Origin of the sequence: Streptomyces lateritius (genome assembly GCF_014649715.1) — a bacterium.
Taxonomy (GTDB): domain Bacteria; phylum Actinomycetota; class Actinomycetes; order Streptomycetales; family Streptomycetaceae; genus Streptomyces; species Streptomyces lateritius.
In genome coordinates this window covers 34,672-127,108 of sequence record NZ_BMTO01000020.1, presented here as the reverse complement: position 1 = coordinate 127,108, position 92,437 = coordinate 34,672, and the positions used below count along the sequence as shown (strand labels likewise).

Annotated in this window: 75 protein-coding genes, 1 tRNA gene, 2 pseudogenes and 1 riboswitch; of the genes and pseudogenes, 53 read left to right on the top strand and 25 right to left on the bottom strand. The window is 70.7% G+C overall.

Annotation, left to right across the window (positions count from 1 at the left end):
- From IE136_RS36145 to IE136_RS31750, 6 genes are all read left to right on the top strand, one after another.
- Positions 1–2,427, top strand: a 2,427-nt coding sequence (locus tag IE136_RS36145) for an RHS repeat-associated core domain-containing protein (RefSeq protein ID WP_268247977.1), incomplete at its 5' end; no start/stop codon positions are given.
- The gene (locus IE136_RS31770; protein ID WP_158987982.1) at positions 2,424–2,882 is read left to right on the top strand and encodes an SUKH-3 domain-containing protein; all 459 of its coding nucleotides are present in this window, start codon (positions 2,424–2,426) and stop codon (positions 2,880–2,882) included. The genes IE136_RS36145 and IE136_RS31770, both read left to right, overlap by 4 nt.
- Before the next feature lie 381 nt (positions 2,883–3,263).
- Positions 3,264–4,124, top strand: a complete 861-nt coding sequence (locus tag IE136_RS31765) for a helix-turn-helix domain-containing protein (protein ID WP_158987981.1) — start codon at positions 3,264–3,266, stop codon at positions 4,122–4,124.
- Positions 4,121–4,279: a hypothetical protein gene (locus IE136_RS31760; RefSeq protein ID WP_229819352.1), complete on the top strand. Its 159-nt coding sequence runs from the start codon at positions 4,121–4,123 to the stop codon at positions 4,277–4,279. The genes IE136_RS31765 and IE136_RS31760 overlap by 4 nt, the downstream gene beginning before the upstream one ends.
- Positions 4,280–4,296: 17 nt before the next feature.
- Positions 4,297–4,740 carry a hypothetical protein gene (locus IE136_RS31755; RefSeq protein ID WP_158987980.1) on the top strand — a complete coding sequence of 148 codons (444 nt, stop codon included), beginning with the start codon at positions 4,297–4,299 and terminating at the stop codon, positions 4,738–4,740.
- A gap of 267 nt (positions 4,741–5,007) precedes the next feature.
- Positions 5,008–14,910, top strand: coding sequence for a LamG-like jellyroll fold domain-containing protein (locus IE136_RS31750; RefSeq protein WP_229819350.1), 9,903 nt, complete (start codon positions 5,008–5,010; stop codon positions 14,908–14,910).
- 95 nt (positions 14,911–15,005) lie between these two features.
- Here the strand turns inward: IE136_RS31750 and IE136_RS31745 are convergent, their stop codons facing one another.
- Entirely contained in the window at positions 15,006–15,701 is a 696-nt protein-coding gene (locus tag IE136_RS31745; protein ID WP_189602020.1) for an Rv1352/Rv1906c domain-containing protein, read from the bottom strand.
- 130 nt (positions 15,702–15,831) lie between these two features.
- Here IE136_RS31745 and IE136_RS31740 point away from each other — a divergent pair, with 130 nt between their 5' ends.
- From IE136_RS31740 to IE136_RS31720, 5 genes are all read left to right on the top strand, one after another.
- Positions 15,832–17,937: an N-6 DNA methylase gene (locus IE136_RS31740; protein WP_189602019.1), complete on the top strand. Its 2,106-nt coding sequence runs from the start codon at positions 15,832–15,834 to the stop codon at positions 17,935–17,937.
- Positions 17,938–18,067: 130 nt separating this feature from the next.
- Positions 18,068–18,631: a hypothetical protein gene (locus IE136_RS31735; RefSeq protein WP_189602018.1), complete on the top strand. Its 564-nt coding sequence runs from the start codon at positions 18,068–18,070 to the stop codon at positions 18,629–18,631.
- Positions 18,628–20,181 (top strand): serine/threonine-protein kinase, encoded by a 1,554-nt coding sequence (locus tag IE136_RS31730; RefSeq protein WP_189602017.1) that lies wholly within the window; start codon positions 18,628–18,630, stop codon positions 20,179–20,181. Before IE136_RS31735 ends, IE136_RS31730 begins: the two co-directional genes overlap by 4 nt.
- Before the next feature lie 117 nt (positions 20,182–20,298).
- Positions 20,299–21,579 carry a phospholipase D-like domain-containing protein gene (locus tag IE136_RS31725; protein ID WP_158987975.1) on the top strand — a complete coding sequence of 427 codons (1,281 nt, stop codon included), beginning with the start codon at positions 20,299–20,301 and terminating at the stop codon, positions 21,577–21,579.
- A 138-nt stretch (positions 21,580–21,717) separates the two neighbouring features.
- Positions 21,718–22,131 carry an LppU/SCO3897 family protein gene (locus tag IE136_RS31720; RefSeq protein WP_158987974.1) on the top strand — a complete coding sequence of 138 codons (414 nt, stop codon included), beginning with the start codon at positions 21,718–21,720 and terminating at the stop codon, positions 22,129–22,131.
- On the opposite strand, the gene IE136_RS31715 is transcribed toward IE136_RS31720, so the two are convergent.
- Together IE136_RS31715 and IE136_RS31710 are read right to left on the bottom strand one after the other, a co-directional pair.
- Positions 22,121–22,702: a phospholipase D-like domain-containing protein gene (locus IE136_RS31715; RefSeq protein WP_189602016.1), complete on the bottom strand. Its 582-nt coding sequence runs from the start codon at positions 22,700–22,702 to the stop codon at positions 22,121–22,123. The two genes, IE136_RS31720 and IE136_RS31715, sit on opposite strands and share 11 nt — an antisense overlap.
- Positions 22,703–22,777: 75 nt before the next feature.
- On the bottom strand, positions 22,778–23,083 hold the full coding sequence (locus IE136_RS31710; RefSeq protein ID WP_189602015.1) for a phospholipase D-like domain-containing protein: 306 nt from the start codon (positions 23,081–23,083) through the stop codon (positions 22,778–22,780).
- A gap of 58 nt (positions 23,084–23,141) precedes the next feature.
- Between IE136_RS31710 and IE136_RS31705 the strand changes: the two genes are divergently transcribed.
- Together IE136_RS31705 and IE136_RS31700 are read left to right on the top strand one after the other, a co-directional pair.
- Positions 23,142–23,861: a peptidase inhibitor family I36 protein gene (locus IE136_RS31705; protein WP_189602014.1), complete on the top strand. Its 720-nt coding sequence runs from the start codon at positions 23,142–23,144 to the stop codon at positions 23,859–23,861.
- Positions 23,858–25,399: a phosphodiester glycosidase family protein gene (locus IE136_RS31700; protein ID WP_189602013.1), complete on the top strand. Its 1,542-nt coding sequence runs from the start codon at positions 23,858–23,860 to the stop codon at positions 25,397–25,399. Before IE136_RS31705 ends, IE136_RS31700 begins: the two co-directional genes overlap by 4 nt.
- A gap of 109 nt (positions 25,400–25,508) precedes the next feature.
- On the opposite strand, the gene IE136_RS31695 is transcribed toward IE136_RS31700, so the two are convergent.
- Positions 25,509–27,917, bottom strand: coding sequence for a YfhO family protein (locus IE136_RS31695; RefSeq protein WP_189602012.1), 2,409 nt, complete (start codon positions 27,915–27,917; stop codon positions 25,509–25,511).
- Between the two features lie 125 nt (positions 27,918–28,042).
- Between IE136_RS31695 and IE136_RS31690 the strand changes: the two genes are divergently transcribed.
- The 3 genes from IE136_RS31690 to IE136_RS31680 all read left to right on the top strand — a co-directional run bounded on the left by IE136_RS31690 (position 28,043) and on the right by IE136_RS31680 (position 30,851).
- A complete protein-coding gene (locus tag IE136_RS31690) occupies positions 28,043–29,038 on the top strand; it encodes a glycosyltransferase family 2 protein (RefSeq protein ID WP_158987969.1) in 996 nt (331 codons plus the stop codon).
- Between the two features lie 122 nt (positions 29,039–29,160).
- Positions 29,161–29,802 (top strand): SurA N-terminal domain-containing protein, encoded by a 642-nt coding sequence (locus IE136_RS31685; protein WP_189602011.1) that lies wholly within the window; start codon positions 29,161–29,163, stop codon positions 29,800–29,802.
- Between the two features lie 56 nt (positions 29,803–29,858).
- On the top strand, positions 29,859–30,851 hold the full coding sequence (locus IE136_RS31680) for a nucleoside triphosphate pyrophosphohydrolase (RefSeq protein ID WP_189602010.1): 993 nt from the start codon (positions 29,859–29,861) through the stop codon (positions 30,849–30,851).
- Between the two features lie 14 nt (positions 30,852–30,865).
- Here the strand turns inward: IE136_RS31680 and IE136_RS31675 are convergent, their stop codons facing one another.
- Positions 30,866–32,077, bottom strand: coding sequence for a globin domain-containing protein (locus IE136_RS31675; protein WP_229819348.1), 1,212 nt, complete (start codon positions 32,075–32,077; stop codon positions 30,866–30,868).
- 162 nt (positions 32,078–32,239) lie between these two features.
- On the opposite strand from IE136_RS31675, the gene IE136_RS31670 reads away from it, so the two are divergent.
- From IE136_RS31670 to IE136_RS31625, 10 genes are all read left to right on the top strand, one after another.
- Complete coding sequence (locus IE136_RS31670; RefSeq protein ID WP_229819345.1) at positions 32,240–33,481, top strand: cytochrome P450 family protein; 1,242 nt, start codon at positions 32,240–32,242, stop codon at positions 33,479–33,481.
- A 113-nt stretch (positions 33,482–33,594) separates the two neighbouring features.
- The gene (locus tag IE136_RS31665) at positions 33,595–34,626 is read left to right on the top strand and encodes a LysM peptidoglycan-binding domain-containing protein (RefSeq protein ID WP_189602007.1); all 1,032 of its coding nucleotides are present in this window, start codon (positions 33,595–33,597) and stop codon (positions 34,624–34,626) included.
- A 258-nt stretch (positions 34,627–34,884) separates the two neighbouring features.
- A riboswitch (cyclic di-AMP (ydaO/yuaA leader) is annotated at positions 34,885–35,056 on the top strand.
- Between the two features lie 3 nt (positions 35,057–35,059).
- Positions 35,060–35,767 (top strand): LysM peptidoglycan-binding domain-containing protein, encoded by a 708-nt coding sequence (locus IE136_RS31660; RefSeq protein ID WP_158987964.1) that lies wholly within the window; start codon positions 35,060–35,062, stop codon positions 35,765–35,767.
- A 298-nt stretch (positions 35,768–36,065) separates the two neighbouring features.
- Positions 36,066–37,352, top strand: a complete 1,287-nt coding sequence (eno, locus tag IE136_RS31655) for a phosphopyruvate hydratase (protein WP_158987963.1) — start codon at positions 36,066–36,068, stop codon at positions 37,350–37,352.
- Between the two features lie 170 nt (positions 37,353–37,522).
- Entirely contained in the window at positions 37,523–37,996 is a 474-nt protein-coding gene (locus tag IE136_RS31650) for an FtsB family cell division protein (protein ID WP_158987962.1), read from the top strand.
- A 90-nt stretch (positions 37,997–38,086) separates the two neighbouring features.
- The gene (locus tag IE136_RS31645) at positions 38,087–38,623 is read left to right on the top strand and encodes a DUF501 domain-containing protein (protein WP_158987961.1); all 537 of its coding nucleotides are present in this window, start codon (positions 38,087–38,089) and stop codon (positions 38,621–38,623) included.
- Entirely contained in the window at positions 38,620–39,534 is a 915-nt protein-coding gene (locus IE136_RS31640) for a Ppx/GppA phosphatase family protein (RefSeq protein ID WP_158987960.1), read from the top strand. The genes IE136_RS31645 and IE136_RS31640 overlap by 4 nt, the downstream gene beginning before the upstream one ends.
- Positions 39,535–39,935: 401 nt before the next feature.
- Complete coding sequence (locus tag IE136_RS31635; protein ID WP_158987959.1) at positions 39,936–41,318, top strand: NAD(P)/FAD-dependent oxidoreductase; 1,383 nt, start codon at positions 39,936–39,938, stop codon at positions 41,316–41,318.
- Positions 41,319–41,517: 199 nt separating this feature from the next.
- Positions 41,518–42,822 carry an SAM-dependent methyltransferase gene (locus tag IE136_RS31630; protein ID WP_189602024.1) on the top strand — a complete coding sequence of 435 codons (1,305 nt, stop codon included), beginning with the start codon at positions 41,518–41,520 and terminating at the stop codon, positions 42,820–42,822.
- Between the two features lie 116 nt (positions 42,823–42,938).
- Positions 42,939–44,165, top strand: coding sequence for a phospholipase D-like domain-containing protein (locus IE136_RS31625; protein WP_229819344.1), 1,227 nt, complete (start codon positions 42,939–42,941; stop codon positions 44,163–44,165).
- Positions 44,166–44,258: 93 nt separating this feature from the next.
- Here the strand turns inward: IE136_RS31625 and IE136_RS31620 are convergent, their stop codons facing one another.
- Entirely contained in the window at positions 44,259–46,790 is a 2,532-nt protein-coding gene (locus IE136_RS31620) for an ABC transporter permease (protein ID WP_158987957.1), read from the bottom strand.
- Between the two features lie 80 nt (positions 46,791–46,870).
- Positions 46,871–47,641, bottom strand: coding sequence for an ABC transporter ATP-binding protein (locus IE136_RS31615; RefSeq protein ID WP_158987956.1), 771 nt, complete (start codon positions 47,639–47,641; stop codon positions 46,871–46,873).
- A 401-nt stretch (positions 47,642–48,042) separates the two neighbouring features.
- Between IE136_RS31615 and IE136_RS31610 the strand changes: the two genes are divergently transcribed.
- A tRNA-Leu gene (locus IE136_RS31610) sits at positions 48,043–48,124 on the top strand.
- Between the two features lie 132 nt (positions 48,125–48,256).
- Positions 48,257–49,138, top strand: a complete 882-nt coding sequence (locus tag IE136_RS31605; RefSeq protein ID WP_158987955.1) for a Bax inhibitor-1/YccA family protein — start codon at positions 48,257–48,259, stop codon at positions 49,136–49,138.
- A 68-nt stretch (positions 49,139–49,206) separates the two neighbouring features.
- Here the strand turns inward: IE136_RS31605 and IE136_RS31600 are convergent, their stop codons facing one another.
- Both IE136_RS31600 and IE136_RS31595 read right to left on the bottom strand, forming a co-directional pair.
- Complete coding sequence (locus IE136_RS31600) at positions 49,207–49,770, bottom strand: TetR/AcrR family transcriptional regulator (RefSeq protein WP_158987954.1); 564 nt, start codon at positions 49,768–49,770, stop codon at positions 49,207–49,209.
- Between the two features lie 333 nt (positions 49,771–50,103).
- The gene (locus tag IE136_RS31595; RefSeq protein ID WP_158987953.1) at positions 50,104–51,015 is read right to left on the bottom strand and encodes a helix-turn-helix domain-containing protein; all 912 of its coding nucleotides are present in this window, start codon (positions 51,013–51,015) and stop codon (positions 50,104–50,106) included.
- A gap of 417 nt (positions 51,016–51,432) precedes the next feature.
- Here IE136_RS31595 and IE136_RS36880 point away from each other — a divergent pair.
- Positions 51,433–51,623 (top strand): annotated as a pseudogene (locus IE136_RS36880) (alpha/beta fold hydrolase); the annotation flags it as partial.
- A 50-nt stretch (positions 51,624–51,673) separates the two neighbouring features.
- Here the strand turns inward: IE136_RS36880 and IE136_RS31590 are convergent.
- A complete protein-coding gene (locus IE136_RS31590) occupies positions 51,674–51,904 on the bottom strand; it encodes a DUF4287 domain-containing protein (RefSeq protein ID WP_158987952.1) in 231 nt (76 codons plus the stop codon).
- A 101-nt stretch (positions 51,905–52,005) separates the two neighbouring features.
- On the opposite strand from IE136_RS31590, the gene IE136_RS31585 reads away from it, so the two are divergent.
- The gene (locus IE136_RS31585; protein ID WP_158987951.1) at positions 52,006–52,335 is read left to right on the top strand and encodes a hypothetical protein; all 330 of its coding nucleotides are present in this window, start codon (positions 52,006–52,008) and stop codon (positions 52,333–52,335) included.
- Positions 52,336–52,385: 50 nt separating this feature from the next.
- On the opposite strand, the gene IE136_RS31580 is transcribed toward IE136_RS31585, so the two are convergent.
- From IE136_RS31580 to IE136_RS31570, 3 genes are all read right to left on the bottom strand, one after another.
- Positions 52,386–53,228, bottom strand: coding sequence for a hypothetical protein (locus IE136_RS31580; protein ID WP_189602005.1), 843 nt, complete (start codon positions 53,226–53,228; stop codon positions 52,386–52,388).
- A 239-nt stretch (positions 53,229–53,467) separates the two neighbouring features.
- On the bottom strand, positions 53,468–54,688 hold the full coding sequence (locus IE136_RS31575) for an acetyl-CoA C-acetyltransferase (RefSeq protein ID WP_158987949.1): 1,221 nt from the start codon (positions 54,686–54,688) through the stop codon (positions 53,468–53,470).
- Positions 54,689–54,844: 156 nt separating this feature from the next.
- Positions 54,845–55,909 (bottom strand): SGNH/GDSL hydrolase family protein, encoded by a 1,065-nt coding sequence (locus tag IE136_RS31570; RefSeq protein ID WP_158994350.1) that lies wholly within the window; start codon positions 55,907–55,909, stop codon positions 54,845–54,847.
- Between the two features lie 119 nt (positions 55,910–56,028).
- Here IE136_RS31570 and IE136_RS31565 point away from each other — a divergent pair, with 119 nt between their 5' ends.
- Positions 56,029–57,426, top strand: coding sequence for a cystathionine beta-synthase (locus IE136_RS31565; RefSeq protein ID WP_158987948.1), 1,398 nt, complete (start codon positions 56,029–56,031; stop codon positions 57,424–57,426).
- A gap of 473 nt (positions 57,427–57,899) precedes the next feature.
- Here the strand turns inward: IE136_RS31565 and IE136_RS31560 are convergent, their stop codons facing one another.
- Entirely contained in the window at positions 57,900–58,340 is a 441-nt protein-coding gene (locus IE136_RS31560) for a hypothetical protein (RefSeq protein ID WP_158987947.1), read from the bottom strand.
- Positions 58,341–58,459: 119 nt separating this feature from the next.
- Here IE136_RS31560 and IE136_RS31555 point away from each other — a divergent pair, with 119 nt between their 5' ends.
- Positions 58,460–59,311 (top strand): MurR/RpiR family transcriptional regulator, encoded by an 852-nt coding sequence (locus tag IE136_RS31555; protein ID WP_158987946.1) that lies wholly within the window; start codon positions 58,460–58,462, stop codon positions 59,309–59,311.
- 1 nt (position 59,312) lies between these two features.
- On the opposite strand, the gene IE136_RS31550 is transcribed toward IE136_RS31555, so the two are convergent.
- The 7 genes from IE136_RS31550 to IE136_RS31520 form a co-directional block, all read right to left on the bottom strand.
- Positions 59,313–59,684 (bottom strand): hypothetical protein, encoded by a 372-nt coding sequence (locus IE136_RS31550; RefSeq protein ID WP_158987945.1) that lies wholly within the window; start codon positions 59,682–59,684, stop codon positions 59,313–59,315.
- A gap of 40 nt (positions 59,685–59,724) precedes the next feature.
- Positions 59,725–60,117 (bottom strand): roadblock/LC7 domain-containing protein, encoded by a 393-nt coding sequence (locus IE136_RS31545; protein ID WP_229819340.1) that lies wholly within the window; start codon positions 60,115–60,117, stop codon positions 59,725–59,727.
- 41 nt (positions 60,118–60,158) lie between these two features.
- The gene (locus tag IE136_RS31540) at positions 60,159–60,917 is read right to left on the bottom strand and encodes a transcriptional regulator (protein ID WP_158987943.1); all 759 of its coding nucleotides are present in this window, start codon (positions 60,915–60,917) and stop codon (positions 60,159–60,161) included.
- The gene (locus tag IE136_RS31535) at positions 60,914–61,354 is read right to left on the bottom strand and encodes a hypothetical protein (protein WP_189602004.1); all 441 of its coding nucleotides are present in this window, start codon (positions 61,352–61,354) and stop codon (positions 60,914–60,916) included. The genes IE136_RS31540 and IE136_RS31535 overlap by 4 nt, the downstream gene beginning before the upstream one ends.
- 114 nt (positions 61,355–61,468) lie before the next feature.
- Positions 61,469–62,806, bottom strand: coding sequence for an APC family permease (locus IE136_RS31530; protein WP_158987941.1), 1,338 nt, complete (start codon positions 62,804–62,806; stop codon positions 61,469–61,471).
- A gap of 152 nt (positions 62,807–62,958) precedes the next feature.
- Positions 62,959–63,426, bottom strand: coding sequence for an SRPBCC family protein (locus IE136_RS31525; protein WP_158987940.1), 468 nt, complete (start codon positions 63,424–63,426; stop codon positions 62,959–62,961).
- A 23-nt stretch (positions 63,427–63,449) separates the two neighbouring features.
- Positions 63,450–64,787 (bottom strand): type III PLP-dependent enzyme domain-containing protein, encoded by a 1,338-nt coding sequence (locus IE136_RS31520; RefSeq protein ID WP_189602003.1) that lies wholly within the window; start codon positions 64,785–64,787, stop codon positions 63,450–63,452.
- Positions 64,788–64,901: 114 nt separating this feature from the next.
- Between IE136_RS31520 and hutU the strand changes: the two genes are divergently transcribed.
- The 6 genes and pseudogenes from hutU to IE136_RS31490 all read left to right on the top strand — a co-directional run bounded on the left by hutU (position 64,902) and on the right by IE136_RS31490 (position 72,900).
- A complete protein-coding gene (gene hutU, locus IE136_RS31515) occupies positions 64,902–66,566 on the top strand; it encodes a urocanate hydratase (protein WP_158987938.1) in 1,665 nt (554 codons plus the stop codon).
- A complete protein-coding gene (locus tag IE136_RS31510) occupies positions 66,563–67,774 on the top strand; it encodes an allantoate amidohydrolase (protein WP_158987937.1) in 1,212 nt (403 codons plus the stop codon). Before hutU ends, IE136_RS31510 begins: the two co-directional genes overlap by 4 nt.
- Positions 67,765–69,114: a formimidoylglutamate deiminase gene (locus IE136_RS31505; RefSeq protein WP_158987936.1), complete on the top strand. Its 1,350-nt coding sequence runs from the start codon at positions 67,765–67,767 to the stop codon at positions 69,112–69,114. Before IE136_RS31510 ends, IE136_RS31505 begins: the two co-directional genes overlap by 10 nt.
- A gap of 17 nt (positions 69,115–69,131) precedes the next feature.
- Positions 69,132–70,379 (top strand): imidazolonepropionase, encoded by a 1,248-nt coding sequence (gene hutI, locus IE136_RS31500; RefSeq protein ID WP_158987935.1) that lies wholly within the window; start codon positions 69,132–69,134, stop codon positions 70,377–70,379.
- 619 nt (positions 70,380–70,998) lie between these two features.
- Positions 70,999–71,316 (top strand): annotated as a pseudogene (locus IE136_RS31495) (aspartate/glutamate racemase family protein); the annotation flags it as partial.
- 90 nt (positions 71,317–71,406) lie between these two features.
- Entirely contained in the window at positions 71,407–72,900 is a 1,494-nt protein-coding gene (locus IE136_RS31490) for an endonuclease/exonuclease/phosphatase family protein (protein WP_158987932.1), read from the top strand.
- A gap of 82 nt (positions 72,901–72,982) precedes the next feature.
- Here IE136_RS31490 and IE136_RS31485 read toward each other — a convergent pair whose 3' ends face one another.
- Complete coding sequence (locus IE136_RS31485; RefSeq protein WP_162467831.1) at positions 72,983–73,897, bottom strand: RNA polymerase sigma factor SigF; 915 nt, start codon at positions 73,895–73,897, stop codon at positions 72,983–72,985.
- A 211-nt stretch (positions 73,898–74,108) separates the two neighbouring features.
- Here IE136_RS31485 and IE136_RS31480 point away from each other — a divergent pair, with 211 nt between their 5' ends.
- The 6 genes from IE136_RS31480 to IE136_RS31455 all read left to right on the top strand — a co-directional run bounded on the left by IE136_RS31480 (position 74,109) and on the right by IE136_RS31455 (position 79,381).
- On the top strand, positions 74,109–74,480 hold the full coding sequence (locus tag IE136_RS31480) for an STAS domain-containing protein (protein ID WP_158987930.1): 372 nt from the start codon (positions 74,109–74,111) through the stop codon (positions 74,478–74,480).
- A 103-nt stretch (positions 74,481–74,583) separates the two neighbouring features.
- Complete coding sequence (locus IE136_RS31475) at positions 74,584–75,114, top strand: ATP-binding protein (protein WP_158987928.1); 531 nt, start codon at positions 74,584–74,586, stop codon at positions 75,112–75,114.
- 259 nt (positions 75,115–75,373) lie between these two features.
- Positions 75,374–76,075, top strand: coding sequence for a peptidase (locus IE136_RS31470; protein WP_158994346.1), 702 nt, complete (start codon positions 75,374–75,376; stop codon positions 76,073–76,075).
- Positions 76,075–76,935 (top strand): COG1470 family protein, encoded by an 861-nt coding sequence (locus IE136_RS31465; protein WP_229819338.1) that lies wholly within the window; start codon positions 76,075–76,077, stop codon positions 76,933–76,935. The genes IE136_RS31470 and IE136_RS31465 overlap by 1 nt, the downstream gene beginning before the upstream one ends.
- Positions 76,932–78,056, top strand: a complete 1,125-nt coding sequence (locus IE136_RS31460) for a hypothetical protein (RefSeq protein ID WP_229819336.1) — start codon at positions 76,932–76,934, stop codon at positions 78,054–78,056. Before IE136_RS31465 ends, IE136_RS31460 begins: the two co-directional genes overlap by 4 nt.
- A gap of 14 nt (positions 78,057–78,070) precedes the next feature.
- Positions 78,071–79,381, top strand: coding sequence for a hypothetical protein (locus IE136_RS31455; RefSeq protein ID WP_189602002.1), 1,311 nt, complete (start codon positions 78,071–78,073; stop codon positions 79,379–79,381).
- 101 nt (positions 79,382–79,482) lie between these two features.
- Here the strand turns inward: IE136_RS31455 and IE136_RS31450 are convergent, their stop codons facing one another.
- Complete coding sequence (locus tag IE136_RS31450; protein ID WP_189602001.1) at positions 79,483–81,003, bottom strand: peptide MFS transporter; 1,521 nt, start codon at positions 81,001–81,003, stop codon at positions 79,483–79,485.
- Between the two features lie 429 nt (positions 81,004–81,432).
- On the opposite strand from IE136_RS31450, the gene IE136_RS31445 reads away from it, so the two are divergent.
- Positions 81,433–82,110, top strand: coding sequence for a response regulator transcription factor (locus tag IE136_RS31445; protein WP_189602000.1), 678 nt, complete (start codon positions 81,433–81,435; stop codon positions 82,108–82,110).
- A 110-nt stretch (positions 82,111–82,220) separates the two neighbouring features.
- On the top strand, positions 82,221–83,486 hold the full coding sequence (locus IE136_RS31440) for a sensor histidine kinase (protein ID WP_189601999.1): 1,266 nt from the start codon (positions 82,221–82,223) through the stop codon (positions 83,484–83,486).
- A gap of 19 nt (positions 83,487–83,505) precedes the next feature.
- On the opposite strand, the gene IE136_RS31435 is transcribed toward IE136_RS31440, so the two are convergent.
- On the bottom strand, positions 83,506–84,021 hold the full coding sequence (locus IE136_RS31435; RefSeq protein WP_158987910.1) for a GtrA family protein: 516 nt from the start codon (positions 84,019–84,021) through the stop codon (positions 83,506–83,508).
- Between the two features lie 176 nt (positions 84,022–84,197).
- Between IE136_RS31435 and IE136_RS31430 the strand changes: the two genes are divergently transcribed.
- From IE136_RS31430 to IE136_RS31415, 4 genes are read left to right on the top strand one after another with little or no spacing between them, the layout of a single operon-like run.
- The gene (locus IE136_RS31430) at positions 84,198–85,337 is read left to right on the top strand and encodes a 5-(carboxyamino)imidazole ribonucleotide synthase (RefSeq protein WP_158987908.1); all 1,140 of its coding nucleotides are present in this window, start codon (positions 84,198–84,200) and stop codon (positions 85,335–85,337) included.
- Complete coding sequence (gene purE / locus IE136_RS31425) at positions 85,334–85,873, top strand: 5-(carboxyamino)imidazole ribonucleotide mutase (RefSeq protein WP_158987906.1); 540 nt, start codon at positions 85,334–85,336, stop codon at positions 85,871–85,873. Before IE136_RS31430 ends, purE begins: the two co-directional genes overlap by 4 nt.
- Positions 85,870–87,072 (top strand): dipeptidase, encoded by a 1,203-nt coding sequence (locus IE136_RS31420; protein ID WP_158987904.1) that lies wholly within the window; start codon positions 85,870–85,872, stop codon positions 87,070–87,072. The genes purE and IE136_RS31420 overlap by 4 nt, the downstream gene beginning before the upstream one ends.
- A gap of 34 nt (positions 87,073–87,106) precedes the next feature.
- Positions 87,107–87,286, top strand: coding sequence for a hypothetical protein (locus IE136_RS31415; RefSeq protein ID WP_158987902.1), 180 nt, complete (start codon positions 87,107–87,109; stop codon positions 87,284–87,286).
- A gap of 91 nt (positions 87,287–87,377) precedes the next feature.
- Here the strand turns inward: IE136_RS31415 and IE136_RS31410 are convergent, their stop codons facing one another.
- Positions 87,378–88,709 carry a UDP-glucose dehydrogenase family protein gene (locus tag IE136_RS31410; protein ID WP_189601998.1) on the bottom strand — a complete coding sequence of 444 codons (1,332 nt, stop codon included), beginning with the start codon at positions 88,707–88,709 and terminating at the stop codon, positions 87,378–87,380.
- A gap of 220 nt (positions 88,710–88,929) precedes the next feature.
- On the opposite strand from IE136_RS31410, the gene manB reads away from it, so the two are divergent.
- From manB to IE136_RS31395, 3 genes are all read left to right on the top strand, one after another.
- Positions 88,930–90,012: a mannose-1-phosphate guanylyltransferase gene (manB, locus tag IE136_RS31405; RefSeq protein ID WP_158987898.1), complete on the top strand. Its 1,083-nt coding sequence runs from the start codon at positions 88,930–88,932 to the stop codon at positions 90,010–90,012.
- A gap of 145 nt (positions 90,013–90,157) precedes the next feature.
- Positions 90,158–90,880, top strand: coding sequence for a polyprenol monophosphomannose synthase (locus IE136_RS31400; protein ID WP_229819354.1), 723 nt, complete (start codon positions 90,158–90,160; stop codon positions 90,878–90,880).
- Between the two features lie 86 nt (positions 90,881–90,966).
- Positions 90,967–92,437 (top strand): hypothetical protein (locus IE136_RS31395; protein ID WP_189601997.1); only part of this gene is annotated, 1,471 nt, incomplete at its 3' end.

Below are 92,437 nucleotides of genomic sequence, written 5' to 3'. Positions count from 1 at the left end.
AACCGGACCCGCGTGGGCGGTGACACGTACACGTACGACGCCCGCAACCGGCTCACGTCGGACGGACACAACACGTACGCGTACACCGCGCGCGGCACGATGAGTGCGGTCACGGACGAGGGCGGCAGGACGACCGCGGTCAAGGCCGACGCCTTCAACCGCGTGATCCAGGAGGGCGACCGTACGTACACGTACGACGGCCTCGACCGGGTCCGGGAGGCGAAGGACGAGACGGGCTCCCCGCTCCACACCTTCCAGTACAGCGGCGCCGGAAACGACGTGGCCTCGGACGGTGTGACGTCCTACAGCCGCGACGCGGACGGTTCGCTGTTCGGTGTGAAGACGGCGGTGTCGGCGGTGCTGGCACTGACCGACCTCCACGACGACGTGGTGGCGCAGTTCACCGCGACCGGAGAGGCGCTGGCGGGTTCGACGACGTACTCGCCGTTCGGAAAGGTCGTCCAGAGCACCGGAATGCTCGGCGCTCTCGGCTACCAGTCGGGCTGGACCGACCCGGAGACGGCCAAGGTCAACATGGCCGCGCGCTGGTACTCGCCGGAAACCGGCCAGTTCAACAGCCGCGACTCGATGGGTCTCAACCCGCTCGGCAAGTCAGTGAACGCGAACCGCTACGCGTACGCCAACGGCAACCCGATGACGGGCGTGGACCCGACGGGTCACTTCTGGGATTCCATCAAGAAGGCCGTCAAGAAGGTCACCAAGAAGGTCAAGAAGACCGTCAAGTCGGCCTACAAGAAGACCAAGGCTGCCGTCAAGAAGGCCGCCAAGGTCGTCAAGAGGGCTGCGAAGAAAATCAAGAAGGCTGTCAAGAAGGCGGTCAAGAGGGCGAAGCGGGCGGTCCGCAAGGCCGTGCGATACGTGTCCGACAGCGTTCGCAAGGTCAAGAGATACGTCAAACGCACGTACAAGCGGGTCAAGCGCTACGTCCACAAGGTCGTCAAGCACGTCAAGAAGACCGTGCGTAAGGTCGCCAAGGCGGTCAAACACGTAGCCAAGAAGGTGGTCAAGGCAGCCAAGAAGGTCGGCAGAGCCGTCAAGAAGGCGGCCAAGGCCACAGCCAACTTCGTCAAGCAACATGCCTCGACCATTGCTTCGGTAGCGGTAGGCGTGGCGGTCTTCGCGGGCTGTACGGCCATCACGGCCGGTGTCGGCGCCCTTGGCTGTGCGGCCCTCGCGGGTGCGGCGGCCAACGGTGTCGGCTACATGATGAGCGACGGCCCGAAGACACTGGGCGGCTTCGCCGCTGCGGTGGGCGTCGGCGCTCTGACGGGTGTGGTCGGCGGCGCGGCTGGCGGTCTCGCCGCCGGTGCGGCGGGCCGACTGCTCTCGGGTACGGCGGGTAAGGTCCTCTCCGGCGTTGCCAGAGGCGCGGCGGAAGGCGCGGCGACCGGCGCGGTCGAATACGGCACCTCGTGTGTGAACAGCGAGGAGGGCTGCTCGGTCGCCGGTGCGGCGAAGGCCACGGCGGTCGGCGCGGCGACGGGCGGTGTCTTCGGCGCGAAGGTGCGCACGAAGGGCCGGAAGGGTTGCACCCCGCACAGCTTCACCGGTTCCACCGCGGTCCTCATGGCCGACGGAAAGACCAAGCCGATTTCCGAGGTGAAGGCCGGGGACTACGTCCTCACGGCGGAGCCCGGAAAGAAGCAGAAGGAGAAGCGTCGCGTCAAGGGCGTGATCGTCACCAAGACCGACCGTAACTACGTCGATGTCGTCGTGGAGACGAAGGCCGGTCCGAAGACGATCCAGACCACGAAGCATCACCAGTTCTTTGAGATGGTCCGCAACGCCTGGACCCAGGCGACCGATCTCAAGATGGGTCTGAAGCTCCAGAACGGTGACGGTCTGCCGACCTCGATCCTCGAGGTGAAGTCGTACACGGCAGAGCGTGTGACCTACGACCTCAGCGTCGACAGCCTGCACACCTACCACGTCGTCGCGGGCGATACGCCTGTGCTGGTCCACAACACCGACGACGTGAGCGGGGATGCGTGCCCGCTTCCCGGGCTCTCGGATGCCGCGATCAAGAGCGGTCTGATGAAGCTGGGCAAGCAGCGCCTGGAGGCCGTGAAGAAGAAGGTCCTGAGCGGCACGCTGGATCGGCTGCCCGGTGCCTTCAGTGTGGGCCGGGATCGGACGACCGGGAAGATCTATCACGGTGACAGCGGTCCTGACACGGGGCACCACGACAGGGTCTCGGACTCGCTTCCAGGAGAATCGCAGCGCGAGGACGGTCGACCCCCGGGTGTCTGCGCGGAAGCGCGGATGTGCACCAACGCGCTGAATGACGGAGCGGATCCGAAGAACCTGGATATCGTGACGGTCAACACGAAGGGTAAGAAATACAAGATGTGCGACAACTGTGCATCATGGGTGCCAGGATTTGTCGGAAAGGTGTTGACAGGATGAGTTCCATCTCCGAGCGGCCCAGAGCTGAGGAATTGCAGCAGGCACTGGCCGGGGCATCGAGCGTGGAGCTCGGTGAGATCGACGTCGAGGCGGCTTGCGCCGCATACCGTGACGCCGGCTATGAGGTCACGGAGCAGCTCCGCGGTTTCCTGGAGAACTACGGTGAGCTCACCGTGGGATGGATCTCGCGTGTCAACGGCAAGGAGCAGACCCTCACGGTCTCGGTCGAGGAGGCGCTGGACGTCTTCCCGCCGAACGTGAAGAGCTACTCCAAGCAGCTCGGCGCGCCCGCACTGCCGATCGGTGTCGCGTTCGACACCGATGAAACAGTGCTCCTCGCTGCGAACGACGACATCCTGTTCGCCGGCGATGCCGGTATGCAGCGCGTGGCCAACGGCTTCGAGGAAGCGGTGAAGGCGCTCATCTCGGGTGACTGGGACAGGACCTTCTTCTGATCCATGAGCGCTCAGGCGTCTGACGTCTGATGGCAGGGGATCGCGGCACCGGTCGTCCGGTGTCGCGGTCCCCTGCTTTTTCCATACTCAGCGCCTTTTCCCGGCAGTTCGACCGGGTCGTGGTGGGGCGCGATGCGGTGAGCCGCGTTCTCGTGGGGCGCGAGGTAAAAGGCTTAAAGCCCTGAGGGAAGTACCCCTCCCAACCCCTCCAGCCGCCCCGCGGGGTCGCGTCACTCGGACGAGTGGACTCTGCCAACTGGGGTGGATTCCGGGGCGGTTGCCTGGCATATGCTCGCGCCGACAACCGGAAATAGTTCGGCCCCCGGCCGGGACTGCAATCCCGATCGAGGGCCTGACCAACGAGGAAGAGAACGCTTCCCGATGGCTCCCACGCACCCTAGCGCGCCCTCGCGCGTGCTGCCCGCTCCTCGCCGGAGTGCCCCCCGATCCGGTGTTCTTCACGTCAACGTGCGGCACACCACCCGCTACACCGTGGTCGGCAACCACCTCGCCCAGCACGAGAAGCTTTCGCTGATGGCCATCGGTCTCGCCGTCCACATCCAGTCGCTGCCCGACGGCGCCTGCATCGCCATCAAGGCCCTCGCCGCCCGCTTCCCGGAGGGCGAGATCTGCGTCGCCGCCGCGCTGCGCGAGCTGGAGGAACACGGCTACCTGGCCCGGAAGAAGGAGCGGCTGCCCAACGGGCGGCTGGCGACGCGCACGGTCTCGTACAACCGGCCCGGCCACCTGCCGCTGGAGCCAGAGTCAGAGCCAGAGCCGGACCCGGAGTCCGGCCGCAGGCCGGAACCCGAGGCCCAGCCGGATCCTCAGCCCGCGCCGCGACCGTCCCCCGCTCCCAAGCCGGCTGGCCCTGCGGCACCACCCGCGCTCCGAGTCCCCGCCGCCTCGCTCCTCGCCGGCCTCCACCTCCACGAGCCCCGGCTGCTGCTCTCGGAGCGGGACGTACACCGGCTGGCCCCCGGCGTCGCCGCCTGGCTCGACCGGGGCGCCCACCCCGACGCCGTGCGCCGCACGCTCACCGCGAGCCTTCCGGACGACCTGAAGCATCCCGCCGGGCTCCTCGCCCACCGGCTCACCGCGCTGCTGCCGCCCCCGCTCCCGGCGAAGCCGCCAGCCCCGGACCCTCTCCAGAACTGCGACCGGTGCGATCGAGCGTTCCGTGGTCCTGAACCCGGAGCCTGCCCGGGTTGCCGCAGTGCCCACGAGGAATGTGCCGCGTGACGGGCGTCGGTACGTTGGCATACATCAAGCGGACGACGATCAAGATCGACGCCTGTGCCGAGCGCCTCGGCGTCCGCGAGGTGGCGACCGTCGACCGCGAACACTTCGGTGCCGTGCGCCCCGCGCACACGACGGCCTTCACCCTTCTCCCCTGACAGGACCCCTGAGAGCCGTGGATCTGAACCCCAGAGGACTGCCCGAGCTCATGGAGTGGGTCGTCGAGTCGGACGACTTCCACCTCCAGGGGTTCATGTCCGCCAACGCCTCGATCGCGCAGGCCCTGGCGCTGGCCGCGCTGTTCCGGCCCGAGTTCGTGGAGTACGAAGGCTGCGTCCTGCTCGGCTTCCGGTTCGACCGGCCGGGTGTGGACACATGGATCGCGCACCTGGCCGGCGACCTGCGTGCGGTCGAGGCCGTCGTGAACCACGTCCACCTGTGGGACCACTTCACGCCCACCTCCGACGCGGAGTACGCGGCGCTGCCCCCGCTCGCGCAGGAGATCGCCGCGATGTGGCGAAGCGCGGCCCGGGAGGCCTTCCCCGGACGGGAATTCGACGTCTCGGCGACGGACGATCCAGACGACTACGGTCCCACCCTGACGCTAGTCACCCGCTGAGTCGTCACACTCGCCGCGGCCCGTCCCGAGTCGCTGGGGCGGGCCGCTTCCGTGCCGTTCGCAAAGATCTTGCAAAGCACTTGATCATCGGTGGCCCTGCTGTGCGGGCATCGGGCAAGCTCACGGAGCTTTTGTAGGCAACGTATAAGTAAAGGCTCACTCATGAGTGATCGTCGGGTCCGCAGCCCTCGGCCGCGTCCACCGGGTCGTCCCGGCAGACGCGGACTGAGGGCTACGGCTCTTTTTGTCCTGTCCTCCTTCTCCTGCATGCTGACCACCGAGACGGCGATGGCCACCGGGGCCACGCTCGCGCCGGTCCGCATGCCCGACTTCTCCCTCTCCGGCCTGTTGAAGTGGGCCGACGAGAGCCCCCTCGAGACCCCTGACCAGCAGGGCGGTACCGCCCGCGGCAAGAGCCATCACGCCTCGTCCGACGCAACCAGCGAAGAGGGTGACGCGGGCCGGAATCCCGGTAAGGGCAAGGGCCAGCTCGACCCGTTCGAGCGGCACACCGACAAGCCCGGACAGGCCAAGACCGGCGCCGCCCCCGGCGACGCCAAGAGCTTCGACGCCCGTACCAGCAAGCGGGATGCGAAGAAGTCGACGGCGACGTCGGACTTCTACGTCAACGCCGACGGCTCCACCACCGTCCGCCACCACCCGGGCCGTGCCAACTTCAAGGCCACCGATGGCACATGGAAGCCGATCGACACCCGGCTGACCGGTGACACGGACGGCCGGCTCCAGCAGCGCGCGAACTCGCTCGACGTCGAGTTCGCACGGAGCGCCGCCGACCGGCAGCTCGCTTCCGTCGACTTCGGCGCCGGGCGCTCGCTCGGGTACGCGCTGAAGGACGCCGCCAAGGCCACGCCCACCGTCGCCGCCAACGGCACGGTGACCTACGCCGATGTGCTGCCCGACACCGACCTCCAACTCATTTCCCTCGCGCAGGGCTTCAAGGAGAACGTCGTCCTACGCTCGCCGCAGGCGGCGAACTCCTGGACCTTCCCCCTCGAAACCAAGGGGCTCACCCCCCGAATAGCCGCCGACGGCGATGTGGAGTTCACGGACGCGACGGGCGAGGTCACCGCGACCATCCCGCACGCGTTCATGGAGGACTCCAAGATCGACCCGCGCTCGGGCGACCCCGCGCAGTCCCGGGCGGTGAGCTACGAGCTCATCACTCTCGACGGCAAGCCCGCCCTGCGGATGACCGCGGACCGTGCGTGGCTCGACGCGCCCGAGCGGGTCTACCCGGTGACCGTCGACCCGACGGTCACCGCGTCCAACTCGACGTACGTCCAGAGCAACTACAGCGCGGACCGCTCGACCGAGACGCAGATCAAGGTCGGTTCGTACGACTCGGGCACGAACAAGGCGAACTCGTTCCTGCAGTTCTCCTCGCTGGGCACCACGCTCGCGGGGCAGCGGGTCACCGCCGCCACCCTGAACGTCTATGCGCTCTGGTCCTCGACCTGCGCTGCCCGGGTGTTCTCCGTGCACCCGGTGACCCAGTCCTGGTCGCCGACCACGACCACGACCTATCCCGGCCCGACGTACGGCTCCGCCATCGGCTCTGCCACGCCGGCGCCCGGAGCGTCCTGCTCCAACGACGCGAACGCGGCGAGCGTCGGTGTGAAGATGCCGGTGTCGCTGTCGCCCGCGTGGTTCAACCAGGTCGCCGCCGGCGCCGCGAACTACGGTCTCGCGATGACCGCGCCGACCGGCGACGGACTGCACTGGAAGAAGTTCCACTCGGACAACGCGGCCACCGCCGGTTTCCGCCCGGCCCTGGAGCTGACCTACACGGCCAACTCGGCCCCGCAGGTCAACGCCTCGTACCCGCCGGAGAACTTCCAGGCCAACACCCTCCAGCCGGAGCTGATCGTCCAGGCCAGCGACACCGACAAGGGTCCGAACCCGCTGTCCTACACGTTCGAGGTGTACGACGCCGACTCCAGCTCCACCACCCCGGTCGTGACCTCCGGCACGCTCACGAAGGGCAGCTGGAAGGTCCCGGCGGCCAAGCTCAGCTGGTCGAAGAACTACCTCTGGTACGTGGGTGTCACCGACGGCACGACACAGGTCACGCAGTCCAGCCGCTTCACGACCGCGGTGCCGCAGCCGCCGGTCACCTCGGGTCTGTCGATGAACACCCACGGCCACGATTTCGACCCGTCGGACGGCAACTACACCACCGAGGACACCGACGCCGACGTGCCGGTGATCGGCCCGTCCCTGGAGATCGACCGCGCGTACAACAGCCTCGACCCGCGCGTGGACAGTGCCTTCGGTGCCGGCTGGTCGACGGTCGTCGACATGAAGGCGGCCGAGGTCAAGGACGCCGCGGGCGCGCTCACCAGTGTCGTGATCACATACCCGGGCGGTGAGCAGGTCGCGTTCGGCCGCAACAGCAACGGCACGTTCGTGCCGCCGCTGGGCCGCTACGCGCGACTGGAAGCGGTCACCGGCGGCTTCAAGCTGACGGACAAGGACTTCACGGCCTACTCCTTCACGCAGGCCACGACGAAGGCCGGGGTCTATGCGATCTCCGGCATCGTGGACTTCGGCGGCCGGGCGGAGACGTTCACGTACGACACGAACAAGCGCCTGACCAAGATCACCAACACCACGTCGAAGCGCTCCCTCGGCCTGACGTGGGTCACGCCGGTCGGCGCGACCGCACCCCATGTGGAGACCGTTTCCACCGACCCGTCGATTGTCGGCGACGCCGGCAGCGCGAAGACGTGGCAGTACGGCTACACCGGTGACCAGCTGACCAAGGTGTGTCCGCCGGCCGACTGGACCAAGTGCACGACGTACTCGTACACCACCGGCAACCACTACCGCACGACGGTTCTGGACGCCGACCCGTTCGCCTACTGGCGCCTCGGTGAGACGTCCGGCACCCTTGCCGCCGACGCGGTGGACACCAACCAGGGGCAGTACAACGGCACGTACAAGAACGTGACCCTGGGCAGCGCCTCGGTGCTGGCGGGTTCGACGCAGAAGACGGCCACGTTCAACGGCACCACCTCGTACGTCGAGATGCCGAGCGCTCCGGGTGCGACGCCGTCGTACACGTCGGTGTCGCTGTGGTTCAAGACGACCACGGCCGGCGGTGTCCTGTTCTACTACGGCGACAAGCCGCTGAGCGACCCGAACCCGGTCGCCAACACCACGAAGAACACCCCGGCCGTGTACGTGGGCATGGACGGCAAGCTGCGTGGCTGTCTGGCCATGTCGCCCGGCTGCATGTCGACGATCACGTCCACCGCGACCGTCACCGACGGCCAGTGGCACAACGCGGTCCTGACGGGTATGGCCAGCAGCCAGACGCTGTACCTCGACGGTGTGTCCCAGGGTTCGCTGACCGGCACGATCAACGACTGGGTGCAGCCCTACATCAGCCTGGGCGCCGGTGTGAACACCAACGGCTGGCCGTCGATGAACCCGAACGACAAGCTGGGTCACTTCGCGGGCCAGATGGCCGAGGTGGCCGTCTACGCCGAGCCGCTGCCCGCCTCGGTGATCTCCGCGCAGTACCAGGCCGCGAAGCGGTCCGCCGGTCTGCTCCAGAAGATCACGACGCCGAGCGGCAAGACGCAGGCCTCGGTCGTCTACGGCACGACCGACGACCTGGTCCTCCAGGCCACGGACGGCAACGGCGGTACGTGGAAGCTGAACCCGGCCACGATCACCGGCTCCTCGCAGGTCTACCGTTCGGCCGTGATGGGCTCCACGCCCGCCGGCTACTGGCGCCTGGACGACACCCAGGCGGCGACGCAGGCCGCGAACGAGCTGCACACCGGTTTCGGCACGTACAACAACGTGACGCAGGGTGTGGAGGGTCCGTTCGGCGCCGCCGATGTCACGGCGGCCCAGTTCGACGGCACGAGTTCCTATGTGGAGGTGCCGCACGGCGTCTGGCACAACAAGCCCGACCGTTCCGTCGAACTGTGGTTCAAGACGGCCAATCCGGGCGTCATCATGGCCGACCAGTCTCGGACGCTGGACGACCCGGCGGGCGTCGGTGGCTCGTACAGCGACCTGCTCTACGTCGGTACGGACAACAAGCTGCACGGCCACTGGTGGAACAGCACCTGTAACGCCAACGCCACGATGGGTTCCACGGGTGAGGTCGCGGACGACAAATGGCACCACGCGGTCCTCACGGCCGCCGGTACCACGCAGACGCTCTACCTCGACGGCGTCAAGCAGGGCACCTGCACCGGAGCGGCCAACGAGGCATCGGCCCACACGTACATCGGCGCGGGCTTCTCGACGAACTGGTACATGGCGCCCGGCGGGATCAGCCACTTCACCGGCTCCCTCGCCGATGTCGCGGTCTACTCCAAGGGCCTGACCGCGGCCGAGGTCGAGAAGCACTGGTCCGCCTTCAAGGCGTCCTCCGGTGTCGCCCCGGTGCGGACGGTCAAGCTGACCGACCCGAGCGACAGGACGCTGACCTATGTGTACGACGCGGAGATGGGCAACCGTCTGCTGGCGTCGATCGACTCCGAGGGCAGGCGGACGACCTACGGCTACGACACGGGCGGCTTCCTGCACACCGTGACCGACGCCAATGGCAACCGTTCGATCACCGGTCATGACGTCCGGGGCAATGCGGTCTCCCAGACCACCTGCCAGGACACCGCGGCCAACAAGTGTTCGACGGAGTACTTCACGTACTTCCCGGACGCGACCACGGCGTTTCCGCCGATGGACCTGCGTAACGACCTGGTGCTCACCGAGCGCGACGGCCGTTCCTCTGGCCCGACGGACAACACCTACCTGACCAGCTACACCTACGACACGGCCGGCAATGTCACCGCGGTGACCTCGCCGCCGGTGGCCGGCCACCCGAACGGCCGGACCGCGTCGACGACGTACACCACCACCGCCACGGTGGCGGCGGAGGGCGGCACCGCGAAGGCGCCCGCCGGGCTGGTGGCGACCGTCACCACGGCCGGTGGCAAGAAGACGTCGTACACGTACTTCGCCAACGGTGACCTCGCGGAGATCACCGACGCCAACGGCGCCAAGGTGAAGCACACGTACGACAACCTCGGCCGCCAGCTCACCAAGACCGAGGTCTCGGACTCCTATCCCGCGGGTCTGACGACCTCGCTGACGTACGACAAGAACGACCAGGTCGTCACCGAGACCGACCCGAAGGTCACCAACCGGGTCACCGGCGCGGTGCACCAGGCGAAGACGACGACCGCCTTCGACGCGGACGGCAACGTCCTGTCACAGACCGTCGCGGACCTCACCGGTGGCGACGCCGCCCGTACGACGTCGATGACGTACAACGCGTACAACCAGGTGGCGACCAAGACGAACTCGGGCGGCGACACCACGTCGTTCGAGTACGACGTCTACGGCAACAAGACGAAGGAGACGGACCCCGCGGGGAACGTCAACGTCGCCACCTACGACGCCGAGAAGCGTCTGCTCACCACCAGCCTGCTGAACTACACCGGCGACCCGAACAACCCGTCGGCGCCGACGACCCTGGTCGAGGAGTCGCGGGCGTACGACCCGGCGGGCCGCCTCGCGTCGATCACCGACGCGATGGGCTACGTCACGGCGTACACCTACACCGACGACGGCCTCTCGGCGAGCGTGGTCCGCAAGGATCCGGTGTCCGGCAAGTCCTTCACGGAACAGGCGAACACGTACGACGCCGAGGGCAACCTGATCGAGCAGATCACGAAGAACGGGCGGGTGCGCACCACCTTCACGGTGGACGCGGCCGACCGTACGGTGTCCTCGGTCCTGGATCCGAACGGGCTCGCGCGGACGACGAAGGTCTCCTACGACCCGGACGACAACGTGGTGTCCCAGACGGAGGCCGACCCGGCGACGGGTGAGGTCACCACGACGGACACCCGGTACGACGATCTGGGCAACGTCACGGGCACTACCGTCGACGACGGCACGACAGCCCCGGTGGCGCGCTACAAGCTGGACGAGACGACCGGCTACGGCCTGGCCGACTCCTCCGGCGGCAACACCACCGGTACCCACGGCACCGGCATGCACTGGAACACCGACCGGAGCGGCAGCGCCGTCTTCGACGGTGACGCCAACTCCTGGGCACAGACCTCGAGGCCGGCCGTGAACACGGCCGGCAGCTTCACGGTCTCGGCCTGGGCCAAGCTGTCCGACCTCACCACAGGGCGGACCGTCCTGTCGCAGGACGGCGACAACGTGTACGGCTTCGTGTTGTACTACGCGGCCGGCACCGGCTGGGCCTTCGCCCGGCCCCGGGCGGACGTCACACCGCTGGCGTACGACCGGGCGGTGTCAGCTTCCTCCGCGGCCGTCTCCGGTGTCTGGACCCACCTCGTCGGCGTGTACGACGCCCAGGCCGCCAAGCTGCGCCTGTACGTCAACGGCACGCTCGCCCAGGAAGTCCCGCACAGCTCCCCGTGGGAGGCGACCGGTCCGCTGCAGGTCGGCCGCCACAAGTACGCGGCGACCTACGACTACGCGTTCAAGGGCGGCATCGACGACGTCCAGGTCTACAGCGAGGCGCTGACCGCGGCGCAGGTCACCGCGGTCAAGGGCGGAACGCTCCCGGCAGCCGGCAGCTCCGTCCGCACCACGACGTCGAAGCTGGACCAGCGCGGTCTGGCGCTCTCCACGACCGACGCCAACGGCGACGTCACCGACTACGGCTACGACGAGGAGGAGCGGCAGACCATCGTCACGGAACCGGCCGTCAACGCGGAGCAGAACGGCGGGACCCCGGTCTCCGTCCGTCCCGTGTCGATGACCGGCTACAACACCTTCGGCGAGATGACCGAGACCTCGGACAACCTCGGCAATGTGACGGTCATGGCGTACGACGCCGAGGGCCGGGAGACGTCGACGACGCTGCCCGGCTACACCCCGGCGGGTGGCACGCCGATCCAGGCCACGAGCTGGAACGAGTACAACAGGCTCGGCCAGCTCTCGGCGGAGGTCGACGAGCTCGGCAACCGCACCACGTACACGTACACGCAGCTCGGCGACAAGGCCTCGGTCACGGAGCCCGGCGGCGGTACGACGAAGTACACCTACTCCACCAACGGTGACGAGCTCTCGGCCACCCGGGCGAACGGTGCCCGGCAGGAGAGCACCTGGGACTACCTGGGTCGCCGGCTCACGGTCTCGGACATCGTCCGGCAGCCGACACAGCGGGTGTACACCGTGGCCCACGAGTACGACGGCCCGGGCGGTGAACTCTCCCGGACGGTGAGCGCCGCCGGCATCCCGGAGTCGTACAAGTACAACGTGCTGGGAGAGAAGACCGAGGTCACCGACGGCTCAGGCCACATCCACCGGTACACGTACGACATGGACGGCCACGTCCTCACCACGACGGACCCGGACGGCACCAGCACCAAGAACACGTACGACGCGTTCGGGCAGCTCGTCGCCACGAGCGACCTGGACGCCCAAGGCGCGGTGCTGCGCACCATGCGCACCACCTACGACCGGGAGGGCAACGCCACCTCGGTGACGGATTACCGGGGACGCACCACGACCCTCACGACGGACGCCTCGGGTGCCGTCACGAAGGCGGTGCAGCCGGTCTCGGCGACCGAGTCGATCACCACGACCTTCGGCTACGACGCGGAGGGCAACCGGACGCGCTTCACCGACGGGCGGGGTAATCCGTTCCTCACCACGTACAACAGCTGGGGTCTGGTCGAGTCGGAGATCGAGCCGTCCACGCCGTCCCACCCCGCCGCGGCGGACCGGACGTTCACCACGGTGTACGACGCGGGCGGCCGGGCGAAGGAGATCCGTTCCCCGGGCGGTGTGACCGTCGTCAACGAGTACGACGCGGAGGACCGTCTCGTCCGGCAGTCGGGCACGGGTGCGGAGGCCGTCACGGTCGACCACACCTACTCCTACGACTCCGACGACCGGCTCACGGCCGTCGCGGGTGCCGGTGACGTCAAGAACACCTTCACCTACGACGACCGCGGACTGCTCCTGTCCACGGCTGGTCCGTCGGGAGCCTCGTCCTTCGCGTACAACGCCGACGGGTCGATGACCTCGCGCTCCGACGCCTCGGGCACGACGGCGTACGGCTACGACAGCGCGGGCCGGCTCAAGACCGTCAACGACGGCGCCACCGGCACGACGGCGACGTACGCCTACGACGTCGACGACCGGGTCACGCAGATCGACTACGGCACGGGCGGGTCCAGGCGGACCTTCTCGTACGACGCACTGGAAAGGGTGACCCAGGACAAGCTGACCTCCCCGACCGGCCGGATTCTGTCCTCGATCGACTACGGCTGGGACGAGAACGGCAGCATGACGTCGAAGACGACGGCCGGACTCGCGGGCTCGTCCGCCAACACGTACACGTACGACTGGGCCAACCGCCTGACGTCCTGGAACAACGGGACGATGACGGAGTCCTACGGCTACGACAAGTCCGGCAACCGGATCCAGGTGGGTGCCGACACGTACACGTATGACGCCCGCAACCGGCTCACGCGGGCCGGCGGCGACACGTACATGTACACCGCGCGCGGCACACTGAGCCAGGTCACGAATGACGGCGGCACCGTCGCGGTCAAGGCCGACGCTTTCAACCGGGTCGTCACCGAGGGCGAACGTACCTACACGTACGACGGTCTCGACCGGGTCCTGGAGGCCAAGGACGAGACGGGCAGCGCGCTGTTCTCGTTCGCGTACAGCGGCGTCGGGAACGACGTGGCCTCGGACGGCACAGCGTCCTACAGCCGCAACGCCGACGGCTCCCTGCTGGGTGTGAAGACGCCCGCCTCCTCGGTGCTGGCCCTCACGGACCTGCACGACGACGTGGTGGCGCAGTTCACCGCTTCGGGCGAGACGCTGACCGGTTCGAGGACGTACTCCCCGTTCGGCAAGGTGTCGCAGACGACCGGGCTCATCGGCAGCCTGGGTTACCAGTCTGGCTGGACCGACCCGGAGACCTCCAAGGTCAACATGGCCGCGCGCTGGTACTCGCCGACCGCCGGTCAGTTCACCAGCCGGGACACCGTGAGCCTGTCGCCTCTGCCGGCCTCGGTGGGCGCGAACCGCTACGCCTACGCGGACGACAACCCGATGTCGGCGACCGATCCCACGGGTCACTGGCCCAGCTTCATCAACAAGGTGAAGAAGGCCGTCAAGTCGGTCGCCCGACGCGCTGTGAAGTCGGTCCTCAAGCCGCGCAAGAAGCACCGGGTCGTCAAGGTGGTCCGTCCCAAGCCGCGCGGTATGCACAAGGTGGTGTCCCGCATCCGGGACGGCGTCAAGAAGGTCGTCAAGTATGCGAAGGCCAAGGCCAAGAAGGCGGTCGGGGCCAGGCTCAGGATCGTGAAGGACCCGAGGTACCAGGCCAATCTGGCGAGGGCGAACAAGGCGAAGGCCAAGGCCGCCTTCGTGAGGTCTCTCAAGATCAAGAAGGCTCGTGCGAACTTCCTCCGAGAGAAGAAGAGGCGCGAGGTCATCGAGAGTCGCAGGGAGGCGCTACGGAAGTTGGACGCCTTCGGGCGCAAGTGGATATTCGGTGTCGTGGCCCTCAGTACCCAAGCTCCCCTGGTGGACGCCTCGAAGCCGGTCGTACGCTTTCTCGCTCCCACCCTCTTCGGCGTCTCCAAGGATCCCTCGGCCTTCGATCTCGGCTACGACTGGGTGAGCGGCAAGGGGCCGAAGCACCGGGTCCTGGACGGCAACAGCACGTTCACCAAGACCCTCAAGCAGCACGCCCATGTGGACTACACGAAGGACGCCATCGCCCGGGACCTCGGGAGCGGAAAGCTCAAGGCCGATGGGAAGTGGCACGACAAGCCGTACCGCCTCGGCGCGGACGACGAGGAGGGGTCGTCCATGATGAAGCTCCTCCGCGACTTCACCGGGAACTCCTCCGCGGCCTACCTCGGCTCGTACACCCTCAAGTACCGCGTCACCTCGGTGAACAGCAAGACGGGGAAGGCGACCGTAGGGTTCAAGGTGTACAACGAGAGCACCATGTTCTCGGGGACGCGCCCGCCGCCGGCGTTGGGCGGCTACAGCGACTGGTACGAGAAGAAGGTCGGGCAACCGCTCAACAACCATTACTCCTCGGGCCGTTTCTCGAAGAAGAGCCAGGACATCGTCTGGAACGAGGAGGTCTCGTTCTCGCCTTCACGGTGATGAGATGAAGTGAGACGAGGAAGAGCCCCGCCGAGTCGTTCGGCGGGGCTTTCCCGTTCTCGGGCGGTGCGACATGCGGTGTGCCGGGCGGTGCGTCAGCCGGTCTTGGTCCAGTCGCCGCAGCCTGAGGTCTTGAAGTAGCCGTCGGTCTTCGAGACCTTCACGATCGCCGTGCCCGAGACGTTGTTGTTCGCCAGGATCGCGTCCGTGTTGTGGCTCGCGTCCTTCGAGCGTTCCCAGTAGCAGCCGTCGTCCTCGTTGCCCGTCGACTTGTACGTGCCCGGGGTGATGTCCACGCCCACCTTGAACATGCCGCCGTCGCCCTTCAGGGTCGCCTTCGGGGTGCCGGTCGCCTTCTCGTCGACGGCCTCCCACTCCGCGCAGCCGGAGGACTTGAAGAGCTTGTCCGTCGGCTTGATCAGGACGTAGCTCGTGCCCATCACGTTGTCGTTGGCGAGGATCGAGTCCGTCTCGCCCGAGGAGTCCTTGGCGCGCTCCCAGTAGCAGGCCGCGTCCTCGTTGCCGCTCGTGCGGTAGAGGCCCGGCTTGACGTCCGCGCCGACCTCGAAGTCGCCGTCGCCGTCGATCGTGGCCGCCTTCTTCTTCTCGGGGGCCGAGGAGCCCTTGTCGCCGCCCGTCTTCGTCGGCTGCTCCTGCTTGGGCGAGCCGTTCGAGGAGGTGCCGGCGCCGTCCTCGCAGCCCGTCGCGCCGATCACGACGAGGGTGACGATCGCGCCGGTGGCGGTGAGGGTCTTGTGGCGGGCGAACCAGTTGCGCTGCTGCTGAGGCATGGCTGTGGCACCTTCCGGGGCGCTGTGAGGACTCCGTTTGCGATGGGTCAATCACAGCAGAGCCTGTGAACCCAGTCAACACGCTTCACGAAAATCAGAACGACTCACACTGTGAACCGTCCCGATCGGTATGCTCGGGGTTCACAGCCGCACGAAGGGAGACGGACAGGTGCCGGACCAGCACGCCGCAGAGGTCACCGCCGCCGGGATCGCCCGGCTCGCCGGTGTCGGCCGGGCCGCCGTCAGCAACTGGCGACGCCGGCACGAGGACTTCCCCAAGCCCGTCGGCGGGACCGAGACCAGCCCCTCCTTCGCCCTCGCCGATGTCGAGCAGTGGCTGCGCGACCAGGGAAAGCTCGTCGACGTCCCGCTCCGCGAGCGCGTCTGGCAGCAGCTCGCCGCTCACCCCGCCGGCACGGTCACCGGGCTCGTCCACACCGGCTGCGCACTCCTGCTCGTACAGGGCCGGTCCACCGGCTGGGCCCGGTTCGCCGCGCTCTCCGACGAGCGGCTCGCCGACGTCCTGCCCTCCGCCCTCGAAGAGGTGCTCACCGCCCGGTTCGGGCTCGACCGCGCCGTCCGCACCCCGCTCGCCGCCGACCTCGCCCTCTCCGTGCCCCTCATGCGCGGCGCGGCCGAACTCGCCGCCGAACTCGGCGCACGCCAGACCTTCGAGTTCCTGCTCGGCCGCCACCTCGACGCCAACCCGCGCCAGTACACGCTCACTCCGCCCGGCCTCGCCGAGCTGATGGCCGCCCTCGCCGTCGAGGCCACCGGGCCCGGCGCAGCCACACAGCCCGGCGCCGGACCCGGCGCAGGCCCCGCGCCCACCGTGCTCGACCCCGCCTCCGGCACCGGCGGGCTGCTGCGCGCCGTCCCGCGCGCCGCCGCCCTCTACGCCCAGGACGCCGACCCCGAGCTCGCCGCCCTCACCGCCCTGCGCCTCGCCCTGCACGGCGACGCCGACATCCGCTCCGCCGCCGCCGACACCCTGCGCGCCGACGCCTTCCCCGGGCTCTCCGCCGACGCCGTCCTCTGCCACCCGCCGTTCAACGAACGCGGCTGGGGCCACGACGAACTCGCCTACGACCCCCGCTGGGAGTACGGCTTCCCGGCACGCACCGAATCCGAACTGGCCTGGGTCCAGCACGCGCTCGCCCGGCTCCGCGACGGCGGCGCCGCCGTGCTCCTCATGCCGCCCGCCGTCGCCTCCCGCCGCTCCGGCCGCCGCATCCGCGCCGACCTGCTGCGCCGCGGCGCCCTGCGGGCCGTCATCGCCCTGCCGGCCGGCGCCGCGCCCCCGTACGGCATCCCGCTCCACCTGTGGGTGCTGAACCGGCCCGGCCACGACCACCGGCCCGCCCCCGAACTGCTGCTCGTCGACACCACCTCCCTGGTCCCGGACGGCGGCCGCGCCACCCTGCCCTGGCCCACCGTCCAGAGCGCCGTCCTCGACGCCTGGAACGGCCGGCACGAACAGGGCGTCAGCCGCTCGGTCCCCGTCATCGAACTCCTCGACGACGACGTCGACCTCGCCCCCGCCCGCCACCTGGCCGCCCCGGCCACGGGCGCCTCGGCCGCCGGACTCGACACCGTGCGGGCGCGCCTGGACGAGAGCCTGCGCCGCACCCTGAGCCTCGCCCCCACCCCCGCCGTGGTCGCCCGTCCCGCCGCCCGCACCCTCACCACGGTCGGCGAACTCGCCCGCGCCGGAGCCCTCCAGCTCCGGGCGGGCGGCGCCGGGGCCTCCCCGGTCGGCGGCCCCGTCCTGACCGAACACGACGTCCTGTCCGGCGCCGCGCCCTCCGGGACGCTCCCCGACGGCCCCGCCGAGGACCCCGTCCTTCTCCGGGAAGGCGATGTCGTCGTCCCCGTCCTCGGCGGCGGCTCGATCGCCCGCGTCGTCGACGCGCCCACCGCCGGCGCCGCCCTCGGCCGCAACCTGCAGCTCCTGCGCCCCGATCCGGCCGCGCTCGACCCCTGGTTCCTCGCCGGCTTCCTGCGCGGCACCGCGAACAACCGACAGGCCAGCAGCTTCGCCTCCACCGCCACCCGGCTCGACGTCCGACGCCTCCAACTGCCCCGGCTGCCCCTCGCCGACCAGCGGCGCTACGGCGAACGGTTCCGGGCGCTGGCCGCGTTCGAGGACGCGCTGCGCCAGGCCGGGCGGCTCGGAGAGCAGCTGGTGCAGGGGTTCTACGACGGACTCGCGGACGGGAGCGTCCACCCCGAGTGACGGGAGCGACACCGCTTCCGTACAACCCTGGGCGGGTTGTCGTGGTCGCCTTATACGCTCGTACCCCGCACAAGTCCCGTGCGACTCCCGTAGGGCTCCACACGACGCCCGCAGCCCAGGAGCGACCTCCATGCATGGTCACGCGCCCGTGACGCCACCGCGCCGCCCCGGCCCGTCGGCCGGCGTGATCGCCGTGCGCGTGATCATCTGCGCGCTGATGGTGCTCACCTGCGGATTCCTCGCCTGGATCGGGATGCTGCGGATCGCGATCATGCGTCGAGGCGGGCGCGACTGGGCCCTGTTCTGGGCCCAACTCGTCCTGAACATCGCCTGCCTGGCCACCTTGGAACAGCGCCTCGCCGACCACTGGATCTCGAACGTCGGCATGGCCGGACTGCTGCTGCAGATGGCCGCCGTGACCGCGTACTACCTCGTCGTCGACATCCGGCACCACCGGCCGAGCCCCGCCTTCCCCCCGTACGGACAGGGGCACGCACCGTACGGCTACGGGTACCCGGCCTCGGCCATGGCCGTGCCTCAGCCGGCCTCTCTGCCTCAGTCAACCCCTCTGCCTCAGCCGCCCCCCGTACCTCCCCAGGCCGCCCCTCGCATCGAGCAGGTCCGCGCCGAGCTGGACGAGCTCAGCGACCTCCTCCGCAAGGACCCGAAGAACCCGCGAGAGGGCGGTCGGTGAACGGACGTCTCATCGGCGGCCGTTACGAACTGTCCACCGTCATCGGCCAGGGCGGCATGGGCCAGGTCTGGACGGCGTACGACGGACGGCTCGACCGGCGGGTCGCCGTCAAGCTGCTGAGGCCCGCCACCCTCAGCGGCCCCGCCACCGCCGCCGACGAGCTGCGCCGCCGCTTCGTGCGCGAGTGCCGCGTCACGGCGCAGGTCGACCACCCCGGCCTGGTCACCGTCCATGACGCCGGCAGCGACGGCGACGACCTCTACCTCGTCATGCAGTACGTCGAGGGCGCCGACCTCGCCGACCATCTCGCCGAGCACGATCCGTACCCCTGGCAGTGGTCGGTTTCCGTCGCCGCGCAGTTGTGCGCAGTGCTCGCCGCCGTGCACGCGGTGCCGATCGTCCACCGCGACCTCAAACCGCGCAACGTGATGGTGCGCCCCGACGGCTCCGTCACCGTCCTCGACCTCGGCGTCGCCTCCGTCCTGGACACCGACACCACCCGCCTCACCCACACCGGCTCACCCATCGGCAGCCCCGCCTACATGGCGCCCGAGCAGGCGATGGGCGGTGCCGTCGGCCCGTACACCGATCTGTACGCGCTCGGCATCCTGCTCCATGAACTCCTCAGCGGAAACGTGCCGTTCGCGGGCTCCACCGCGCTCGGCGTGCTGCACCGGCATCTGTACGAGCCCCCGCTGCCGGTCCGACAACTGCGGCCCGAGGTTCCCGAGGCCCTGGAGGCGCTCGTTCTGCGGTTGCTCGCCAAGGACCCGCAGCACCGGCCCTCCGGTGCGCACGAGGTGTACGAGGCGCTGCTGCCGCTGCTGCCCGCGCGCGGGGTCCCCGCGGGGCCGCTCGATCCGACCCGCCCGTTCCTGCGCCCGCACGCACCCTGGCCGGACCACGCCCCCGTCACGCCACCGCGTGTTGCGGCTCCCGGCCCTCTCCTCCCGCCGGCCCCACCAGTCCCGCATGCCCCTCCCGCCCCGCAGACGGACGTGGCCGCCGCCGTCGACGAGGTCAAGCGGCTGCTCGGCGAAGGCTCCCTGGCGCAGGCCGTCGACATGCTCGGCTCCCTCCTGCCCACCGCCGCGGCCGAGCACGGTGAGCGGTCGCCCGTCGTCCGCATCCTGCGCAAGCAGTACGCCACGACGCTGATGGACGACGGCCAGTACCGCCGTGCCCTGCCCGAGCTGCGCCGCCTCGCCGACGACCGCGCGGCCGATGCGGGCCCCGCCGACCCGCAGACCCTGCAGTTCCGCTTCGACGCGGCGCAGTGCCTGGAGCAGCTCGGCGAGACGGCGGCGGCGTTGACGGAGTACCGCGCCCTCCTGCCCTTCCACGAAAAGGACGCGGACCCGGCCCGTGCCTTCGACATCCGGCGCCGGAGCGCGAGCCTGCTCCTCGCGATGGGCGACCACACGGCGGGTCACCAGCAGCTGCAGGCGCTCCTCTACGACACGGAGCGGGCGTACGGCCCGTACCACGCCCGCGCGACGGAGCTCCGCCGCGCGCTGATCCACCAGCAGCAGATGGGCCGGCCGGGCTGACGGCCGCCGCCGCATCCCTGTTCGTCCCGACCGACTTCTTCACGCGCCGAACCGACAGCCGGCAACCGACCATCGACAGCCGGCCACCGACAAACGACAACCGATAGAAGGAAACACGTGCTCCGCAGCAGGACCAAGCTCAGAACCGCCGCCGCCGCGCTCGCGCTGGGCAGCCTCCTCATGACCACACCGGCCGCGGCGGGGACGGAGCCCCTTCCGACTGTGACCACCGGCCCCGTGTTCAACGATCCGTCGGGTGACGCGACCGCCGAGGGGCGGATTTTGAGCCACCTGGGGCGCCTCGTCGACGGCGCCGAGCCGCAGTCGTCCATCCGGATCTCCCTGTACCTGTACGGGTCGCAGTGGCTGACCGACCGGCTGATCGCTGCCCGCAACCGCGGCGTCACCGTCCAGGTGGTCCTCGACCGCGACACCGCCGGATACCCGGCCGTCACCAACCTGAAGACCGAGCTGGAGAGGCTGGGTGGCGATTCCTGGGTGCGGATCTGCAAGGCGGAGGAGGCCTGTCTCGCCAAGGACCCGGGTACGACGTCCACGGACCCGAACGGCTGGTACGACAACGTCAACCACAACAAGTACTTCCTGTTCTCCCGTACCAAGGGCAACGGCACCGTCCCGGTGGACAACGTGGTGGTGCAGTCCTCGGGCAACCTCGTCGAGTGGGACCGCACGATGGGGTGGAACGACGCGATGACGGTGGCCGGCAACAAGGAGCTGTTCGACGCGTACACGGCGTACTTCGCCGACCAGGCCGGGGCGGCCGCCGGGGAGATCCCGCAGGTCAGCGATTACCCGCATGAGACGCAGGCGGGCAAGGCCAAGGTCTACTTCTTCCCGCGTTCGACCACCGACGTGGTCGTGAACATACTCAAGACGGTGGCCCAGCCGCTCGAGGGCCAGGTTCCCTGCCACGGCAACGACCCGGGCTTCGGCACCTCCGACGGCCGGACGAAGATCCGGATCGCCCAGGGTCACATCACCCGCCCCGAGGTGGCGGAGGAGCTCTGGAACCTCGCGAACGCCGGGTGCCACGTCGACATCGTCTACCGCAAGCTCGACAATCCTCCGAACACGGCGGTGGCCGGCTGGCTGACCAAGCCGACCGCGAAGGGCCGCATCGCCCTGCACCAGCTCTACAACGACGAGCGCGGCGGCACCGGGACGCACACCAAGTACCTGCTGGTCGAGGGCACGTACCTCGGCGGCAAGAACAAGAAGATCGTCTTCACCGGCAGTCACACCTACACGGTCACGGCGCTCAAGTACAACGACGAGGCGCTGCTGAAGTACGAGGACAACGTGGACACGGCTGTCTTCGACGCGTACGTGAAGAACTTCGAGGCCCAGCGGGCGGCCGCCGAGAGGGAGGGCTTGTAGGCCCGACCGGGGGCTGACGGGTCGGCAGAGTCACGACTCCGCATCTGATCGGCAAACGGGGGGAAGGGGTCCGATTTGGGTGTTCCGTGACATGTAGCGTTCGCGTTCGATCATGTACACGTCCCCAAGGAATCCCTCATGACTACGCCGACGCCCGTCACCCCCGAGCAGCCCGCCGCCCCGGGTGAGCCGATCGCTCCCGCCGAGCCCGCCGCGCCCGCGAAGAAGAAGGGCAAGGTTCTCAAGACCCTCGGCAGCATCGTCGTGGCGATCGCCGTCGTCCTGTTCTGGAAGCTGGGCCTCCCGCACATCATGGGCACCGCTCCCGTGCACGCGAAGGCCGGTGAGTGCGTCACCGTGACCGGCCCCGACAACGACCCCAAGGTCGACAGCAAGCCGTGCACCGAGAAGGCGGCCGACCTCTACAAGGTCGTCAAGGTCGTCGACAACACTTTCGACGTCGACAAGTGCGGTGACGTGAGCGAGGTCGCCCTCGCGCAGCAGCTGGAGTCGGACAAGTTCGTGCTCTGCCTGAACCCCGTCAAGAACTGACGTCGCTCACCGACCGAGGGGCTGGACCGATCGGTCCAGCCCCTCGGTCTTTGGCGGGATCAGGTCGGCAGGTCACCGGAGCGTCGCCGTTGGCGGGCTGGTGGGTGGTGGCGGCGCGGAGCTTGTTGAAGTTGGCCACGTACGCGTCGTGGAGGGCGGAGTCCTCGAGCTGGAGCATTGTCTCGTCGCTCTGGCGCAGGGAGTTGGTGGTCCAGTTGTGGTTGCCGGTCCACAGGATCTTGCGGTCCGGGGTGTTGGAGTAGTTGCCCTCGATCAGCAGGTACTTGTTGTGGATCCAGGTGGCGTCCTTGCCGCAGTAGTACTTCGTGATGACGCCGCCGTAGGCGTTGGTCGTCTTGGCGAGCAGCTTCTCCAGGGAGGACCTGGCCAGCCCGTTGGCCGTGTCGTAGGTCATCGCGACCTCGACGTAGCACCCCTGCGCGTCGAGCTGGACGAGCTTGTCGGCGAGGTAGGGGCGGGCGAAGGCGGTCATGCTCACCCGGATGCGGATGCGGATGCGGATGCGGTGGGTGTCGGTCGTGCCGACGACGGAGTTCCCGTAGCACTTCACGTTGTCGAGGACGGTGCTGACGGTGTCCTCGCCGGGGTCGCTGTAGAAGACGCTGCCACTCGTCGCGGCGCGGCGTTAGAAGTGGATCTTCGCGACCCAGGACGGCTTGGTCGTGTCGCTCCCGAGCGCGGCGACCAGGTCGTTGTACGGCGCCTGATTCTCGGCGACGACCTTGTGGTCGAAGATCGCCTGAACGTGCACCCCCCGTGCGTGCGCGTTGATGAGCGCCGCGGGAAGGCTGCCTTCCTTGGCGTAGTACATGGCCACCCGGATCCGCGAACCGGCCGGGGCTCCTTCGACCAGTTCGATCTGCCGGTTGACGATGGCCCACCGCTCGGCGTCGGTGCCGATCGGGTTGTTGAAGACGGCCTCGGTCGTCACCCCGGTGGTCTCGGCTCCGGCGTTCCCGGTTCGGCATCTCCTGACAGACTCACGGCCTGTGAAGATCAATATTCTGCGAGGCTCCCTCGTCGTGGGAGCTCTCGCCCTCCTCTGCTCGGTCCTGTTCGCCCTGCCGGCGAACGCCGCCTACGAGAGCTGTGAGAAGCCGTCCCTCTGCCTCTACGACGGCGTCGGCGGTACCGGCGGAAGTCTGCGGCTCCCGCTGGACGGCACCGCCACCGTCACCGGCTCCGGCTGGGACAACAAGGCCGTGTCCGTGTACAACAACACCCACCTCTGGGGCTGTGTGTACGCCAACACCTACCTCGGCGGCACCGTGGAGACGATTCCGCCAGGCGGCGACGGCGACTTGAAGACGCTCGTTCGCGAGGTGACCTCCCACAAACTGGCCCCCTCCCAGGGCGCGTGCTTCACGGGGTACGAGCGCTGCGGCACCGGTCAGCTGTGCATCTTCAAGGAGCCGAACGGCCGTGGCGGGATGTACGGCACCCCGAACGACCACGCGGGCTACCTCGCCGGCGTGTGGGTGGACAACGTGCGGTCGGTCATGAACCGCACCGAGAAGACCGCCTGTTTCTTCACCGACGCCTCATGGTCGGGCGAGTGGACGCAGACCGGGCAGCCCGTCGCCAAGGCCTACAAGGTCAACGCCGGGGACACCACCTCGCTCACCGCCCCCTTCGACAGGTCCATCCAGTCGCACCGGCTGAGGACCCCGGACGCCGACCCCGCCACGGACAAGGAATGCCTGTCATGACACGCCCCGCACCCCGTACCGCACACCGCGGCGGCGCGCGTCTGGCTGCCGCCGTCACCGCGCTCAGCTCGATGCTCCTGTTCACCGCCTCGGGCCCGACGAGTGCGGCCGAGGAACCACCGGCCGCCCCCGAGCTGGCGCGCTGGACCGCCCAGACCGCGGACAGCAGGCTGCTCGCGCCTGGTGTGGAGTACTTCCGCTACAAGGAGACGTCCCCGATCGCGCAGCGCGCGTACCCGCGTGAGCTGAACGTCGTACGGATCGACCCCGCCCAGGGGGCCCTGCGGATCGAGAGCACCTTCGGCAGGAAGGCCGCGACCGGCGAGACCGTCCGGGAGATGGTGGCCGCCATGCCCGAGGTTCCCCTCGTGGCGGTCAACGGCGGCTACTTCATGAACGAGGGCACCCCTCCCGGCACGACGGGCGCCGTACCGGAGACCGTCCAGACCTTCGGCGCCACCGTCCGCGACGGGGAGGTGATGGGGGCCTCCTGCGTTCTGGGCAAGAACCGCCACAGCGTGGTGCTCCAGTACGGCGTTCCGTACGTCACGCTGCTGGAGACCGACATCACCGTGACCAGCAGCCTGACGGAGGAGATTCCGTACGGAGAGGTCACGCAGCGCGTGGACGACGTCAACCGGAACCCCGGCGGCGCGCTGGGCTGCCCGCGTGACGCCGACGACACCGCCGGCGAGCTGGGACCGTACGCGGACGCCTACGGCAAGCAGTTGGCCGCCTACACGGACCCGACCGAGTTCGTCCTGTTCAACTACTCCTACAGGACGACGACACCGAAGCCGGACGTCAACAAGAACATCACCGCCGACGACCAGGCCGGATACGAGGTCGTGCTGGACAGTGCGACCGGCGCGATCATCACGGGCGGGGAGGGCCGCGGCGGCCGTACGGTCGCCAAGGGCCAGTACGTCCTCCAGGCGATTGGGGACCACCAGACGGACTGGCTGCGCCGGCAACACCAGAAGAAGGCATCCCTCAAGATCAGCCAGAGACTCTGGGACCACCGCTTCAAGGCTCAGGAGATCAAGCGGGAGATGCCTCTGGACGAGACGGTGGACGTCGTCAACGGCGGATCACTGCTCATACGCGACGGTGTCAGCAAGTACGGCAGCACGGGGGCCACGGGCTACGCCCACGGCAGCTGCGCCCGCCTCTACGACGAGAACGGTCGGAGCAAGGACGTCACAGCGGCGACTCCGCAGGCCAGGACCGACTACTGCCGGGACTCCCGTACCGCGGTGGGCGTGGACGAGCGGGGCCGCACCCTCCTGGTCACCCTGAGCGGACCGCGCGACCACTACTATCCCGACGGCGGGTTCCTGGCGGAGGTCACCGAACCGCTGAGGGCCCTCGGCGTCATGGACGCCCTCAACCAGGACGGCGGTGGCTCGTCCACGATGCTGCTCGGCGACGCCGCGCGTCCGGTGAACGGGCTGAGCGACGATCCGGCTCCCGGCGTCGAGCGCCGGGTCTACGACTCGATCTACGTCGCCACCGGCGGCAGCCCGGTCGTGAACTAGACCGTCACGGCTCCACGGCTCTACGGCCCTGCGGCCCTGGGGCTCTACGGCCCTGCGGCATGAGGGCCCCGCCATCATCCCGCGGGGCCCTCTCGTCGCTTCCGTCCCCTCACGCCGTCGGGGTCAACTCCTGCCTGTCTCGGACAGGGGCCTCCGGGGCAGGCGCCGAGGAGCGGCGCCGCCCCAGAACCCACAGCCACACCGCCAGGCCCCCCGCCGCGACGAGCCCTCCGCCGATTCCCGCCCGCAGGCCCGGGGGACGGAAGACGCAGCTCACCGACGCCTGCGAGCCGTCGACCCGTACCGCGACCAGGCCGCCGTACGTCTCCGCCGGGCGGCCCTCGCAGGTCCAGCCCGCGATCCGGGGGGCGGCCAGGACGACCGTGCCCCGTGTGCCCGGGCGGAGTTCGGCGCGGATGCCGCTGTCGGTCACCTGGACGGACGTCGGAGCCGCCGCTCGCAGGGCCGCCACCGCCGTCGTGAGCCGCCGGCGGTCCAGGCAGCCGACCCGGTGCCACAGCCTCTCGCCCTCCAGGACCGGGCGGGCGCCCGCAACGCGCTGCACCCCGAGCGAGGTCATCGCCGCCCGCCGCCTGGGCATGTCACCGGTCAGCTTCACGACAACGCCGTCCGCTCCCAGCCGCGCCGTCCCCCTGAACTGCGGGGCCCAGAGGAAGACCTCCCTGCCGACCGCACAGACCCCGTCGGCGGGCAGGTCGTACACCCGCGCCCCCAGCAACCGCTCCTGGTTGCGGTACGCCGAGATGCCGAGCCGGGGGGCCTTGCCCTCCGGACGGACCGAGACCAAGGGGACCACAGGGCCCGTCCTCACCACCCGGTCGTCCCGCCACCGCGCGCCCACCCCGAACACCGCGTCCGTGACCGGGTTGTCCAGGCTCTGCAGATTGCGCCCGCCGGAGGTCCAGCCACCGCCGAGCGCCGCAAGCGTCGTCGTCAGCACCGCCGGCGTGTGGCTGCTGTAGTACGCGGCGCCCTGTCCGCCCAGCAGCATCGGTTCGTTGCCGGTGATCTGCTCGCGGCCGGAGTCGGTGCGGTACGCGGGCCAGCCGTCGGCCTCGGCGAGCGCCTCCCGGCGACGCTCGTGCTCGGCGCCGTACGCCGGGTAGTCGTCGAGCCGCCCGAGCCGCTCCCGGTCCGTGTACGCCGTGGTCGCCGCCGCCTGCCCGACGAGCACCCCCGCCAGCAGCACCGCCGCCACCACCTCGTACCGCGGCGCCCGCCGCCCCGCCCGGAGCCCCCGCCGGACCAGCCACAGCGCGCCGCACGCCCCCGCGAGACCTACGGCGAGCAGGGGATACGTCCACACCGTCACCAGGTCGCTGCCCGCCGCGCCCACAGCGACAGCCGCCACCACCCCCGCCCCGCCCAGCAGGGCGCGCCGCCCGGGCCAGCCGTACGAGAGCCCCGTCCAGGCGACGACGACCAGCACCCCGGAGAGGACGAACGTCTGCCGGTACGGGCTGCCGTTGGGAGTGGCGAAGACGTGCCACAGCAGGTGGGTGGGTTCCCACTGGAACGACACCGCGACCGCCGCGGTGAAGCCGGCCCACAGCAGCCGCTCCCGCCGCGGGACCTCTTGGTGGAGCAGCAGCGCGCCGGCGAGCAGCAGCGTCCCGGTGCCCAGGAACGCGGCGGGCGTCGTGAAGCTGTACGTCGCCGGCAGGAGCCGGGCGAAGACGTCCGTCCAGCCGGCCGGCAGGAACTCCCTCGGCAGGGCCGGGTAGGCGTGCCGGGAGCCGAGGAACACCGGCACCAGGACGGGGGCGGCGAGCCCGGTCCCCACCAGGACCGTCACGACGGCCCGCACCGGGACCCGCCGTTCCCACGGCCGGGTCCGCTCGTCGCGCGTGGCCGCCAGCCGTACGAGCAGCACCAGCGCCGCTCCGAGCGTCGCCATGTACGCGGTGTAGAAGTTGGCGGCCCAGCACAGGGCGACGACCACCGGCCCGAGCAGCGGCCGGCGCCCCTCCCGTACCCACTCGCCGACCAGGCAGAGCAGGGGGAAGGCGATCAGGCCGTCCAGCCACATCGGGTTGTACGTGGCCTCGATGACCGCCCAGCCGCACAGCCCGTACGAGGCGCCGAGCACCGCCGCCGCCCACCAGGGCCCCGGCCGCATCCGGAGCAGCGTCACGACCATGGCTGCCGACGCGGCGGCCATCTTCAGGACGGTGACGGTGTAGACCGCGTACTCGATGTCCTCGCGCGCGAAGAGCGCCACCAGGAGCGCGAACGGACTGCCCAGGTAGGTCCCGAGGTCGGGCAGGAAGGCGGTGCCCCACCCGGACTGCCAGTTCAGCAGCAGCCCGCCGTCGGTCCTGCCGTGCAGCAGGTCCCACAGACGGGCGTGGTACGGCACGAACTGGTTCGCGAGGTCGTTGACGCCGCGCCGGTGCGGCCCGAACGGGAAGGTGCGGGCGACGGTGTCCCCCGCGCACACGGCGAGCGCGGTGAGAAGGGCGGCGAGGGCGGGCGCCCGGTGGCTCCGGATCTTCATAATGGTCCGAATATGCCAGTGCGGAAGGCGAAAAGGCTTTCCCCGGCGGCCAGTTCATTCAATGGTCGCCTGCCGGTCATGTGGCGAATCAGCCGCCGACATCACCGTGGGTTGTCGTTTCTCTCGTGCTGCTCTCGATTGTGGTTCCGTGCTTCAACGAAGAGGAGATCATCGGTCGCTTCCACGACCATGTGACCGCCGAACTCTCCCGTTTCGACGGAGAATTCGAGCTGGTCTATGTGGACGACGGAAGCCACGACCGTACGCTCCCGCTCCTGGCGGAGATCGCCGCCTCCGACCCCCGCGCCCGCTATGTGTCCTTCAGCCGGAACTTCGGCAAGGAGGCCGCGATGCTGGCCGGCCTCCAGCATGCCGAGGGCGACGCCGTCGTCATCATGGACGCCGACCTCCAGCACCCGCCGGAGCTCGTGCACCGCATGGTGCGGCTGCACTCCGAGGGGTACGACCAGGTCATCGCCCGCAGGACGCGCACCGGCGACCGGGTGACCCGCACCCTGACCGCGCGCGCCTACTACTGGGCGATCAACCGTCTGGTGGACGTGGAGCTGGTGGACGGGGTCGGCGACTTCCGGCTGCTGTCCCGCCGTACCGTCGACGCGATCCTCGAACTCACCGAGTACAACCGCTTCTCCAAGGGTCTCTTCGCCTGGGTCGGATTCCGCACCACCACATTCGAGTACGAGAATGCGGTGCGTGAGCAGGGCCGCTCGAAATGGAGCTTCGGAAAGCTGCTCAACTACGGGCTCGACGGGCTGCTCTCCTTCAACAACAAGCCGCTGCGCGCCGCCGTCTATCTGGGAATGCTGCTGGTCTCGGTGGCCCTGGCGTACGCGGCCTGGATCGTCGGTGTCGCCCTGGTGAACGGAGTGGACACCCCCGGTTATGTGACGCTGCTCGTCACCGTCACGGCGCTGGCGGGCGTCCAGATGGTGATGCTGGGGCTCGTGGGCGAGTACGTCGGCCGCATCTACTACGAGGTGAAGCGGCGCCCGCACTTCCTGGTGAAGGCGACGAACACGGACACGCCGAGGACGATCACCGCGCGGACCGACACCACCCGAACACGTGAGTCGTTGGTCGAGACGGCCGCCACGAAGTAGTGGCCGGGGAGCCGGGGGCACGAAGTAGTGGCCTCGAAGTAGTGGCCCCGGCCACGGCGACTGCCTAACATCGATCACCGCAAGGTCGTTCAACTGACGCACGACCCGCCCGGGAGGCTCCTTTGCACCGCCGCACCGCGCTCTCCGTCTCCGCCGCGCTCTTCGCCGCGGCCCCGCTGCTCGCCGCCTGCGGGAGTGGATCCCACCCAGGGGCGGCGGCCGTCGTCGGCGGCGAACGGATCGAGGTGTCCAGCCTCCAGGACCAGGTCCGCGACGTCAGGGCCGCGCAGCAGGCCTCCCCGCAGTCCGCGCAGCTGATCAAGGCCACCGGGGACCTCAGCCGCGAGAAGCTCAACGTGATGATCTTCGACCGGGTCGTGGACCGGGTCGCCGAGGACAACGGGATCACCGTCAGCCGGGGCGAGATCCAGAAGGCCCACGACGAATTCGTCGAGCAGAGCGGTGGGGAGGACCAGCTCGCCGCGATGCTGCTTCAGCAGCAGGGTGTCGCCCCCGACCAGATCGACACGGTCGTCCGCCGCACGGTCCTCATGAACAAGATCGCCGCCAAGCTCGGCATCGCGAACACCCCCGAGGGCCAGCAGAAGCTCACCGGGGTGTTCACCGCCGCCTCCAAGTCGCTCGGCATCGACGTGAACCCGCGCTTCGGCTCCTGGGACGACGAGAAGATCCAGCTGGGCACGTACAGCCCGGCCTGGCTGCGGCAGATCAGCCGGGCCCCCGAGGCGGCCGAGGGGGCCTGACGCCGGGGCCTGAGGGCGGCCCTGAGCGGGACCCGGGCTCCACGTAAGGTCGAAGGGTGAACGCTGAAGCACTCGTCGAGCCCGGTCGTGTCGTCCTGCTCACCGCCAGCCATCGCGTGGCGCCCGGACTGCTGTCCTGGCCCGCCTGGCAGACGCTGCGCGCCGCCCACCGGGTGCTCTGCGCCGACGAGCACCACCCCCAGCTGCCGTACCTGCGCGAGGCCGGGGTCGCCGTCGAGCACGCCCGCCCCGCCGCGCAGGACCTCGTCGACGCCTGTGCCGGAGGACGGACCGTCGTGGTCCTGGCCTCCGGCGAGGGCGACCACGCACTGACGGACGGGCTCGCCCGGCTCGCCGGCTCCGGCCGGGTCGCGATGCCCGACCTGGAGCTGCTGCCCGGTTCGTACGACCTGCCCGGCGCCCGCCTCCTCGACCTGGTGCAGGTCATGGACCGCATCCGCCGCGAGTGCCCGTGGTCCTCACGGCAGACGCACAAGGGACTCGCCAAGTACGGCATCGAGGAGGCGTACGAACTCGTCGAGGCGATCGAGGCAGGCGACCGGGTCGAGCTGCGCGAGGAGCTCGGGGACGTCCTCCTCCAGGTCGTCTTCCACGCCCGGATCGCCGAGGAGCACGAGGAGGAGCCCTTCTCCGTCGACGACGTGGCCGGGACGATCGTCGAGAAGCTGGTCCACCGTCATCCGCACGTCTTCGGCGACGAGACCGCCGAGACCCCGGAGGACGTCAAGGAGCACTGGCAGCGGACGAAGGCGATGGAGAAGCAGCGCGACTCGGTCACCGACGGGGTGCCGCTCGGCCAGCCCGGTCTCGCGCTCGCCGCGAAGCTCGCGGGCCGGGTGCGGACGGCGGGCCTGGACGTCGAGGTGCCGGCGGGCGAGGGCCTCGGCTACGAACTGCTCGCCCTCGCCGTACGGGCCGAGGAGGCCGGCGTCGACCCGGAGGCGGCCCTGCGCGCCGCCGCCCGCGCCTACCGCGACGCGATCCGCACGGCGGAGGGCCACGACGCCGACGGGTCGGCCGAGGGCTGACGCGAGCCGGCCGCTCAGGGCGAGCGCGGCGTGCGGGCCTCGGGGTCGTGCCAGAGGAGGGCCGGGGGGTCGATCAGCCACTCGGAGGTGGAGCCGGGGCGGGGACGGGGCCGGTCGACGGCCGGCAGGGCGTCGTGGAAGATCCGCGCCGGATCGGTCCCCAGCTCCTCCAGGACCGGCACGGTCTCGGCGAGGAAGCCGGGCGGCCCGGCCAGGTAGACGTCGTGCGCGGGCCAGTACCCGCAGATCCGCAGCGCCTGGAGCAGCCGCTCGGTCGCCTGGTCGCGGGGATGGTGCGGGGCCGAGGTGATGTACGTGACGTTCAGCCCGGGTATCCGCTCCCGCAGGCGCTCGGCGTCCGGCCGCCCGTAGAGGTACTCCCTGGCGCGGGCGACGAGGAAGAGTCGCGCCTCGACGCCCTCCGGCCCCTGCGCGACCTCTTCGAGAAGCCCCTTCACCGGGGCCCAGCCGGTGCCGGCGGCGATGTACGTGCGCGGGGCACCGGGGTCGGTCCGCGAGGTCAGCCCGCCGCCGGGCGCGCTCAGCCGCAGCGTCTCGCCCGCGCGGGTCTCCTCGACGAGCGCCGTGCTCATCACCCCGCCCCGTACGAGACTGACGTGCAGCTCCAGGGTCCCGTCCTCGCGTACCGCGTTGGCGAGGGAGTACGTCCGCCAGACGCGCGGCACCCGCAGCGAGCTGACGCTGACGTACTGTCCGGGCAGATGGGGGAAGGGCTGCCGGGGCCGCAGCGTGAGCAGCGCCAGATCCTCCCCGTACCGCTCGTGCCGCACCACCCGCGAGTCCCACCAGGCCGGCTCCCCGGCCGCCGCCGCCTCCTCGGCGCCACGCAGCATGAGGTCGGCGACGTACCCGTACGCCTCGGCCCACGCCTTCTCGGCCTCGACCGTCCACGCGGCCCCCGCGGCGTGCGCGAAGGCGGCGGTCAGGCTGGCCCCGACGGCGGCGTAGAGCGCGGGCGCGGCCAGGAACTTGCGGTGATCCCGCCCAAGATGGGTGAGGTACTCCCGGAGGCCGGGGTCCTCCAGGTGGGTCACGACATGGGTGAGGGCGGCGAAGAGGCGGTCGCGCTGGGGCCGCATGTCCTCGGGGAAGAGCTCTCGAACGCCCGGGTTGTTCCAGAAGAGGTGGGAGTAGAAGAAGGTGACGGCATGTTCGGCGCGTCTCTCGACGACGGCGAACGTGCTTCTGAGCAACTGGGCATCCACTCCGGAGAATCTAGGCGGTGACTCGCCGATCTTGCCGGTCTTCGCCTCACCTGGTCCCGCGCCCCCTGCGCACCGGCCCGCATCGCCGGCGGCCCGCATCGCGCCCGGAGGAAGCGCGGCGGCCCGGAGGACGGCGGGGCGGCGACCTTGTACCGTCTCAGGGTGAGCACGCCCCCCGCCCCCGAGCTCTTCACCTGGGAGTTCGCGACCGATCCCTATCCCGCCTACGCCTGGCTGCGCGAGCACGCGCCGGTGCACCGGGCGAAGCTGCCCAGCGGTGTCGAGGCGTGGCTGGTCACGCGGTACGCGGACGCCCGGCAGGCCCTGGCCGACCAGCGGCTCTCCAAGAACCCGGCGCACCACGACGAGCCCGCGCACGCCAAGGGGAAGACGGGAATCCCGGGCGAGCGCAAGGCCGAGCTGATGACGCATCTGCTCAACATCGACCCGCCGGACCACACGCGGCTGCGGCGACTCGTCTCGAAGGCGTTCACCCCGCGCCGGGTCGCGGAGTTCGCCCCGCGCGTGCAGGAGCTGACCGACCGGCTGATCGACTCCTTCGCGGCGAAGGGGGAGGCGGACCTCATCCACGAGTTCGCCTTCCCGCTGCCCATCTACGCCATCTGCGACCTGCTCGGCGTCCCGCCGGAGGACCAGGACGACTTCCGGGACTGGGCCGGGATGATGATCCGCCACGGCGGCGGGCCGCGCGGCGGGGTGGCGCGGTCGGTGAAGAAGATGCGCGGCTATCTCGCGGAACTGATCCACCGCAAGCGCCTCGACCCCGGCGACGACCTGATCTCGGGGCTCATCAAGGCGTCCGACCACGGTGAGCACCTCACGGAGAACGAGGCCGCCGCGATGGCGTTCATCCTCCTCTTCGCCGGGTTCGAGACGACGGTCAACCTGGTGGGCAACGGGGTGTACGCGCTGCTGCGCAACCCGGGAGAGCGGGAACGTCTCCAGTCCTCGCTGGCGGCGGGGGAGCGGGACCTGCTGGAGACCGGCGTCGAGGAGCTGCTGCGCTACGACGGGCCGGTGGAGCTGGCGACCTGGCGGTACGCGATGGAGCCGCTGACGATCGGTGGGCAGGAGATCCCGGCCGGGGATCCGGTCCTCGTGGTGCTGGCGGCGGCAGACCGGGACCCGGAGCGGTTCGGCGCGCCGGACGCGCTCGATCTCTCCCGCCGTGACAACCAGCATCTGGGGTACGGGCACGGCATCCACTACTGCATCGGCGCCCCGCTCGCCCGTCTCGAGGGCCAGGTCGCCCTTGCGACCCTGCTGACGCGCCTGCCGGACCTGCGACTTGCGGCCGATCCCGCCGATCTGCGCTGGCGCGGCGGGCTCATCATGCGCGGATTGCGCACGCTTCCGGTGGAGTTCGCACCAGTTGTGAACTGACATGCCGTCAAGACTGTGACTTTTACGTGATCTCCGCTGCATCGACTTGTGACAAGCGTTCGAATGCCGCTACGTTCACCGTCACCTCAGCAGTCACGCGAAAGGCATTTTGCATGCGCTCCGGGAACGGTCGACACCGCAGACCCCGCCAGGCCCCCGCCCTCGTCGTCGCCGCAGGCGTGACCGGATCGGCCCTCGCGCTGCCGTTGCTCGGCGCGGGATCCGCTTCGGCCGCCGACGCCGCCACGTGGGACCGCGTCGCCGAATGCGAATCGGGAGGCCTGTGGAGCGCCCACTTCGGCAACGGGCTCTACGGGGGACTCCAGTTCACCCAGGAGACCTGGGAGACCTACGGCGGTCTCGCGTACGCGTCCAGCGCGGACCTCGCCAGCCGCTCCCAGCAGATCGCGGTGGCCGAGAAGGCGCTCGCGGCGGGCTCCACCCAGTGGGCCACCTGTGCTCCGATCGCCGGTCTGAAGAACGACGGCGCCGCCCCCGACGTCGACCCCGGGCCGCCGGTCGCGCCGACCGAGCCCACGGGCCCGGTCGAGGAGTCCAACCGGACCGCCGGTCTCGAGGCCGCCCCCGGATCGGTCGCCACCGTCCCCGAGGCGCCCGAGACCGCGCCCGCCACGCCGACGACGCCCGCCACGCCGACGACGCCCGCCGCGCCCGGGACGCCGGACGCCTCGACGCCCACCGGGTCGCCGGCCACCGGGACGCCGTCCCCGGCCGGCCCGACGCCGCAGACGCCCACCACGCCCGCCACCTCCGGGGCGCCCGCCGCGCCGGCGGCCCCGGGCACCGGCAAGCACCGCGGCGACGCGGCCCCGGAAGAGACGGGCAATACGGGCAATACCCAGGAAACCGGTCGCCATGCCTCTCCGGCTGACGGGTCGACAGCCGACGGGGCTCCCGCGGATGGTTCGAGCAAATCGGGCGACACGGATAGCGCAGACATCTCGGGTGAATACACCGTCAGGCCGGGCGACAGTCTTTCGGGGATCGCTCAGGAGAACGAACTGCCCGGCGGCTGGGCGTCCCTCTATGAGACCAATCGCCGGACGGTGGGCGCCGATCCCGACCTCATCCTCCCTGGCCAGAGCCTCGACCTGACGCTCGGACTGACTCAGCCGCAGGGGTAGTTAGGGACCGTATGTCCGGGTCTGTGGAAGTGAGACATGAGTCTCTTCGTCCCAACTGGCGTGTCGCGTCCGCAAAGTCTGCTCTTGTCGCCTCTCACCTGCGCAAACATTGCTCGTCGACATGCAAGTAGGGGCGATATGTCCCTCTTGCGCCTCTTTGAACTTCGGGGAGGTCTGTGTCTACGGTCGTCACCGCTCGCCACCGCGGGCCCCGTCGACCGGTACGCCGAATCCTGCCGTCGGCCGATGGGAACAGTCGTCGCGTCAGCGCCGAAGGCAGGAGCGGGGGACCCAAGGTAAGTGCCGCCCCCGGCCGTCGAGACAGACGGCCGACGGACCGGCTTGGGGTGAAGCCGCGCGCCAGTCGCGCGGCCGGGCAGCTCACGCCCGAACCCGACAGCTCACCTCGTAGGCGTCGGTGAGGAGAAGTCCCATGCTGTTTTCCGTCAAGGGCAAACACCGTCGTCCCTCCAAGGCCACCCGCGCCGTCGCCCTCGCCGGTATCGCCGGCGTCGCCGTGGCCGCCCCCCTGATGACCGCCGGCTCCGCCTCGGCCGCGACCGCCTCCGAGTGGGACGCCGTCGCCCAGTGCGAGTCCGGCGGCAACTGGTCCATCAACACCGGCAACGGCTACTACGGCGGCCTGCAGTTCTCGGCCTCCACCTGGGCCGCCTACGGTGGCACCGCGTACGCCGCCACCGCCGACCAGGCCTCGAAGTCGCAGCAGATCCAGATCGCCGAGAAGGTCCTCGCCGGCCAGGGCAAGGGTGCCTGGCCGAGCTGTGGCGTGGGCCTCTCCAGCGCCTCCTACACCGGTGGCGCCGCCGAGAGCGCGCCGCGGCAGAGCGCCCCGCAGCAGCAGGAGCGCCAGGCCGAGCAGCCGACGACCCGCAGCGAGCAGCGCACCGCCCCCAAGGCCGCGGCGAAGAAGGCCGAGCCGAAGAAGACCGTCACCACGCCGACCGGCAAGAAGGTCGCGAAGGGCGACGGCGAGTACAAGGTCGTCGCCGGCGACACCCTGAGCAAGATCGCCGCCGCGCACGACGTCAAGGGTGGCTGGGAGAAGCTCTTCCAGCTCAACAAGGACATCGTCGACGACGCCGACCTGATCTACCCGGGCCAGCAGCTTCACCTGAAGTGAGCCCCGCGACCCGTGTGAGTCCGGCGGCTCCCACGGGTCCCACGACCCTCCCGCGGTGACCACCCCGGTCCGGCGCGCCCTTCCCCCGTGCGTGCCGGACCGGGGTTTTCCCTGTTACCGGTAGGTAGGTCCGGGGTCCTTTGACCCCAGATGCGTGCCCTTGGGTCCTTTTTCGTCCCAGGGGGCGGGCGCCCGGCTGGCCGGAGCCCCGGAGCCGGATAGGCTCTTGTCGCAAGGCCGAAGCGACCCTGCACAAGCGTTCGTCACATCTAGCGTCACATCCCAGAAGGAGATGCTCGTGCCGTCCATCGACGTCGTCGTAGCCCGGGAAATCCTGGACTCCCGAGGCAACCCCACGGTCGAGGTCGAGGTCGGCCTCGACGACGGCAGCACCGGCCGTGCTGCCGTTCCGTCCGGTGCCTCCACCGGAGCTTTCGAGGCCATTGAGCTCCGTGACGGAGACAAGAACCGCTACATGGGCAAGGGCGTGGAGAAGGCCGTTCTCGCCGTCATCGAGCAGATCGGCCCGGAGCTCGTCGGCTACGACGCCACCGAGCAGCGTCTGATCGACCAGGCGATGTTCGACCTGGACGCCACCGACAACAAGGCCTCGCTCGGCGCCAACGCCATCCTCGGCGTCTCCCTCGCCGTCGCGCACGCCGCGTCCGAGGCCTCCGACCTCCCGCTCTTCCGCTACCTGGGCGGCCCGAACGCGCACCTGCTGCCCGTTCCGATGATGAACATCCTGAACGGCGGCTCGCACGCCGACTCCAACGTGGACATCCAGGAGTTCATGATCGCGCCGATCGGCGCGGAGTCCTTCTCCGAGGCCCTGCGCTGGGGCACCGAGGTCTACCACACCCTCAAGTCCGTCCTGAAGACCAAGGGTCTGTCCACCGGTCTCGGCGACGAGGGCGGTTTCGCCCCGAACCTCGGCTCCAACCGCGAGGCGCTCGACCTCATCCTCGAGGCCATCAAGCAGGCCGGCTACGTCCCGGGCAAGGACATCGCGCTGGCGCTCGACGTCGCCGCGTCCGAGTTCTACAAGGACGGCTCGTACGAGTTCGAGGGCAAGTCCCGCTCGGCCGCCGAGATGACGGACTACTACGCCGAGCTCGTCGACGCGTACCCGCTGGTCTCCATCGAGGACCCGCTGTTCGAGGACGACTGGGCCGGCTGGAAGACCATCACCGACAAGCTCGGCGCCAAGGTGCAGCTCGTCGGTGACGACCTGTTCGTCACCAACCCGGAGCGTCTGGCCCGCGGCATCGAGGAGGGCACCGCCAACGCCCTCCTGGTCAAGGTCAACCAGATCGGTTCGCTGACCGAGACCCTGGACGCCGTCGAGCTGGCCCAGCGCAACGGCTTCAAGTGCATGATGTCCCACCGTTCCGGCGAGACCGAGGACGTCACGATCGCCGACCTCGCCGTCGCCACCAACTGCGGCCAGATCAAGACCGGCGCCCCGGCCCGTTCCGAGCGCGTCGCCAAGTACAACCAGCTCCTGCGCATCGAGGAGATCCTCGACGACGCCGCGGTCTACGCCGGCCGCAGCGCCTTCCCGCGGTTTCGCCCCGCGAACTGATCGGCACAGCGCCCCGCGAACTGACTGACACAGCGCCCTGCGAACCGATCGGCACAGCGCTCCGCGAACCGATCGGCGCAGCAAGGGCTGACAGCCCGTCGTACATACGTCCCCGCACGCGGTCCCGTACCGTGTGCGGGGATGTACGTATGTGAGGGAGGCGGGAACACATGGCCGCGAAGGACCGGGACCGGTTCTCGACCGCGACCCGGATCAAACTGATCGGCGAGCAGACCGCCGCCCGTGTCTACCGCTCCCAGACCCGCCGTCAGGCCCGCCGCTCCCGGCTCACCGGCCGCGCGGCCTTCCTCGCCCTGGTCGTCTGCTCGCTGGTGGTGGCGCTCGCCTACCCCATGCGGCAGTACGTCTCCCAGCGCGGCGAGATCGCCGACCAGGAGCGGCAGGCCGCCGAGGCCGCCGAGCGGGTCGAGGAGCTGCGCGACGAGAAGGCCCGGCTCCAGGACCCGGCGTACGTCCGCCGCCTGGCCCGCGAGCACCTGCACTACGTCATGCCGGGCGAGACCGGCTTCACCGTGAACGACCCCGACGCCGAGCGGGCCCGGCGCACCGATCAGGGCGCGGCCGACCGCCCCTGGTACTCCGACCTCTGGGACGGCGTCGACCACGCCGACGCGCGCCGCTGACGCGACGACGCGAGATGATGGCCCCCCGGGCCACTCGGCCCCGGACCCACCGGCCCATCGACCGCCACCGACGAGAAGACAAGACGCCGCATGGAAACGCCTCCTCCGCAGACCGAACGCACCGAGCCGACCGAGGCGGACGTCGCCGCCTTCCAGGCGCAGCTCGGCCGCCCGCCCCGGGGCCTGCGCGCCATCGCGCACCGCTGCCCCTGCGGCAACCCGGACGTCGTCGAGACCGCTCCGCGGCTGCCCGACGGCACCCCCTTCCCGACCACGTACTACCTGACCTGCCCCCGCGCCGCCTCGGCGATCGGCACGCTCGAGGCCAACGGGGTCATGAAGGAGATGCAGGCCCGGCTCGCGACCGACCCCGAGCTGGCCGACGCCTACCGGGCCGCGCACGAGGACTACATCGCCCGCCGGGACGCCATCGAGGTCCTGGAGGGTTTCCCCAGCGCCGGCGGCATGCCCGACCGGGTCAAGTGTCTGCACGTCCTGGTCGGCCACTCGCTGGCCGCGGGGCCGGGTGTGAACCCGCTGGGCGACGAGGCGCTCGCGATGCTGCCGGAGTGGTGGGCCAAGGGGCCCTGCGTCGACCCGTGCGGGGAGAGGGAAGGCGCCGAATGACCCGGGTCGCGGGCATCGACTGCGGTACGAACTCCATCCGCCTCCTGGTCGCCGACGTCGACCCCGAGACGGGTGAGCTGATCGAGCTCGACCGGCGGATGACGATCGTCCGGCTCGGCCAGGGCGTCGACAAGACCGGCCGGCTCGCGCCCGAGGCGCTGGAGCGGACCTTCGCGGCCTGCCGCGAGTACGCCGCCGTCATCAGGGAACTGGGCGCCGGGCGGCTCCGTTTCGTGGCCACTTCGGCCTCGCGCGACGCGGAGAACCGGGACGAGTTCGTGCGGGGCGTGCTGGACATCCTGGGCGTGGAGCCCGAGGTGATCTCCGGCGACGAGGAGGCCGAGTTCTCCTTCACCGGCGCCACGGCGGAACTGCACGGCACGGAGACGTACCTGGTCGTGGACATCGGCGGCGGCTCCACGGAGTTCGTCGTCGGCAACAAGCACGTCGAGGCGGCCCGTTCGGTCGACATCGGCTGCGTCCGCCTCACCGAGCGGCACGTCCGCGCCGACCCGCCGACCGCCGAGGAGATCGCCGCGATCCGCGCCGACGTCCGGGCCGCGCTGGACCTGGCCGCCGAGACGGTGCCGATCACGGAGGCCGACACCCTCGTGGGCCTCGCCGGTTCGGTCACGACGGTCGCCGCGATCGCGCTGGGCCTGCGGGAGTACGACTCCGAGCGGATCCACCGCTCCCGGATCTCGTACGAGCAGGTCGCCGACGTCGTCGGTCGGCTGCTGACCTCGACCCACGAGGAGCGCGCCGCGATCTCCGTGATGCACCCGGGACGGGTCGACGTCATCGCCGCCGGGGCGCTGGTGCTGCTCGAGATCATGGAGCGGATCGGGGCCCGTGAGGTCGTCGTCAGCGAGCACGACATCCTCGACGGGATCGCCCTGTCCGTGGCATGAAGGCCACCCCGTGACCCCTCTGCGGAGGTCCACCTGGGCCTCGAGTGGGCCGGGAGGCGGCCCCGGCCGGGAAAGTTCGTGAAGTTCTTCACAAGGAAAAGAGCCCCGAGGGGGTCTCTGGAGGCCCTTCAGGGGCTTCCGGGCCCCTGTCGGGGCTCTTTCGCAGGCCCGCGGCCCCGTTCGCTCGATGTTTCCATCGGGTGAACGGGGGCTGTGGTTCAGCGTTAATTACCGCTCTCCGGGCCAGTTCAATGGGGGTGAACAACGTTCACCCATGCACCCTGGTTCCTTTGCTTCAACATGACCTGGGTCACGTGGGCGGCGGAGTGTAGCAGAGGTATTCCAAGAGCTTGTGAAGGGGCGCACGAGCGACCCCCCTGAGTGGGGTGGATACTCGATGCATGAGCACCACGGAGCGTCCCAGGATCCTCGTTGTAGGCGGTGGGTACGTAGGCCTGTACGCAGCTCGACGCATTCTCAAGAAGATGCGTTACGGCGAGGCGACCGTCACGGTCGTCGACCCGCGCTCGTACATGACGTACCAGCCCTTCCTCCCCGAAGCCGCCGCAGGCAGCATCTCGCCGCGTCACGTCGTCGTCCCGCTGCGACGCGTCGTGCGCGGAGCCGAGGTGCTCACCGGTCGCGTCACCACCATCGATCAGGACCGCAAGGTCGCCACGGTCGCGCCGCTCGTCGGCGAGGCCTACGAGCTGCCCTTCGACTACCTGGTCATCGCGATGGGCGCGGTCTCCCGTACCTTCCCGATCCCCGGCCTGGCCGAGCAGGGCATCGGCATGAAGGGCGTGGAGGAGGCCATCGGCCTCCGCAACCACGTCCTGGAGCAGCTGGACAAGGCCGACTCGACGACCGACGAGGAGGTCCGCCGCAAGGCGCTGACCTTCGTCTTCGTGGGCGGCGGCTTCGCCGGCGCGGAGACCATCGGCGAGGTCGAGGACATGGCCCGCGACGCGGCGAAGTACTACACCAACGTGAAGCGCGAGGACATGCGCTTCATCCTGGTCGACGCCGCCGACAAGATCCTTCCCGAGGTCGGCCCGGAGCTGGGCCGCTGGGGCAAGGAGCACCTCGAGGGCCGCGGTGTCGAGATCTACCTCTCGACGTCGATGGACTCCTGCGTCGACGGCCATGTCGTGCTGAAGAACGGCCTCGAGGTCGACTCCAACACGATCGTGTGGACCGCTGGTGTGAAGCCGAACCCGGCGCTCGCCCGCTTCGGTCTCCCGCTCGGCCCGCGCGGCCACGTGGACACCTCCGAGAAGCTCCAGGTCCAGGGCACCGACTACATCTGGGCCGCGGGCGACAACGCCCAGGTCCCGGACGTGGCCGCCCGCAAGGCCGGTGTCGAGAACGCCTGGTGCCCGCCGAACGCCCAGCACGCGCTGCGTCAGGCGAAGGTCCTCGGCGACAACGTGGTCTCCGGCATGCGGGGCTTCCCGCAGAAGACGTACGAGCACTCCAACAAGGGTGCGGTGGCGGGCCTCGGTCTCCACAAGGGCGTCGCGATGATCGTCATGGGCAAGATGAAGATCAGGCTCAAGGGCCGTCTCGCCTGGTACATGCACCGTGGCTACCACGGCATGGCCGTCCCGACCTGGAACCGCAAGATCCGCGTCTTCGCCGACTGGACCCTCGCGATGTTCCTCAAGCGCGAGGTCGTCTCCCTCGGTGCGATGGAGACGCCGCGCGAGGAGTTCTACGAGGCCGCCAAGCCCGCTCCGGCACCCGCCGCCCCGGCGAACCAGGAGAAGGCCAAGGCCTCCTAGTTCCACCGCGTCGACAGCAGTACCCGAAGGACCGTAAGTGCCGAAGGGCCGTCCGCCATCCGTGGTGCGGACGGCCCTTCGGCATGTCCGCCCGGGTGTTTTGCCGAGTCGTTGCGTGACGGCGGGACTGCATTCGCCTACTGAGGGTGTTTACGTGGTGACGAGCAATCTGGGGCACGACATCACGGAGGTGTGCACCATGGCCGACGCCGCGTTGCGGCTGACCACTCTCGCGGAGGAACTCCTGGGGGCTCCGCTCCCCGTGCGGCTGCGAGCTTGGGACGGCAGTGAAGCGGGCCCCGCGGGCGGCCCCGTCCTGATCGTCCGGCACCGCCGCGCCCTGCGCCGGCTGCTGTGGAAGCCCGGCGAACTGGGCCTGGCCCGTGCCTGGGTGGCCGGTGAGATCGACGTCGAGGGGGACCTGTACGAGGTCCTGGACCGGCTCGCAGGGCTGATCTGGGAGCGTGGCGAGGAGACCAGGAGTGTCCTGGAGACCGTCCGCGACCCGCGGCTGCGCGCCGCGGCGCGCGGCCTGGTGAAGATGGCCGGGCCCCTGCCGCCCCCGCCGCCGCCCACCGAGGAGGTGCGGCGGCGCACCGGCGCCCTGCACACCAAGCGCCGGGACAAGCAGGCGATCAGTCACCACTACGACGTGGGCAACGACTTCTACGCGCTGGTCCTCGGGCCCTCGATGGTCTACTCGTGCGCGTACTGGACGCAGGACGGGACGCTGGAGGACGCCCAGCGCGACAAGCTGGACCTCATCGCCCGCAAGCTGAACCTGAAGGAGGGCGACCGGCTCCTCGACGTCGGCTGCGGCTGGGGTTCCATGGCCGTCCACGCGGCCCGGGAGTACGGCGCCCGGGTCGTCGGCATCACCCTCTCCCGCGAGCAGGCCGTCTTCGCCCGCAAGCGGATCGCCGAGGAGGGACTGACCGACCGGATCGAGATCCGCGTCCAGGACTACCGGGACGTCAAGGACGGTCCGTACGACGCGATCTCCTCCATCGGCATGGCGGAACACGTCGGTCAGGTCCGCTACCGCGAGTACGCCGACACGCTCTACGCCCTCCTCAGACCGGGCGGCCGGCTGCTCAACCATCAGATCTCGCGCCGCCCCGAGCCGGACGAGGCGACGTACGAGATCGATCCGTTCATCGACGCCTACGTCTTCCCGGACGGCGAACTGGCCCCGATGGGACGGACCTTGAGCACCCTGGAGGACGCGGGCTTCGAGGTCCGGGACGTGGAGGCCATCCGTGAGCACTACGCGCTGACGCTGCGCCGCTGGGTGGCGAATCTGGAGCGCGACTGGTCGCGGGCGGTCCGGATGGTCTCGCCGGGCCGCGCGCGGGTCTGGCGGCTCTACATGGCCGCCTCCGCGGTCTCCTTCGAGCGCAACCGGATCGGCGTGAACCAGTTCCTCGCCGTGAAGACGCCGGAGGGCGGCCGGTCCGGCGTGGCGCTGCGGACCCGGGTGTGGAACGAGCAGACCGGGCGTTGATACCTTCGGGCCTTCGGGCTCGTCGAGGGCGGGGCGCCGGTGCCGACCGACGCCCCGCCTCTCTTTCTTGAGTCCGAAATGTCATGGATATGCCATTCGGACGGAGACCGTCACCCGTGCACCGCCCCACCCGCTACTTCCTCGCCCTCGCCGCCGCGAGCGGCCTGCTGGCCCTCGCCGCCGTGCCGGGCAGCGCCACCCCGGCCGCCGCCCCCGCGGCCGAGGCGGCCGCCGCCGTCACGACCACCGCCACCTTCAACGACCCCGCCGGCGACACCACCGCCCAGAACCGGGTCCGCGACCACATCGTCGACCTGATCAGCCAGGCGCCCGCCGGCTCCAGCATCACGGCCGGGCTCTACACCTTCACCGACGACAGCGTCACCGACGCCCTCGGCGCCGCGAAGACCCGCGGTGTCGACGTCCGCATCGTCATCGACCACACCTCCGTGACGATGACCGGCGGCGAGTACGACCGCCTCGCCACGCGCCTGGGCACGGACCGCACCCAGGGTTCCTGGGTCCTCGCCTGCCCCGCCGGCCGCGGCTGCATCGGCAGCAGGAAGCTGCCCAGCGACAGCGACGGCGCCATCAACCACAACAAGTTCTTCCTCTTCTCCTCCACCGGCGGCGCGAGCGACGTGGTCGTGCAGACCTCCGCCAACATGACCGGTGTCCAGCGCACCGACCTGTTCAACAACGCCGTCACCATCGTCGACACCGGCCTCTACGGCAGCTACCAGGCGTACTTCGCCGACCTGGTGAAGTACGGCACCTCCGCCGGGCTCGACCACTACTACAAGACCCCGGTCAGCGGCGCGTACAAGACGTACTTCTTCCCCCGCAAGGAGGCCGCGGGCACGTCGTACGACAACGACGCCTCCACCGACACGATCAAGCTGATCCTCGACAAGGTCAGCTGTGCGGGCGGCACCCAGGTGCGCATGGCGGCCAACCTCTTCACCCGTGACGAGATCGCCACCAAGATGGTCGCCCTGAAGAACGCGGGCTGCTCGGTGATCCTGGCCCACGACGGCTACCCCGACTCGATGGGCACCACCGTGGAGTCGATCATCTCCGGCAAGCTCACCCAGCGCGTCCAGTGCTACGAGGACCGGGGCACCGGCGTCGCCAAGGCCGGCCTGCACTCCAAGTACCTGCTCGTGGAGGGCACGTACGACGGTGTGGCCGGCAAGAAGCTGGTGTGGACCGGCAGCCACAACTACACCTACCCGGCCCTGCGGGCCAACGACGAGACCCTGCTGAAGATCGACAACGCGACGCTCTTCGGCCAGTACAAGGCGAACCACGAGCACCTGATGACCTACTGCGCGGGCAGCTGACCGCACCCATGCCGAAGGGCCGGGCTCCCCGCGGGGGAACCCGGCCCTTCGGCGTACGTACCGACTCCGCCGCTCAGCTGCTTGCCTGCTCGGCTACTCGGCCTTGATGGCGTTCAGCATGTTCAGCTTCGCGGCGCTGCGCGCCGGCCACATCGCGGCCAGCACACCGACCAGTCCGGCCAGGACCAGGAAGACGCCGATCCGGTCCCACGGCAGCACCAGCGCGTAACCCGGCAGGGAGCTCTTGAGGGTCTCGCCGATCGCCCAGCCGAGGAACGCCCCGAGCCCGATGCCGACGACCGCGCCGAAGAGCGAGATGACGACGGCCTCCAGACGGACCATCCGCTTCACCCGGCGCCGGTCCAGACCGATCGCCCGCAGCATGCCGATCTCCTGCTGCCGCTCGAACACCGACATGGCCAGTGTGTTCACGACGCCCAGGATCGCGATGATCAGGGCCATCGCCAGCAGGCCGTACATGATGTTCAGGAGCATGTTGATCTGGCCGCCGAACAGGTCACGGATGTCCTTCTGGTCCATGACGGTGACGGCCGGGTTGTCGCCCATGGCCTTCGCGAGCGCCTTCTCGTTGGCCGCGGAGGCGCCGCCGTCCATCGAGACGAAGATCTGCGGGATGTAGGACTGCTGCTCGTGGGCGGTGATGATCTCCGCGTCGATCAGGACCGGCGAGACGAACTCGCTGTCCTCGTAGACCGCGCCGACCGTCAGCTTCCCCTTCTTCTTGTCCACGTACTCGACCGGCAGCGTGTCGCCGACCTTCCAGCCCTGCTTGGTCGCGGTCTTCTCGGCGACCGCGATCCGCCCCTGGCCGAGCGAGTCCAGCGAGCCCTTCACGGTGTTGAGCTTGATGAGCTTCTCGATGTCGCCGGGGGTGACACCGGAGGCCGAGACGCCCTTGCCCTTCAGGGTGAGCCAGCCGGCCAGCTGCGGCGAGACGGCGGTGGCGCCGGGAGTCTTCTCTATCGCCGCGAGCGCGTCCTCGTTCATGCCCTCGCCGCTGGCCATGGAGACCAGGTAGTCCGCGCGGATCTGCTCCGTCGTCATCTTGTCCAGGGCCGCGCCGACCGTCGTACCGAGCACGGACAGGCCGGTGACCAGGGTCAGACCGATGGCGAGTGCGGAGGCGGTGGCGCCGGTACGGCGCGGGTTTCGGACCGCGTTCAGACCGGCGAGCTTGCCGGAGACCCCGAAGGCGCCGACGAACAGCGGACGGATCACGGCGATCACCGGGCGGGAGAGCAGCGGGATCAGCACGATCACGCCGATGAGGGTGACGAAGGCGCCGCCCGCGATGAACATCCGGCCATCGTCACCGCCCTTGCTCGCGCCGAGCACGATCAGGACCGCACCGAGCGCGGTGAGCGCGGCGCCGATGGAGTTGCGGACCACGAGGGACTTGGTCGACGCGGCGGCGTGGACGCTGCTCATGGCGGCGACCGGCGGGATCTTCGCGGCGCGGCGGCCCGGCAGCCAGGCGGCGAGCATCGTGATCAGGACACCGACGGAGAGCGCGGCGATGAGCGGGGTGGCGCCGAGGACCAGCGGACCGTCCGGGACCTTCAGGTCGAAGGCGTTCATGCCCGAGCGCAGCCCGACGGCCAGCGCGATGCCCATGCCGTAGCCGACCACCGAGGCGACCAGGCCGACGACGCCGGCCTCGGCGAGGACGGAGCGGGTGATCTGCTTGCGCGAGGCACCGACGGCGCGCATCAGCGCGAGCTCCTTGGTGCGCTGGGCGACCAGCATGGTGAAGGTGTTGGCGATCAGGAAGACGCCGACGAAGAGGGCGATGCCCGCGAAGCCGAGCAGCACCTGCTTCAGCGCGCCGAGCCCGGCCTCGATGTCCTTGGCCTGCTGGTCGGCGAGCGCCTGGCCGGTCTGGGCCGTGGCCGCCTCCGGGACGATCTTCAGGACCTCGTCCAGGAGCTTGTCGGCGTCCGTTCCCTTGGCGGCGACGACGGTGGCGTCCTGGTAGAAGCCCGGCTTCAGGTACTGCTGCTGCGCGACGGAGGTGTCGAAGAGGACCAGGCTGCCGCCGGCGCTGACCGCGCCGTCCTCGGTGGTGAAGACACCGGAGAGGGTGTACTCCTTCACCGGTCCGTTGGTGGCGACGCGGACGGTGTCGCCGACCTTGTAGCCGCCCTTGAGGGCGGTGTCCTTGTCGAGCGCGATCTGGCCGTCCCGCACCGGGCCGGCACCCTGGGTGAAGTCGTAGGACCGGTCCTTACCGTCGGCACCGGGTGCGAAGTTCGTGCCCTTGTTGGACCAGCCGACGCCGATCAGCTTGCCGTCCTTGTCGGGCACGCCGGCGAAGCCGTCCACCCGCCCGGAGACGGCGGCGACGCCGTCGAGCTTGCCGATGCGGTCGATGACGTCCTGCGAGAGGCCGGGGGTCTTGGCGGCGTCCTCGGGGCTCGGGTACATGCTGACGGCGACGGCCACGTCGTCGTAGCTCTTGGCCGACTGGTTGCGGAAGGCCTGGGAGAGGGTGTCGGTGAAGACCAGGGTGCCGGAGACGAAGGCCACGCCGAGCATCACGGCGAGCACGGTCATCAGCAGCCTGGCCTTGTGCGCGAGCACGTTGCGCAAGGCGGTACGGAACATGTGTGTGTCCTGGAGTGGGGCCCCTGCGGGGCGGAACGTCGAGAGGCGCGGGGTCCGGGGCGGGCGGCCCCGGAGGGGCGTCAGCTCGTGCGGCCCTTGGCGTCGAAGGCCTTCATGCGGTCGAGCACGCCGTCCGCAGTCGGGCTGAGCATCTCGTCGACGATCCGGCCGTCCGCGAGGAAGATCACCCGGTCGGCGTAGGAGGCGGCGACCGGGTCGTGGGTGACCATGACGACCGTCTGCCCCAGCTCGCGCACCGAATTGCGCAGGAAGCCCAGGACCTCCGCGCCCGAGCGCGAGTCGAGGTTTCCGGTCGGCTCGTCACCGAAGATGATCTCGGGGCGGGAGGCCAGCGCACGGGCCACGGCGACCCGCTGCTGCTGGCCGCCGGAGAGCTGCGCGGGGCGGTGGCTCAGCCGACCGGACAGGCCGATCATGTCGATGACCCGGTCCACCCACTGCTTGTCGGGCTTGCGGCCCGCGATGTCCATGGGCAGCGTGATGTTCTCCAGGGCGGTCAGCGTCGGCAGCAGGTTGAACGCCTGGAAGATGAAGCCGATCTTGTCCCGGCGCAGCTGCGTGAGCTGCTTGTCCTTCAGGGTGCCCAGCTCGGTCTCGCCGATCCGGACCGAGCCGGAGCTGAAGGAGTCCAGGCCGGCGACGCAGTGCATCAGGGTCGACTTGCCGGAGCCCGAGGGCCCCATGATCGCGGTGAACTCTCCCTGGCGGAAGTCGACGGTGACGTGGTCCAGGGCGACCACCTGGGTCTCACCCTGTCCGTAGACCTTCGAGAGATCCGTGGCGCGGGCTGCCACCGCGGTGGCGCGGGACACGGTGGGGGAGGTGGTCACGAGGGGGACTCCTGTCGGGACGGTGCGTTCGGGAACCACTCCATCGTGTCGAGCGTTGAGGCCCGGGTCGTCCGCCCACATGCCCGTTCCCGGGGCAGTCTCGAGTCGGACCGGAATGCCCGCCCCTCCTCCTGAGGTATGACGGGACCCCTGAGGCGCCCCGGTGACGCCGGGCGGGCCGGTACCCCGTGAGGGAACGCGTCAAGGGTGCGGCGACTTTCCGTCATTCCCAGGTGTGCGTCTTTGCGCCTGCGAGCCCCGTCACACTTCGTCAGATGGCCCCCCACCTGCGCTGACACACCCTCAGACGTCAATAAAATAAGACAACATCGGATCACCGTTCGGCTGAACGGGGGAAGCACCCCGATAGGCTCATGTGCCAACGCGGAGCCGCGCACCATGCCCGGATGGTGGAATGCAGACACGGCGAGCTTAAACCTCGCTGGCCTTCGGGCCGTACCGGTTCGAGTCCGGTTCCGGGCACAGCTCTCCCCGCGCTCGCCGCCGGGCTTCCTTAACGATCGTGGAAAGATCCTCCCCTAGCACTAGGGAGTTTCCTTTGCTTCCGCATTACTCTTGACGCAAGGCCGCGCAGTGCGGCCATGGAGGAGTGAGATGAGGAGCAGCAACCCGGTCTTCTCGCGACGGGGGTTCAGCCGCGACAACGCCGCCGGCTTCAACGCGCAGCAGCCGCAGGCCGGGGGCCCCGCCGTCGGAACGACCCCGTACGCCGAGGGCGCGACCAACCCGTACGCCACCAACCCGTACGCCCAGGACACCCAGCTGGGCGCCCCGCCGCAGGCCCGCGGCAATGTGATGACGATCGACGACGTCGTGAGCCGTACGGCCATGACGCTCGGTACGGTCGTGCTCACCGCGGCCCTGTCGTGGTTCCTGCTGCCGGTCGACGAGGCCAACATCGGGAAGTCCTACGGCATCGCCATCGGCGCGGCCCTGGTGGCCTTCGTCCTGGCCATGGTGCAGTCCTTCAAGCGCAAGGCCTCGCCGGCGATCATCCTGGCCTACGCGGCCTTCGAGGGCGTCTTCCTCGGCGTGATCTCCAGCGCGGTCTCGACCTACATCTCTCCCGGTGTGGTCGTCCAGGCGGTGCTCGGCACGATGGCGGTCTTCGCCGGTGTGCTGATCGCGTACAAGATGCGCTGGATCCGCGTCACCCGCCGTTTCTACGGCTTCGTGATGGCCGCGGCGATCGGCTTCATCCTGCTGATGGCCGTCAATGCGCTGTTCTCCCTCTTCGACGGCGCCGGTGACGGTCTGGGCTTCCGCAGCGGCGGCCTCGGCATCCTCTTCGGCGTGATCGGCATCATCCTGGGCGCCTGCTTCCTCGCCCTCGACTTCAAGCAGGTCGAGGACGGCGTGGCCTACGGCGCCCCGCGCGAGGAGTCCTGGCTGGCCGCGTTCGGCCTCACCCTGACGCTGGTGTGGATCTACCTGGAGATGCTGCGTCTGCTGTCGATCCTGCAGGGCGACGACTGACGCGACACCCGTGTGTGACGTGTGAGGAAGGGCCCGTCCGGCTTCGTGCCGGGGCGGGCCCTTCCGCGTCACCGGGGCGCGGCCGCGTCGAGCAGGACCCGCGCCGCGTCCTTCGCCCGGACGGCAGGCTCCGCCGAGCCCTCGATGCCCGCGAGGACCATCGCGCCGTTGGCGAGGATCGCCAGCTGGTCGGCGAGCTCCCGGGGCGCCCCGAGCGCGTCGGTCTGCTCGGCGAAGTACTGGCGCAGCGCCTGCTTGTGGCCGCGGGCGATGTCGGCGACGTCCGGGGAGATGCCGCCCATCTCGCCGAAGGTGTTGATGAAGGCGCAGCCGCGGAAGCCGGGGTCCGCGAACCAGTCGCCGAGGTAGTCGAAGACCGCGAGCGCGCGGGTGTACGGGGTGTCGGCGCGGGTGGCCCCGTGGGCGGCGATGGCCTCGCGCACGGCGCCGTCGCGGCGCTTGAGGACGGCCCAGACCAGATGGTCCTTGGAGGGGAACAGCTGGTAGAGCCGCTTGAGGGAGACGCCGGACGCCGTGCGGATGGCGTCCATGCCGACCGCCTGCACCCCGCGTTCGTCGAAGAGGGTCTCGGCGGCCTCCAGGAGCCGCAGCTCGGCGGTTTCCGTGTCCATCGTCCGTCCACTCCCTCATGCGAGCTCGGGCGCCGGGCCCCTTGCGCGCCGTGCGCGGAGAACTATCGTTCTCCTACTCTATAGGGCAGCGGGGGAACGATCGTTCTCCATTCGCGCCGACGTTCGGCGCGTCGAACGCGTCGCCCTTGCAGGAGGGGGCGGCGGCGCGCATCGCGTTGATCCGCGAGAGCTGCCTCGCGGCGCAGGTTTGCCGACCCCGTGCCTGGCAGCGACCTGAGGTCCCGCCCGCGCGTGACGGCGGTCAGCACCAGGCGCGCGTCGGCTCGCCCCGGCTCTTCCCGATCCCATGCGGGGCGGGCGCGGTACGGCCGGTCAGGCTGGATCCGCGGCACGCAGGGCTCGTGCCAGCCACTCCAGCTCCTCGGACGCGTCGGGAGACGAGTACTGTCCCCGCACGCGGGCGACGAGCCTGCGGTAACGATCCGCCCCCGCCTCGATCCCGGCCTCCAGACACAACAGCACGGCGGCCCGATCGGCGTCGCCGAACAGCTCGGACAGCACTTCGGCCGCTGCCGGTCCGTCAGGGGCGATCCCGCGTTCTCTCACCTCCGTGACGGTCTGCACGACCTGCCTGGCCCACCAGATGGACGCCCCGGGGGGACGGCCCTGCCCCGGTACGGGCGTGTTGAGCTCCATCCATGTGCGCATCCGGGCGCGGAAGCCGGGGTCCCCCACCAGCTCGGCCAGTTCGATCCAGGCGTCGACCTGCTCGGGTGTGGGGTCGTCGGGCAGTTCGATGCCGAAGGCGCGCAGGCGGTCACGCAGGCGCGGGTCGACGTCGAGACCGCCGAACACCTCCTCCTTGAACTCGTCGATGATCTGTTTGCGTTCGGCGGCGGAAAGCCGTGCCAACCGGTTCATCAGCGCCGTCTCCTCAGCGGTCGAACCACGTTTCGATACGGTGGACAGCACGGCCCGGCTCACCTTGAGGGAGCGGATCTGCGCGTCGAGTGCGGCCACGTGCGCGTCGGCGACCTCGGCGACGGTGGTGCGGCCGCTCAGGACGCGGCGCACGTCGTCGAGTCCGAGACCCAGCTCCCGCAGGGTGCGGACCAGCTCGACGCGGGCCACGGACTCGGCGTCGTACAGCCGGTAGCCGCTCGCGGAGCGGGCCACGGGCGGCACCGCTCCCTCGTCCGACCAGAAGCGCAGGGTGCGCACCGGAAGACCGGTGCGGTGCGCGAGCCGGCCGATGGTGAGCACGTCGGGGCGTTCGTCTGCCATGGGCGAGATCCTGGACCCTCCAGCCGCCGGAGACTCAAGCGCACCACCCAAGAGAACCGCCTGCACGACTGCGCAGCGCAGGGACTACTGGACCGCCTCGCCGGCCTGCCCGGCCGCGGCCTGTCCGCAGGTGAGGTGCACCGGGCGCTGACGGCCGTGCGCCCACCATCCGGTGAGTCCCGGCCGATCGCCTCGACCGCGTCGGGCCCGAGACCAGGACCTTGGGCCAGGCGGGCCTGGGCCGTGTCCGTGGAGTCCCGCCTGGCCCGCGACGCCTGGCACGCACGTTCGCCGCGTTGTCGGGATCACCCGAGTACGCCCGGTACGAGGGCGGCCCTCCGCCTTGCGATCGCACGCACCTCACGCCGCGGGCCCTGCCCTGCGGGCAGACGGCACTACTTTCCGGACCCGACCCGGGGCCGGGGCGCCGAGATCTTCGGGCCCGCCGGGGCCGGGCGTTCGCCCGGGACCTGCCGGACGCGGAGATCCACCTCCTCGACGCCGGCCACTTCGCCCTGGAGACCCACGGCGAGGAGATCGCGGCGCTGGTGCGGGATTCCTCGACCGGCACGTCCGGTCCGTGCCCGCGGAGTGAGGGGGCGGAGTGAGAGGGGCGGAGTGAGACACGGGGGCCCGCCGCGGCGGGCCCCCGCGGGGGTCAGAGCAGCCGGCGGGCCGCCCGGCGCAGGTCGTACTCGTGGATGATCGCCTTCGCGTGGCCGTACGAGAGTTCGTGTTCCCCCCGGAGCCAGCTGACCTTCTCCTCGAAGCGGACGAGGGAGGGGCCTTCCTCGACGGTACGCAGCCAGTCGGCGACTTCACGACCGGTGCAATGGGGGATACGGGCGAGCAGGTTGCGGTGGGTCTCTTCGGAGAAGACGTGGGACATTCGGCGCCTCCGGACGCATATTGCCGTGTGCTCCTTCCCGTCACCGTGCCCGAGCGCGGGCCCGTTGGCAACAGTCCCCGGACGGCGCATAGGGTCGCGGAGTGCTTGATACGAGTGAACTGACCGCCGCCGTCGAGCGGTTCGCGGACCGCCTCAGGGCCGCCCCGCAGAGCCGCCTCCAGCGGGGCGCAGCCGCCGAAGGGCTCGCGCTGGCAAGGGAGTTGGCCCTCCAGGCGCAGCGAATCGAGGAGCCGGAGGGGGCCGGGCGGATCATGCCGGACGCCGGTGTCTTCACGGTCGCCGACCAACTTGTGGTCGCCGGAAACGATCTGGCGGAGATTCTGCGAACGGCCCCGGGCGGCTCCCGGGAGCGGGAGCTGGGCGAGGCCGTGGATCTCGTACGGAAGGCGGCGGGGCGGGCGGGTCTGTAGGCCGGGCCGCCCATGAGCCGTCACGGCGGCCGGGAAGGCCGCTCGCGGGGTCAGAGGGAGGCGATCACGCGGTCGGCGAGGATGTAGACGTTCTCGTCGTCCGCGCCCCCGCAGGAGAACGTCAGGGCGTACGCGCCCGAGACGCCCGAGCCGCCGAGCAGGACCGGCGCGTGACCCGCGCGCAGCGCGTCCGCGAGCCGCTCCGCGGTCTCCCGGTGGCCGGGGGTCATGCAGAGGGTGGTGCCGTCGGCGAAGACGTACACGTCGAGCGTGCCGAGCGGGCCGGGGCGCACGTCGGTCAGCGCCGTACGCGTCTCGGCGAGCTCCTCCAGGCGGGCCACCGTGCGCTCGTGGTCGGTGACGACGGGTGTCTGGACCGGGACGAAGTCCGGGTGCGAGGGGTGGCGGCGGCGGGCCGCGGCGAGCTCCGGGGAGTCCTCGGCGTACTCGGTCAGCTCCGGGAACTCGTCCAGGACGCTGTCGGTGCCGACGCCGTCCAGCGCGGCGGCCTCGGCCTCCATCGCCTCCAGGGCCATCGCCTCCAGGCCTACGAAGTCGGCCTGGCGCGGGACGAAGAAGGGGCCGTCCTCGGCCGGGCCGGCGAGGCCCCCGAGCACGGACGGGGCGTCGGCCGCGTCCCGGGCCTCCTGTGCCGCCCAGAAGGCGCGCGCCTCGGCGAGCTCGCGCTCACGCTCCTCGGCCAGCGCCTCGGCGACCGCGGCGCGTATCTCCTCGGCCGGGGTCTGGCGCGCGTGCGGGACGGACACCCCGTGCGCGGTTGCCAGTTCGCTACGGAGAGCGGCGACCTGCTTACGGAGACCGTGGGCGGCGTGCAGGGCGGCGGCGCCCACGGCCGTGGCGGCGGCCGTGGTCACCAGCAGGGCAAGAGACATGGCGCTCACTGACGTACTCCCGATTCCGAGTCGATCCCCCGACTTCCTACATCAGCTTGTCGTGGGAGTGCGCCATCTGTCAGTGCATTACGTCACGAAATGGACAGGTATTTGTGCCTGGTGTTTAGTCCTGAAACCACTGTGACCTGGGGAAACAATCTCCCCCGGGACGTAGGTCACATCCTGGGGGAGATTCGGTCACGGCTGGGACGCGACGGGATTGGCTCAGGCGTTACGGCTCAGCTCAGCCGCTCGATGACCATGGCCATGCCCTGGCCGCCGCCGACGCACATCGTCTCCAGGCCGAACTGCTTGTCGTGGAACTGGAGGCTGTTGATGAGGGTGCCGGTGATGCGGGCGCCGGTCATGCCGAAGGGGTGGCCGACGGCGATGGCGCCGCCGTTGACGTTCACCTTGTCCAAGTCCAGGCCCAGGTCCTGGTAGGACGGGATGACCTGGGCGGCGAAGGCCTCGTTGATCTCGGCCAGGTCGATGTCGCCGATCGTCAGGCCGGCGCGCTTGAGGGCCTGCTTGGAGGCCTCGACCGGGCCGAGACCCATGATCTCGGGGGACAGGCCCGAGACGCCGGTGGAGACGATCCGGGCGAGCGGGGTCAGGCCCAGCTCGCGCGCCTTGGTGTCGGACATGATCACGAGCGCGGCGGCACCGTCGTTGAGCGGGCAGCAGTTGGCGGCGGTGACCAGGCCGTCGGGGCGGAAGACGGGCTTGAGGCCCTGGACGCCCTCCAGCGTGACGCCGGCGCGCGGGCCGTCGTCGGTGGAGACGACGGTGCCGTCCGGGGTCGTCACCGGGGTGATCTCGCGCTCCCAGAAGCCGTTCTTGATGGCCTGCTCGGCGAGGTTCTGGGACCGTACGCCGAACTCGTCCATCTCCTGGCGGCTGATGCCCTTGAGGCGCGCCAGGTTCTCGGCGGTCTGGCCCATGGCGATGTACGCGTCCGGGACCAGGCCGTCCTCGCGCGGGTCGTGCCAGGTGGAGCCCTCGGAGGCGGCGACGGCGGCGGTACGCGCCTCGGCCTCGGCGAAGAGCGGGTTGTGCGTGTCCGGCAGGGAGTCGGAGTTGCCCTTCGTGAAGCGGGACACCATCTCGACACCGGCCGAGATGAAGACGTCGCCCTCGCCGGCCTTGATCGCGTGCAGTGCCATGCGGGAGGTCTGCAGCGAGGAGGAGCAGTAGCGGGTGATCGTGCAGCCGGGGAGGTGGTCCATCCCCATCTGGACGGCGACGATCCGGCCCAGGTTGTTGCCCTGCTCGCCGCCGGGGAGGCCGCAGCCGAGCATCAGGTCGTCGATGTCGCGCGGGTCGAGCTCGGGGACCTTGGCGAGCGCCGCCTGGACGATGGTGGCGGTGAGGTCGTCCGGTCGCAGGTCCTTCAGGGAGCCCTTGAAGGCCCGGCCGATGGGGGAGCGGGCGGTCGAGACGATGACGGCTTCGGGCATCACGGCTCCATGAGGGGTGTGCGGTGCGGTTCTGGCAGGACTGAAGGGGAAGTTACCCGTACGTACCGCATTGGTCATCGGCCTGACGGTGTGACGCGGGCCTCTTTTCTAAGCGAGCGCTCAGTCGGGAGGCTCCGCAACCCGTGTCCGGGCCCGTCAGGGCCGCCGCGCCTCCTCCGTGGACGGGGCCGGCTCCGGCGCGGACTCCGGCAGCCGCCGGCGCCTGCGGTGCTTGAGCAGCGCCCACGGCGCCCGCGCGCCCGTGACCTCCGTACCCGCTTCCTTCACCGCCTCCGCCGCGGCCTTCGCCACCGGCAGCATGTTCTCGTGCCGGTCCGGCTCCAGGCGGTCCGTCTCCGGCCACACGCCGAGCACCGCGCACACGGTCGGCAGCACCGCCATCGCCGCCGTCGCGTATCCCTCCGCCGACGGGTGGTAGTTGTCCGCCCCGAACATCTCCCGCGGGTTCGCCGCGAACTCCGGACCCAGCAGGTCGCCCAGTGACACCGTCCGGCCGCCCTGCTCCACCACCACGATCGTCTGCGCCGCCGCCAGCTGCCGCGACACCCGCCGGGCCAGCCACCGCAGCGGCTGGTACACCGGCTCGATCGTGCCCAGATCCGGACAGGTCCCGACGACCACCTCCGTGCCCGCCGTCCGCAGCCGCCGCACGGCCGCCGCCAGATGCCGCACCGACTCCGTCGGCGACATCCGGTGCGTCACGTCGTTCGCGCCGATCATGATCACGCACACGTCCGGCGGCCCCGCCGGAGCCGTCAGCAGCAACGACACCTGACGTTCCAGATCGTCCGAGCGCGCCCCCGGCAGCGCCACGTTCCGCAGGACCACCGGCCGCTCCGCCACCGCCGCGAGCCCCGAGGCCAGCAGCGCCCCGGGTGTCTGCCCAGAGCGGCGCACCCCCTGGCCCGCCGCCGTCGAATCACCCAGAAGGGCCAGCCGCAGCGGGGCCGAGGCGGGGTCCGAGGCCGCCCCGGACCGGGACCCGGAGCCCGGCCCGGACCCTGAACCCGGCACGGAACCGGACGCTCCGAACGAGCGCCCGTACAGTCCCTCCGCCGTCGGCGGCAACGGCGCCACCCCGCCCCCCACCGATCTCTTCGCCAGCTGCACCTCGGCCAGGAGCACCCCAACCGCCGCCACGCCGAGCAGCCCGATGCTCCCGCCTCCGTACGCCGCGCCCGCCGCGATCCGCCGCGCCACCCTCGCCCTCGACATAGGGGCAGTCACCTCCTTCAAGCCGTTCAGGATCTAACTGCCCCGTAACCCGCTCCGACTACGCATACGCTGGATTCACCATTACGGAGACCCCGGAGATTACGGTGCAATTCCACGACTCGATGATCAGCCTCGTCGGCAACACCCCGCTGGTGAAGCTCAACAACGTCACAGCGGGCATTCAGGCGACCGTCCTGGCCAAGGTCGAGTACTTCAACCCGGGCGGCTCGGTCAAGGACCGCATCGCGGTCCGCATGATCGAGGCGGCCGAGGAGAGCGGTGCTCTCAAGCCCGGCGGCACCATCGTCGAGCCCACGTCCGGCAACACGGGCGTCGGCCTCGCCATCGTGGCCCAGCAGAAGGGCTACAAGTGCATCTTCGTCTGCCCGGACAAGGTGTCCACGGACAAGATCAACGTGCTGCGGGCGTACGGCGCCGAGGTCGTCGTCTGCCCCACGGCCGTCGACCCCGAGCACCCCGACTCGTACTACAACGTCTCGGACCGGCTCGTCCGTGAGACCCCCGGCGCCTGGAAGCCCGACCAGTACTCGAACCCGAACAACCCCCGTTCGCACTACGAGACCACCGGCCCCGAGCTCTGGGAGCAGACGGACGGGAAGATCACCCACTTCGTCACGGGCGTCGGCACCGGCGGCACCATCTCGGGCACCGGCCGGTACCTCAAGGAGGCCAGCGGCGGCACGGTCCAGATCATCGGCGCCGATCCCGAGGGCTCGGTCTACTCCGGCGGCTCCGGCCGGCCGTACCTCGTCGAGGGCGTCGGCGAGGACTTCTGGCCCACCGCCTACGACGCGACCGTCACCGACCGGATCGTCGCCGTCTCCGACAAGGATTCCTTCCAGATGACCCGCCGCCTCGCCAAGGAGGAGGGCCTCCTGGTCGGCGGCTCCTGCGGCATGGCGGTCGTCGCGGCTCTGGAGGTCGCCCGGGAGCTCGGCCCCGACGACGTCGTGGTCGTGCTGCTGCCCGACTCCGGCCGCGGCTACCTCTCCAAGATCTTCAACGACGAGTGGATGGCCGACTACGGCTTCCTGGAGGACACCTCCACCGCCACCGTCGCCGACGTGCTCCGGCACAAGGAGGGCGGCCTGCCCTCCCTCGTCCACATGCACCCGGAGGAGACGGTCGGTCAGGCCATCGAGGTGCTGCGGGAGTACGGCGTCTCCCAGATGCCGATCGTGAAGCCGGGCGCCGGTCACCCCGACGTCATGGCCGCCGAGGTCGTCGGCTCGGTCGTCGAACGCGAGCTGCTCGACGCGCTGTTCACCAAGCGGGCCTCCCTCGAGGACCCGCTGGAGCGGCACATGAGCGCCCCCCTGCCGCAGGTCGGTTCCGGCGAGCCGGTCGCCGACCTGATGTCCGTCCTGGGCGCGGCGGACGCGGCGATCGTGCTGGTCGAGGGCAAGCCGACGGGTGTGGTGAGCCGTCAGGACCTGCTCGCCTTCCTCGCCGGCGGAGGCGCCAAGGGCGGCACGAACTAGGCCGGGTCCGTGAAGTCCCGCCTGGCCCGCGGCGCCTGGCACGCACGTTCGCCGCGTTGGCGGGATCACCCGAGTACGCCCCGTACGAGGGTGACCCTCCGCGTTGCGATCGCAGGCACCAGGCGCCGCGGGCCCTGCCCTGCGGGCCCTGCCCTGCGGGCAGACGGCGCTACTTTCCGGACACGAACCAGCCCTGGAACGGCGTCGGTCGGGCGTTCGCGAAAAAGGTACGAGCGCGACACGTACGCGCAGCACCGGCTTAACACGGGTCCGGCAGCCTGGTCGTTGTCGGCGTCAAGGACAACGGAGCGGCTCCCGGACCTCCTGAAGACGCCACGGACGCGGAGACCGGCCCTGACCCGGGCCCGTGTCCCCCGCGGGGACCGCCGTCGTCCCGCCCCCCAGCGATGGGGGTGCGGCGGTCCCCGCGTGCTTCTTCCCGAGGCTGACGGGGCTCGCCGAGGCGGCCGGGGTCAGAAGTCGTCCCCCGCGTCCTTCTCCGCTCCGAGGCGCGGCAGGCGGCCCCTGAAGGCGTGGACGGCGTTGACGCCCACGATGCCGAGCCAGGTCACGATCAGGCCCTCCAGGTGCGCCTGGTGGGCCGCGATGGCCGACAGCGGGACGGCGATGACCAGCGAGATGATCCCGAAGCCGAACCGCTCCCCGAAGCCCTCGCCGGCCGGCGCCGCCGCGCGGCCGCCGCGGGCGGTCTCCATCCGCTGCTCGGCCAGCCGGCGCCGTACCCGGCGGTCGACGGCGGCGTCCAGGCTCTGCTCCACCTTGCCCAGGAAGGACTCGATCAGGGCGGACTCGTACTCCGTTCCCAGCTCCCGGCGGGCGTGCAAAGTGGCGTCCAGTTCGCTCTTCAGCTCGTCCGCACGAGCGGAGTCGCGGGTGTCATCGCGGGTGTCCATGGTCGCACCGTAGAGACCCGTGAGGCAGTACGTCAGTAGGGCTGTCCCCCGTTCTCCTTGCCCTCCTGCATATCTTCATGCAGAGTTCGAGGTAGATGAATAAGCAGAAGGGGGACGGCGTGAGCGACAGCCCGGCCGGACGGCTGCAGGCGCTCTTCGAGGGGCACCGGCTGACACCCACCCAGCGGCGGATCGCGCACTGCATGGTGCGACGGGCCGGCGACGTGCCGTTCCTGTCCAGTGTCGAGCTGGCCGAGCTCGCCGGCGTCAGTCAGCCCTCCGTCACCCGCTTCGCCGTCGCCCTCGGCTTCGACGGCTATCCGGCACTCCGCCGCCATCTGCGCGAGGTCGCGCCCGCCGAGAGCACCGGGGGCCCGGGCGCGGGCGACGGCAGCGAGCACAACGAGTACCAGCAGGCCGTCCTCGCCGAGATGGAGAACCTCCGCCACCTCGCCGAGCTGCTCGCCGACCCCGCGCCCGTCGAGCGCGCCGGACGGCTCCTCGCCGCCTCCCGCCCGCTGCCCGTGCTCGGGCTGCGGGCCGCCTCCTCGCAGGCGCGCGGCTTCGCCTACTTCGCCGCCAAGGTCCATCCCGACGTCCGCCTCCTCGACGAGGGCGGGTCGATGCTCACCGACCGCGTCGACGCGGCCGTACGGGCCGGGGCCACGGCCCTGCTCTGCTTCGCGCTGCCGCGCCACCCCCGGGAGGTCGTGGAGGCGCTGGAGTACGCGCGGGCGGCCGGACTGACCGTGGTGACGGTCGCCGAATCGGCCTTCGCGCCCGTCGCCGCCCACAGTGACCTGCTGATCCCGGCCGCCGTCGGCACCGGCCTGGCCTTCGACACGGCCTGCGCGCCGATGCTGCTCGGCCGGGTCCTGCTGGAGGCGATGGCCGACGAACTGCCCGACGCGCAGGCGCGGCTCGAGGAGTTCGACACGAAGGCGGCGGCGCGGGGCCTGTTCGTGGAGTAGCTCAGATGTCCAGTTCCGCCTCGATCTTCTTCAGCTGGTGGCGGGCCATCGCCAGGTTCGCCCTCTCCTTGTCCAGGGCCAGGTACAGGAACAGGCCGTTCGTACCGCGCCCCTTGAGCAGCCGGATCAGGTGGTACTGGCCGCCGAGCGTGATCAGGATGTCCTCGATCTCGTCGTTGAGGCCGAGCATCTCCATCGTCCGGACCTTGGCGCGGACCACGTCGGTGTTGCCCGCGGCCGCCACATTGAGGTCGAGCTCCTTGCCGCCGCCGATGGTGCCGAGGGCCATGCCGCTGGTGTAGTCGACCAGCGCGGCGCCGATGGCGCCGTCGATCGCGGTGGCTTCCTTGAGGGCGGTCTCGGTGTTCGCCATGGTGTCGCACTTCCTTCTCGTGATTCGGTCGTTCGGTCGGTCAGTTCAGGTCTTTGCGTTCCAGCGCCTCGTCGACGAGCTCCCCTATCCGGGCGCTCGACCGCCGGGCCTCCAGATGGAGCCGGCCCACGTTGATGCGGGGCTCCGCGAGCAGCGTCAGAACGGCCGAGCCGCCCGCCGCGTACGTGGCGACGTAGCCGTTCTCGCCCCGTACCAGCAGTTCGCGGAAGCCGCCCTGCCCGGTGGACTCGGTCAGCCGCTGCCCGACGCCCAGGGCGGCCGCGGTGAGCGCCGCGACGCTCTCCGCCTCGCCGTCCACGGTGTCCCGGGCGAGCACCAGACCGTCCGCGCTCGCCGCGAGCGCCCCGGTGAGCTGCGGCAGCCGGGCCCGCAGCCGTCTCAGCTCGCCGAGCACCTCGGCTTCTGCCGACATCAGTTGTCTCCTCTCGGCGCGCATGCGCAGGGCCCGCCTCATCACAGGCTTGCCTCCAGGGCGTCACGGAGCCGGCGCAGCAGGGCGACGTCCGGATCCGCCGCGACCTCGCCGACCCAGGTGGGCACGGCGGGCGGGGCGGCCGGCAGGGGTTCGAGCGGGGTCTCGACGAGGCCGGCGGCCGCGAGACGGCGCACGTCGAGCAGCGTGTGGAAGGCGGGGCGGCCGAGCCGCCGCGCGATGTCCGCCGGCGTCCGGGAGCCGTCCGCGGCGGCCAGCAGGGCCCGCCGGCGCGGGGTCACCGTCTGGCCGGGAGCGGCCGGTCGGGGCAGGACGGGGGCGGTGTCCACGGCGCTGTACGGCCAGACGCTGTCGAGCAGTTCACGGCGGCGTACCGTCTCGCGCTCGACGGCCTCGGTGGAGACCGGCCGGACCGTGCCGAACCAGTGGCCCACGCCGTACCGGAAGCGGGTCGGGCCGGAGGCGGGCGCGAGCGCGAAGAACGCCGCGTCGAAGACCGCCCCGAGATGGCAGATCTCCAGCTCGCCGTCGTGCAGCCGGCCGCTGTCCACCAGGAACCTGCCCACCTCGCGGCGTGCCCCCGCCCGGTCGACGGCCTCGTCCCAGCCCTCGCGGGGCAGGCGTCCGCCGGTGGTCAGGAGGACGTCGAGGCCGGGGGAGGCGGGGCTCTCGGCGTGCACGACTCGCCCGTCGACGAGGTAGAGCGTGCCGTGGTCGCGCAGCAGGGCGCCGGTGGCGCGTTCGGCGGCGAGGCGGTTGAGCATGGGGGAGACGGTCATCCGAGGACCAGCTTCTCGGCGAGGTCGCGCAGCCGGATCCGGGCGAGGGCGAGGTTGCCCTGGTCGCGGTCGAGCCACAGGTGCAGGAAGACGCTGCTGTCGAAGGCCGTCTCGACGAAGCGGAGGATGTGATAGCCGCTGCGGGTGGTGAGGATGAGGTCCTCGACGGGTGGCCCCTTGGGTAACTCCCCGCCGGGTGCCGGGGTGCCGGGGGCCGGGACGCCGTCACCGGCCGCTGAGCCGTCGCTCGCGAAGGAGTCGTACTCCGCCGCCGCCCGGGCCAGTTCGGCCGTCTCGGCGGCGGTCGTCTCGTGGTCGCCGACCGGCGAGTCGCCCGCCGTGCCGAGGGCGAGGCCGCTGGTCCAGTCGACCAGGGAGGCACCCCGTGCACCCGGCAAGCTCATGGCCTCCAGCAGGCACTCGTCGATTCCGGGCACGCGGGTTCCCCTCCCGATGCGGCGTGCGGCGTACGGCAGTGACCGTGACGTTACTCAACGTTCCGGCTGGGGTCAGGAGTTCTGGCATTTTCCATCGGAACATGCCGTGTGCGCTCAGTCCTCGTGGCGGGCCCGCAGGACGATCTTGTTGACGATCCACAGCCCGATCCCGATGACGAGCAGGACACCCGCCCGGATGTACACGTCCGCCGAGCGGTCCGCGAGCGGGCTGGCCAGGATCAGCGCGGTGATCGCGCCGAGGACCGGCAGTGCCGTCGGCGTACGGAAGTGCGCGTGCTCCACGCGGTCCTTGCGCAGGACGAGGACGGTGATGTTGACCACCGCGAAGACGCAGAGCAGGAGGAACGCGGTGGTGTCGCCGAGACCCTCGATCTCGCCCGTGGACACCAGGCCGATCGCGAGCAGGGTGACGAAGACGATGCCGGTGAGCGGCGTACGGCGGTTCTTGAGGACCTTGCCCATCACGCGCGGCAGCACCCGTTCGTTGGCGAGGCCGTAGCAGAGCCGGGAGGCCATCATGATGTTGATGAGCGCGGAGTTGGTGACCGCGAAGAGGGCGATCAGCGCGAAGAGCTTCGGGGGGAAGTCGACCCCGCCGGCCTTCACGACCTCCAGGAGCGGACCGCTGGACTTTTCCAGCGTCCGGTGGTCCACGAGCAGCGAGGAGGCGAGGGCGACCAGGACGTAGATGGTGCCGGTGACGGCGACGCCGGTGAAGATGGCGCGGGGGAAGGTGCGGACGGGATCCTGCGTCTCCTCCGCCATGTTGACGGAGTCCTCGAAGCCGACGAAGGCGAAGAAGCCGAGCGCGGTGGCGCCCAGCACGCTGGTCATCAGCGCGTATCCGCTGCCGGAGGCCTCGAACTCGCCGAGCCGGGACGGCTCGCCCTCGCCGGTCAGCACGGCCCAGGCGCCGATCGAGAGGATGATCAGCAGACCGGTCAGCTCGACCACGGTCAGGACGACGTTGGTCTTCACCGACTCCGACACCCCCCGCAGCGCGAGAGCGGCGAGGGCGACGATGAAGGTGATCGCGATGAGGGTGGGCGGGATCGCGTCCGTGAACTCCCGGAAGTAGTCCCCGCTGAAGGCGCGCGCCGCCGCGCTCGCGGACGAGAGCCCCGAGCACATCACCATGAACGCCACGATGAAGGTGAGGAAGGGGACCTTGAAGGCCTTCTGGGTGTAGAGGGCGGCGCCCGCCGCCTTCGGGTACTTGCCGACGAGTTCGACGTACGAGGCGGCGGTCAGCAGCGCGACGACGAAGCCGATCACGAACGGCAGCCAGAGCGCGCCGCCGACCTTGCCCGCCACCTTGCCGGTGGTGGCGTAGATCCCGGTGCCCAGGATGTCGCCGATGACGAAGAGGATGAGCAGCTTGGGCCCGATGGCGCGTTTGAGGGCTGGCTGTTCGGTCGCGGCCGTGGCCATGGAGGGACCCCTTTCCCGTTTGCCGATGGGAAGGTCTCTGCCCCGGCGGCGGAGAACTGATGCCCGCCGCCCTGTCACTCGTACGGGAGAGGGAGCGGGGCCGGGATCGCGATCGGGAGGAGCCGGACGGGAGCGGTCCCGGCCGTACGGGCTCAGCCCCGGCGCTCCACCGATGCGGCCACGTCGTCCAGGTCCTTGGCGAGGGCCCGGCTCACGGCCTTGGCGCCGAGGCCGCCGAGGAACCGCGCCAGCAGACCCGTGGAGCGCCCGGCGGAGGGACGCGCCGAGAAGGTCATCCGTACCGTCGTCGCACCCGTCCCGTCGGGGCGCAGCGCGATCTCCGACACGTAGTGCATGCCGTGGGAGTCGGCCACCGTGACGTACCGGTCGGGCGGCTCGCTCTCGGTCACGGTCATCTCCTCCGTGGCCTCCTTGCCGAACATCTTCCGGGTCTCGCGCCAGCGCGTGCCGACCCCGAAGACGCCCTCCGTGAGCACCTCCACCCGGTCCACGCCGCTGAGGACCCGTTCCATCCCCCTCAGGTCCGTCAGCGTCTCCCAGACCGGCCCGGGGGTCGCCTTGATCCGGCGTTCGACGACGACGCTCTTCGTAGCAGCCATGGATCCACGGAACCACCGGGACGTCAGCCCAGCAACGCGTCGGGCCGCTCACCGCCGGACTCGGCGACGATCTCGTCGAGGCTCTGCGGCGTGCGGACGGTCGCGAAGGAGACCGCGCCGTCGTCGGCGACGGTGAAGCCGTGGACGCCGGGACGGGGCAGGCTGTTGTACGCGTAGTGGTGGGCGAAGTAGTACGCCCCGGTGTCCGGTACGGCGACGATGTCGTCGGGCCGGAGCAGCGGCAGCGGCCGGGCGGTGGCGAGCATGTCGCCCGCGAAACAGGCGGGTCCCGCCACGTCCTGGACGACGTCCTGAGGGATCTCGGGACCGGTGCGGGGCCGGCCGTCGGCGTCGTACGCGAGGACGCGCAGCGGCCAGGAGTCGGGGGCGTAGACGGTACGGGTGGCCACCTGGACGCCCGCGTGGGTGACGGCGATGGGGCGGGCGCCGGAGGTCTTCGTGTACTCCACACGGGCCAGGATCGTGCCGTGCTTGGCGAGCAGCGAGCGGCCGAACTCGGTGACGATGCCGTAGCGCCCGTCGAAGAGTCCCGGGGCGGTCGCGGCGAGCAGCTCGGCGTACTCCGCGTAGGTCGGCGTCTCCTCGTCGGTGACGAAGTTGACCGGCAGTCCGCCGCCGATGTCGATGGTGTCGACCTGCTGCCGCCCGGCCTTGGCGTTGATCTCCTCGGCGAGCGCGTGGGCGGTCGCGACCCCCTCGGCCATCAGGGCGAGCGGGATGCCCTGGGAGCCGGTGTGGGTGTGCAGCCTGCGCATCCACGGCCGGTCGAGGTAGGCCTGGACGACGGCCTCGCGCGCGCCCTCGTCGCGCAGGCCGACGCCGAACTTGGAGGTGGCGGTCGCGGTGGACAGGGCGCCGATCGTCCCCGCCCCGATCTGCGGGTTCACCCGTAGGCCGATCGGGCTCGCGGTCGGCGCGGAGGCGATGAGCGCGTCGATCCTGGCCAGCTCCTGGAAATTGTCGGCGTTGACCGCGATCCCGAGGGCGAGCGCCTGCCGCAGTTCGGCGGGCGTCTTGGCGGGAGAGTCGAGGACGGTACGGGACGGGGGGACGCCGGCCGCGCGGGCGAGGGCCAGCTCGCCGGGGCTCGCGACCTCGACGCCGAGCCCGCAGTCGTACAGCAGGCGCAGCACGGGCACGAGGGGGGTGGCCTTCACGGCGAAGGCGTGCAGGACGGGGGCGTCGGTGACGGCGGCGAAGGCGGAGACGAGGGCGGCGGCCGAGGCGCGGATGCCGGCGGTGTCGAGGAGGGCGACGATCTGGCGGGAGGGGTCGGAGGGGGAGAGGAGGCCTTGTTCGACGGCGGCCCGGACGGCCTGATCGCGACGGTAGGAAGCCATGGGCCCATCCCATCACCGGTACGGGCGGCGCCGCAGCTGTTGACTACAAGTATTCAGCAGTCCAGGATGTGAATAACTGATTCACATCGGAGTTGTGCCGGAGGAGGCTTCCCCATGTCAGGACCCCGCCCCGTACGGGCCCCGCGCGGTACGGAACTGAGCGCCCTGGGATGGCAGCAGGAGGCCGCCCTCCGCATGCTGCAGAACAACCTCGACCCCGAGGTCGCCGAACACCCCGACAAGCTCGTCGTCTACGGCGGCACCGGCAAGGCCGCCCGTGACTGGCGCTCCTTCGACGCCATGGTCCGCACCCTGCGGACGCTGAAGCAGGACGAGACGATGCTCGTCCAGTCCGGCCGCCCCGTCGGCGTCATGCAGACCCACGAGTGGGCGCCGCGCGTCCTCATCGCCAACTCCAACCTGGTCGGCGACTGGGCCAACTGGGAGGAGTTCCGCCGCCTGGAGCAGCTCGGTCTGACCATGTACGGCCAGATGACCGCCGGCTCCTGGATCTACATCGGCACCCAGGGCATCCTCCAGGGCACCTACGAGACCTTCGCCGCCGTCGCCGCGAAGAAGTTCGGCGGCACGCTCGCCGGCACCATCACCCTCACCGCCGGCCTCGGCGGCATGGGCGGCGCCCAGCCACTCGCCGTGACGATGAACGACGGCGTCGCCATCTGCGTCGACGTCGACCCGCGCGCCATCGAGCGCCGCATCGAGCACCGCTACCTCGACGTCAAGGCCGACAACCTCGCCCACGCCCTCGCCCTCGCCGTGGAGGCCCGCGACGCCCGCCGCCCGCTCTCCATCGGCCTGCTCGGCAACGCGGCGGAGCTGCTGCCGCAGATGCTCGCCGAGGGCGCCCCGATCGACATCGTGACCGACCAGACCTCGGCCCACGACCCGCTGTCCTACCTGCCCGTCGGCGTCGCCTTCGACGACATGGCGACGTACGCGGCGAAGGACCCGGCGGGCTTCACCACCCGCGCCCGCGAGTCCATGGCCAAGCACGTCGAGGCCATGGTCGGCTTCATGGACGCCGGCGCCGAGGTCTTCGACTACGGCAACTCCATCCGCGGTGAGGCCCAGCTGGCCGGCTACGACCGGGCGTTCGCCTTCCCCGGCTTCGTGCCGGCGTACATCCGCCCCCTCTTCTGCGAGGGCAAGGGCCCCTTCCGCTGGGCGGCCCTCTCCGGCGAGGCCTCCGACATCCACAAGACCGACAAGGCGATGCTGGAGCTCTTCCCGGAGAACGAGTCCCTCCACCGCTGGATCAAGATGGCCGGCGAGCGCGTCCACTTCCAGGGCCTGCCCGCCCGCATCTGCTGGCTCGGCTACGGCGAGCGCGACCGCGCGGGCGAGCGCTTCAACGACATGGTGGCCTCGGGTGAGCTGGCGGCGCCGCTCGCCATCGGCCGCGACCACCTCGACTGCGGCTCGGTGGCCTCCCCGTACCGCGAGACCGAGGCCATGCTCGACGGCTCCGACGCGATCGCCGACTGGCCGCTCCTCAACGCCATGGTCAACGTCGCCTCAGGTGCCTCCTGGGTCTCCCTCCACCACGGCGGCGGCGTCGGCATGGGCCGCTCCATCCACGCGGGTCAGGTCACGGTCGCCGACGGCACCCCGCTGGCCGGCGAGAAGATCCGCCGCGTCCTGACGAACGACCCCGGCATGGGCGTCATCCGCCACGTCGACGCCGGCTACGACATCGCCGAGTCCGTCGCGGACGCCAAGGGCGTCCGGGTGCCCATGCGCGAGGACGGCTCCGCGTGAGCGAGACCTTCCACGCCATGTGGCGGTCGCTGCGGCCCATCGGCCGCAGCGCCGCCTCCGGCGGCTACCGGCGCTACGCCTGGACCGGCGCCGACGCCGACTGCCGGCTCTGGTTCCAGATGCAGGCCGAGGCCCGCCGGCTGAACTACGAGGTCGACCGCAACGGCAACCAGTGGGCCTGGCTCGGCGACCCGGCGGCCGGCGACGCCGTCGTCACCGGCTCGCACCTGGACTCCGTACCCGACGGCGGCGCCTTCGACGGACCCCTCGGCGTCGTCTCCGCCTTCGCCGCGCTCGACGAACTGCGCTCCCGCGGCGTCCAGTTCAAGAGGCCCTTCGCCATCACCAACTTCGGCGACGAGGAAGGCGCCCGCTTCGGCCTGGCCTGCGTCGGCTCCCGCCTCACCGCCGGACAGCTGACCCGGGACAAGGCGTACGAGCTGCGCGACGCCGACGGGATCACCCTCCCCCAGGCCATGGAGGCGGCCGGTCACGACCCGTCCGCCATCGGCCCCGACCCCGAGCGTCTGGCCCGGATCGGCGCCTTCGTCGAGCTCCACGTCGAACAGGGCCGGGCCCTGGACCTGTCGGGCGACGCCGTCGGCATCGCCTCCGCGATCTGGCCGCACGGCCGTTGGCGGTACGACTTCGCCGGCGAGGCCAACCACGCCGGCACCACCCGTCTCGTCGACCGCCGCGACCCGATGCTCACCTACGCCGAGACCGTCCTCGCCGCCCGTCGCGAGGCCGAACTCGCCGGAGCCGTCGCCACCTTCGGCAAGATCGCCGTCGAGCCCAACGGCGTCAACGCCATCCCGTCCCTCGTCCGCGGCTGGCTGGACGCCCGCGCGGCCGACCAGGGCGCCCTGGACACGGTGACCGCCGGCGTCGAGACCGCCGCCCGCGACTACGCCAACCGCCACGGCATCGACCTCACCGTCGTCCAGGAGTCCTTCACCCCGGTCGTGGAGTTCGCCCACGCGCTCCGGGACGAGCTGGCCGGGATCCTCGGCGAGAAGACCCCGGTTCTGGGCACGGGCGCGGGACACGACGCCGGAATCCTCTCCGCCGCGATCCCGACCGCCATGCTGTTCGTACGGAACCCCACGGGTGTCTCGCACTCCCCGGCCGAGTTCGCGGCCGAGGACGACTGCGTGGCCGGGGTCCTCGCACTCGCCGACGTACTGGAGGGGCTCGCGTGCGCGTGACGTACTGGCTGGAACACGCCTGGCTCGGCACCCACGTCGAGCCGGGCGTCACCCTGGACGTGTCCGACGGCCGCGTCACCGCCGTACGGACCGGCGTCGACGCCCCGCCGCCCGGCGCCACCGTCCTGCGCGGCCTGACGATCCCCGGCCTCGCCAACGCCCACTCGCACGCCTTCCACCGCGCTCTGCGCGGCACCGTCCAGGTCGGCTCCGGCACCTTCTGGACCTGGCGCGAGGTGATGTACCAGGTCGCCTCGCGGCTGACACCGGAGACGTACCACGCCCTCGCGCGGGCGGTGTACGCGGAGATGGCGCTCGCCGGCATCACGGCCGTCGGCGAGTTCCACTACCTCCACCACGGCCCGGGCGGCACCCCCTACGCCGACCCGAACGCGATGGGCGAGGCGCTGATCGAGGCGGCGGCCGACGCGGGCATCAGGATCACCCTCCTCGACACGGCCTACCTCTCCTCCGGCTTCGGCGCGGCCCCCGACCAGCACCAGCTCCGCTTCTCCGACGGCACGGCCGACGCCTGGGCCGAACGCGTCTCGCTCCTCAAGGGGCGCGCCGGCGCCGGCGACGACAGCGTACGGATCGGGGCGGCGATCCACTCCGTACGGGCCGTCCCGGCCGACCAGTTGGCGACGGTGGCTTCCTGGGCGCGCGAGCGGGGCGCCCCGCTCCACGTCCACCTCTCGGAGCAGACCGCCGAGAACGACGCCTGCCTCGCCGCCCACGGCCGCACCCCGACCCAGCTGCTCGCCGATCACGGCGTGCTGGGCCCGCTGACCACCGGCGTCCACAACACCCACCTCACCGACACCGACATCGCGCTCCTCGGCTCCTCGACCACCGGCACCTGCATGTGCCCGACGACCGAACGCGACCTCGCGGACGGCATCGGCCCGGCGGTCGCCCTCCAGCGCGCGGGCTCCCCGCTGTCGCTCGGCAGCGACAGCCACGCGGTCGTCGACCTCCTGGAGGAGGCGCGGGCCATGGAACTGAACGAGCGCCTGCGCTCGCGCACCCGAGGCCACTGGACGGCCGCGGCCCTGCTCCGGGCCGCGACGGCCGACGGCCACGCGGCCCTCGGCCGGCCCGACGCGGGCCGCCTGGAGGCGGGCGCGCTCGCCGACTTCACGACGATCGCCCTGGACTCGGTCAGGACAGCGGGGCCGGTGCCGCGTCTGGCAGCCGAGACGGCGGTATTCGCAGCGTCGGCCTCGGACGTCCGGCACACGATCGTGGGCGGCCGTCACGTCGTACGGGACGGGGTCCACCACTCCGTACCGGACGTGCCCCGGGCCCTCGCGGACTCGATCGCCGCCCTGCGCGGCTGAAGGAGACACCTCGCATCATGAACACGGGCCCCGCGGCGACGAACAAGCCGGCGGCGATCTCCGCCCCCACGAGCGCGAACAGCGCCGTGGCGACGGCCGCCACCGCCATCGTCAACATCGCCAGTCTCGTCACCAACGATCCCTCCCTCGGTGATGGAACCCCCCTGGGCCTGATCCAGGACGCGGCCGTCGTCATCGACGGCGACCGCGTCGCCTGGGTCGGTGAATCAAGAAAAGCACCCGCCACTGACAACCGGGTCGACGCGGGCGGACGGGCGGTGATCCCCGGCTTCGTGGACTCCCACTCGCACCTCGTCTTCGCCGGCGACCGCACCGCCGAGTTCAACGCCCGGATGTCCGGCCGGCCGTACGAGGCGGGCGGCATCCGCACCACGGTCGCCGCGACGCGCGCGGCCTCGGACACCGATCTGTCGGCGAACGTCGCCCGCTACATGCGCGAAGCACTCCGTCAGGGCACCACCACCTTCGAGACCAAGTCCGGCTACGGCCTCACCGTCGAGGACGAGGCCCGGGCCCTGCGCATCGCCGCCGCCCACACCGACGAGGTCACCTACCTCGGCGCCCACATCGTCTCCCCGGACTACGCCGACGACCCGGCCGGATACGTCGCCCTCGTCACGGGCGAGATGCTGGACGCCTGCGCCCCCTACGCCCGCTGGATCGACGTCTTCTGCGAGAAGGGCGCGTTCGACGGGGACCAGGCACGGGCGATCCTCACCGCCGGCCAGGCCAAGGGCCTGCACCCCCGCGTCCACGCGAACCAGCTCTCGTACGGCCCCGGTGTCCAGCTCGCGGTGGAACTGGACGCGGCCAGCGCCGACCACTGCACCCACCTGACGGACGCGGACGTCGACGCGCTCGCCTCGGGCGGCACGGTCGCGACGCTTCTCCCGGGCGCGGAGTTCTCCACCCGCGCCGAGTGGCCGAACGCCCGCCGCCTCCTCGACGCGGGCGCCACCGTGGCCCTGTCCACGGACTGCAACCCGGGCTCGTCCTTCACCTCCTCGGTCCCGTTCTGCATCGCCCTCGCGGTACGGGACATGGGCATGACCCCGGACGAGGCCCTCTGGTCCGCCACAGCGGGCGGCGCGGCAGCCCTCCGCCGCACGGACATCGGCCGCCTGTCCCCCGGCGCCTACGCCGACCTCGCACTCCTCGACGCCCCGTCCCACGTCCACCTGGCGTACCGCCCGGGCGTCCCCCTGGTGCAGGAGGTCTGGCGCCGGGGAGAGCGCGTGGTCTGATTTTCTCCGGCGTGCGCCGTGCCTACGCCGAGGGCCACTCCGTCCCGTGACCCGCACGTGGCCCTCTGGACCGGCAACCGCCGCAGAGCCCCTCGCCGGCGCCACGAAAGGCCCGGTCGCAACGCTCGCGGTTCTGCAGCGGCAAGAGCTTCGGGGCGGGTGGGGTGGGCGGCAGCTCCGGCGGCAGCCACTCGCGTAGACGGTGCGCGAGGAGGCGCGGGCCAGCGGATGGTCCCGGTGGGCAGCCCCGCACACAGGGTGCGGGCCACGGTTTCGGGCGTGAGCCCGCGTTCCAGCCACCGCCGGGTGCCGGCGGCCAGCCGTCGGACGTCGTTCTCCGAGAGCAGCAGGCGCGGCTCGCGCTGCCGCAGGCCCGCGAGCAGTCCGGCGGCGGGCCGCAGCTCCTCGGTCAGCTCCGGCACGTCCGGCTCCGGGGGCGCGGACCGGGTTTCCCGCCGAGCGGGCCGGGCGCGCTTGACCGGATCGACCGGATGCGGGTTCTCGTACCAGGTCGTGATCGTGGCCAGTTCGGCTCCCTCACCTCGCACCACCTGCCGCTTCAGATACCCCGCCGCTTCCAGCTCCCGCAGGGCGCCGGCGATCCTGACTCACCCTCCCGGAGCAGGACTTCTACCGCGACCGGCTCGCCTCCCACGGCCTCACCGTGCTCGTGCCCGACGCCCACGACCGCGCCGACGTGCACCGGATCATCTACGAGGAGCTGTGCCTCGGTGTCGTACGCGAGGAGTCGCGCGCCACGTACCGGCAGGTCATCGACCGGCTCGTCGACGCCGGTGCCCAGGGGGTGATCCTCGGCCGCACCGAGATCGAGCTGCTGGTGCGCCCCGAGGACAGCTCGGTGGCCGTCTTCCCCACCACCCGTATCCACGCCGAGGCGGCCGTCGAGGCCGCCCTGCGGCGCGTCCCCAAGTCCTAGGCGACGCCCGAAGATTCGGTGGGCGGACAGCGTGTTCGGTCGCCGGGCGGGTTATGCTCCTGCGCCTTTGCATCGACTTAAGGATCTTGAGTGAGACGACTCATATGCCATCTCGCGGCGCTCTGCGCCGCCCTGTTCACCGTGGTGGCTCTGCCGACCACCGAGGCCCACGCGGCCGACGCCTCCCCGCTCCCCGGGGGGCACAGGTTCGCCCTGCGCTCCGAGGCCAACGGTCTGTTCGTGTCCGCGGAGATCAACGACCCCGGTACCCAGGCGGCCAAGCTGCGGGCCCGCACGGCCGGCGGGCCTGAAGTCCTGGGCTCCTGGGAGAAGTTCACGCTGCACTCCGACGACAAGGGCGTGACCGCCGCCCTGCGCTCCGAGGCGAACGGGCTCTACGTCACCACCGAGGTGAACTACACCGGTGGTCACGCGGGTCTGCTGCGCGCCCGGGGGACGGCCATCGGTGACTGGCAGAAGTTCCACCTGGAGAAGCAGCCCAACGGCAACTACGCGCTGAAGTCCAAGGCGAACGGCCTGTACGTCACCGCCGAGATCAACGACTCCGGCACCGACCAGGCCATGCTCCGGGCACGCGGCACCACCTCGCCCGGTTCCTGGGAGCGCTTCACGCTCGTGGACCTCGACGCCGCCCTCGGCGGCGTGAGCCGCCCCGCGCCCGCGTCCCCGGCCACGGCCGAGGACTTCAGGGTGATGTCGTGGAACGTCTGCGCCAACGTCAACGAGACCTGCGGCAACCACCGCGTCGGCGGCGACGTTCTCGGTGACCGGATCGTCGCCCGGCTGGGAGGAGCGGCAGCCGACTACGACGCGCTCTTCCTCCAGGAGATCTGCGAGAAGCACACCGGCGCCATCGAGGCCAAGCTGGAGGCGGCGACGAAGACGGGCTGGCACGTCAGGTTCGCCCCCATCCAGTACGCCGTCGACGGCTCGCTGCTCAAGGCCGCCCGTTCCTGCGCCAAGACCGGCACCGAGAACGCCTGGACCGTGGACCGCGGCGCGTACGGCATCGGCCTGGCCGTTCCCGACGCGAGCACCTGGTCCAAGGCCTACGAGCTGGCCTCTCCGCCCAACCAGACCGTCGGCACGACCGTGACGAGGATCGAGCAGCGCGCGGCCCTCTGCGCCACGATCCCCGCGCGCGCCCTGCAGTTCTGCACGGCGCACTTCAGCTCCGGCCTCGCGACGGACGACGCCACCGGGAAGTACCGCAAGGACCAGGCGAACCAGCTGCGGGACATCGTGCACGCCGAGACCCCGGCCGGCTACCGCACCGTCTTCGGCGGCGATTTCAACGTCGTGCCGCCGGACTCGACGGCCCCCGACGGCCCCAAGGAGGCCCTGGCCGACCTCTACGCGGCCGACCGCGAGTGCGACGAGGGCCTGTGGGCAGACCGGCCGAGTGACGGACGGGTGACCAAGCCGGTCGACGGGCGCGCGATCAAGATCGACTACATCTTCGCCCCCGCCACCGCCCAGATCGTCTCGTGCGAGGTCCCGGCCGACGCCGGATCGTCCGACCACTACCCCGTCTTCGCGCACCTGCGGCTGCCCAGCGCCTGAAGATGACGCGGAGGGAAGCGGAAGGGCCCGTCCGAGGGAGGAACGGGCCCTTTCCGCAAGGCGCTTGAGGAGGTGAGGAAGGTCATTCCTCCAGCGTCAGACCCTTGCGCAGCCTGCCCAGCGTGCGGGAGAGCAGCCGGGAGACGTGCATCTGGGAGATGCCCAGTTCCTCGCCGATCTCCGACTGGGTCAGACCGGCGACGAAGCGCAGGGAGAGGATGCGCCGTTCGCGGGACGGCAGGGAGGCGATCATCGGCTTGAGGGACTCGACGTACTCGATCCCCTCCAGGCCGTGGTCCTCGTAGCCGATCCGGTCGGCGAGCGCGCCCTCGCTGTCGTCCTCCTCGGGCTGGGCGTCCAGCGAGCTCGCGGTGTACGCGTTGCTGGCGGCCATGCCCTCGACGACCTCTTCCCGGCTCAGCCCGAGCTCCTCGGCGAGTTCGCCGACGGTCGGCGCCCGGTCGAGTCGCTGGGACAGCTCGTCACCGGCCTTGGCGAGGTCGAGGCGGAGCTCCTGGAGCCGTCGCGGCACGCGCACGGACCACGAGGTGTCGCGGAAGAAGCGCTTGATCTCACCGACGATCGTCGGCATCGCGAAGGTGGGGAACTCGACGCCCCGGGACAGCTCGAACCGGTCGATGGCCTTGATGAGGCCGATCGTGCCGACCTGGACGATGTCCTCCATGGGTTCACTGCGGGTACGGAACCGGGAGGCGGCGAACTTGACCAGGGCGAGGTTCAGTTCGACCAGGGTGTTGCGGACGTACGCGTGCTCGTGGGTGCCCTCTTCGAGGGCCTCGAGCCGGGCGAACAGAGTCTTCGAGAGCGCCCGTGCGTCGAGGGGGTCGACGCGGTCGAAGGGCCCGATGTCCGCGAGGCCCTCGGAGAGGCCCTCGGGCAGGCCTTCGGGAAGGCCGAGAGTGGGGGGCGGAGTTGCTGCCGACGGCGCGTCGTGGGTACGCGTGGCGTCGAGCCGGGGTGACATGGTCTCCTCCATCGTTTCTTCCTGCTGCGGTTTGCGGCGCCTCCAAAGCCGGCCGTGTCGGATGTTCGTTACTAGCCCTACCCGCTCGACCAGGGTCGTCGCAAGTGTCATTTGTCCTGTTTGGAAGGGTGTGTAGCGGTGCTCGGGTGCGCGAAGGAGTGTGGAACTTGTAAGGTGCGACCCACATCAACCGGCATCCGCGAGAGCGAGAAGAGGCACGGGCATGGACCGCCAGAGCATCGGCAGCACGCAGTCGGGGGGACGGCTGCGGGTCGAGGTCCGAACCGTGGGCGCGACCGAGATCCTCACTCCGGTGGGTGAGCTTGATCACCACACGGCGGACGTGTTGCGTTCGCCACTCGACGACGCGCTCGACGCCGGACGATCACGACTCGTGGTCGACTGTTCACGGCTCGAATTCTGTGATTCCACCGGGCTCAACGTCCTGCTCGGGGCCCGGCTGAAGGCCGACGCCGCGGGGGGTGGGGTCCATCTGGCCGGGATGCGTCCGGTCGTGGCGAGAGTCTTCGAGATCACCGGTGCGGACGTCGTCTTCACCGTGCACGACTCGCTCGCGGCGGCGCTCTCCGACTGAGTAGGGGTGTCGGCGCGAAAAGGCCGGGCAGGAGAGTCCCGGTTTCGTCCGTTGTGTCGGGTGAATCGGTTGAATCGGTTGAATCGGTGAGGTGAAAGCGCTGATGGACACTGCTGCCGGTGGCAGGGAGGCCGAGGGGTCGGTGCACCCCGCGGCGGATGCCGCCGCCGACGTCCCGGCCGTGGCTGACGCCCCGGCCGCCGCCGACGTCTCGGCCGCGGCCGGTGTCGACGTACGGACGCTCGCGCTCGGCGCCGCCAGTGGCACGGTTCCGCTCGCCCGCGATTTCACCAGATCGCTGCTGTACGACTGGGGCTGGCTGCCCGCCGCCTCCGCCGACGCCAGGGCGGCCGCTGAGGACGTCCTGCTCGTCGTCTCGGAGCTGGTCACCAACGCCTGCCTGCACGCCGACGGCCCCGAGCTGCTGCGTGTCGTCCGCCGGGCCAAGGTGCTGCGCCTCGAGGTGGCCGACCGGGGCGCGGGGCAGCCCGCGCCGCGCACCCCGCACCGCTCCGGGCGGCCGGGCGGTCACGGCATGTTCATCGTGCAGCGGCTCTGTCTGGACTGGGGCATCGAGCGCAGCCCGGGCGAGCCCGGCAAGACGGTCTGGGCGGAACTGGCGGCCCCCGCGTAGGACATGCGCGCGACCGCCGGCGGTACGCGTCGGCGGTCGGCCCTCGGCGGCACGCCTCGGTGGTCGGTCCTCGGCGTGCGGCCCTCGGCGTGCGACCGGCGGCGGTGCGCGCCGGAGGCCTCGCGGACGCCCGTCGTCGGCGATCCCGGCCTCGCGGCGGGTATTCGGCCGTCCTTGTGTCTTCCCTCCTCTGGGCCCCAGGCGTACCTTGACGCCCAATCTGATAAGCCGTCAGTAACGTGCGGTGAGGGGGCTCGAGGTGCCGTACCGGAGGAGAACAGCTCTCGCGCTGGCAGTGGCGATGGCGGCGGGCTCGGCGGTGCTGGTCTCCGCCCCCGCCGCGCAGGCGGCGGTCGTCGACGTGGACTACGCCTGCGAGACGAAGATCGGGCCCAAGGGAGCCGTCTCGCCCGTCGACATCACGGCCGTCAAGAGCGGAAACGCCTACACGATCACGATGTCCTTCGAGAAGGGCGTCTCCGACAGCCCGGTGGAGCTGCCCAAGGGCGTCATGACCCCGCGCGCCGAGCTGGTCCTCGGCGGCGCGGACGAGGGCACGGTGAAGGTCAGGGGGACGCCGAACACGGCGGCGATCCCACCAGACACCCCCATCAAGATCGGCCGGCTGACGGGTACGTACACCCCGAGGAAGAGCGGCAAGGTCACCTTCACGGCCGGCGTGCTGATCGTGCACGCCCTGGGGATGGACGCCGCCACCTGCACCCCCAAGAACAACCCCGAGCCTTCGCTGGAACTGGAGGTCACGGCCGTCGGCGGACCCTCCGACTCCGGCGACTCGGACGACTCCGGCGGCACGCACACCGGGTCCACGGGGGTCGGCGGAGAACTGCCCAGGACGGGTCCGCTCGACTCCGCGACGGCGCTCGGCACGCTCGGCGGCACGGTGCTGCTGACCGGCGCGGCCGGTGTGCTCTGGCTCACGCGACGCACGGCACGCTGATGCGGAGGGCGTGGGCGGGGACCGCGACCGCCGCCCTCCTGGTCCTGCCCGGGCCGGCCGTGCTCCCGGCCCTGGCCGGGACAGCGGCGGCCGAGCCCGCGCCGGGGTGGACGGCGACCCCCGCGGCGGGGCGGTCGTACGTCTATTTCGAGGGGGCGGCCGGCAGTGTCCTGGAGGACACCCTCTCCGTGGCCAACCGGGGGACGGAACCGCTCACGGTACGGCTGAGCGGGCAGGGCGCGCCTCTCGCCTTCGCGGCCAGAACGGTGACGGTGCCGCCCCGGACCCGGGCCGACGTGCCGTTCGCCGTGACCGTGACGGCCGGCACCGCGCCCGGCGAGCACCGCGGCACCGTACGCGCCGAAGCGGGCGGCCGGGAGGTGCGGGTCCCGGTGCACCTGCGGGTCGGCGGGCCGAGCCTGGCGGCGCTCACCGTCGAGAAGGTACGGCTCGACGGCTCGGGCACCCTCCACTACACCCTGGTCAACCGGGGCAACACCGTTCTCGCCCCGCGGCTCTCCATCCGCGCCGAAGGTGTCCTCGGACCCGTCCTCGACCGTCCCTCCCGCGCACTGCCGCTCACCCTGCGGCCCGGCGAACGGACCACCCGCACCGAACCCTGGGCCGACCCGCCCGCCCTGGACTCCGTCACGGTCCATCTGCGGGCCACCGCCCCGGGTGCCGCCGCCGCGACGGCCCGCGCGGAGCGGGTGTTCCTGCCCCCTGGGCCGGCCGTCGCCGGGGTGGGCCTCCTGATCGCGGCGACGGCGGCGGCCGCGCTCGCCGCCCGAAGACGCCGTACCGGCGCGGACATGGCGGGGGACGAGCGCGGACAGGCCAGGGCGGGAGCGGAACGATGACGGCACGGCGTACGGCGGCGGGCCTGACAGGCGTGCGGGGGCTCCCGCGACCGCACGGCAGGAGGGCGGCATCCGCGCGGCGCCGCTTGCTGCTGGTCATCGCCGCGCTCGCGCTCGCCCTGCTGTCCCTTGTCCAGGCCTCCGCCGCGGCCTCCGCCACACCCGCGCCCGGGCCCACCGCGGCCCTGTCGCGGCAAGAGGGCGGCAAGGGGGGCGAGATCACCGTGAGCGGTTCCGGGTGGAAGCCGGGGGCGCTGCTCATGCTGCTGATCTGCGGTCAGTCCGCGCCGGGCAAGGGGGTCGTCGGCGGCACCAACTCCTGCGCCAACACCGACGGCCGGGCCGCCACCGTGGACGCCAGGGGCGCCTTCAGTCAGAAGATGCCGGTCGCCGAACCGCCCCAGCCCTGTCCGTGCGTGGTGCACGTCGCCGGAGTCACCGGCCAACAGGAGGTCGTGGACGTGGAGTTCACGGTCGCCGGCCATCCGACCGCCCCGCTGCCCGAGGCCACCGGCGAGGGCCGGCTCGCCGTGCTCGCCTCCGTACGCCTCGAAGGCTCCAGCGGCGTCCTGGTGTGGTTCGGCGCCCCGGCCCGGCGCGAGGTCGTCTTCACCGTCGGCAACCTCGGCCAGACCCCCGTCAAGGACCCCGTCTTCCACGTCGGCACCAGCCATGGCGTCTTCGCGCCGCAGTACGAGGAGCGCCAGTGGCGCGGCACGATCGAGCCCGGCCGGAAGGCCCTGGTCAAGCTGCCCGTCGAACTGTCCCCGGGCGCGCACGGCGACTACGAGGTGTCGGTGAAGTACGCCGGCAAGGTCCTGGTCGACCAGCCGTGGGGGGTCGGCCGGCCGTGGGGCGTGACGCTGTTCTGGCTGCTGCTCGCCGTGGTCGTCCCGGCGGCGCTCTTCCGGATCGGCATGGCGGTGGTGGACCGGGTCAGGCCGGGAGCCACCGGCGCCGGTACGGGCCGTCGCCGCCGTACCTCCGTACGTACCGCACCTGCCTCCGGAGCCGTCCCCGACCGGGACGGCACCACCGTCACCACCACCACGGTCCTGCCGTGGTTCACCCCCGACTCCGCACCGTCAGAGAACAGCCCGACGACGAAGGGACATTCGTGAGCACGCAACGGAGGATGAGCGCGGCGGGAGTCGCGCTGATGCTCGGCGGCGCGGGGATCCTGCTGACCGCCGCTCCCGCTCAGGCCGCCGAGGTCTCGTACCGGACCGAGTGCGTACCGCCGCCCATCTCCGGCCTTCCGCCGGTACAGGGCACCACGAAGGTGCTGATCACCGCGCCGGCGGAGGCGAAGGTCGGAGACGAGGTCGAGGTGGTGTGGAAGACGGTCGAGGCCGCTTCCAAGAACCCCGACGTTCTCGACCTGGAGAAGGACACGGTGAAGCCGACCGGCGTCGTCAAGATCGGCGGCGCGGCGAGCGGCACGCTGACCATGGAGGGGCCGCGGCAGAACCCGCCTATCCCGAAGAACAGCCCGATGGTGCTGCCGGACATGAAGGGCAAGCTGAAGCTGGAGAAGGCGGGCGAGATCACGCTGACGCCGGACAAGTACAACATCAACGTCTCCAAGCCGCTGTCGACGGACACCAAGTGCTCGCCGAAGGAGACGGTGGCCGCCGCCGCGAAGATCAAGGTGACCGACGGTGGAGGCGGCACGACCTCCGGCGGGTCCACGGCCAGCGGTGGTACGGGTTCGTCGGGCGGATCCACATCCGGTGGCTCCACCTCGGGCGGTAGCTCGGGTGGCACCTCGGGCGGCGGCGGTGGGCAGACCGACTTCGCCGGCAAGGAGGTCGCGGTCCAGTTCTCCTGCCAGGCACCGGGACCGGCGAACATCACCTCCAAGGTGACCATCAACGCCAAGAAGAACGGCGGCAGCTACGCCCTCACCGTCAAGACGGCCAAGGGCGTCATGAACAGCCCGGCCGCCCTCCCCAAGGGAGCCCTCAAGCCGTCCATGGCCGTGAAGGTCGGCGGCGCGGACAGCGGTACGGTCACGGTGACCGGCCCCGCCAACCCGGCGCCCCTGGAGGCGGGCAAGCCGGTCGACCTGACCGACATGACCGGAACCTACAAGCCCGGCGCGAGCGGCAAGGCCACGCTCGGCCCCGGGAAGCTGACGATCAACGTTTCCCTCGGCGGCTCGCCGATCGTCATCCCGTGCGAGGTCAAGGGCAGCGTCCAGGCGTCCCTGGAACTCGACACGACCAAGCAGTCCGGCGGCACCTCGGGCGGCTCCACAGCGGCCTCAGGCGGCTCCGGCTCGGGTTCCGGCTCCGGCTCGGGCTCGGCGTCGGGTGGCGGCCTCGCCGAAACCGGAGCCGAGGACGGCAGCGCCCTGCGCGCCCTCGCCCTGGTCGCCGGCACGGTGATCCTCCTCGGCGGCGCGGTGTTCACCTTCACCCCCTGGTCGCGCCTGCGCCGCTGACGCACGGGCCCGTACAGGCGCGCGTACGGGAGGAAACGGCGGAGGGCCGCCGCACCGAATCCGGTGCGGCGGCCCTCAGACCTGGACGAAGCCGGGCGGCGTCAGTGGACGCTGCCCATGAGGCTCTGGACCTTCTTGCGGTACATGTAGATCGCGAATCCGGCGGCGACCGCCAGGGCGGCCTGCATCGCGATGATGCTTGTGCCGTTGAGGTCCACACCGGCCAGCGAGAGCAGACCCGTGGTGCAGTCACCGGCGGTGACCGCGAGGAACCAGACACCCATCATCTGGGACGCGTACTTCTGCGGCGCCATCTTCGTCGTGACGGAGAGGCCGACGGGGGAGAGGCACAGCTCACCGATGGTCTGGATCATGTAGATCGAGACGAGCCACATCGGGGAGACCAGGGTGCCGTCACCGGCCATGTTCATCGGGACGATGAAGACGAAGAAGGAGGCGCCGACGAGGACCAGGCCCATCGCGAACTTCACGATGGTGTTCGGCTCCTGGTTCTTGCGGGCCAGCCACAGCCACAGCCAGGCGAAGACCGGGGCCAGCGCCATGACGAAGAGCGGGTTCAGCGACTGGTACCAGGTGGCGGAGAAGCCGAGCCCGAAGACGCTGCCGGCGGTCTTGCCGTCCGCGAAGAGCGACAGGGTCGAACCACCCTGGTCGTAGATCATCCAGAAGACGGCGGCGGCGACGAAGAACCAGATGTAGCCGTTCATCTTGGACTGCTCGCCGGCGCTCAGGTCCTTGTCGCGCTTGATGCGGACCAGGACGGCGACCGGGATGACCAGACCGGCGAGGGTGAGCGGAACCAGGGCCCAGTTCAGGGTGTACATGCCGAGGGCGACCACGGCGCCGTAGAAGACGGCGACCAGGGCGGTCACCAGGGCGACCTTCGTCAGGATGCCGCGGCGCTCCTCGGGGGAGAGCGGGTTCGGGACGAGGCTGCTCTTCGGGCTCAGGTGGCGGGTGCCGATCAGGAACTGGACCAGGCCCAGACCCATGCCGACCGCGGCGAGGGCGAAGCCCAGGTGCCAGTTGACTTCCTTGCCGACCGTGCCGATGACGAACGGGGCGACGAAGGCACCGAGGTTGATGCCGACGTAGAAGAGGGTGAAGCCACCGTCACGGCGCGGGTCCTCGGGACCGTCGTAGAGGTGGCCGACCATCGTGGAGATGTTGGCCTTCAGCAGACCCGAGCCGACCGCGACGAGCGCGAGTCCGGCGAAGAACATCGCCTGGCCCGGCAGGGCCAGCGCCACGTGACCACCCATGATCACGAAACCGGCGATCGCGACGGTCTTGCGGGCGCCCCAGACACGGTCGCCGAACCAGCCGCCCGGCATGGCCATCAGGTAGACCATCGACACGTAGACGGAGTAGATGGCCGTGGCCATCGCCGCGTCCATCGCGAGGCCGCCGCCCTGGCTGCCCTTCGCGGCGTCGGCACCGCCCGAGACGATGTAGTACACGAGAAGGGCGCGCATGCCGTAGTAGGAGAAGCGCTCCCACATCTCGGTCATGAAGAGAGTGGCCAGGCCGCGGGGGTGGCCGAAGAACGTCTTCTCGGAACCGGGGGTTCCGGTCGAAGCCGTCGTCAGGCTGGACGCCATGTCGTTCCTTGCTCTGTCGGGACGCGCGCCTTGTGAGCGTGGTGCGCCCGGTGGGGGAGGCCGGCACCGGTGGGAGCGGTCGCACCCCGCCGGGATCCACGCCCCGGGACGCTGTATCGCGTCGCGGAACCCGGCCCACAGGTCGTTCGTCGTCATCGAGATCGGTGGAGCCGACCTCGCGCGCAGAAAAGAGGACCTCGGCGCCCAAAGCGAGCCAAAGGTCCCCGTGTACCGCAACAGACGTCTCGCCACCATACGACACGACAGTGCCGGATATGGAAGGACTTGAGAGATGGATCACAGGCGAGGAAGGAACCGCCAGGCCCTATTCGAAGGTCATCCGGAGGTTGGCCACCATGATCCCCAGGGTAGCCGGGCACCCAGTGGACCATGCCCCGGGCCGTCCCCCGTGCGGACTACCATCACCCCATGACCCGTGTACTGCTCGCCGAGGACGACGCATCCATCTCGGAACCGCTGGCCCGCGCCCTGCGGCGGGAGGGGTACGAGGTGGAGGTGCGGGAGGACGGACCCACCGCCCTCGACGCCGGGCTCCAGGGCGGAGTCGACCTCGTCGTGCTCGACCTCGGCCTGCCCGGCATGGACGGCCTGGAGGTCGCCCGGCGGCTGCGCTCCGAGGGGCACACGGTTCCGATCCTGGTCCTGACCGCCCGCGCCGACGAGGTCGACACCGTGGTCGGGCTCGACGCCGGCGCCGACGACTACGTCACCAAGCCCTTCCGCCTCGCCGAACTGCTCGCCCGGGTCCGGGCCCTCCTGCGGCGTGGCGCCACCGAACCGGCCGTCGCCCCCGCGACGCACGGCGTCCGCATCGACGTCGAGTCGCACCGCGCCTGGATGGGCGACGAGGAGCTCCAGCTCACGGCGAAGGAGTTCGACCTGCTCCGGGTCCTGGTCCGCGACGCCGGCCGGGTCGTCACCCGCGACCAGCTGATGCGCGAGGTCTGGGACACCACGTGGTGGTCGTCGACCAAGACCCTCGACATGCACATCTCCTGGCTCCGCAAGAAGCTCGGCGACGACGCGGCCAACCCGCGCTACATCGCCACCGTCCGGGGCGTCGGTTTCCGCTTCGAGAAGAGCTGACGGAAGCAGGCGACGGAAGCGGCCGACGGGAAGATCCGTAGGGACGGGCTGACCGGCGAGTACGGGCCGTAGGCTCGGGGAGTACCTCGTACTCCCGCCCGGAGGGCACCGTGCGCCGCAGGCTGATCAACTCCACACTCGCCGTGGTCCTCGTCGTCATCGCCGTGTTCGGGGTCTCCCTCGTCATCGTCGAGACCCGGACCATCTCCAGCAGCGCCCAGGAGCGGGTGGACTCCGAGGCCCTGCGCCTGGTCTCCATCGTCGACAGCCGGCTCATCGGCGGGGAGCCCGTCAACCCCGACATCCTCTCCGAGCAGAGCGGCGCCAAGCGGTACGCCCTGATCGAGATCCCCGGCCGCGAGCCCATCGAGATCGGCTCCCGGCCCGACGGCAGCGTCATCCGCTCCACCGCGCAGGGGGAGCGGGGGGAGACGGTGACCGTCGAGGAGTCCCGCTCCACGATCACGTCCGAGGTCGGCCGCTCGCTGCTGATCATCGGGGCCGTGGCCCTGCTCGCCGTCGTGGCCGCCGTCCTGCTCGCCGTACGACAGGCGAACCGGCTGGCCTCCCCGCTCACGGACCTCGCCGAGACCGCGGAGCGCCTCGGCTCTGGCGATCCCCGCCCGCGCCACAAGCGGTACGGGGTGCCGGAACTGGACCGCGTCGCCGACGTCCTGGACGCCTCGGCGGAGCGGATCGCCCGGATGCTCACCGCCGAGCGCCGACTGGCCGCGGACGCCTCCCACCAGCTCCGTACGCCCCTCACTGCCCTCTCGATGCGGCTGGAGGAGGTGGCGGTGGCGGGCGACCTCGCCACGGTCAGGGAGGAGGCGACGATCGCGCTCACCCAGGTGGAGCGGCTCACCGACGTCGTCGAGCGGCTGCTCACGAACTCCCGCGACCCGCGCACGGGCTCCGCCATCGCCTTCGACCTCGACGAGGTCGTCAAGCAGCAGATCGAGGAGTGGCGCCCCGCCTACCGCAGCGCGGGCCGGGCCATCGTCCACTCCGGGAAGCAGGGCATGCGCGCCGTCGGGACCCCGGGCGCCGTCGCCCAGGTCCTCGCCGCGCTGATCGAGAACTCGCTCATGCACGGCGGCGGCACCGTCGCCCTGCGTACGCGTGTCACCGGCAACCAGTCCGTGATCGAGGTCACCGACGAGGGCCCGGGCGTGCCGGCCGATCTGGGGGCGCGCATCTTCGAGCGGACCATCAGCGGCCGCAACTCCACCGGCATCGGTCTCGCCGTGGCCAGGGACCTCGCGGAGGCGGACGGCGGGCGGCTCGAGCTGCTGCAGCAGCAGCCCCCGGTGTTCGCGCTCTTCCTGAGCCGCGAGGTCAGAAGCCGTTCGGACCAGGAGCGCCCGGTCCGCTGAGAGCAGCCGTCATGAGGGCTCAGACCCGGTCGGGCTGCTTCCTGGACGCCTGCCGCGGGGCCTGCTCCAGGAATGACTCGGCGGTCTGCACGGCCTCCTTGGCCGGCAGCGTACGGAACACCCAGGTCCGGTACGACCAGAAACGGAAGAGGGTCGCGACGCCGATGCCGAAGAACTTGAAGAAGTTGCTCTGCAGCGGGGTGTCCCAGCCGAATCCGTACGTCGCCGCGTAGAGGATCCCGTTCTGGATCACCAGGCCGGCGGCGCTGAAGAGCAGGAAGAGGCTCAGCTCCTTCGTACGGCTGCTCTTGTCGCGGTCCCGGTAGGTGAAGTACCGGAAGCCGAGGTAGTTGAAGACGATCGCCACGACGGTGGCGATGATGCTCGCCCGCACCACCGGAACCTCGGTGAAGTGGCGAACGAGATTGAACACTCCGAGGTCCACCAAGAGCCCGACACCACCCACTGCGCCGAACTTGGCGAACTCGCGTGCGAGCTGGTCGAGCCGCACGCGCAGCGCGCTTCGTTTACTCATGGTGATTGCAGCCCCTGCCGTTCGGACGATGTCAACCAAGCCATGCTAACCAGCGCGTCTCGCAGCCCGCCTGTGGACGTCGCAAACCAGCGGGGCGCGCGGGGCCGGGCCCGGTCGGGCCTGTGTCAAACCACAGGGGGCGGAAGCTCCCCGGATCGTGCGGATACCCTAAGAGGGTGACGTTCCCGGTAGTCGGCATGGTCGGTGGCGGTCAGCTCGCCCGTATGACCCACGAGGCGGGCATCCCCCTCGGCATCAAGTTCAAGCTGCTCAGTGACACCCCGCAGGATTCGGCGGCGCAGGTGGTGAGCGAGGTCGTCATCGGCGACTATCGCGACCTGGCTACGCTGCGTGACTTCGCGCGCGGATGCGACGTGATCACTTTCGATCACGAGCACGTCCCCATCGAACACCTGCGGGCCTTGGAAGCGGACGGCATCCCGATCCGCCCAGGGCCCCACGCGTTGGTGCACGCCCAGAACAAGGGCGTGATGCGCGCCAGGCTCGACGAGATCGGGGCGCCGAGTCCCCGCCACCGGATCGTCGCCGATCCGGCGGACGCGGCGGCCTTCGCCGCCGAGGTGGGCGGCTTCCCGATCATCCTCAAGACCGTGAGCGGCGGCTACGACGGCAAGGGCGTCTGGTTCGTCCGTACGGAAGACGACGCCCGCGAGCCGTTCCTGGCGGGCGTGGCGGTCCTGGCCGAGGAGCAGGTCGACTTCACGCGCGAGCTCGCCGCCAACATCGTGCGCTCCCCGCACGGGCAGGCCGTCGCCTATCCGGTGGTCGAGTCCCGCCAGGTCGACGGCGTCTGCGACACGGTGATCGCACCGGCGCCGGACCTCTCCGGCGAGCTGGCCGGCCAGGCCCAGGAGCTGGCCCTGCGGATCGCCAAGGAGCTCGGCGTCGTCGGCCACCTGGCCGTGGAGCTCTTCGAGACGCGCGACGGCCGCATCCTGGTCAACGAGCTGGCCATGCGTCCGCACAACTCCGGCCACTGGACCCAGGACGGCGCGGTCACCTCGCAGTTCGCCAACCACGTCCGGGCCGTCCTCGACCTCCCGCTCGGCGATCCCCGCCCGCGCGCGAAGTGGACGGTCATGTGCAATGTGCTGGGCGGTGACTACCCCGACATGTACCACGCCTATCTGCACTGCATGGCCCGCGACCCTCAGCTGAAGATCCACATGTACGGCAAGGACGTGAAGCCCGGCCGCAAGGTGGGGCACGTCAACACCTACGGCGACGACCTGGACGACGTGCTGGAGCGCGCGCGTCACGCCGCCGGCTACCTGCGAGGAACGATCACCGAATGAGCACCAGCCCCGATGCGAGCCCCGTCGTCGGCATCGTCATGGGATCCGACTCCGACTGGCCGGTCATGGAGGCCGCGGCGCAGGCCCTGGACGAGTTCGAGATCGCGTACGAGGTCGACGTCGTCTCCGCGCACCGCATGCCGCGCGAGATGATCGCGTACGGCGAGGCGGCGGCCGACCGCGGCCTGAAGGCGATCATCGCGGGCGCGGGCGGCGCGGCCCATCTGCCGGGCATGCTCGCCTCGGTCACCCCGCTCCCGGTCATCGGCGTGCCGGTCCCGCTGAAGTACCTCGACGGCATGGACTCGCTGCTGTCCATCGTGCAGATGCCGGCGGGCGTGCCGGTCGCGACGGTCTCCGTCGGCGGGGCGCGCAACGCGGGTCTGCTCGCCGCGCGGATCCTCGCCACGCACGACGCCGAACTGTTCGGCCGCATGCGAGAGTTCCAGCAGGAGCTGAACGACCAGGCGACCGAGAAGGGCAAGCGGCTGCGGAACAAGGTCGAGGGCTCGGAGTCCTTCGGGTTCGCGCGGTGAGCGCGGCGGAGCGTCTGGCGGAGGCGCGTGAACTGCTCGCGGCCCACCCGGTCGTCGACGGTCACAACGACCTCCCCTGGGCGCTGCGGCAACACGTGCGCTACGACCTGGACCGCCTCGACATCGCGGCCGACCAGAAGGGCGCGCTCCACACCGACCTGGCCCGGCTGCGGGCCGGCGGTGTCGGCGCCCAGTTCTGGTCCGTCTACGTCCCCTGCAGCCTGACCGGGGACGACGCGGTCAGCGCGACCCTGGAGCAGATCGACGTCGTCGACCAGCTCCTCGTCCGGTACGCGGGGCAGCTCGCGCCCGCCCTGACCGCCGACGACATGGAGTCGGCCCGGCGGCAGGGCCGGATCGCCTCCCTGAAGGGCGCCGAGGGCGGCCACTCCATCAACAACTCCCTCGCCACCCTGCGCGCGCTGCACAGCCTCGGCGTGCGCTACATGACGCTCACGCACAACGACAACACCGCGTGGGCGGACTCGGCGACCGACGAGCCCGGCGTCGGCGGGCTCTCGCCCTTCGGCCACGAGGTCGTGCGGGAGATGAACCGGATCGGCATGCTCGTCGACCTCTCGCACGTCGCCGCGACGACGATGCGGGACGCGCTCGGCACCTCCGTCGCACCGGTGATCTTCTCGCACTCCTCCTCGCTGGCGGTCTGCGACCACCCGAGGAACATCCCCGACGACGTGCTGGAGCGGCTGCCCGCCAACGGCGGGGTGGCGATGGCCACGTTCGTACCGAAGTTCATCCTTCCCGAGGCCGTGGAGTGGACGGCCCGGGCCGACGAGAACCTGCGGGCGCACGGGCTGCACCACCTCGACACCACCCCGCGGGCGATGAAGATCCACCGCGCCTTCGAGGCCGAGAACCCGCGCCCGGTCGCCACCGCCGCGACGGTCGCCGACCACCTCGACCACATGCGCGAGGTCGCCGGCATCGACCACATCGGCATCGGTGGCGACTACGACGGCACGGCGTTCACACCGGACGGCCTCGACGACGTCGCGGGCTACCCGAACCTGATCGCGGAGCTGCTCACCCGTGGCTGGTCCCGTACCGACCTCGCCCGGCTGACCTGGTCGAACGCGGTCCGCGCGCTGCGGGACGCGGAGGCGGTCTCCCGCGACCTGCGGGCGACGAGGGGCCCGTCGAACGCGACGATCGAGTCCCTCGACGGCCAGACGACCTGACGGTCCGTCCCCTGCCGGACCCCGGCGGCCTCGCTTGGGCGGGGCCGCCGGCGGGGCCGACCCGGCGGCCGGCTACGAGCCGCACTTCGCCGAGCTGCTGCGCCGCGACCGGGACCTCGGCGACCTGGCCCGCCTCGCCCACGCCAACGCCACCCGCGCGCTGCGCGAGACCGAGTTCCGCTCCCGGGCCGCCCGCCTGCGCGGGGCACCCTGACGCTCCTCGCCCCACACACGCCGGTGCCCCGCCGCCCCCGGAAAGGAGTGACGGGGCACCAGGTCGTCGTCTCGGTCCCGCCGCCGTGGGACTACACCCGCGGGCGGCCCATCGCGCGGTACACCCAGCCCGCCTCGCGCCACAGCACCGGGTCCAGCGCGTTGCGGCCGTCCAGGATCACCCGCGAGGCCACCACCTCGCCCAGCTCCGCCGGGTCCAGGGCATCCCGGAACTCGCGCCACTCCGTCAGGTGCAGCACCACGTCCGCGCCCCGCACGGCCTCCAGCGCCGACTCCGCGTACTCCAGCGTGGGGAAGAGCCGGCGCGCGTTCTCCATGCCCTTGGGGTCGTAGACCGTGACCTGTCCGCCCTGCAGGTGGATCTGTCCGGCCACGTTCAGCGCGGGCGAGTCCCGTACGTCGTCCGAGTCCGGCTTGAACGTGGCGCCGAGCACCGCCACCCGCTTGCCGAGGAACGACCCGTTGGTGCCGAGCGCGTGGCGCGCCATGTCGACCATCTGGCCGCGCCGCCGCATGTTGATCGAGTCGATCTCCCGCAGGAAGGTCAGCGCCTGGTCGGCGCCCAGCTCTCCCGCCCGCGCCATGAAGGCGCGGATGTCCTTCGGCAGGCAGCCGCCGCCGAAGCCGATTCCGGCCCGCAGGAACTTGGACCCGATCCGCTCGTCGTAGCCGATCGCCTCCGCGAGCTTGGCGACGTCGCCGCCGGCGGCCTCGCAGACCTCGGCCATCGCATTGATGAAGGAGATCTTCGTCGCGAGGAAGGAGTTCGCCGCGGTCTTCACCAGCTCCGCCGTCGGGAAGTCCGTCACCACGAACGGCGAGCCTTCGCCGATGGGCCCGGCGTACACCTCGCGCAGCATCTTCTCCGCGCGCTCGCCGCGCACTCCGACCACGACACGGTCCGGGTGCAGCGTGTCCCGCACGGCGAAGCCCTCCCGGAGGAACTCCGGGTTCCAGGCCAGTTCGACGCCTTCCGGCAGCAGCTCCGCGAGGCGCTCGGCCGAGCCGACCGGCACGGTCGACTTGCCGACGACCAGCGAGCCCGGCTGGACCACGCCCGCGAGCGAGGCGAAGGCGGCGTCGACGTACCGCATATCGCAGGCGTAGTCGCCGTGCTTCTGCGGGGTGTTCACACAGATGAAGTGGACGTCGCCGAACGCGCCGACCTCCTCCCAGGAGGTGGTGAAGCGCAGTCGCCCGGTGGATCCCTCGATGCCGGCGACGTGCCGGGCGAGCAACTCCTCGAGCCCGGGCTCGTACATCGGCACCCGGCCGGCGGCCAGCATCTCGATCTTCTCGGGGACGACGTCGAGGCCGAGGACCTCGAAGCCGAGTTCCGCCATGGCCGCTGCGTGCGTGGCGCCGAGGTAGCCGGTACCGATCACGGTGATCTTGAGGGCCATGCGGTCTCCAGTGAGGTCGGGCGGAATGCCTGCCCGAGCATAGTCGGGGCCCGGCCCGCCGATGTCGGCACCGTCGCGGCCCGCCGCCTGTGGCCCTGGACACGGCGACGTTGTCATCATCACTACAGAAGACGGTTTAAAGCGGTCGCGTTCCGTCATCTCGCATCTTCGGGTGGGCTAGATTTAGCGTTTCGTACACCCGAACGTGTTGGGGAAGACAATGACGGAAGCGGTCCTGCTGGTCGGCGGGCAGGGGACGCGGCTCAGGCCTGTCACGGTGAACACGCCCAAGCCCATGGTCCCGGCCGCAGGTGTGCCGTTCCTCGCACACCAGATAGCCAGGGCGGCCGCCGCCGGTGTCACCCACATCGTCATGGCCACCTGTTACCTCGCCGAGGTCTTCGAACCGTACTTCGGTGACGGCTCCGCCTTCGGCGTGCATCTCGAGTACGTCGTCGAGGACGAGCCGCTCGGAACGGGCGGCGCCATCCGCAACGCGGCCGAGCTGCTGACCAGCGGCCCCGACGAGCCGGTCCTGGTGTTCAACGGCGACATCCTCACCGGCCTGGACATCCGCGGCCTGGTCGAGTCCCACACGGCGGCCGAGGCCGACGTCTCGCTGCACCTGGTCCGCGTCGCCGACCCGCGCGCGTTCGGCCTGGTCCCCACCGACTCCGAAAGCCGGGTGCTGGCCTTCACCGAGAAGCCGCAGACCCCCGAGGAGATCGTCACCGACCAGATCAACGCCGGCTGCTACGTCTTCCGGCGCTCGGTCATCGACGCCATCCCGGCCGGCCGGCCCGTCTCCGTGGAGCGCGAGACCTTCCCCGACCTGCTGGCCGCCGGAGCCAAGCTGTACGGCAAGACCGAGGACACCTACTGGCTCGACCTCGGCAAGCCGGAGTCCTTCGTCCAGGCCTCCGCCGACCTCGTCCGCGGCGTCGTCGCCTCCCCGGCGGTGCCCGGCCCGCGCGGCGAGGCCCTGATCCTCCCGGGCGCCACCGTCGCCGAGGGCGCGAAGCTCTCCGGCGGCACCGTCGTGGGAGCCGGCGCCAGGATCGAGACCGGCGCGGTCGTCAGCGGCTCCATCGTGCTGGACGGCGCGGTCGTCGCGGCCGACGCCGTCGTCCACGCCAGCCTGGTCGGCGCCCGCGCCACGGTTGGCGCCCGTACGGTCGTCGACGGTGCCGTCATCGGTGACGATGCCCTGGTGGGCGCCGACAACGAACTTCGTTCCGGAGCGCGCGTCTGGTGCGATGCAGAGCTTCCTGACGCCGCGCTGCGCTTCTCCTCGGACCGCTAGTCAGCCCGAGTTCGCGTTCCTTCCGACCTCAGTGAGGCAGAAACCAGTGACAGGTGTGCACAAGACCCCCGGCGTGGAGGCCTCCGCGACCGGCAGATCCATCGCTCTCCCCGACGCATGGGCGCAGACCGCGCTGACCGTCGTCATGCCCACGTACAACGAGGCCGGGAACGTGCCGCGCATGGCCGAGCTCCTCATGGGGCTCGACATCCCCGGTCTGCGGCTGCTCATCGTCGACGACTCCTCCCCGGACGGGACCGGCGACATCGCCGAGGAGCTGGCGAAGAAGTACCGCACCGAGGACGGCACGCAGCGGATGTCGGTCATGCACCGGACCGCGAAGGACGGTCTCGGCCGCGCGTACGCCGCCGGCATGACCAAGGCCGTCGAGGACGGCGCCGCCTACGTCCTGCAGATGGACGCGGACGGCTCCCACCCCGAGGGCAAGGTCGCCGAGATGCTCGGCGTCGCGCTCTCCACCGGCGCCGGCCTCGTCGTCGGCAGCCGCTACGTACCCGGCGGCACGCTCTCCGACGCCTGGGGCGCCCACCGCAAGCTGCTCTCCCGCTGGGCCAACGCCTACGCGAGCACCATCCTGGGCACCCGCGTCCGCGACATCACCGGCGGCTTCAACCTGTGGAGCGCAGACGCGCTGCGCGCGATCGACCTCGGCTCCGTCGACAGCGCCGGCTACAGCTTCCAGGTCGAGATGAAGTACGCGGCGCTGCGCCGCGGCTTCCAGGTCATGGAGGTCCCGATCCACTTCGAGGACCGCACGGTCGGCGAGTCGAAGATGAACCTCGCCGTGCAGCTCGAGTCCATCGCCATGCCGTGGAAGCTCCGTGCCCGAGCCAGAGGCCGCAGGTGAGTGCGTCGTCCCCTCGCGCCGCAGCACCGACCCACGCCCCGGATGAACCCCGGCCGCCCGCGGCCGGGACGCACGAGGACGCGGACGTGACCGTGTCCCCGGCGCCGGCCTGGTGGCGCAGGCCCTTCGGCGAGCAGCCCCTGCTCGCCACGGCGCACGGCGCCGTTCTGCTCGTCGTGACCACCTACGTCTTCATGATCGTCCGGCTGCCCTGGGTCGGTGACCTGGGCGTGCACGCCGCCACCGTCGAGCGGCTGCGGCACAACCTGTTCCACCCGGGCAACCCGATGGTCGACTCCGCCACGGACAGCCCGTACTACTCGCCGTGGATGGTGTTCCTCGGCCTCCTCGCCAAGGTGACCGGCCTGGGCACGTTCTACGTCCTGCGCATCGCCGCGGTCGTCGGACTCGTCCTGCTGCTGACCGGCATCTGGTTCTTCACCAGGACGCTCACGCGGCACCGCGCGGCGCCCCCGCTCGCGATCCTGTGCGTCCTCTTCCTCTGGGGTGACAAGCTCGTCCTGTGGAGCGGGTTCCTGGGCTTCACCTCGCTGTCCCTGATCGTCTCGTACCCCAGTACGTTCACTCTCGCCCTGGGCTTCCACTTCCTGGCCCTGCTCACGCTGGCGCTGCGCCGGGGCACGGCCACGGGCTGGCCGACGTATCTGGGCCTGGGCGTGCTGTGGGCCGTGCTGATGCTCAGCCACCAGTTCTCCGGCGTCGTCATCACCCTCGGCGCCGTCGGTGTCCTCGGCGGAGCGCGGCCCTGGCCGGCCAAGGCGACCTGGCTCAAGCTCGCGGCAGCGTTGGCCGCCGGGCTCGCGGTGCTGGCCCTGTGGCCGTACTACTCCTTCTTCTCCCTCTTCGGCATCGGGGGCCTGGAGGACATACACAAGTCTCTGTACGCCGACGTCTTCGCCAAGTACGGCCTGGTGCTGATCGGCGTGGCGGCTCTGGTCCTGCGCTTCGTGCGCGACCGCCGCGACCCGCTGGTGATCTGGTTCGCGCTGGCCCTGGCGATGGTCGTGGCCGGCGCGGTGCTGGACAAGTGGTCGTACGGCCGGGCCGCTCCCGCCCTGATCATGCCGGCGCAGATCGCCGCGGCGATCGCCGTCGTGGAGAGCGGCAAGAAGCTGGTGCGGGTCCTGTTCGGGGCGGCGGTGGCCGTCGGCCTGGTCGTCGGGGGCTGGGGGCAGAAGGACGCGCTCGGCCTGATCATCCGCCCCGACGCCCTGTCGACCCACATCACGAAGGACACCTGGAAGCCGGACGGGACCTACTGGTGGACCACACCGCACGGCAAGTACGGCGAGGTGTTCATGACGACCTGGAGGCCGGCCCAGAAGCTGCCCGCCTTCGGCTTCTACACGGTCGCACCGGGCTACCCGGACTTCTTCCTGCCCGACGAGGACCAGCGGGTGGCCGACACCGCACGTTACTTCGAGGCCGGCACCCCGCGTGAGGAGCGGCTCGCCCTCCTGCACAAGTACGACGTGACGTGGGTCCTGCAGCGACCGGACGAGGGCGGACTCCCCGCCGACGACCCGGCGTTGCGCA

Coding starts and splice junctions, on each gene's coding strand:
- IE136_RS31770 (WP_158987982.1), top strand. CDS start 2,424: ATGAGTTCCATCTCCGAGCGGCCCAGAGCTGAGGAATTGCAGCAGGCA.
- IE136_RS31765 (WP_158987981.1), top strand. CDS start 3,264: ATGGCTCCCACGCACCCTAGCGCGCCCTCGCGCGTGCTGCCCGCTCCT.
- IE136_RS31750 (WP_229819350.1), top strand. CDS start 5,008: ATGCTGACCACCGAGACGGCGATGGCCACCGGGGCCACGCTCGCGCCG.
- IE136_RS31745 (WP_189602020.1), bottom strand. CDS start 15,701: ATGCCTCAGCAGCAGCGCAACTGGTTCGCCCGCCACAAGACCCTCACC.
- IE136_RS31740 (WP_189602019.1), top strand. CDS start 15,832: ATGCTCGGGGTTCACAGCCGCACGAAGGGAGACGGACAGGTGCCGGAC.
- IE136_RS31735 (WP_189602018.1), top strand. CDS start 18,068: ATGCATGGTCACGCGCCCGTGACGCCACCGCGCCGCCCCGGCCCGTCG.
- IE136_RS31720 (WP_158987974.1), top strand. CDS start 21,718: ATGACTACGCCGACGCCCGTCACCCCCGAGCAGCCCGCCGCCCCGGGT.
- IE136_RS31700 (WP_189602013.1), top strand. CDS start 23,858: ATGACACGCCCCGCACCCCGTACCGCACACCGCGGCGGCGCGCGTCTG.
- IE136_RS31695 (WP_189602012.1), bottom strand. CDS start 27,917: ATGAAGATCCGGAGCCACCGGGCGCCCGCCCTCGCCGCCCTTCTCACC.
- IE136_RS31665 (WP_189602007.1), top strand. CDS start 33,595: ATGCGCTCCGGGAACGGTCGACACCGCAGACCCCGCCAGGCCCCCGCC.
- IE136_RS31660 (WP_158987964.1), top strand. CDS start 35,060: ATGCTGTTTTCCGTCAAGGGCAAACACCGTCGTCCCTCCAAGGCCACC.
- IE136_RS31650 (WP_158987962.1), top strand. CDS start 37,523: ATGGCCGCGAAGGACCGGGACCGGTTCTCGACCGCGACCCGGATCAAA.
- IE136_RS31645 (WP_158987961.1), top strand. CDS start 38,087: ATGGAAACGCCTCCTCCGCAGACCGAACGCACCGAGCCGACCGAGGCG.
- IE136_RS31640 (WP_158987960.1), top strand. CDS start 38,620: ATGACCCGGGTCGCGGGCATCGACTGCGGTACGAACTCCATCCGCCTC.
- IE136_RS31635 (WP_158987959.1), top strand. CDS start 39,936: ATGAGCACCACGGAGCGTCCCAGGATCCTCGTTGTAGGCGGTGGGTAC.
- IE136_RS31630 (WP_189602024.1), top strand. CDS start 41,518: ATGGCCGACGCCGCGTTGCGGCTGACCACTCTCGCGGAGGAACTCCTG.
- IE136_RS31620 (WP_158987957.1), bottom strand. CDS start 46,790: ATGTTCCGTACCGCCTTGCGCAACGTGCTCGCGCACAAGGCCAGGCTG.
- IE136_RS31605 (WP_158987955.1), top strand. CDS start 48,257: ATGAGGAGCAGCAACCCGGTCTTCTCGCGACGGGGGTTCAGCCGCGAC.
- IE136_RS31600 (WP_158987954.1), bottom strand. CDS start 49,770: ATGGACACGGAAACCGCCGAGCTGCGGCTCCTGGAGGCCGCCGAGACC.
- IE136_RS31595 (WP_158987953.1), bottom strand. CDS start 51,015: ATGGCAGACGAACGCCCCGACGTGCTCACCATCGGCCGGCTCGCGCAC.
- IE136_RS31590 (WP_158987952.1), bottom strand. CDS start 51,904: ATGTCCCACGTCTTCTCCGAAGAGACCCACCGCAACCTGCTCGCCCGT.
- IE136_RS31580 (WP_189602005.1), bottom strand. CDS start 53,228: ATGTCTCTTGCCCTGCTGGTGACCACGGCCGCCGCCACGGCCGTGGGC.
- IE136_RS31575 (WP_158987949.1), bottom strand. CDS start 54,688: ATGCCCGAAGCCGTCATCGTCTCGACCGCCCGCTCCCCCATCGGCCGG.
- IE136_RS31560 (WP_158987947.1), bottom strand. CDS start 58,340: ATGGACACCCGCGATGACACCCGCGACTCCGCTCGTGCGGACGAGCTG.
- IE136_RS31550 (WP_158987945.1), bottom strand. CDS start 59,684: ATGGCGAACACCGAGACCGCCCTCAAGGAAGCCACCGCGATCGACGGC.
- IE136_RS31545 (WP_229819340.1), bottom strand. CDS start 60,117: ATGTCGGCAGAAGCCGAGGTGCTCGGCGAGCTGAGACGGCTGCGGGCC.
- IE136_RS31540 (WP_158987943.1), bottom strand. CDS start 60,917: ATGACCGTCTCCCCCATGCTCAACCGCCTCGCCGCCGAACGCGCCACC.
- IE136_RS31530 (WP_158987941.1), bottom strand. CDS start 62,806: ATGGCCACGGCCGCGACCGAACAGCCAGCCCTCAAACGCGCCATCGGG.
- IE136_RS31525 (WP_158987940.1), bottom strand. CDS start 63,426: ATGGCTGCTACGAAGAGCGTCGTCGTCGAACGCCGGATCAAGGCGACC.
- IE136_RS31520 (WP_189602003.1), bottom strand. CDS start 64,787: ATGGCTTCCTACCGTCGCGATCAGGCCGTCCGGGCCGCCGTCGAACAA.
- hutU (WP_158987938.1), top strand. CDS start 64,902: ATGTCAGGACCCCGCCCCGTACGGGCCCCGCGCGGTACGGAACTGAGC.
- hutI (WP_158987935.1), top strand. CDS start 69,132: ATGAACACGGGCCCCGCGGCGACGAACAAGCCGGCGGCGATCTCCGCC.
- IE136_RS31485 (WP_162467831.1), bottom strand. CDS start 73,897: ATGGAGGAGACCATGTCACCCCGGCTCGACGCCACGCGTACCCACGAC.
- IE136_RS31480 (WP_158987930.1), top strand. CDS start 74,109: ATGGACCGCCAGAGCATCGGCAGCACGCAGTCGGGGGGACGGCTGCGG.
- IE136_RS31475 (WP_158987928.1), top strand. CDS start 74,584: ATGGACACTGCTGCCGGTGGCAGGGAGGCCGAGGGGTCGGTGCACCCC.
- IE136_RS31465 (WP_229819338.1), top strand. CDS start 76,075: ATGCGGAGGGCGTGGGCGGGGACCGCGACCGCCGCCCTCCTGGTCCTG.
- IE136_RS31460 (WP_229819336.1), top strand. CDS start 76,932: ATGACGGCACGGCGTACGGCGGCGGGCCTGACAGGCGTGCGGGGGCTC.
- IE136_RS31455 (WP_189602002.1), top strand. CDS start 78,071: ATGAGCGCGGCGGGAGTCGCGCTGATGCTCGGCGGCGCGGGGATCCTG.
- IE136_RS31450 (WP_189602001.1), bottom strand. CDS start 81,003: ATGGCGTCCAGCCTGACGACGGCTTCGACCGGAACCCCCGGTTCCGAG.
- IE136_RS31445 (WP_189602000.1), top strand. CDS start 81,433: ATGACCCGTGTACTGCTCGCCGAGGACGACGCATCCATCTCGGAACCG.
- IE136_RS31435 (WP_158987910.1), bottom strand. CDS start 84,021: ATGAGTAAACGAAGCGCGCTGCGCGTGCGGCTCGACCAGCTCGCACGC.
- purE (WP_158987906.1), top strand. CDS start 85,334: ATGAGCACCAGCCCCGATGCGAGCCCCGTCGTCGGCATCGTCATGGGA.
- IE136_RS31410 (WP_189601998.1), bottom strand. CDS start 88,709: ATGGCCCTCAAGATCACCGTGATCGGTACCGGCTACCTCGGCGCCACG.
- manB (WP_158987898.1), top strand. CDS start 88,930: ATGACGGAAGCGGTCCTGCTGGTCGGCGGGCAGGGGACGCGGCTCAGG.
- IE136_RS31400 (WP_229819354.1), top strand. CDS start 90,158: ATGCCCACGTACAACGAGGCCGGGAACGTGCCGCGCATGGCCGAGCTC.